The organism is Rhizobium sp. CBN3 (assembly GCF_030518245.1).
GTDB lineage: Bacteria > Pseudomonadota > Alphaproteobacteria > Rhizobiales > Rhizobiaceae > Rhizobium > Rhizobium aethiopicum_A.
In genome coordinates this window covers 112,179-222,846 of sequence record NZ_JAULSE010000011.1, presented here as the reverse complement: position 1 = coordinate 222,846, position 110,668 = coordinate 112,179, and the positions used below count along the sequence as shown (strand labels likewise).

The 110,668-nt window shown below is 61.7% G+C and carries 117 protein-coding genes and 3 pseudogenes (1 of these 120 running past the window's edge); 44 read left to right on the top strand and 76 right to left on the bottom strand.

The genetic code is table 11. The annotated features are described in order from the left end of the window. The 3 genes in view from QWJ46_RS18640 to QWJ46_RS18630 are tightly spaced (at most 50 nt apart) and all read right to left on the bottom strand, a layout consistent with a single transcriptional unit that may run on beyond the window. Positions 1–398, bottom strand: the 5' portion of a protein-coding gene (locus QWJ46_RS18640; protein ID WP_302752740.1) for a VOC family protein. It extends 382 nt beyond the left edge of the window; the window shows 398 of its 780 coding nt (coding positions 1–398); the start codon lies at positions 396–398; its stop codon lies off the left edge, out of view. Between the two features lie 50 nt (positions 399–448). Continuing rightward, positions 449–916, bottom strand: a complete 468-nt coding sequence (locus tag QWJ46_RS18635; protein WP_302752713.1) for a DUF1579 domain-containing protein — start codon at positions 914–916, stop codon at positions 449–451. Between the two features lie 43 nt (positions 917–959). Then, positions 960–1,688: a thioredoxin family protein gene (locus QWJ46_RS18630; protein ID WP_184460500.1), complete on the bottom strand. Its 729-nt coding sequence runs from the start codon at positions 1,686–1,688 to the stop codon at positions 960–962. A gap of 88 nt (positions 1,689–1,776) precedes the next feature. Here QWJ46_RS18630 and QWJ46_RS18625 point away from each other — a divergent pair, with 88 nt between their 5' ends. Further along, complete coding sequence (locus tag QWJ46_RS18625; protein ID WP_184460501.1) at positions 1,777–2,283, top strand: MarR family winged helix-turn-helix transcriptional regulator; 507 nt, start codon at positions 1,777–1,779, stop codon at positions 2,281–2,283. Between the two features lie 257 nt (positions 2,284–2,540). On the opposite strand, the gene QWJ46_RS18620 is transcribed toward QWJ46_RS18625, so the two are convergent. Then, positions 2,541–2,963, bottom strand: coding sequence for an organic hydroperoxide resistance protein (locus QWJ46_RS18620; RefSeq protein ID WP_003569525.1), 423 nt, complete (start codon positions 2,961–2,963; stop codon positions 2,541–2,543). A 125-nt stretch (positions 2,964–3,088) separates the two neighbouring features. On the opposite strand from QWJ46_RS18620, the gene QWJ46_RS18615 reads away from it, so the two are divergent. Next, entirely contained in the window at positions 3,089–3,571 is a 483-nt protein-coding gene (locus tag QWJ46_RS18615; RefSeq protein ID WP_302752709.1) for a MarR family winged helix-turn-helix transcriptional regulator, read from the top strand. A 39-nt stretch (positions 3,572–3,610) separates the two neighbouring features. Here the strand turns inward: QWJ46_RS18615 and QWJ46_RS18610 are convergent, their stop codons facing one another. From QWJ46_RS18610 to QWJ46_RS18580, 7 genes are all read right to left on the bottom strand, one after another. Continuing rightward, complete coding sequence (locus QWJ46_RS18610) at positions 3,611–3,847, bottom strand: hypothetical protein (protein ID WP_302752707.1); 237 nt, start codon at positions 3,845–3,847, stop codon at positions 3,611–3,613. A gap of 180 nt (positions 3,848–4,027) precedes the next feature. Then, positions 4,028–4,264, bottom strand: coding sequence for a 30S ribosomal protein S21 (gene rpsU, locus QWJ46_RS18605; protein WP_184460503.1), 237 nt, complete (start codon positions 4,262–4,264; stop codon positions 4,028–4,030). 242 nt (positions 4,265–4,506) lie between these two features. Further along, positions 4,507–4,716, bottom strand: a complete 210-nt coding sequence (locus QWJ46_RS18600) for a cold-shock protein (RefSeq protein ID WP_004676036.1) — start codon at positions 4,714–4,716, stop codon at positions 4,507–4,509. A 257-nt stretch (positions 4,717–4,973) separates the two neighbouring features. Next, the gene (locus QWJ46_RS18595; protein ID WP_302752700.1) at positions 4,974–5,708 is read right to left on the bottom strand and encodes a L,D-transpeptidase family protein; all 735 of its coding nucleotides are present in this window, start codon (positions 5,706–5,708) and stop codon (positions 4,974–4,976) included. Positions 5,709–5,847: 139 nt separating this feature from the next. After that, a complete protein-coding gene (locus QWJ46_RS18590) occupies positions 5,848–6,654 on the bottom strand; it encodes a L,D-transpeptidase (protein ID WP_302752698.1) in 807 nt (268 codons plus the stop codon). Between the two features lie 142 nt (positions 6,655–6,796). After that, the gene (locus QWJ46_RS18585; protein WP_184460505.1) at positions 6,797–7,006 is read right to left on the bottom strand and encodes a hypothetical protein; all 210 of its coding nucleotides are present in this window, start codon (positions 7,004–7,006) and stop codon (positions 6,797–6,799) included. A gap of 324 nt (positions 7,007–7,330) precedes the next feature. Next, positions 7,331–8,254: a S9 family peptidase gene (locus QWJ46_RS18580; protein WP_302752696.1), complete on the bottom strand. Its 924-nt coding sequence runs from the start codon at positions 8,252–8,254 to the stop codon at positions 7,331–7,333. Positions 8,255–8,430: 176 nt separating this feature from the next. Here QWJ46_RS18580 and QWJ46_RS18575 point away from each other — a divergent pair, with 176 nt between their 5' ends. Further along, positions 8,431–9,006 carry a nucleotidyltransferase family protein gene (locus QWJ46_RS18575; protein WP_302752694.1) on the top strand — a complete coding sequence of 192 codons (576 nt, stop codon included), beginning with the start codon at positions 8,431–8,433 and terminating at the stop codon, positions 9,004–9,006. Positions 9,007–9,022: 16 nt separating this feature from the next. On the opposite strand, the gene QWJ46_RS18570 is transcribed toward QWJ46_RS18575, so the two are convergent. The 3 genes from QWJ46_RS18570 to QWJ46_RS18560 form a co-directional block, all read right to left on the bottom strand. Further along, entirely contained in the window at positions 9,023–10,648 is a 1,626-nt protein-coding gene (locus tag QWJ46_RS18570; RefSeq protein ID WP_302752692.1) for a cisplatin damage response ATP-dependent DNA ligase, read from the bottom strand. 282 nt (positions 10,649–10,930) lie between these two features. Continuing rightward, positions 10,931–11,941, bottom strand: a complete 1,011-nt coding sequence (locus QWJ46_RS18565; RefSeq protein ID WP_302752691.1) for a ligase-associated DNA damage response exonuclease — start codon at positions 11,939–11,941, stop codon at positions 10,931–10,933. 51 nt (positions 11,942–11,992) lie between these two features. Beyond that, positions 11,993–12,796 carry an alpha/beta fold hydrolase gene (locus QWJ46_RS18560; protein ID WP_302752690.1) on the bottom strand — a complete coding sequence of 268 codons (804 nt, stop codon included), beginning with the start codon at positions 12,794–12,796 and terminating at the stop codon, positions 11,993–11,995. Positions 12,797–12,918: 122 nt separating this feature from the next. Here QWJ46_RS18560 and QWJ46_RS18555 point away from each other — a divergent pair, with 122 nt between their 5' ends. Beyond that, positions 12,919–13,890 (top strand): glycerophosphodiester phosphodiesterase family protein, encoded by a 972-nt coding sequence (locus QWJ46_RS18555; protein WP_302752689.1) that lies wholly within the window; start codon positions 12,919–12,921, stop codon positions 13,888–13,890. Between the two features lie 19 nt (positions 13,891–13,909). Here QWJ46_RS18555 and QWJ46_RS18550 read toward each other — a convergent pair whose 3' ends face one another. Next, positions 13,910–15,700 carry a PAS domain-containing methyl-accepting chemotaxis protein gene (locus QWJ46_RS18550; RefSeq protein WP_302752687.1) on the bottom strand — a complete coding sequence of 597 codons (1,791 nt, stop codon included), beginning with the start codon at positions 15,698–15,700 and terminating at the stop codon, positions 13,910–13,912. Between the two features lie 460 nt (positions 15,701–16,160). Here QWJ46_RS18550 and QWJ46_RS18545 point away from each other — a divergent pair, with 460 nt between their 5' ends. Continuing rightward, positions 16,161–16,883, top strand: a complete 723-nt coding sequence (locus tag QWJ46_RS18545; protein WP_184460522.1) for a LuxR family transcriptional regulator — start codon at positions 16,161–16,163, stop codon at positions 16,881–16,883. 39 nt (positions 16,884–16,922) lie between these two features. Here QWJ46_RS18545 and QWJ46_RS18540 read toward each other — a convergent pair whose 3' ends face one another. Then, positions 16,923–19,217, bottom strand: a complete 2,295-nt coding sequence (locus QWJ46_RS18540) for an EAL domain-containing protein (RefSeq protein ID WP_302752686.1) — start codon at positions 19,215–19,217, stop codon at positions 16,923–16,925. A 252-nt stretch (positions 19,218–19,469) separates the two neighbouring features. Between QWJ46_RS18540 and QWJ46_RS18535 the strand changes: the two genes are divergently transcribed. Continuing rightward, on the top strand, positions 19,470–20,837 hold the full coding sequence (locus QWJ46_RS18535; protein WP_302752685.1) for a TIGR03808 family TAT-translocated repetitive protein: 1,368 nt from the start codon (positions 19,470–19,472) through the stop codon (positions 20,835–20,837). Between the two features lie 19 nt (positions 20,838–20,856). On the opposite strand, the gene QWJ46_RS18530 is transcribed toward QWJ46_RS18535, so the two are convergent. After that, a complete protein-coding gene (locus tag QWJ46_RS18530; protein WP_184460514.1) occupies positions 20,857–21,321 on the bottom strand; it encodes a YbhB/YbcL family Raf kinase inhibitor-like protein in 465 nt (154 codons plus the stop codon). 67 nt (positions 21,322–21,388) lie between these two features. Next, on the bottom strand, positions 21,389–21,628 hold the full coding sequence (locus QWJ46_RS18525) for a hypothetical protein (protein ID WP_302752738.1): 240 nt from the start codon (positions 21,626–21,628) through the stop codon (positions 21,389–21,391). Positions 21,629–21,847: 219 nt separating this feature from the next. Between QWJ46_RS18525 and QWJ46_RS18520 the strand changes: the two genes are divergently transcribed. Continuing rightward, positions 21,848–22,513, top strand: coding sequence for a glutathione S-transferase family protein (locus QWJ46_RS18520; protein WP_302752683.1), 666 nt, complete (start codon positions 21,848–21,850; stop codon positions 22,511–22,513). A gap of 2 nt (positions 22,514–22,515) precedes the next feature. On the opposite strand, the gene QWJ46_RS18515 is transcribed toward QWJ46_RS18520, so the two are convergent. After that, positions 22,516–23,412, bottom strand: a complete 897-nt coding sequence (locus QWJ46_RS18515; protein ID WP_302752682.1) for a LysR substrate-binding domain-containing protein — start codon at positions 23,410–23,412, stop codon at positions 22,516–22,518. 178 nt (positions 23,413–23,590) lie between these two features. On the opposite strand from QWJ46_RS18515, the gene QWJ46_RS18510 reads away from it, so the two are divergent. Further along, the gene (locus tag QWJ46_RS18510; protein ID WP_302752681.1) at positions 23,591–23,776 is read left to right on the top strand and encodes a hypothetical protein; all 186 of its coding nucleotides are present in this window, start codon (positions 23,591–23,593) and stop codon (positions 23,774–23,776) included. A gap of 34 nt (positions 23,777–23,810) precedes the next feature. Here QWJ46_RS18510 and QWJ46_RS18505 read toward each other — a convergent pair whose 3' ends face one another. The 3 genes from QWJ46_RS18505 to QWJ46_RS18495 all read right to left on the bottom strand — a co-directional run bounded on the left by QWJ46_RS18505 (position 23,811) and on the right by QWJ46_RS18495 (position 25,385). Next, on the bottom strand, positions 23,811–24,302 hold the full coding sequence (locus tag QWJ46_RS18505; protein ID WP_302752679.1) for a GNAT family N-acetyltransferase: 492 nt from the start codon (positions 24,300–24,302) through the stop codon (positions 23,811–23,813). A gap of 404 nt (positions 24,303–24,706) precedes the next feature. Then, the gene (locus tag QWJ46_RS18500; protein ID WP_302752677.1) at positions 24,707–25,168 is read right to left on the bottom strand and encodes a DUF2231 domain-containing protein; all 462 of its coding nucleotides are present in this window, start codon (positions 25,166–25,168) and stop codon (positions 24,707–24,709) included. A 1-nt stretch (position 25,169) separates the two neighbouring features. Next, entirely contained in the window at positions 25,170–25,385 is a 216-nt protein-coding gene (locus tag QWJ46_RS18495) for a DUF2945 domain-containing protein (protein WP_302752675.1), read from the bottom strand. A 371-nt stretch (positions 25,386–25,756) separates the two neighbouring features. Here QWJ46_RS18495 and QWJ46_RS18490 point away from each other — a divergent pair, with 371 nt between their 5' ends. Then, positions 25,757–26,314, top strand: a complete 558-nt coding sequence (locus QWJ46_RS18490) for a DUF2087 domain-containing protein (RefSeq protein WP_302752674.1) — start codon at positions 25,757–25,759, stop codon at positions 26,312–26,314. Positions 26,315–26,362: 48 nt separating this feature from the next. On the opposite strand, the gene QWJ46_RS18485 is transcribed toward QWJ46_RS18490, so the two are convergent. Beyond that, positions 26,363–26,524: a hypothetical protein gene (locus QWJ46_RS18485; RefSeq protein WP_184459491.1), complete on the bottom strand. Its 162-nt coding sequence runs from the start codon at positions 26,522–26,524 to the stop codon at positions 26,363–26,365. A gap of 168 nt (positions 26,525–26,692) precedes the next feature. Between QWJ46_RS18485 and QWJ46_RS18480 the strand changes: the two genes are divergently transcribed. The 3 genes from QWJ46_RS18480 (at position 26,693) to QWJ46_RS18470 (ending at position 29,391) form a co-directional block, all read left to right on the top strand. After that, positions 26,693–27,694, top strand: a complete 1,002-nt coding sequence (locus QWJ46_RS18480; protein WP_302752672.1) for an ATP-binding cassette domain-containing protein — start codon at positions 26,693–26,695, stop codon at positions 27,692–27,694. A gap of 90 nt (positions 27,695–27,784) precedes the next feature. After that, positions 27,785–28,585, top strand: a complete 801-nt coding sequence (locus QWJ46_RS18475; RefSeq protein WP_302752670.1) for an ABC-2 family transporter protein — start codon at positions 27,785–27,787, stop codon at positions 28,583–28,585. Between the two features lie 2 nt (positions 28,586–28,587). After that, a complete protein-coding gene (locus QWJ46_RS18470) occupies positions 28,588–29,391 on the top strand; it encodes an ABC transporter permease (protein ID WP_302752668.1) in 804 nt (267 codons plus the stop codon). A 16-nt stretch (positions 29,392–29,407) separates the two neighbouring features. Here the strand turns inward: QWJ46_RS18470 and QWJ46_RS18465 are convergent, their stop codons facing one another. Together QWJ46_RS18465 and QWJ46_RS18460 are read right to left on the bottom strand one after the other, a co-directional pair. Next, positions 29,408–30,028, bottom strand: coding sequence for a glutathione S-transferase family protein (locus QWJ46_RS18465; protein ID WP_302752666.1), 621 nt, complete (start codon positions 30,026–30,028; stop codon positions 29,408–29,410). Positions 30,029–30,304: 276 nt separating this feature from the next. After that, the gene (locus QWJ46_RS18460; protein ID WP_184459486.1) at positions 30,305–30,661 is read right to left on the bottom strand and encodes a DUF4406 domain-containing protein; all 357 of its coding nucleotides are present in this window, start codon (positions 30,659–30,661) and stop codon (positions 30,305–30,307) included. 123 nt (positions 30,662–30,784) lie between these two features. On the opposite strand from QWJ46_RS18460, the gene QWJ46_RS18455 reads away from it, so the two are divergent. Then, positions 30,785–31,540, top strand: a complete 756-nt coding sequence (locus tag QWJ46_RS18455; RefSeq protein ID WP_302752663.1) for a DeoR/GlpR family DNA-binding transcription regulator — start codon at positions 30,785–30,787, stop codon at positions 31,538–31,540. Between the two features lie 58 nt (positions 31,541–31,598). On the opposite strand, the gene QWJ46_RS18450 is transcribed toward QWJ46_RS18455, so the two are convergent. Continuing rightward, positions 31,599–32,606 carry an asparaginase gene (locus QWJ46_RS18450; protein WP_302752661.1) on the bottom strand — a complete coding sequence of 336 codons (1,008 nt, stop codon included), beginning with the start codon at positions 32,604–32,606 and terminating at the stop codon, positions 31,599–31,601. Positions 32,607–32,893: 287 nt separating this feature from the next. Between QWJ46_RS18450 and QWJ46_RS18445 the strand changes: the two genes are divergently transcribed. Then, a complete protein-coding gene (locus QWJ46_RS18445) occupies positions 32,894–34,105 on the top strand; it encodes an MFS transporter (protein WP_302752659.1) in 1,212 nt (403 codons plus the stop codon). A 43-nt stretch (positions 34,106–34,148) separates the two neighbouring features. On the opposite strand, the gene QWJ46_RS18440 is transcribed toward QWJ46_RS18445, so the two are convergent. The 6 genes and pseudogenes from QWJ46_RS18440 to QWJ46_RS18415 form a co-directional block, all read right to left on the bottom strand. Continuing rightward, complete coding sequence (locus tag QWJ46_RS18440) at positions 34,149–34,793, bottom strand: metalloregulator ArsR/SmtB family transcription factor (RefSeq protein ID WP_302752736.1); 645 nt, start codon at positions 34,791–34,793, stop codon at positions 34,149–34,151. A 56-nt stretch (positions 34,794–34,849) separates the two neighbouring features. After that, on the bottom strand, positions 34,850–35,629 hold the full coding sequence (locus QWJ46_RS18435; RefSeq protein WP_302752657.1) for a class I SAM-dependent methyltransferase: 780 nt from the start codon (positions 35,627–35,629) through the stop codon (positions 34,850–34,852). 159 nt (positions 35,630–35,788) lie between these two features. After that, positions 35,789–36,784, bottom strand: coding sequence for an NAD(P)H-quinone oxidoreductase (locus QWJ46_RS18430; protein ID WP_302752656.1), 996 nt, complete (start codon positions 36,782–36,784; stop codon positions 35,789–35,791). Between the two features lie 77 nt (positions 36,785–36,861). Then, positions 36,862–38,719 (bottom strand): annotated as a pseudogene (locus QWJ46_RS18425) (GGDEF domain-containing protein). A gap of 118 nt (positions 38,720–38,837) precedes the next feature. Beyond that, complete coding sequence (locus QWJ46_RS18420; RefSeq protein ID WP_302752652.1) at positions 38,838–39,080, bottom strand: type II toxin-antitoxin system ParD family antitoxin; 243 nt, start codon at positions 39,078–39,080, stop codon at positions 38,838–38,840. Between the two features lie 195 nt (positions 39,081–39,275). Continuing rightward, positions 39,276–39,824, bottom strand: coding sequence for an HdeD family acid-resistance protein (locus tag QWJ46_RS18415; RefSeq protein ID WP_302752650.1), 549 nt, complete (start codon positions 39,822–39,824; stop codon positions 39,276–39,278). A 140-nt stretch (positions 39,825–39,964) separates the two neighbouring features. Between QWJ46_RS18415 and betI the strand changes: the two genes are divergently transcribed. The 4 genes from betI (at position 39,965) to QWJ46_RS18395 (ending at position 45,334) form a co-directional block, all read left to right on the top strand. Continuing rightward, positions 39,965–40,561 carry a transcriptional regulator BetI gene (betI, locus tag QWJ46_RS18410; RefSeq protein WP_184459479.1) on the top strand — a complete coding sequence of 199 codons (597 nt, stop codon included), beginning with the start codon at positions 39,965–39,967 and terminating at the stop codon, positions 40,559–40,561. Position 40,562: 1 nt separating this feature from the next. Continuing rightward, the gene (gene betB, locus QWJ46_RS18405) at positions 40,563–42,026 is read left to right on the top strand and encodes a betaine-aldehyde dehydrogenase (RefSeq protein ID WP_302752649.1); all 1,464 of its coding nucleotides are present in this window, start codon (positions 40,563–40,565) and stop codon (positions 42,024–42,026) included. Positions 42,027–42,226: 200 nt separating this feature from the next. After that, positions 42,227–43,879 carry a choline dehydrogenase gene (gene betA / locus QWJ46_RS18400; protein WP_302752647.1) on the top strand — a complete coding sequence of 551 codons (1,653 nt, stop codon included), beginning with the start codon at positions 42,227–42,229 and terminating at the stop codon, positions 43,877–43,879. 114 nt (positions 43,880–43,993) lie between these two features. Then, the gene (locus QWJ46_RS18395; protein WP_302752645.1) at positions 43,994–45,334 is read left to right on the top strand and encodes a chloride channel protein; all 1,341 of its coding nucleotides are present in this window, start codon (positions 43,994–43,996) and stop codon (positions 45,332–45,334) included. On the opposite strand, the gene QWJ46_RS18390 is transcribed toward QWJ46_RS18395, so the two are convergent. Continuing rightward, positions 45,335–45,781, bottom strand: a complete 447-nt coding sequence (locus tag QWJ46_RS18390) for an Rrf2 family transcriptional regulator (protein WP_302752643.1) — start codon at positions 45,779–45,781, stop codon at positions 45,335–45,337. It abuts the gene before it with no gap. A 420-nt stretch (positions 45,782–46,201) separates the two neighbouring features. On the opposite strand from QWJ46_RS18390, the gene QWJ46_RS18385 reads away from it, so the two are divergent. The 4 genes from QWJ46_RS18385 (at position 46,202) to QWJ46_RS18370 (ending at position 49,672) form a co-directional block, all read left to right on the top strand. Then, positions 46,202–46,942 carry a phosphoadenylyl-sulfate reductase gene (locus QWJ46_RS18385; protein ID WP_184459474.1) on the top strand — a complete coding sequence of 247 codons (741 nt, stop codon included), beginning with the start codon at positions 46,202–46,204 and terminating at the stop codon, positions 46,940–46,942. A gap of 131 nt (positions 46,943–47,073) precedes the next feature. Then, on the top strand, positions 47,074–48,027 hold the full coding sequence (cysD, locus tag QWJ46_RS18380) for a sulfate adenylyltransferase subunit CysD (RefSeq protein ID WP_302752642.1): 954 nt from the start codon (positions 47,074–47,076) through the stop codon (positions 48,025–48,027). Position 48,028: 1 nt separating this feature from the next. Further along, positions 48,029–49,525: a sulfate adenylyltransferase subunit CysN gene (gene cysN, locus QWJ46_RS18375; RefSeq protein ID WP_302752640.1), complete on the top strand. Its 1,497-nt coding sequence runs from the start codon at positions 48,029–48,031 to the stop codon at positions 49,523–49,525. A 6-nt stretch (positions 49,526–49,531) separates the two neighbouring features. Further along, entirely contained in the window at positions 49,532–49,672 is a 141-nt protein-coding gene (locus tag QWJ46_RS18370; protein WP_302752639.1) for a hypothetical protein, read from the top strand. A gap of 21 nt (positions 49,673–49,693) precedes the next feature. Here the strand turns inward: QWJ46_RS18370 and QWJ46_RS18365 are convergent, their stop codons facing one another. Beyond that, positions 49,694–50,074 (bottom strand): response regulator, encoded by a 381-nt coding sequence (locus QWJ46_RS18365; protein WP_302752637.1) that lies wholly within the window; start codon positions 50,072–50,074, stop codon positions 49,694–49,696. Between the two features lie 6 nt (positions 50,075–50,080). Further along, complete coding sequence (locus QWJ46_RS18360; RefSeq protein ID WP_302752635.1) at positions 50,081–51,055, bottom strand: sensor histidine kinase; 975 nt, start codon at positions 51,053–51,055, stop codon at positions 50,081–50,083. A gap of 125 nt (positions 51,056–51,180) precedes the next feature. Here QWJ46_RS18360 and QWJ46_RS18355 point away from each other — a divergent pair, with 125 nt between their 5' ends. The 5 genes from QWJ46_RS18355 to QWJ46_RS18335 all read left to right on the top strand — a co-directional run bounded on the left by QWJ46_RS18355 (position 51,181) and on the right by QWJ46_RS18335 (position 55,881). Continuing rightward, the gene (locus QWJ46_RS18355) at positions 51,181–51,405 is read left to right on the top strand and encodes a hypothetical protein (protein ID WP_302752634.1); all 225 of its coding nucleotides are present in this window, start codon (positions 51,181–51,183) and stop codon (positions 51,403–51,405) included. 61 nt (positions 51,406–51,466) lie between these two features. Further along, entirely contained in the window at positions 51,467–51,739 is a 273-nt protein-coding gene (locus QWJ46_RS18350; RefSeq protein ID WP_184459471.1) for a hypothetical protein, read from the top strand. 287 nt (positions 51,740–52,026) lie between these two features. Next, positions 52,027–52,464, top strand: a complete 438-nt coding sequence (locus QWJ46_RS18345) for a hypothetical protein (protein WP_302752632.1) — start codon at positions 52,027–52,029, stop codon at positions 52,462–52,464. A gap of 342 nt (positions 52,465–52,806) precedes the next feature. Beyond that, positions 52,807–53,448 (top strand): peroxiredoxin-like family protein, encoded by a 642-nt coding sequence (locus QWJ46_RS18340; protein WP_302752631.1) that lies wholly within the window; start codon positions 52,807–52,809, stop codon positions 53,446–53,448. Positions 53,449–53,583: 135 nt separating this feature from the next. Continuing rightward, positions 53,584–55,881, top strand: a complete 2,298-nt coding sequence (locus tag QWJ46_RS18335; protein ID WP_302752629.1) for a PBP1A family penicillin-binding protein — start codon at positions 53,584–53,586, stop codon at positions 55,879–55,881. A gap of 30 nt (positions 55,882–55,911) precedes the next feature. On the opposite strand, the gene QWJ46_RS18330 is transcribed toward QWJ46_RS18335, so the two are convergent. Beyond that, positions 55,912–56,778, bottom strand: coding sequence for a LysR family transcriptional regulator (locus QWJ46_RS18330; protein WP_302752734.1), 867 nt, complete (start codon positions 56,776–56,778; stop codon positions 55,912–55,914). A gap of 71 nt (positions 56,779–56,849) precedes the next feature. Here QWJ46_RS18330 and QWJ46_RS18325 point away from each other — a divergent pair, with 71 nt between their 5' ends. Continuing rightward, on the top strand, positions 56,850–57,821 hold the full coding sequence (locus QWJ46_RS18325; RefSeq protein ID WP_302752628.1) for a quinone oxidoreductase: 972 nt from the start codon (positions 56,850–56,852) through the stop codon (positions 57,819–57,821). 275 nt (positions 57,822–58,096) lie between these two features. Continuing rightward, positions 58,097–59,050, top strand: coding sequence for an NmrA/HSCARG family protein (locus QWJ46_RS18320; RefSeq protein WP_302752627.1), 954 nt, complete (start codon positions 58,097–58,099; stop codon positions 59,048–59,050). A 59-nt stretch (positions 59,051–59,109) separates the two neighbouring features. On the opposite strand, the gene QWJ46_RS18315 is transcribed toward QWJ46_RS18320, so the two are convergent. Both QWJ46_RS18315 and QWJ46_RS18310 read right to left on the bottom strand, forming a co-directional pair. Next, complete coding sequence (locus QWJ46_RS18315) at positions 59,110–60,030, bottom strand: LysR family transcriptional regulator (RefSeq protein WP_302752625.1); 921 nt, start codon at positions 60,028–60,030, stop codon at positions 59,110–59,112. 103 nt (positions 60,031–60,133) lie between these two features. Further along, positions 60,134–61,171, bottom strand: a complete 1,038-nt coding sequence (locus QWJ46_RS18310; RefSeq protein WP_302752623.1) for a LacI family DNA-binding transcriptional regulator — start codon at positions 61,169–61,171, stop codon at positions 60,134–60,136. A 557-nt stretch (positions 61,172–61,728) separates the two neighbouring features. Here QWJ46_RS18310 and QWJ46_RS18305 point away from each other — a divergent pair. Together QWJ46_RS18305 and QWJ46_RS18300 are read left to right on the top strand one after the other, a co-directional pair. Further along, positions 61,729–63,231 (top strand): DegQ family serine endoprotease, encoded by a 1,503-nt coding sequence (locus QWJ46_RS18305; protein ID WP_302752621.1) that lies wholly within the window; start codon positions 61,729–61,731, stop codon positions 63,229–63,231. Positions 63,232–63,846: 615 nt separating this feature from the next. Next, positions 63,847–64,047, top strand: a complete 201-nt coding sequence (locus QWJ46_RS18300) for a hypothetical protein (protein WP_064801080.1) — start codon at positions 63,847–63,849, stop codon at positions 64,045–64,047. Positions 64,048–64,209: 162 nt separating this feature from the next. Here the strand turns inward: QWJ46_RS18300 and QWJ46_RS18295 are convergent, their stop codons facing one another. From QWJ46_RS18295 to QWJ46_RS18245, 11 genes are all read right to left on the bottom strand, one after another. Then, a complete protein-coding gene (locus tag QWJ46_RS18295; protein WP_302752731.1) occupies positions 64,210–64,395 on the bottom strand; it encodes a hypothetical protein in 186 nt (61 codons plus the stop codon). A gap of 163 nt (positions 64,396–64,558) precedes the next feature. Then, on the bottom strand, positions 64,559–64,987 hold the full coding sequence (locus QWJ46_RS18290) for a DUF1515 domain-containing protein (RefSeq protein ID WP_302752620.1): 429 nt from the start codon (positions 64,985–64,987) through the stop codon (positions 64,559–64,561). Positions 64,988–64,997: 10 nt separating this feature from the next. Further along, on the bottom strand, positions 64,998–66,854 hold the full coding sequence (locus QWJ46_RS18285; RefSeq protein WP_302752618.1) for a hypothetical protein: 1,857 nt from the start codon (positions 66,852–66,854) through the stop codon (positions 64,998–65,000). Next, entirely contained in the window at positions 66,851–67,078 is a 228-nt protein-coding gene (locus QWJ46_RS18280) for a hypothetical protein (protein ID WP_210631674.1), read from the bottom strand. Before QWJ46_RS18280 ends, QWJ46_RS18285 begins: the two co-directional genes overlap by 4 nt. A gap of 4 nt (positions 67,079–67,082) precedes the next feature. Next, positions 67,083–67,445: a hypothetical protein gene (locus QWJ46_RS18275; RefSeq protein WP_302752616.1), complete on the bottom strand. Its 363-nt coding sequence runs from the start codon at positions 67,443–67,445 to the stop codon at positions 67,083–67,085. After that, positions 67,445–67,909, bottom strand: a complete 465-nt coding sequence (locus tag QWJ46_RS18270) for a lysozyme (protein WP_302752614.1) — start codon at positions 67,907–67,909, stop codon at positions 67,445–67,447. Before QWJ46_RS18270 ends, QWJ46_RS18275 begins: the two co-directional genes overlap by 1 nt. Continuing rightward, positions 67,884–68,138 (bottom strand): hypothetical protein, encoded by a 255-nt coding sequence (locus QWJ46_RS18265; protein WP_302752612.1) that lies wholly within the window; start codon positions 68,136–68,138, stop codon positions 67,884–67,886. The genes QWJ46_RS18270 and QWJ46_RS18265 overlap by 26 nt, the downstream gene beginning before the upstream one ends. Before the next feature lie 211 nt (positions 68,139–68,349). Next, on the bottom strand, positions 68,350–68,913 hold the full coding sequence (locus tag QWJ46_RS18260) for a hypothetical protein (RefSeq protein WP_302752611.1): 564 nt from the start codon (positions 68,911–68,913) through the stop codon (positions 68,350–68,352). Then, entirely contained in the window at positions 68,913–69,308 is a 396-nt protein-coding gene (locus tag QWJ46_RS18255; RefSeq protein ID WP_302752610.1) for a hypothetical protein, read from the bottom strand. Before QWJ46_RS18255 ends, QWJ46_RS18260 begins: the two co-directional genes overlap by 1 nt. 318 nt (positions 69,309–69,626) lie before the next feature. Continuing rightward, positions 69,627–70,187 (bottom strand): DapH/DapD/GlmU-related protein, encoded by a 561-nt coding sequence (locus tag QWJ46_RS18250; protein ID WP_302752608.1) that lies wholly within the window; start codon positions 70,185–70,187, stop codon positions 69,627–69,629. A gap of 50 nt (positions 70,188–70,237) precedes the next feature. Continuing rightward, positions 70,238–71,596 carry a hypothetical protein gene (locus QWJ46_RS18245; RefSeq protein ID WP_302752606.1) on the bottom strand — a complete coding sequence of 453 codons (1,359 nt, stop codon included), beginning with the start codon at positions 71,594–71,596 and terminating at the stop codon, positions 70,238–70,240. 31 nt (positions 71,597–71,627) lie between these two features. On the opposite strand from QWJ46_RS18245, the gene QWJ46_RS18240 reads away from it, so the two are divergent. Then, positions 71,628–71,867: a hypothetical protein gene (locus tag QWJ46_RS18240; RefSeq protein ID WP_302752604.1), complete on the top strand. Its 240-nt coding sequence runs from the start codon at positions 71,628–71,630 to the stop codon at positions 71,865–71,867. Positions 71,868–71,869: 2 nt separating this feature from the next. On the opposite strand, the gene QWJ46_RS18235 is transcribed toward QWJ46_RS18240, so the two are convergent. From QWJ46_RS18235 to QWJ46_RS18165, 15 genes are all read right to left on the bottom strand, one after another. After that, positions 71,870–73,903, bottom strand: coding sequence for a hypothetical protein (locus QWJ46_RS18235; protein WP_302752603.1), 2,034 nt, complete (start codon positions 73,901–73,903; stop codon positions 71,870–71,872). A 54-nt stretch (positions 73,904–73,957) separates the two neighbouring features. Further along, positions 73,958–74,323, bottom strand: coding sequence for a hypothetical protein (locus tag QWJ46_RS18230; protein WP_302752602.1), 366 nt, complete (start codon positions 74,321–74,323; stop codon positions 73,958–73,960). Continuing rightward, on the bottom strand, positions 74,323–75,327 hold the full coding sequence (locus QWJ46_RS18225) for a tail fiber domain-containing protein (RefSeq protein WP_302752600.1): 1,005 nt from the start codon (positions 75,325–75,327) through the stop codon (positions 74,323–74,325). Before QWJ46_RS18225 ends, QWJ46_RS18230 begins: the two co-directional genes overlap by 1 nt. Next, entirely contained in the window at positions 75,293–75,709 is a 417-nt protein-coding gene (locus tag QWJ46_RS18220) for a GNAT family N-acetyltransferase (RefSeq protein ID WP_302752598.1), read from the bottom strand. The genes QWJ46_RS18225 and QWJ46_RS18220 overlap by 35 nt, the downstream gene beginning before the upstream one ends. Beyond that, positions 75,706–77,529: a hypothetical protein gene (locus QWJ46_RS18215; protein ID WP_302752597.1), complete on the bottom strand. Its 1,824-nt coding sequence runs from the start codon at positions 77,527–77,529 to the stop codon at positions 75,706–75,708. The genes QWJ46_RS18220 and QWJ46_RS18215 overlap by 4 nt, the downstream gene beginning before the upstream one ends. After that, complete coding sequence (locus tag QWJ46_RS18210; RefSeq protein WP_302752595.1) at positions 77,526–78,230, bottom strand: hypothetical protein; 705 nt, start codon at positions 78,228–78,230, stop codon at positions 77,526–77,528. Before QWJ46_RS18210 ends, QWJ46_RS18215 begins: the two co-directional genes overlap by 4 nt. A 230-nt stretch (positions 78,231–78,460) precedes the next feature. After that, positions 78,461–79,030, bottom strand: coding sequence for a hypothetical protein (locus tag QWJ46_RS18205; protein WP_302752594.1), 570 nt, complete (start codon positions 79,028–79,030; stop codon positions 78,461–78,463). A 329-nt stretch (positions 79,031–79,359) separates the two neighbouring features. Further along, positions 79,360–80,145 carry a hypothetical protein gene (locus QWJ46_RS18200; protein ID WP_302752593.1) on the bottom strand — a complete coding sequence of 262 codons (786 nt, stop codon included), beginning with the start codon at positions 80,143–80,145 and terminating at the stop codon, positions 79,360–79,362. Between the two features lie 22 nt (positions 80,146–80,167). Continuing rightward, positions 80,168–81,142 carry a phage major capsid protein gene (locus tag QWJ46_RS18195; protein ID WP_302752591.1) on the bottom strand — a complete coding sequence of 325 codons (975 nt, stop codon included), beginning with the start codon at positions 81,140–81,142 and terminating at the stop codon, positions 80,168–80,170. A gap of 15 nt (positions 81,143–81,157) precedes the next feature. Next, positions 81,158–82,204 (bottom strand): hypothetical protein, encoded by a 1,047-nt coding sequence (locus QWJ46_RS18190; protein WP_302752589.1) that lies wholly within the window; start codon positions 82,202–82,204, stop codon positions 81,158–81,160. Between the two features lie 41 nt (positions 82,205–82,245). Continuing rightward, positions 82,246–82,557 carry a hypothetical protein gene (locus QWJ46_RS18185; protein WP_302752587.1) on the bottom strand — a complete coding sequence of 104 codons (312 nt, stop codon included), beginning with the start codon at positions 82,555–82,557 and terminating at the stop codon, positions 82,246–82,248. Positions 82,558–82,573: 16 nt separating this feature from the next. Beyond that, on the bottom strand, positions 82,574–84,670 hold the full coding sequence (locus tag QWJ46_RS18180) for a hypothetical protein (RefSeq protein WP_302752585.1): 2,097 nt from the start codon (positions 84,668–84,670) through the stop codon (positions 82,574–82,576). After that, positions 84,670–86,241 carry a terminase gene (locus QWJ46_RS18175; protein ID WP_302752584.1) on the bottom strand — a complete coding sequence of 524 codons (1,572 nt, stop codon included), beginning with the start codon at positions 86,239–86,241 and terminating at the stop codon, positions 84,670–84,672. Before QWJ46_RS18175 ends, QWJ46_RS18180 begins: the two co-directional genes overlap by 1 nt. Beyond that, positions 86,207–86,677, bottom strand: a complete 471-nt coding sequence (locus tag QWJ46_RS18170; protein WP_302752582.1) for a terminase small subunit protein — start codon at positions 86,675–86,677, stop codon at positions 86,207–86,209. The genes QWJ46_RS18175 and QWJ46_RS18170 overlap by 35 nt, the downstream gene beginning before the upstream one ends. Before the next feature lie 17 nt (positions 86,678–86,694). Continuing rightward, positions 86,695–86,931, bottom strand: coding sequence for a hypothetical protein (locus QWJ46_RS18165; protein ID WP_302752581.1), 237 nt, complete (start codon positions 86,929–86,931; stop codon positions 86,695–86,697). A 981-nt stretch (positions 86,932–87,912) separates the two neighbouring features. On the opposite strand from QWJ46_RS18165, the gene QWJ46_RS18160 reads away from it, so the two are divergent. Then, positions 87,913–88,755 carry a dienelactone hydrolase family protein gene (locus tag QWJ46_RS18160; RefSeq protein ID WP_302752579.1) on the top strand — a complete coding sequence of 281 codons (843 nt, stop codon included), beginning with the start codon at positions 87,913–87,915 and terminating at the stop codon, positions 88,753–88,755. Between the two features lie 299 nt (positions 88,756–89,054). Here QWJ46_RS18160 and QWJ46_RS18155 read toward each other — a convergent pair whose 3' ends face one another. The 7 genes from QWJ46_RS18155 to QWJ46_RS18125 all read right to left on the bottom strand — a co-directional run bounded on the left by QWJ46_RS18155 (position 89,055) and on the right by QWJ46_RS18125 (position 94,439). After that, positions 89,055–89,588 carry a YidB family protein gene (locus QWJ46_RS18155; RefSeq protein ID WP_302752578.1) on the bottom strand — a complete coding sequence of 178 codons (534 nt, stop codon included), beginning with the start codon at positions 89,586–89,588 and terminating at the stop codon, positions 89,055–89,057. Between the two features lie 140 nt (positions 89,589–89,728). After that, the gene (locus QWJ46_RS18150) at positions 89,729–90,070 is read right to left on the bottom strand and encodes a hypothetical protein (RefSeq protein WP_184459437.1); all 342 of its coding nucleotides are present in this window, start codon (positions 90,068–90,070) and stop codon (positions 89,729–89,731) included. A gap of 129 nt (positions 90,071–90,199) precedes the next feature. Continuing rightward, positions 90,200–91,000, bottom strand: coding sequence for an aminoglycoside 3-N-acetyltransferase (aac(3), locus tag QWJ46_RS18145; RefSeq protein WP_302752576.1), 801 nt, complete (start codon positions 90,998–91,000; stop codon positions 90,200–90,202). A 212-nt stretch (positions 91,001–91,212) separates the two neighbouring features. Continuing rightward, on the bottom strand, positions 91,213–92,223 hold the full coding sequence (locus tag QWJ46_RS18140) for a DUF3618 domain-containing protein (RefSeq protein ID WP_302752575.1): 1,011 nt from the start codon (positions 92,221–92,223) through the stop codon (positions 91,213–91,215). Continuing rightward, on the bottom strand, positions 92,223–92,639 hold the full coding sequence (locus QWJ46_RS18135; RefSeq protein ID WP_184459435.1) for a phage holin family protein: 417 nt from the start codon (positions 92,637–92,639) through the stop codon (positions 92,223–92,225). The genes QWJ46_RS18140 and QWJ46_RS18135 overlap by 1 nt, the downstream gene beginning before the upstream one ends. Beyond that, positions 92,632–93,198 carry a nutrient deprivation-induced protein gene (locus QWJ46_RS18130; protein WP_302752574.1) on the bottom strand — a complete coding sequence of 189 codons (567 nt, stop codon included), beginning with the start codon at positions 93,196–93,198 and terminating at the stop codon, positions 92,632–92,634. Before QWJ46_RS18130 ends, QWJ46_RS18135 begins: the two co-directional genes overlap by 8 nt. A 77-nt stretch (positions 93,199–93,275) precedes the next feature. Continuing rightward, entirely contained in the window at positions 93,276–94,439 is a 1,164-nt protein-coding gene (locus QWJ46_RS18125; protein WP_302752572.1) for a sialidase family protein, read from the bottom strand. Between the two features lie 240 nt (positions 94,440–94,679). Here QWJ46_RS18125 and QWJ46_RS18120 point away from each other — a divergent pair, with 240 nt between their 5' ends. From QWJ46_RS18120 to QWJ46_RS18090, 7 genes are all read left to right on the top strand, one after another. Beyond that, a complete protein-coding gene (locus tag QWJ46_RS18120; RefSeq protein ID WP_302752570.1) occupies positions 94,680–95,009 on the top strand; it encodes a helix-turn-helix transcriptional regulator in 330 nt (109 codons plus the stop codon). Further along, positions 95,006–95,470 (top strand): SRPBCC domain-containing protein, encoded by a 465-nt coding sequence (locus tag QWJ46_RS18115; protein WP_302752568.1) that lies wholly within the window; start codon positions 95,006–95,008, stop codon positions 95,468–95,470. The genes QWJ46_RS18120 and QWJ46_RS18115 overlap by 4 nt, the downstream gene beginning before the upstream one ends. A gap of 45 nt (positions 95,471–95,515) precedes the next feature. Further along, entirely contained in the window at positions 95,516–95,932 is a 417-nt protein-coding gene (locus tag QWJ46_RS18110; RefSeq protein ID WP_184459431.1) for a GFA family protein, read from the top strand. A 191-nt stretch (positions 95,933–96,123) separates the two neighbouring features. Beyond that, positions 96,124–96,453, top strand: a complete 330-nt coding sequence (locus QWJ46_RS18105; RefSeq protein ID WP_184459430.1) for a helix-turn-helix transcriptional regulator — start codon at positions 96,124–96,126, stop codon at positions 96,451–96,453. Continuing rightward, a complete protein-coding gene (locus tag QWJ46_RS18100; RefSeq protein ID WP_302752567.1) occupies positions 96,450–96,935 on the top strand; it encodes an SRPBCC domain-containing protein in 486 nt (161 codons plus the stop codon). The genes QWJ46_RS18105 and QWJ46_RS18100 overlap by 4 nt, the downstream gene beginning before the upstream one ends. Then, positions 96,928–97,548, top strand: coding sequence for a glutathione S-transferase family protein (locus QWJ46_RS18095; protein WP_184459428.1), 621 nt, complete (start codon positions 96,928–96,930; stop codon positions 97,546–97,548). Before QWJ46_RS18100 ends, QWJ46_RS18095 begins: the two co-directional genes overlap by 8 nt. A 156-nt stretch (positions 97,549–97,704) precedes the next feature. Beyond that, complete coding sequence (locus QWJ46_RS18090) at positions 97,705–98,601, top strand: alpha/beta hydrolase (RefSeq protein WP_302752566.1); 897 nt, start codon at positions 97,705–97,707, stop codon at positions 98,599–98,601. Here the strand turns inward: QWJ46_RS18090 and QWJ46_RS18085 are convergent. Further along, on the bottom strand, positions 98,571–98,909 hold the full coding sequence (locus QWJ46_RS18085; protein WP_302752564.1) for an antibiotic biosynthesis monooxygenase: 339 nt from the start codon (positions 98,907–98,909) through the stop codon (positions 98,571–98,573). The genes QWJ46_RS18090 and QWJ46_RS18085 overlap by 31 nt on opposite strands. Positions 98,910–99,114: 205 nt before the next feature. Between QWJ46_RS18085 and QWJ46_RS18080 the strand changes: the two genes are divergently transcribed. Next, positions 99,115–99,552: a hypothetical protein gene (locus QWJ46_RS18080; protein WP_302752562.1), complete on the top strand. Its 438-nt coding sequence runs from the start codon at positions 99,115–99,117 to the stop codon at positions 99,550–99,552. 510 nt (positions 99,553–100,062) lie between these two features. Beyond that, the gene (locus QWJ46_RS18075; RefSeq protein WP_302752560.1) at positions 100,063–105,393 is read left to right on the top strand and encodes a DUF4082 domain-containing protein; all 5,331 of its coding nucleotides are present in this window, start codon (positions 100,063–100,065) and stop codon (positions 105,391–105,393) included. Positions 105,394–106,299: 906 nt separating this feature from the next. Here the strand turns inward: QWJ46_RS18075 and QWJ46_RS18070 are convergent. Next, positions 106,300–106,983, bottom strand: coding sequence for a phosphatase PAP2 family protein (locus QWJ46_RS18070; protein WP_302752559.1), 684 nt, complete (start codon positions 106,981–106,983; stop codon positions 106,300–106,302). A 270-nt stretch (positions 106,984–107,253) separates the two neighbouring features. Then, positions 107,254–107,475, bottom strand: a pseudogene (locus QWJ46_RS18065) (hypothetical protein). Between the two features lie 287 nt (positions 107,476–107,762). On the opposite strand from QWJ46_RS18065, the pseudogene QWJ46_RS18060 reads away from it, so the two are divergent. Further along, a pseudogene (locus QWJ46_RS18060) lies at positions 107,763–108,695 on the top strand (sialate O-acetylesterase); the annotation flags it as partial. Positions 108,696–108,956: 261 nt separating this feature from the next. On the opposite strand, the gene QWJ46_RS18055 reads toward QWJ46_RS18060, so the two are convergent. Next, positions 108,957–109,688: an SOS response-associated peptidase gene (locus tag QWJ46_RS18055; RefSeq protein ID WP_302752729.1), complete on the bottom strand. Its 732-nt coding sequence runs from the start codon at positions 109,686–109,688 to the stop codon at positions 108,957–108,959. Between the two features lie 218 nt (positions 109,689–109,906). Here QWJ46_RS18055 and QWJ46_RS31285 point away from each other — a divergent pair, with 218 nt between their 5' ends. Further along, complete coding sequence (locus QWJ46_RS31285; RefSeq protein ID WP_368046096.1) at positions 109,907–110,074, top strand: hypothetical protein; 168 nt, start codon at positions 109,907–109,909, stop codon at positions 110,072–110,074. Here the strand turns inward: QWJ46_RS31285 and QWJ46_RS18050 are convergent. Then, positions 110,071–110,550, bottom strand: coding sequence for a hypothetical protein (locus QWJ46_RS18050; RefSeq protein WP_302752555.1), 480 nt, complete (start codon positions 110,548–110,550; stop codon positions 110,071–110,073). The two genes, QWJ46_RS31285 and QWJ46_RS18050, sit on opposite strands and share 4 nt — an antisense overlap. Positions 110,551–110,668 lie beyond the last annotated feature (118 nt).

The following is a 110,668-nucleotide window of genomic DNA, read 5'->3' as shown; positions in this document are numbered from 1 at the left end:
GGCCAGGTCTGTTCCATCGGCGCCGGCGTCATGATGCAAATGACGGCGCCATGCGGATCGGCGACGACGGCGAAGCGGCCGACGGACGGGATGTCCTGCGGCGGCCGGCGCACCGCCCCGCCATTGACGGCAAAATCCTTTGCCGTCTGGTCGACATCGTCGACGCCGACATAGCCCGTCCAGTTCGGCGGGATGCCCTGGCCTTCAAGCTCGGCCGGAAACTCCATCAGGCCGGCAACGCCGATGCCGTTCGCCTCGAAGATCGTATAGGTTGGCATGCCCTCCACCTGCATGTCCGAGGTGGTCCAGCCGACGACGGAGCTGTAGAATTTCGCGGCGGCTGCGGTATCAGGGGTCATCAGCTCACACCAGATGAACTTTCCATGCGTCTTGGACATCATGCTCTCCCTCTTCTGACGCCGCCTTTCGCTTGGGGGCGCCGTGGTTGTCAGATTTTGCGGATGTAATGTGCTTCCATGAACTGCTTCCACGAGCCGTCCTCCTGCTTGGCGCTGGAGGTGAAAGTGCGGTGGTTGTCGTCGACGAAAGTGATCCGCTCGCGGTAATCGGCAAGGCCCTCGCCGCTGAAGTCGGGTCCCGTCGTATAGAGGTCGAGAACATTGCCGGAGGCGTCGACCTCGCCCTCATAGACCCACATATAGTCCATCATGCTGCCGATCCAGCTGCCGACATATCTGCCTTTTTCAGCGTTGTAGCCGAGCGTCAGGATCGTGGTGGCCCGCTTGCCATTCGGCATGAGGCCGGTTCCTTCGGCGACGAACCAGATGCCGTGGAGCGAGCGGACGGTCTCCGTCCAGTCGTTGCCGTCGGACATCTCGGGTGCGGTGACGCTCCAGTCGCCGACCAGTCTTTCCAAAAAGGAGTGCTCTTTCAGCACTTCGGCGGCCTTCATCATCCTCTTCTCCCTTCGAATGACGATATCCCAGATGTTTGATTGCTCAGTGACAGCAGGACGATGTCTTCGGAGCATCCTCATATTCGTCATGGCGGCGCACGAAATTCATGGTGCTTTCCTCGTTGCGGCCCTTCGGCGCGCGGTCGAGGATCATCAGGGTTCCGATCAGTTCTTCCGGCCCGCGGGCATAGCTCGAATAGGTATGGAAGACCTCGCCCTTGTCGTTGCGGTAGAAGGCACTGAGGCCCGGCAGTTCGTCGTGGGCCTCAGCCGGCTCGATAGAAGTGAAATTGTAGAAGACTTTGTCTTTGGCAAGGTCCTCCGGACTGAAAGAGACGTGATAATCGAAATTGAAATCGCTGCCGAAGGACGAGACCCAGGGGAATTTCCAGCCCATCCGCTTTTTGTAGGCGGCGATCTTCTCGAGCGGGGCACGCGAAACAGCGACCCAGGTGACGTCGTGATGGTTGAGATGCGGCAGCGCGCCATCGACGTGATCCGACAGGAAGGAGCAGCCGGGGCAGCCGGCTTGCCAGTCGGGACCGAGCATGAAATGATAGATCAAAAGCTGGCTGCGGCCATCGAAGAGATCGGCCAGCGACTTCTTTCCATCGGGCGTTTCGAAGACGTAGTCCTTGTCGACCTTCACCCACGGCAGCGCCAGGCGCTCGGCGTTGATGCTGTCGCGCAGCCTCGTCGCCTCCTTTTCCTTCAAGAGCAGGGCGCGCCGGGCCTCTAGCCATTCCTCGCGGGACACAACCTCATTCTGCATGGGATGCGCCCTCCTCCGGCGCCTGCCGGTGAAGCCGGCTCATCTCCTTCTCCTTGACTAATTACATTGATATCAATAGAAATTAAGCATGTCAAATTCGATCGAGATTCCGTTTTCGACGACGCTGCTGGTGCGCGACACCTGCCTCTGCCTGCATGTGCAGCGGGCAGCACGCGCGCTTGCCCGGCTGTTCGACGATGCGCTACGGCCGGCCGGTCTCACCAACGGGCAGTTTTCCCTGATGATGTCGCTGAACCGGCCGGAACCGCCGCCGATGGGGCCGGTCGCCGCCCTTCTCGCCATGGACCAGACGACGCTGACGGCGGCGCTGAAGCCCTTACAGCGCAAGGGCTGGGTGACGGTGGTGGAGAACCCCAGGGACAGGCGTGGCCGCCTGCTCAGCCTTACGGCGGAAGGCAAGGCGGTGCTGGCAAGAGCACTGCCGATCTGGGAAAGCACACATGCGGCCCTCGACGCCGGATTGCCGGGCGGCGGCGTTACGCGGCTGCGGCAGGATCTGCAGGCGCTGTCGGGGGTTACGGTGGAAGCGCCGAAGCCCTCTATCAGCCGCTCCCGTCGGGCAGTGGGCGAATAGGGCGAACCGGACAAACCAAACCTGGCGGTTCGAAATCAACCAAGACCCCTCCCCAACCCCTCCCCACAAGGGGCTAAGCCTCGGCCCCCGCCGCAACCAAAGGCAGAGGTTCTGCTGGCTGTGACCGTTCAACGGATTGGTTACGATGGAGGGTTACCTGAAGCGGTGCGGCACGTTAGCCCCTCCCCCTTGTGGGGAGGGGTTGGGGAGGGGTAGCGGCACGCAGATGGGGGGCTGGTCCGTCTGGCCTATTCCGATCAGGCGACCGTGACCGGAACTTCGGTCGAGGTGCGCATGGCGTGGCTGTAGGGGCAGACGATGTGGGCCGCGGCGGCGAGCTTTTCGGCGGTTTCGCGGTCGAGGCCGGGAATATTGACCGTCAGGGCCACTTCGATGCCGAAGCCGGTGCCGTCTTCGCGCGGGCCGATGCCGACCTTCGCGGAGACGGTCGTCTCTTCCGGAATCTTGACCTTCTGCTGGCCTGCAACAAATTTCAAGGCACCGAGGAAGCAGGCGGAATAGCCGGCAGCGAAGAGCTGCTCGGGATTGGTGCCGGTCGCGCCGTCGCCGCCGAGTTCCTTGGGAACGGTCAGCGTCACGTCCAGAACGCCGTTTTCGGAAACGGCGCGGCCGGCGCGGCCACCGGTGGCGGAGGCTTTGGTCGTATAGAGAATAGGCATGACGATCTCCTTTGGTTGGCCCTTCGATCGGGTTGGAGTTTTACTATCGCACAATTAAATTGTACGCAAGTGAATTTTGCAAATTGCATTTTACGGATGGAAAGAGGACAATCGCAGCCTCGGGGATGACGGATATGAAAGCGCAAACGGCAAAGACGATGGAGATACCTGAGGAGGAAAAGCGGCTGGAAAAGCAGCTGTGCTTTGCGGTCTATGCGACAGCGCATGCTTTTACCCGCGCCTATAAACCGATCCTCGACAGGGTCGGCCTCACCTATCCGCAATATCTGGTGATGCTGGTGCTGTGGGAACGCAGCGCCCTGCCGGTGAAGACGATCGGCGAGCAGTTGGACCTCGATTCCGGCACGCTGTCGCCGCTGTTGAAGCGGTTGGAACAGAGCGGGCTGATCAAGCGCATCCGCGATCTGCGCGACGAGCGGCAAGTGATCGTGTCGCTGACGCCGAAGGGCGAAGCGATGAAATCAGAAGTCGATACGATCATGACGGCGATCGGGAAAGCCGCCGGCTGCACGCTCGAGGAAATGGCCGAGATGCGCGACATGCTGCATCGGCTGCGGGCCAATCTCGGCCGGGCCGGCGACGGCTGAAAGCCCCTGCCCCAAGCCGGTATGATGTCTGCGGCGGGATCAGGACCGCCGGGTGGCGGACTTTACCGTCGTGCGGCGTTTTTTTGCAGGCGCAGGTGCGGCATCCGCTTCCTCGGCGGCCTGCTGCAGACGAAGCGCCCTCAGCTTCTCCGTCTTCTTGTCACGGGCCGATGCCTCCGCGGCAATGATGGCGCGCGCCGTCTGATCGGTCGCTTCGGCCTTGTCGCGAGACGAAAGCTTGGCGGGATTGAAGAATTCTCCCTTGGTGGCGGTCATGTGCCCCCTTTCTCGGGTAATGTCGGCGTTTGAAGCCATTGCCCGCGCGGCCCGAAATAATCCGGCAAAACGGTGCGACGGGTTTCCCGGCAAAACGCCGAGCGGTCTTGCCGGGAAGTGCGTGAAATAAAGAGATAGCGCATTTCCATGACTGGGAGAAATCATGAAATGCTTTGCCGATCAGCGGGCGCGCAGAGCCTTCTTCGGCGCAGGCAGCAGGCCTTCGCGCTGCATCTTCTTGCGTGCAAGCTTGCGCTGGCGGCGAATGGCCTCGGCCTTTTCGCGAGCGCGCTTCTCTGACGGTTTCTCGAATGCGCTGCGCGCCTTCATTTCCCGGAAAAGGCCTTCGCGCTGCATCTTTTTCTTGAGCACGCGCAACGCCTGATCGACGTTGTTATCCCTGACGAGTACCTGCAAAATGATATCCTTCCTGTCGGCGGTGAGGCCGCACTGTCAATAAATACCGACCGAAACGGCTTGCGTCCCGGCTCTATGCCCCCGGTGCTCGACGAAAGCCGGCGGATCAAAACAAAAAGGCCGGGTTGGGACCCGACCTCTTCCAGTCACTCAGCCCGTTCGCTGCCATCTCATGGTCAGCTCGCTGCCATGCGATGGTCAGCCTGCCGCCACATCGGTGGTCGGCCCAGGTGAATGACAAATCATGCGGCCTGAAGGTTATCGGCCGCGTTCTTGCCGGACCGCTTGTCGCGGACCAGATCGTAACGGACCTTCTGACCTTCGGTGAGTTCGCGCATGCCGGCGCGTTCGACTGCCGAAATATGGACGAAAACGTCCGTGGAACCATCATCGGGCTGGATGAAGCCAAAACCCTTGGTGCCATTGAACCACTTGACGACGCCTGAATTCATAACGATCTCCTTTTCAACCGTTTGAGTGCGCCCGGGACCGATTCCGCGGGCAATATCGATGTTGAGACGAGATCTGACGAAGCGCATGGAGCGCATGGGCAAAGAGTCACAAGCAATATTCGATACGCCCCATGTAGGGAGTTTACCGAATTAAGCAATGGATTTTCGAAAATAAATTCCTTTACAGGCAGCGAAAGAGAAAGCGTTTGCCGAGAAAAATTGCCTGAGGCGGCCGGCTGGCGACCGCCCCGGCTGCATCACTGCCAGACGACGATCGGCGCCTTTGTCGGAACGCGGTCGTAGAGATCGATGATGTCCTGGTTCATCAGCCTGACGCAGCCCGAGGAAACTGCCTTGCCGATCGAGCGCCAGTCGGGATTGCCGTGCAGGCGGTAGAGCGTATCCTCTCCATTCGAGAAGATATAGAGGGCGCGGGCGCCGAGCGGGTTTTTCAGGCCCGGCTCCATGCCGCCGTTGTCGATCGAATATTTGACCAGTTCCGGCTGGCGGGCGACCATCTCGTTCGGCGGCTTCCAGCGCGGCCATTTCTGACGCCACTGGATGACGCCCGATCCCTGCCAGGCGAAGCCCTCGCGACCGATGCCGACGCCGTAGCGCATCGCCATGCCGTCGGCCTGGACGAGATAGAGGAAGCGCGACGGCGTATCGACGACGATGGTGCCCGGCGGCTGGCCGGTGGGGTCGAGGACACGCTGGCGATAGTAGCGCGGATCGATCTGTTCATAGGGAACGGCGGGAATGAGGAAGCCGCCGTCCTCGATCGGGCCGTACATGACGGCAAGCTCGGGCCCGCTCGGCACGCTCGAGGCTACCGGCGACTGGAACAGGCGGCCCGGCGAACGGTAGATGATCGACGTGTCGCCCGAGGTGACCGTGTTGACCGTGGAGGCGCAGCCGGTGAGCGCCGAGGCTGCGGTCAGTGCCGAAAAGGAAAGAAAGCTGCGGCGGGAAAGATGTCTATCGAAGCTCATGACGCGGGACTGATTTCCTTTGATGCGTGACGCCGGGGTGGCGACATGAGGAAATCTATCGGCTTGCGCCAAATAAACCATAGCTTCACGCAGACGTGTTCCTGCCGGAGCCGACGATATGAAGAGCGCTGTTGCAGCGCTACATCACAACGATCTCGGCCTTGGCGGGAAGCCGGTCGTAAAGATCGACGACGTCCTGGTTCAGCATGCGCACGCAGCCCGACGATGTCGCCTTGCCGATCGACTGCCAGTCGGGCGTGCCATGGATGCGATAGAGCGTATCCTGGCCGTCCTTGAAGATATACATGGCCCGCGCGCCGAGCGGGTTCTGAAGCCCGGGATTCATGCCGCCGTTTTCCGCCGAAAAGGCGCGAACTTCCGGCTGGCGCGAGACCATTTCGACCGGCGGTGTCCAGCGCGGCCATTTCTGCTTCCACTGGATCACGCCGCGGCCCGACCAGGCGTAACCGTCGCGGCCGAGGCCGACGCCGTAGCGCATCGCCTTGCCGTTTGCCTCGACCAGATAGAGGAAACGCGCCTTGGTATCGACGACGACGGTGCCGGGGCGCTCGGTCGTCTGGTATTCGACTTCCTGGCGCAGGAATTGCGGCTGGACGCGGCTGACAGGAATCGCCGGCAGGGTGAAATCCTCGTCGCGCTGCTCGCCGTACATTGCCATATGTACGGGATTGGTGAGCGGCAGTCCGTAGGTCTGGTGAAACTGGGTCTTGTAGAGTTCTCGCGTCTGCGGCACCGGCTGATCGGGGATCGGCCGCACCCGGCGCGGATCGACGCCCGGCGGCTGGTAGAAGACCGGCGAGGTTTCCTGGACGAAGCGGGCGGGCGAATCGGCAGCGACATCGGGGATCAGGATGTTGCAGCCGCTGAGCGGCGCCACAGCAATCATAAGCCCGGCAATCGGGAAAACCCGGCGCAGAAAATTCATGGGACCACCCTTATCAACGATCGGCAAGACAGCGATATCTGCCGACAGGATGGCACCCGCGGCTGGCGCGAGGCTGGCGTTGGGAGGAATGCCTAGAACCCATCAAGAGGTTCGAAGAGCCAGCTGCCAAAGCGGTCATGCCTCAGGGCCAACCCCACTGCTGAGCCAAACTTCCCGCCGTCAAGAACGCGGCAAACAGGAGCATCAGCGGAAAAAGCCGTTTTGCATACCAACCATGCTCGGCTGGAGTCATGTTCAGCAAGTCGCGACGGCTCGTGATGAGCTGAAGCATCAACCAGAACACAACTGCAAAAGTCACGGCAGCCGCAGCGAAGATTATGTTGCCAGTCATGACTAGAGACGACTACCTGTGCGAACGGGTGGGCCATTGCTAACCTGATATCAGGGGACGAGCAGAACACCCTTGCCATGGGCGGCAGCCAATTTGTGGGTCAGCGCGCGCCTCCAGCTCCGTCAGCCTGCCGCTATCGACGAAACGCCAGTTGCGTTCATACAGCGCGAAAGCCTCCGAGGCAGGCATCACGCGCGCGGGGTCACGATTCCAGACGAGCCCTTTCAGCTCGGGGAAGTCGTTGGCACGATCATGGTCTCTGCGTCCATCGTCATACCGGGAATATAGGCCCAATGGACCTGCATTTGAAGCGGCGGCGAAAAATCAGGCCGCCACGCCATGGAAGAAGCGGATGCTCTGTTCGATCTCGGCCGGCAGCGCCGAGGTGTGGTTGCCGGCGACGGTGTCGGTCTCGATATGGATGCCGGCGGCGCGGGCGCGGCGGGCGAGCAGATCGGCGCGGTCGTTGAAATGCGACTCTTCCGTGCCGTGAACCACCCGGATGGGGCATTTGAAACTGTGGGCGTAACAGAGCGCCGAACGCACCTCGAATTCATGCGCATTGCTGTCGTCGAAACGGATGTCCTGGGGATAGCGGCTGAAGAAGCGGAAGGCGTTGGGATTGCCCGATATCGGCGCGGCGGCGCGGAATTTTTGGGTGCTCATCGCCGTCAGCATGGTCAGCGTGCCGCCGATGCTATGGCCGGCGATGAACAGGCGGCCGGGATCGATGCCCGGCAGATGCGCCAGGCGCTCGGTGGCGGCAAGCACATCGTCGACCTCATCGTAGAAGCCGGAGAAATTGCCCCTCTGGCCGTTTTCGCCGCGCAGCGACGGCATCATCACGACATAACCCGCATCCATATAGGGCTTCATCAGCTGCCAGTGGCCGACGCCCATGGCATTGCCGCCGTGCAGGAAGAGCACGGCCGGCCTGGCGGTGCGCTCGCGTTTGTACCGGGAGACCCAGGCCGCCAGTTCCAATTCGCCGCCATAGCCGGAGCGGTAGAAGATTTTCTCGGCGTCGGCAGGCGCGGTCAGCGGTTCGTATTTATCCGGCGCCGGCCCCTTCTGCAGGAGTTTCGTGCGGAAGCGGCGGCGTACCGCGGCATAGTCGTGCTTGGCAAGGCGCGGCTCGTCGGGGACATCGAAGGCGGCCGCCATGCGCGGCAGGACGAGTGCGCCGGCAAGCCCCGCCAGCACGGCGCGGCGTTGGCGGAGAAAGGAATTTTGTTCATGCGAGCTCATGACGCAGCACCCAAATCATTTCCCCGGCACGCCAGATTTGCATCGGAAAACCGGCGCCGCCAATACACATGATGTTGAAAATATTGCCCTGCGTCATTGTTGCGCAGGTTGCAACGCAAAGCCTATCGCAACAGTCTACACCGGGAAGTCCGATCGTAAGCGAAATAGCGAATCAAATGCCGAAGCCGCAGATGGAACTCCAGGCCATCATTTCGAACAGTCCGCTGCTCTCGACAGTGCTCGAACGCTGGGACGAAATCGGCTTGCCTGATGGCCGCCTTGTCGCCGGCGCGATCGCTCAGACAGTCTGGAACCACGCCTTCGACTTCGCCCACAATCACGGCATCGATGACATCGATCTTGTTTATTTCGATGACAATGACCTGTCCGAAAGCGCGGAAGCAGAGAACTCGGCGCGTATTCGGAGCTTATTCTTCGATCTGCCTGTCTGGATCGATGTGAAGAACCAGGCCAGAGTTCATCTTTGGTACCAGCAAAAATTCGGACATTCGATCGCGCCATACACATCCACGAATGATGCGATCACGACCTTCCCGACGACGGCCGCCGCCGTCGGCATTCGGCCGGTGGATAAAACGCTGGATCTATATGCGCCCTACGGCTTGTCCGATCTATTGGCGCCGCTCATCCGCGCCAACAAGAAACAGATTGGCCGGGAGATCTATGAAAAGAAGGTCGCGCGGTGGCCTAAACTGTGGCCGGATCTTCAAATCATCCCCTGGGATGAGTAGGTGGGCCGGCCCCCGGTCACTCCGGCTTCGCATCGATCATGGCGACCAGTGTGCGCAGGCGGTCGGCCTCGTAAGGTGGCTTGTCGGGACGTAGGCGAGCGATGCGGGGGAAGCGCATGGCGACTCCCGATTTGTGCCGTGTCGAGCGGTTGATGCCCTCGAAGGCCACTTCGACGACAAAGCCGAAATCCTTGTCGGCACGCACGGCGCGCACCGGGCCGAAACGCTCGGTCGTGTTGTTGCGCACGAACTTGTCGAGCAGCTCGAGTTCGGCATCGGTGAAGCCGAAATAGGCCTTTCCCACCGGCACCAGCTGTTCGCCGTCCTCGTCATCGGCCCAGACGCCGAAGGTGAAATCGGAATAATAGCTGGAGCGCTTGCCGTGGCCGCGCTGGGCGTACATCAGCACCGCATCGACATTATAGGGGTTGCGCTTCCACTTGAACCAGGGGCCTTTCATGCGACCGGCCTGGTAGATGCTGTCGCGCCGCTTGATCATCACGCCCTCGATGACCGGATCGGGCGGGGCGGCGCGCAGAGCGTCGAGCTCATCCCATGAGGAGAAAGGCACGAGCGGCGAGAGGTCGAACCGGTCATGGGGCGCGCGGTCGATGATCTCGGAAAGACGCTCGCGGCGATCGACATAGGTGCGGCCGCGAATATCCTCCTCGCCGTCGAAAAGCATGTCGTAGGCACGGATGAAGGCGGGGTAATCGTCGAGCATCTTCGCCGTCACCGTCTTGCGGTTCAGGCGCTGCTGCAGGTCGGAGAAGGTGCGGGTCGGGCTGTTGGAACGGGCGGTGCCGCCGACAAGCAGCTCACCGTCGACGACGCCGGAAAAATTGATCGCCTCAAGAATATCGGGAAAAGCGCCCGAAATGTCGTCGCCGGAGCGGGAATAGATCTTCCGCCTGTCGCCGGAGCGCGACAGCTGGACGCGGATGCCGTCCCATTTCCATTCGGCGGCATAATCGGCCGGGTCGAGACCCGCCAGATCCCCCTCCTCCACCGCATTGGCGAGCATGACGGAATGGAAGATCGCCGGTGTCGCCAGCGCCGGCTTGTCGCCGCCGCCCGCGAGCCATTGGAACAGCGTCTCGTAAGGCGGCTGCAGGCCGTGCCAGAGGGTCTCGATCTCGGTGACGTCCTTGTCGCCGAGATCGGCCAGCGCCTGCTTGGCAAGACGGGCGGAAACGCCGATGCGCAGCGCGCCAGTCGCAAGCTTGATGAAGGCGAACCGGCCGGAGGAATCCAGCCGGTCGAGCAGATCGCGGACATAGGCGCGCACTTCGGTGCGGCCGAGCGCGTTCATGCGCTTGACGACCTCACCCAGGCGCGGCTGAGCCAGGGCCGAGCGGTCTATGTCCCGCTCATTGTCCCAGACGAGCGAGATGGTTTCGGCGAGATCGCCGACGTAATCGTAGGAATAATGAAACAGCACCTCGTCCATGCGCTCCAGCACCAGGTCGCGCAGCATCGCCGGCTTGACGTCGCGCAAGTCAAGCGTGCCGGCGATGGCGGCAAGGCCGTAGCCGCGGTCCGGGTCGGGCGTGTCGCGGAAATAGTCGGTGAGCAGCTTGAGTTTGCCGTTGCGGCTGGGGGTCAGGACCAGGCGGTCGAGGAGGTCGGCGAAAGCTTTCATATTGGCCTCCGCATTCCGGGGGAAAACCCCTCCCCAACTTGGCGAGAAGAAGACCCCTCCCCAACTTGGCGAGAAGAAGACCCCTCCCCAACTTCGCGAGGAGAAGACCCCTCCCCAACCCCTCCCCCCAGGTGGGAGGGGCTAACTCGCGGCACTGCTCTGCCTTCTTTCAACCAAAGCGTTCGCGGCGATGATTTTGTGGCGGGACGGCGCAGCAGGTTAAGCCCCTCCCCCTTGTGGGGAGGGGTTGGGGCGGGGTTTTGACGCGTTCTCCGGCTCATCTCAATCCGCCTCATCCTCATAACCCACCAGATGCAACGGTTTCGCCTTGATGCCCTGCAGCTGGCACCAGCGCACCAGCGCCTCTTCGCGCCCATGGGTCACCCAGACTTCGGCCGGGTGCAGTTCCCGGATCGTTTCGGTCAGTTCCGGCCAGTCGCAATGGTCGGAGATGACGAGCGGCAGTTCGACGCCGAGCTGTTTGGCGCGTTGGCGCACCATCATCCAGCCGGAGGCGAAGGCCGGCAGCGGCTCGTTGAAGCGTCGCGCCCAGCGGTCGGCGAAGGCCGAGGACGGGCCGATGACGACGGCGCCCCGGAAGGTGGATTTGTCGCGGCTTTCGATCGTCGCGGGCAGCAACTCGCCGAGATCGATGCCTTGGCCGATGTAATAGTCGCAGAGCTTTTCCATGGCGCCGTGGATATAGATCGGCTCGGCATAACCGGCATCGCGCAGCAGCCGGATGACGCGCTGGGCCTTGCCGAGCGCATAGGCGCCGACCAGATGGGTGCGCTCAGGAAATTGCCGGAGCGAGGCCAGCAGCTTGCCGGTCTCGTCGATCGGATCTGGATGATGGAAGACCGGCAGGCCGAAGGTCGCCTCGGTGATGAAGACATCGCAGGCGACCGGCACATAGGGCGCGCAGGTCGGGTCGGGGCGGCGCTTGTAATCGCCGGAGACGATGATGCGGGTGCCGTTCTTCTCGATGGCGATCTGGGCCGAGCCGAGCACATGGCCGGCGGGATGAAAACTCACCTTGACGCCGTTGATCAGCAGCTCCTCGCCGAAACCGGCGATCTGCTCGCTGGCGCAGAAGCCCTCGCCATAACGCAGACGCATGATGTCGAGCGTCTGGCGGGTGGCAAGCACGTTCACATGGCCCGGCCGGGCGTGATCGGAATGTCCATGGGTGACGAGGGCCCGTTCGACCGGCCGCACCGGATCGACATAAAAGCCGCCTTCCGGGCAATAGAGCCCTTCCGGGGCGGGATAAAGCAGCGCATCAGCTCTCATGGACCAAGAGATAGCGGGAAATGGGCGCGAGGCCAGAGGAAGCGATCGTCATCACCTGATCCCGTCGAGAAAGGATAAGATCGCGGCGTTGAACTCCGCCGGCCGCTGCAGCGGCGCGAAATGGCTGACGCCGGGCAGGTAGATCATCTGAGCGTCCGGGATGCTGCCGGCAAGATATTCGGCATGCTCGGCTTTGATGAATTCGTCGTGTTCACCGAGCACGATTGCGACCGGAACGCCGATGCGGCCGAGGTCCTCCGCCCCATAATTCGGCTCGGTGCGCATCATCAGGCTGACCGCCTCGACGAAGGAATTGAAATCGTCCGGCGTGGCGGACAATGCCGCATAGTCCTTGGCGTGGCGAGCGAAACATCGGTCGATGACCGGGGTAGGAACGAATTCCAGCGTGCCGCTCGGATCCATGTTGCAGGCGAAGAAGAAGACGCCCTCGACACGCGACGGCGCCGTCATGGCGAGGATCAGCGCGATGCAGGCGCCGTCGCTCCAGCCGACGAACGCCGCCGTTTCCAGCCGCAGTTCGTCCATGACCGCCAGCACGTCGGCGGCCATCAGCTCATAGCTATAGGGACGTGCGTCGCGGGTGCTTCGGCCATGGCCGCGGCTGTCGATCAGCACGACGCGGCGGCCGCTGGCAAGGAGCGCCGGGACCTGGTAGCCCCAGTTGCCGCTATGGCCGAGGCCGCCATGCAGCAGAATGACGGCCGGGCCTGTGCCGTAGCTCGCATACCAGATGCGGGCGCCGGCGCGCCCGACATGGCCTTCGACAGCAGCCAACGGCAGCGGGGCCGCCCCCTGCGCTTCGAAATGGATGAGTTCGTCGTCCTGTCGTTCCATAGCGATGCCAATCCTTTCCGGCGAATAGCCCCGCGCATAGAAAAGCCGGAAAACAGCCCAAGAACAACCAGAATCGCTTTTTAGCTGTTGCCTCTTGCCATACAATCAGGGGGAGCAGAAAGATGGGCAGGAAGCTTTTCTATTGCGCGGCGGCAATCGCGCTCGCAGCCGCCGGCATCTATCTCAACAATACCAGCCTCATTGCCGAGCATCGGCCGGGAAAGCCGGTGCTGCTCGCTCATCGCGGCATCGCCCAGCGGTTCGACGAGACCGATCTGAAGAACGACACCTGCACGGCGAGCCGCATGCTGCCGCCGAAACACGACTATCTGGAAAACACCATCCCCTCGATGCAGGCGGGCTTTGCCGCCGGCGCCGACATCGTCGAGATCGACGTGCATCCGACGACGGATGGCGAATTCGCCGTCTTTCACGACTGGACGCTCGACTGCCGCACCGATGGACACGGCGTGACCCGCGAGCATTCGATGGCTGAGATGAGGAGGCTCGACATCGGCTACGGCTATACCGCCGATGGCGGCAAGACCTTTCCCTTTCGTGGCCGGGGCATCGGCATGATGCCGACGCTGGCGCAAGTGCTTTCGACCTTTCCGGATCGCCGCTTTCTCATCAATATCAAGAGCCGCGATCCGTCCGAGGGCGAAAAGCTCGCCGCCGTGCTGAACGGGCTTCCGACCGCACGGCGGGCCGACATCATCGTCCATGGCGGCGACGAGCCGATCGACGTGCTCGGCCGGCTGACACCCGATATCAAAACCGCCTCGCGCAAAAGCCTGAAGGGCTGCCTGTTCGGCTATATCGGCTATGGCTGGACCGGCCTCCTGCCTGAGGCCTGCAAACATCGGATGATGCTGGTGCCGATCAATATCGCGCCGTGGCTCTGGGGCTGGCCGGACCGCTTCCTCAACCGGATGGAAGATGCCGGAACAGAAGTTTTCGTGCTCGGCCCCTATCGCGGCGGCGGTTTTTCCACCGGCATCGACGATGCCGCGCAGCTGGCGCGACTGCCGCAGGATTATGCGGCAGGCCTATGGACGAATGAGATCGAGACGATCGGTAAGTTCATGAAATGAGGTGGAGTCGCCGCGAGCCTCAGAACTCCACCCAATCGCCGCCGGCGACTGCCGCATTGCCGTGGAAGGCCGCGTTCACCTTCGCGGCCATTGCCCGCGGTGCCGATGGGATGGGTCTGGAGGCAGCGGTTGCCACGGCGGGGCGTGATTGGCGCAAGGCCGCGCTTCCGATGTTGAACTGCCCCAGCAGCTGGAAGAGCGCATCGGCCTCCTTGGCAAGACTGTGGGCGGCGGCCGTCGATTCCTCGACCATGGCCGCATTCTGCTGCGTGCCCTGGTCCATGGTGTTAACCGCGGTGTTGATTTCCTTCAATCCCGTCGCCTGCTCCTTGGAGCTTTCGACGATCGCAAGGACATTGCCGTTCACCTGCTGAACCTGAGCGACGATCTCTTCGAGCGCCTTGCCGGTTTCCCCCACCAGGCTCACTCCGCTCTTCACGTGCTCGTTGGAGGCGCTGATCAGCTCCTTGATCTCCTTCGCCGCTTTGGCCGATCTCTGAGCAAGTTCGCGAACTTCCTGTGCGACCACCGCAAAACCCTTGCCGGCATCGCCCGCGCGTGCCGCCTCGACGCCGGCATTCAGCGCCAACAGATTGGTCTGAAACGCGATTTCGTCGATCACGCCGATGATATTGCCGATCTCTGCCGACGATGTCTGGATCTTTCCCATGGCTTCGACGGCGCTACGGACCACCGCCCCGGAACGCTCGGCGTTCTCGCGCGTCCTTCTCACCAGTTGGCCGGCCTCCTGAGCGCGGTTGCTGGAATCGGAGACCGTTGTGGTGATCTCTTCCAGGGCGGCGGCGGTTTCCTCGACGGAGGCCGCCTGCTGTTCCGTGCGCTTCGACAAATCGTCCGAGGCGGAGCGAACTTGCTGAGCTCCGGCGGCGATGCCGGTTGCGTTTTCGGCCACGGCCTGCATCGCTGCGCGCAGCTTGCCGACAGCGGCGTTGAAGTCGGTTCGGAGTTTTTCCAGGGTCGGAATGAACGGGGTTGCGACTTCCTGGGTCAAGTCGCCGCCAGACAGGCCCGTCAACGATGCCGCCAACTGATCGACATTATTGACGCGGGCAGTGACGTCGGTCGCGAACTTGACGACCTTGAACACCTTGCCGTTCATGTCGAAGATCGGGTTGTAGGAAGCCTGGATATAGACCTTTCTGCCGCCCTTGCCGATGCGCAGAAATTCATCAGCCACGAATTCGCCACCTGACAGGCGCGTCCAGAACCGCCGGTAATCGTCACTGTTAACGTAAGCGCTGTCGCAAAACATCGAATGGTGGCGCCCCTGGATCTCGGCAAGCTGATAACCGAGCGCCGACAGGAAATTCTCGTTTGCCGTCAGAATCTCGCCCTTCGGTGTGAATTCGATAACCGCCTGGGCGCGCGACAGTGCGCTTATCTTGCCGGCATCCTCGGCGCTCTGCAGCTTCTGCTTGGTGATATCGGTCGCGAACTTCACCACCTTGTAGGGTTTCCCGCCGCTGAATACCGGATTGTAGGAGGCTTCGATCCAGATCTCCTTGCCGCCCTTGCCGATGCGTTTGTACTGGCGCCGATCGAACTCGCCTCGGTTGAGCCTCGTCCAGAACTCGCGATAATCGGCCGACGAGGCTTCTGCCGGCTCGACGAACATCCGGTGATGCTGGCCGACAATCTCGGACAAGTCGTAACCGAGGGCAGCACAGAAATTGGCATTGGCCGTGAGAATCTTGCCGGTAAGGTCGAATTCGATGATGGCCTGCGACCTGCTCATCGCGGCCAGCACGGCCTTGGCATCCGAACCGAAGCCGAATCCTATTTTCTTCATGCTGTTCCCCCTCGCTCAAATCGAGCGCATGACTGCCGCCACCCACCGCGGGCTTGCGCTGGACGGGCACCCCGAAAATAAAATCCGATAAATTCTTTAAGCTTCCTTTAACCGAGCCGTCGCGAAACCGGATGCGTGATATCCGAGCGATGCTGAAAGAAAACCGAATATGATCAGCCATTTGCATCAGGACTTGGCGTCGGAGCTGATCTTTCGGGACGTTGTCAAACGTGCCGCCACCGATTTTATTCGCCATTGCCGGCTTCGAATGTTTCGAAGAGCCGTAAACTCTTTGTTAAGCAATGGCCGCCCGCCTATTTCAGGCAGTCAAGGGTCTTTCCGTTTTTTCTCTGCAGATGCATATTCTGCCGTGCTTGGAGCATGCAGAATCAACTTCCGATACGAGCGGATAAGTGGACACCTCAGCCGCCAGGCGCCGCGAATGCCATCGGAGAAAGACATGCCGCTCGAGGCCGAGTTCAATCGAATTGAGGAAGTCGCCGCAGGCTTCAAGACGCATTACGAAGTCTTCAAATACGTGAAGCGTCTTACGCAGGATCTGGGAATGACGGCTTTCCTGATCATGACGCTTCCTTCGGTCGATGTCGTCGAAATCGGCGCGACGAAGATCATCACCAACTGGCCGGCGGAAATGGTCGATTATTACGACGCCCATAACCTGATGGTCGACAGCCCGGTCATCCGGAGGATGCTGAGATCGACGAGCCCCTTCAATTATGATGTCGAGGCGATCAATACCGATCGCGGCGAAGGCAAGAAGTCCACCGTCATCGAGTTGTTCAGGCGGTACGGCATGGAAAGGGGCGCGTATTTTCCCGTTCATGATGCCGCTGCCGGACGCGGTGCGATGTCGATTTCGGGGTCTCGGAATTTCAGCATGGTCGAAATGGCGAAACTCCTGTTTATCGCGACGCTCATCTATGATCGGCTGTCACAGCTGACATTGAACGAGAAACACAAGCCGGTTGCCTTTACGCAGAGCGAGCTGGACTGCTTGAGGATGACGGCTGGCGGCAGGAAGAGCAGCGAAATTGCGAAGCTTCTCGATCTGTCGGAAAGCGCGGTCAACAATCAGATCGGCAGCGTGATCAGGAAGCTGGGATGCACGACGAGAACGCAGGCCGTCGTCAGCGCTCTGCGTCTCAATATCATTCGGGTCTGACCGCCCGATCCACTCGCGATCAGCAAGCCGAGGAAAAGTTCAGGGCAGCTGCCCCTGCAGCAATCGGGAAACCTCCTCCGGCGGGACGGGTTTCGAGAAGCGGTAGCCCTGCGCCTCCTCGCAACGTGCCTGCCGCAGGAAGTCCATCTGGGCATCGGTCTCGACGCCTTCGGCGAGAACTGACAGCTTCAGCGTCTGCGCCAGCGAGATGACGGCCGAGGCGATGGCGACGGCCGTCTTGTCACCCGGCAGGGCCTCGACCAGCGAACGGTCCATCTTCAGCCTGTCGAAGGGAAAGGTCTTTAGGGCCGCAAGGCTGGAATAGCCGGAGCCGAAATCGTCGATCGACAGGCGCACGCCGAGCGCCCTCAACTGCTCCATCATGGCGAGCGCACGCTCGGCATCCTGCATCACCACGCTTTCGGTGACCTCGAGCTCCAGCCAGCGGGATTGCAGGCGGTTGCGCTCCAGCGCCTCGGCGACGTGGCTCGCAAAATCGGGATCGGCGAACTGCTTCGCCGAAACATTGACGGCGATCGTCACCGGCGTCAGGCCCATATCCTGCCAGTTGCGCGCCTGGCGGCAGGCCTCGTTCAGCACCCAGAGGCCGAGGGGAACGATGAGGCCGGTCTCTTCGGCAATCGGGATGAAACTCGCCGGCGGCACCCTGCCCTTTGCCGGATGGTTCCAACGGACCAACGCCTCGATGCCGGTGATGCGGCCGGTGGCGACATCGACCTGCGGCTGATATTCCAGGAACAGCTGATCGGCTGTTATCGCCTGATGGAGCTCCTCCTGCTCGCCGCGCGGCATGCCGACCCCGCTGCTGTCGCCATCATGATGCTGCAGCGTGTTGCGGCCGAATTGCTTGGCGCGATACATGGCGCGATCGGCATTGGCGAGAAGCTCTTCCGAGGTGGAGCCGTCGACGGGAAAGGCGGCGACGCCGATGCTCGAGGTGATGATGATCTCACCGCTCTCGCCTTGCATCGGCCGAGTAATCGCCTTCTGCAGATCGCGAAGGCGGCGGGTGATGCCGGCATCGTGGCTCGACTGGTGGACGAGCACCACGAGGAATTCGTCTCCGCCGAGCCGCACCACCATATCCGAGGGACGGATGCTGTTGGCCATGCGGGTGGCGATCTCCTTCAACACCTCGTCGCCGGCGGCATGGCCGCGGCCGTCATTGACGTCCTTGAAATTATCGAGATCGATATAGGCGACCGTGACCTTGCGGTTATTGCGCCGGGCCTGGTCAAGGATGCCGGCCAGCCTTTCCTTCAGAAAGGCGCGGTTCGGCAGGCCGGTGAGATCATCATGATGCGCCATGAAATGGATGCGATCGTCGACGCGCTTGCGTTCGATGGCAATGCCGGCGATGTGGGTGGCGAGCGCCACCAGCTTCATTTCATGCTCGGTGGGACGGCGCACCTCCCTGGAATAGAGGGCGAAGGTGCCGAGCACATTGTTCTCAGAGGTAGCGATCGGCGTCGACCAGCAGGAGCGAAAGCCGAATGGGGCAACCAGCGCGCGGAAATCCTCCCACAGCGGATCACACATCACGTCCTCGACGATGACGGGCTGGCCGCGCCAGGCGGCGGTACCGCAGGAGCCGACCTTCGGGCCGATCGTGACGCCGTCAATGAGCCGGCTGTAGCCGCCGGGAAGATTGGGAGCCGCACCGTGATAAAGCCTGGTGCCCTCGCCGTCGAGCAGGAGAACCGAGCCGTCGATACCCGTCAGCTGGGCTTCGATCATCAGCACCAGCGCCTCGAGGATCATCGGCAGCGGTTCATTGCGGGCAATCATCTCGAGCAGTTTCGCCTGGCCGCGATGAAGATCCTCCTGCAGCTTGCGTTCGGTGATATCGCGGGAAACGCCGATCAGGCCGACGACCTCGCCGCGATCGTTGCGCAGTGGTATTTTCGAGGTCAGCCGGCAAACGGGCTTGGCGGCGCCGGGAAGGACGACCGTCTCCTCCATGTCGATGCGGGCTTCGCCGGTCGCCATGATCTGCTGCTCGATATCGAAATGGCGGCGCGCCGCCTCGAAATCGAACAGGTCGAAATCACGCTTGCCGGCAATCTCTTCGGCGCTGAGGCCGAGGCTGGCCGCCGTGACGGCGTTGGCGAAGACAAAGCGGCTGTCACGATCCTTGACGTAGAGGAAGTCCGGAAGTTCGTGAATGATCGCCTTCAGGCGCAGGTTCTCGACGCCTTCCGAGAGGTGATGGGCGGTCGACGCCATCATCGCCTCGGTCGCGGCAACGAAACGCCGCGTTTCGGCCGTCAGGGAATCGACAGATTCCCATCGCCTGGCACTCGCTTCGTGCATGACGCCATTCTCCCCCAGCGGCTGAAGGCCCATTCCGCAAAATCCATTTATTTTCCCTTTAAAGTAGTCCGTATTCCCTTCAGGTTGCTTAAATGAAAGGGTGAACAACGCACCAATATAAGCGGCGAGATCCTGCCATCGGCCCCCTGTCGCAGCAAGAATTTCGGATTGAGGTGAAGGGCCTGTGCCAAAAGAAGACAGGCGGGCTGGCACGTTTTCTGCTACGGGCGCGTCATGACAGGAGAGCCCGGAATGCCCTTTCGCCGCGATATGCTGCTCTTTCTCGCCGCCTCCGCACTTGCGGGCGGGACGTCGCGGGCGCTTGCCTCGCCGCTGACGGCTGCCAGCCAGCCGGATCTGCGCGGTGCGATCGACGCGGTGGAATATCGCGCCGTTCCCGAAAGTGGGGACCGTAAGACCCGCAACCTGGAGCAGATGATAAAGCAGGCGGCGGCCGAGAACGTGCCGGTCTTCCTGCCGCCCGGCACCTATAAGATCTCCAACCTCACCCTGCCCGACAATACCCGCATATCAGGCGTGCCCGGCGCCTCGCGGATCGTCTATACCGGGGACGGCCATCTGTTTGCGGCCGAAAACATCAGGCGCATCGAGCTTTCCAATCTCGTCATCGACGGCGGCAACCGCTGGCTCGGCGATTATGCCGGCGGGCTTCTGCAATTTACCGGCGTCGACGAGGTGCTGATCGACAATTGCGAGATCGGCGGCAGCCGCAAGCACGGCCTGCAGCTGGAGCGCTGCGGCGGGCGGATCGAACGCAGCCGCATTTCGGGCGCCGCCCAATCCGGGCTCTACGCGGTCGATTCCGCCAATCTTTCGATCGTTGCAAATACGGTCTCGGATTGCGGCAATGGCGGCATTCTCGTGCATCGCTGGAAGAAGGCGGAGGACGGCACGGTCGTTTCCGGCAACCGGATCTTCAACATCCGCGCCAATGACGGCGGCACCGGTCAGAACGGCAACGGCATCAACGTCTTTCGCGCCGACGGGGTGATGGTGGTGAACAACCAGATTTCCGACTGCGCCTTTACCGCCATCCGCGCCAATTCGGCCTCGAACATCCAGATCAGCAGCAACCAGTGCCGGCGCTCCGGCGAGACGGCGATCTACGTCGAATTCGCCTTCGAAGGGGCGGTCGTCTCCGCCAATATGATCGACGGGGCGGCGAACGGCATCTCGATCGCCAATTTCGACGAGGGCGGGCGGCTCGCGAGCGTCACCGGCAATGTCGTGCGCAACCTGACGCTGAAAGGCCCCTACACCCACGAGGTCGGCTTCGGCATCGGCATTGCGGCGGAAGCCGATACGCTGGTGTCCGGCAATGTGATCGAGGGCGCGCCGCGCTGGGGCTTGCAGATCGGATGGGGGCCTTATCTCAGAAATGTCGTCGTCAGCGGCAATGTGGTGCGCAAGGCGCCTGTAGGATGCGCGGTCTCGGTCGCCGAGGGGGCAGGCACGGCCGTCATCACCGACAACATCTTCCAGGAGGTTAGCCAAGGGGCGGTGCTTGGCTTTGAGTGGGACAGACAAGTCTCCGCCGAAATGGCGGGCGGCCGCGCGCCTTATGCGCAGCTGACCGTCGAGCGAAACCGCGTATCATGACACGCGGCTCCGCCTTTGCTCAGTGCGTCTGGTAGGTGCCGGTGACGGTCGCTTCCGCCAATGCGTGTTTCTTTGCCTCCGCCCACATCGCGCTGATACCGGCGGCATCCGGCGTAGAAAGCTTCGGCACGTCGAGGGCCGCGAGGCGGAAGATGTAGTGATGCGGGCGATCGCCGGCCGGCGGCTGCGGGCCATCGTAACGGGCGTTGCCGAAATCGTTCTTGTAGAAGCGCGGCGCCTGCTCCGGCGCCGTATCGACGCTTTCGGCAAGTGCGCACCACTGCGCTGGGATATTGGCAATGCCGCAATGGCGGAACGTGCCATGCGGAGCATCCGGATCCTCAACCATCAGAGCAAAGCTCCTGGTCTCCTCGGGCGCGCCGCTCCAGGTAAGCGGCGGAAAGAGATTCTCGCCGGCGCGCGCATATTTCTTCGGGATCGGCTGATCCTGGGCAAAAGCCTTGCTGATCAATGTCAAAGTCACGACGTTCTCCTTCTAAGGGGGCTCCTTTCTGATCGGGGGCTCCTTGATGTTCAGGGCTCCTTCATCGTCAGGGACGACCGCTTCCCTTTTTATGCTCGCTCTCCTGATTGCGGCCGCGCATCATGGCCCGGTCGTCATTGCGGGTATCCGGGTCGGCCTTCAGATCATTGCCTTTGCGATAGGCTTCCTTCGCCTGCGCATTGCGTTGCAGATCTGCCCTGGCGTCGAAATCCTTGCCGGCATTTGCGGTTTTCTCGCGTTTCTCGATGACACGAAGCTGTTGTTCATGCGTCTTCTTGCCTGTCATGAGTTCCTCCTTTGCCTGGCCTGCGCTGCGCACGCGGCTCATCGCTTTTCGGCGTCTCGACGACGCCAATCCCAGGGTCCAACCCACCGGCTCTCTCATTGTTCCCAATTGTGCTCGATCCCCCGCATCAAAAGCTTTCATCGTCCCATCAGCGGCGAGGACTTTTCCGAGGGTGATCCGGCGTTTACGGTTTCTGCGACACAGCGAGGGGATATCGTCATGCTGACAATCTATGGGGTCTATCGATCGCGCGCCTCACGCGTCTACTGGATGGCGGAGGAACTCGGGCTCGAATTCCGCTCCGTGCCCGTGCTGCAGGCCAGGCGGCTTGCCGACCCGCTCGCCGAGGAGGCGCCGCTCAACACGCATTCGCCCGATTTCACCGCCCTCAACCCGATGGCGCAGATCCCCAGCATTCGCGACGGCGACCTCGTCATGCACGAGTCGCTGGCGATCAATCTCTATCTCGCCCGCAAGCATGGCGGGCCGCTTTCCGGCAAAACCGTCGAGGAAGACGGATTGCTGACGATGTGGACGATCTGGGCGGCCTCGCAGGTCGAGCCGCATTCGGTGCGGATCGTGCTCACCTATGATAACGGGCTTGAGAACAGCGACGACGGCAAGCAGACGATCGCCGCCGCCTGCTACGGGCTGCGCCGGCCATTTGCGGCGCTCGAAGGTCACCTTGCCGGCCGGCAGTGGATCGTCGGCGACCGCTTCACCGTCGCCGATCTCAATATCGCCGAGGTGCTGCGTTATGCCCAGAGCGAGACGGATCTTTTCGACGCGCATCCGAACGTCAAGGCCTGGATCGAACGCTGCCAGTCCCGCCCGGCTTACAAGGCGATGCAGGCGGCCCGCAGCAAGGAACCGATCGAGGTTTAGCGCTACCGGAAAAGCGCCAGCGTGCCGGCCATTTCCTCGCGGATCCAGGCCTTGAAATCCTTGACCTTCTTCGGCTCGCGCATGCCTTCGGCCGTCACGAAATAATGGCCGAAGCCGGTCTTCGCGCGAATGCCGAACGGCGCCGCCAGCCGGCCTTCGGCCAGCGCAAAGGCGGCAAGCGTCTGCCAGGCGAGCATGACGCCCTGGCCGGCGATCGCCGCATCGAGGCACAGCGAGGCGTCGTTGAAGACGTGGCGCGTCGCAAGCGTCGCGCCCGACAATCCGGCCTCGCGCATCCAGACTTCCCAGCTGAACATGGCCGGGCCATCGATGATGGCCGGCAAAGCGAGGATATCGGCAGGCTGTTTCAGGTTCGCCGCCATCTCGGGCGAACAAACGGGAAAGACCTCCTGCTCCAGCAGCAGCTCGGCCTTCACATCGGGCCATCTGCCGGCCCCGACGCGGATGCCGATATCGACGTCGCCGAGCGCGGGATTGACGAGGTTGGTCGTTGCATCAAGCCGCAGCTTGATGTCGGGGTAACGCTCGGCGAAGCGATCGAGCCGGCAGACGAGCCAGCGGGCGGCGAAAACCGGCGCAACCGAGATGGTCAGGATCGTATCGTCCTTGCGGCTTGCGATCGAGACTGCCGCAGAAAGACGGGCAAAGCCCTCGTCGAGCGCTGCGAGCACCGGCCGGCCGGCTTCGGTGGCAATCATGCCCCGGGCGGTGCGCTCGAAGATCACCTGGCCGAGTTGGGCTTCGGCCTTGATCACCTGCTGGCTGACGGCGCCGACCGAGACGCCGAGCTCGTCGGCGGCCGCCTGCAGGGAGCCGAGACGACCGACGACCTCCAGCGCCCTGAGGCCGTTGAGATGGACGCTATTCAGGTTCTTCATATAGTTTTTCTATAATGTCGCCGCGGTAATCTCAATTGAAAAAGCACGGGCGCAGGCAGACATTGCGAGCATACAGGATCCCGCTCGACCGGCGATGGCACGATGAGCGGGAGAGCTTGTTCGGCACCAGCCGCCGGTTGGTCACCTTTCCGCGCCGCTGGAGAATGCGAGGCTTGCCATGTCGTGGCTGAAGTTTTTCTTGATGTCTGCCGCGCGGACGCAGATCGACCCGGCCTGGAAGGATGACCCGCTGCGGCATCCCGAGGTCCAGCGCATGTCGCTGCGCGAAATCGCTGATCTGCCGCTGGGAGCGGAGACCGGTTTTCATGCCGAGGCCAGGTCGCAGCTGGCGAAATGCGCGTGAGCACCGCTCCCGCGCTTTGCTGATTCGCGTTATGCTAAACGGCAGACGCCTGCCAGCAAATCACCGGACCGTCGTCGGGATCGATGCGCTCGCCGGCGCGGATAAAGCCGTTGCGTTCGAGGACACGCTGCGAAGGGATGTTTTCCACGGCTGTATCGGCTGAAACGAGAGTTACGCGCGGGTCCTGCCGCGCCCATTCCAGCAATTCTCCTATGGCGCGTGTGACGGATCCACGTCCTTGGCGGCTGGGCGCGATCCCATAGCCGATGTGGATTTCGCCGTTCTGAGGTGCGCGAATGATGGAGCACAGCCCGACGATTTCGGTCTCCTCCACAATCATCCAGACCGATGGGATAAATTCGGCGCCGATCTCGGCTGCAATCCTGGCCAGCATCTCCAGAACCTCAGGAGGCGCGATGGCGCTATCGGAAACCAGGCGCGTGTTTACAGGCGCGAAACCGTTCAGCAACGCGTTGAAATCATGGGCCGTCAATTCGATGATCATATTCTTCTCGACATTGAGCATGCGCCGGTTTTGGCGCGTCAAGCCGAGCGATGGAACGAGATTAGCCCTCGATCAATTTCGAGCTATGTCTCGCCGTTCGCCTCGGCCGGTGCGTTCTGAATATTTTGCGACGGCAAACAAAGGCATTCTCCTGTTGGGGCATGATCCCGGAATGAGCTGATGCGGCTTGATATTGAAGTTCATCGGGTTCTTTGTCCAGGCTTCGCAAGAAGCAGCGCCGGAGCGCGTCCTTCGAGGCTTCGCCCTTTGGGCTACGCGCCTCATCAGGATGAGGAGCGCTGGAGGGGGCCGCAGCCAATGGAGGCGTTGGTGGTTCCGAACCGGAGCGTCCCGAGAGCCTCATCTTGAGGTGCCCCGCAGGTCGAAGGACGAGGCGGGCATGCTGCCGTTGAAGATGCCGTCGATTATCTCGTCGGATTGGCCGGATCCTCGCTGACGCCGACGCGGTGGCGATAGACCATTTCCCAGCCTTTCCAGCCGTTGAACAGAAGAAGGGCGGTGGCGATCAACGACAGCACCAATCCGGTCGGCACGATGAAGTCGCCACCTTCGGCCAATCGGCGCCAGAGGTTGACGGCCTCGATCAGGACGAGGACGACATTGCCGATCATATGGAACCAGGCGTCGCGCAGATCGCGAATGTGGCTGTCGCAGAGAAAGTCGGTCAATCCGGCAACTGCCGCCAGCGCCGCCATGACAAGGCCGGCACCGAGCATCCAGTTTGTCGCAACTGCCCAGGCCGGATCGCCCGATCTGGCGTAGACGATGTCGACGACAAGCGTGCCGACGAAGGCGGCGATGGGGAACGGGATCAACATCGGGTGGATCGGATGACCGGCAATGCTCAAGGTGCTTTTCGGGTTCATCCTATTGTCCTCCGACCTTTTTCAATGCGTCTTGCCTGTGGGCAGCGATATGATCGCTCTTGTCGCTCTTGATCTCGTACTGGGGCGATGCCTCCGTCGCCCGGTGCCGATGGCCCTTGTAATCGAAATCCCGGGTGTGGATCGCGATGATGCGGCCGGAGACTTGCCCAGCCTCCGAATTCCAGGTGACGTGATCTCCCCGAGCAAATTTGGCCATGGCGCACAACTCGTCAGATGCCACAGAGTATGCGTCAAACATCCAGACCGCCTGCTTTGTTCCCGTCATGACCGACAAGCTGAAACCCATAGCTGTGGAGAAGAGGCCTGCGTGCTTGACCCCGTGCGGTCAACGGCCCGCCCCCCCCGCAAAAGGCGATCGCCCGGCCGGAGCCACCGAGCGTGAAGACCGTTGAAATATCGAGCGCGCGGTGATAATTGCTGCGTCGGGTCTGCAGTTCACCCAGGCATCGCCGTTCTCCGGAACACGCTAAACCTGACAATGACCGAGATATGGACACCGATCCCGTGCCATGTCGGAAGGGCGATCACCGATACTCCATCCGGAACGGCACGACCAAAGGATAGGTCATGTCCAGAAAACTCATCCCGCTCCAGGTGAGCAATGCCTCCGCATTTGCCAAGTCGCTGCGCCTGCAGCTCTCCGCCCATGAGGGGCTTCCCTCTCACCTGCAGTTCTTGAACATGCTGGCACGGGCTGCCGGTTACGGCAATTTCCAGAGCCTGCGGGCGCAAACTGATCTCGTTGACAGCGAGGCCCTCCCCCCGACAGCGGCGCCTGTCGCCGACCCCGCGGTCGACCGAAAGCATATCGCCCGTGTTCAACGCAGGTTCGACCAAAAGCTTCGCTTGATACGCTGGCCCTCGCGGCGCATGGATCAGATCACGGCGCTTTGGATTCTCTGGTCGTATATTCCTTCAGCGAGGGAGATGTCCGAAAAAGAAGTCAATGCCCTTCTTCGCGACAGGCACCTGTTTGGAGATCACGCTTTGCTGCGTCGGGAACTTTGCGACCTCGGCCTCATGCGCCGGACGCGCGACGGCAGCGTCTACCGGCGCGTCGAACGATCGATGCCGATCAATGCGGCGACGATCCTGCGTCAACATTCCCAGCGCCAAGCACACTGACCGCCGTTGCGGAGGCGTCCGATCGAAGACGGCCTTCGAAACGGCGCCTCATTCCTCTTTCGTATCATCGTCGCCGGGCTGCCGCTTGCGGCGCGAACGGAGATTGCCGAAGCCCATATAGTGATCGGCATCCGAGGTGTTCCATCGGCCGGCAAGAACGATGATCGCGATGGCCGCGGCGACGATAAGCAAGGCATAGATTTTGTCCATGCGTTGAATGTAGCGCAGGCGAAGATCGGTCAAAGGTCGTGGCGACATAGGACGAAGTGATCGATCGAAACGCAACTTGCCCTTGCACGAATCCCACTTCGCGCTAGCCTGCGTTCGCAAGCCCCATCGCCGCCCGAGTCGGCTCGCTTCACATCCGAGGGAATAGACATGCCGGCTTTGATCGAAGCACGGGGCGTCAGCAAGCGCTTCCGGCAGCACAAGAGATTTCCGGGTCTGCTCGGCGCCTTCAAGACGCTGGTGACGAGCGAATATACCGAGGTTCAGGCCGTTTCCGATATCGGCTTCGATATTACGGCCGGCGAGGCCGTCGGCTATCTTGGCCCGAACGGCGCCGGCAAATCGACGATGATCAAGATGATGACCGGCATTCTGGTGCCGAGTTCAGGCACGCTTTCGGTGCTCGGCCGCACGCCGCATCTCTCCCGCATGGACAATGCGCGCGAGATCGGCGTCGTCTTCGGCCAGCGCAGCCAGCTGTGGTGGGACCTGCCGCTGATCGACAGTTTCACGCTGCACCAGCGCATCTATGATATCCCGGCTCCCCGTTATGCCGACAATCTGCGCCAGTTCAGCGAGCTGCTCGACCTCTCGCCCTTCCTCGACCGGGCGGTGCGCCAGCTCAGCCTCGGCCAGCGCATGCGCGCCGAGATCGTGATGTCGCTGCTGCACGATCCGAAGATCCTCTTTCTCGACGAACCGACGATCGGGCTCGACGTGGTCGCCAAGGATGCGGTGCGGCGCTTCCTCGCCGAGATCAACCGCGAACGCGGCGTCACCATCATCCTCACCACCCATGACCTGCAGGACATCGAGACGATCTGCCCGCGGCTGATCATGGTCGATCACTCCAGGCTGATCTTCGACGGCGAATTGCGCAGCCTGCGCGCCGCCCTCGGTTCAGCCCGGCGACTGACGCTGGAATTTGCCAGCGACCCCGGCCCTTTGCGGCTCAGCACCGCGTCGCTCGTCAACGACGAGGGCCTGCGCAAGGAATATCTGATCGAGCGCGAGGATGTGTCGCTGGTCAAAATCCTTTCGGAGGTCGGCAGCGACCGCGATCTCAAGGACGTGGCGCTGCACGAGCCCGACATCGAAGAGGTCATCCGCACCTTCTACCAGGGTCGCAACGCCAGGGCCCGGGCCTCATGAGCGCTTACCTCGCTTTCACGCGCAACGCCCGGGCGCCGACACCATGAATGCGTATCTTGCCTTCACGCACAACGCCCAGGCGCCCACACCATGAGCGCTTATCTGGCCTTCACACGCAGCGCCTTCCACGCGCAGCTCGCCTATCGCAACGAGGTCTGGGCCAATATTTTCGGCAAGATGGTGCAGGTCGTCGCCCGTGTCGCCATCTGGCTCGCCGTCTATGCCGGCGCCGGCGCGACCGTGGTCGACGGCGTCTCGCTGCAGCAGATGGTGACCTACGCCCTGCTCGGCGGCGCTGTGATGGGCGCCAGCCGCCCGGAAAGGGTCATCGGCGAGATCGGCCGCTCGCTCAAAACAGGCGATATCGCTGTCTGGCTGCTGAAGCCGCTTTCCTATCCGCTCTATCTCTTCGCCAATGAATGCGGCAGCTTTTCCTATCGTCTGGCGACGCAGGTGATCCCGACCGTTGTCTTCACCGCCTTGATCTACGGCATGCTGGCGCCGGCAAGCCTGTTTCACGGCCTGATGTTTGCCGTCTTCTGGTCGCTGTCCTTCGTGCTGATCTTCCTGATGTCGGCGCTGTTCGGGCTGATCGCCTTCTGGCTGATGACGAGCTTCTCGCTGGACTGGATCCTCGGCGCCCTATTGCATCTCTTCTCCGGCCTGCTGGTGCCCTTCTGGTTCTTCCCCGAGCCCTTAGCGACGATCGCCCGTCACCTGCCCTTCGCCTGGGTCGTCTATTATCCCAATGCGGTCTATCTCGGCAGGCTTTCGGTGGCCGACACCTGGTTGCATCTCGGCCTCGGCTTCGGCTGGGCCGGGTTGTTCCTTTTGGGCGTGCTCTGGCTGTGGCGCCTGGCGTCGCGCCGCATCACCGTGCAGGGAGGCTGATCGTGCTCCTTCATCACCTCCGCGTCATTCCGCTGCTGGTGCGCATGCATGTGCGCTCGCAAATGGAATATCGCGGCGCCTTCTGGCTCGACCGGCTTGCGCAGATCCTCTCCTATGGCAGCGTCTTTGCCACCATCGGCATTCTGCTTGCCCGCTTCCAGACGCTCGGCGGCTGGATCTGGCCGGAGCTGGCGCTGCTCTTCAGTTTCCAGCTGCTCGCCTATTCGCTGGGGGCAGCGATGAGCTTCGTGCAATTGCGCGACCTCGAGGAGCTGGTGCGGCTCGGCACCTATGACACGCTCTTGATCAAGCCATTCAGCCCCTGGGCCTATCTCGTCTTTTCCGGCCCCAATATCGGCTATGCCGGCCATATCATCCTGGCGGTGCCGCTGCTGGGATGGGCGGTCCTGTCGGTCGACTGCGCCTGGTCTGCCTCATCCGTGGCGTTCCTGCTGGCCGCGATCGTCAGCGCGACGCTGCTCACCGGCGCGATGATCACCATGATCGGCGCGACGGCGCTGATGTGGGTGCGGTCGAACCACCTGTTCTCGATCTTCTTCGGCTTCTGGGAGCTGACGCGCTACCCGCTCAACATCTTTCCCGGCAGCATCCAGCTGACTCTGATCACCGCCGTCCCCCTGGCGCTGACCAGCTCGGTCCCGGTCGGCGCGCTGCTCGGCAAACCCATCCCGATCCTCGGCGACTGGGCCGGGCCGGTGACGCTCGCCGCAGGCCCCGTCTGGGTATTGCTCGCCATGGCCCACTGGCGCTACGCCACCCGCAAATACCAGGGTGCCGGCGGCTGATGGCACTGCCCCCGCCTCAGCCCCGGTCGAAGACCAGCGCCCGCTGAACGGCGGGCCGTTGCAGCATGCGGGCGTGGTGGTCGCTGACCTTTGCGAAACGGGCGGGATCGACGCCGTCGGATGGCAGCCAGTCGGTCATGACGAAGAGATAGGGATCGGCGAGCGAATAGGTCTCGCCCATCACCCACGGCCCTTCGAACATCGTCTCTTCGATCAGCGTGAAGCAATCGGCCATGTTCTGCGGCACCTTGGCCTTCATCGCCTCGAGTGCCGCCGGCTCGTCGGCCCAGCGCGAGCCGCGCGGGCGGTGGGCATGGTTCACATGCACGGTCGAGCAGAGATAGCTGTTGAAGGATTGCAGCCGCGCCATTTCGAAGGCATCGCCGAGCGGCGCGAGCTTCGCGGCCGGGGCGCTTTCAGCGATGAAGCCGAGGATCGCCGGCGTTTCCGTCAGCACGCCGCGATCCGTGACGAGCGCCGGCACCCGGCCCTTCGGATTGATCTTCAGATAGTCCGGCGAACGCTGCTCGCCATCGCGGAAGCTGAGCTTCCTTGTTTCGAAGGCAAGGCCGGATTCTTCGAGGGCAATAAGGCTTGCGAGCGCGCAGGTTCCGGACGCGTAATATAGTGTCAGCATGGTTGTCGACTCCCGTTCGGCACGTCTTATAGCGCGGGGATTGGTGCGCCGGAACCGGGGAGATGGTGGTTTGCTTAGGCGTTCGGCAGCCAGACTATGATCGGCGTGCCGGGAGGCTGCCCCTCATCCGGCTGCCGCCACCTTCTCCCCGTTCTGACGGGGAGAAGGGGTATGCCGCACCCGCTTCCTCTATCTCAAGGTTGCGTTTGGCACGTCCCTTCTCCCCGTCAGAACGGGAAGAGGCTAGGGAGGGGCAACCCCACGGGACACCCTGACTCACCCGCAACCCGGCACATCCTCCAGCCGGTGCCAGACCGGGATGCCGCGTTCTCTCGCGATGCGCACGTCATTGTCGGCGCCCTTGGACTCGCCGGGCAAGCGTAACACGCCCTCGCAGAGCTGCAGCAGCCGGCCGGCGACCGGATGGAAGATCTCCTCGTAGAGCGCGTCGCCGACCGATCTGCCGCCGGCGGCGTGCCAGATCGGCAGCGCCACCCATTCGCCGATCATCGGCACATGGCCGGCCTTGAACAAGGCGTGAGAGGGTTCTTCCAGCCGCTTCAGGTTGGCGGCCATTTTTTCCGGGTCGTCGCCCGTCCCGGACCGATAAGGCCCGGCAATCAATATCAACATGATCCACTCCATCACTCTCCCGGCCTGATGCACGGGATTTCTTGAAAATGCACGATATTTCTTGAATGTCGAGTCATTTCGTGCAAGATCGTGCAACCTCGTTCATTTTCGTGCGGAGAGACAATGCTGACGACGCAGCGCAAGACCCTGATCCTCGACATTCTGCGCCGCGATGGCCAGGTGATTGCCAAACGCGTCGCCGAGGATTTTTCGCTCTCGGAAGACACGATCCGACGCGACCTCAGGGAAATGGCGGCCGAGGGGCTCCTGAAACGGGTGCATGGCGGGGCGATGCCGATTGCTCCCGATCTGCCCGACTTTACCGCGCGACGCAGCGTCTCGTCCGAAATCAAGGCGCGGCTCGGAGCCGCGGCGGCGGCGATGGTCAGGCCGGGGCAGATGATCTTCCTCGACGGCGGCACGACGACCGCCGAAATCGCCCGGCATTTGCCGCGCGACATGGCGCTGACGGTCGCGACCCACAGTCCGACGATCGCCGCCGAGTTCGAGCACCATCCGACGGCCGAGGTGATCCTGGCGGGCGGACGGCTCTACAAACATTCAATGGTGGCGACCGGCGCTGCGGCGATGGCGGCGATTTCCCAGCTGCGCCCCGATCTCTTCTTCCTCGGCGTCACCGCCGCCCACCCCGTGCACGGGCTTTCCACCGGCGATTTCGAGGAAGCGGCGATCAAGCGGCACATCGCCCGCTGCTCGGCCGAAACGCATGTGCTGCTGACGGAGGAGAAGTTCGACCTCGTCTCGCCCTGCCCGGTGCTCGGCATTGCCGAGGTGGCAGGACTGATCGTACCGACGGAGATGACGGCCGAGCGGCTGAAGCCTTATCGCGATCTCAACGGTACAATCACTGCAGCGTAATCCTGCGCTGAAAAGTCGGGGCTCGATGGCGTACGAAAACCGTGCGCAGGTTTCTGCATCAGGCCGAGAAGACGGAGGTCGCGCTGATATCGCCGACATGGATGCCGTTCCAGTTGCGCATCGGCATTGCGGCAAAGGCCATCAGGGCGGCATGCAGGGTTTCTTCCGTCTCGAAGAAGCGGGCGAGCGTCGCCGCCACCATGGCTTCGGCGGCGCGGGTGGCACCATCCTCACATTTGAGCGCGATGGCGATGCCCTTTTCCGGGATCGCGGCGCAGAAGACACCCTCGGCGCCTGTCTTGACGAAGATGCGGCCGGGAGCGATCTGCATCAGTTTCGTGCAGGCGCGGCCGGAGCCGGCGACATAGAAGGGCTCGGCCATGCAGGCTTCTATCAGGCGACGGGATGCTTTGGCGCGCAGGGGCTCCAGACCGGTGCCGGTCGCCATCTTGGCAAAGCCGTGGGCCAGACTGCGCAGCGGCACGGCGTAGGTCGGGATGGAGCAGCCGTCGGTGCCGCAGCTCTCGGCGCCGAGCACGGCGCCGGTCAAGCTTTCCATCACTGCTCGGATCTCGATCTGCAGCGGGTGCTCGTAGTCGACGTAGCCCTTCGGATCGATATCGCGGTGGCAGCAGGCGCAGACGAAGCCGGCATGTTTTCCCGAGCAATTGTTGTGCAGCGCCGTCGGTGCGTCGAGCGTGCGGGCCTGATGGATCAGCACCTTTTGGTTCGTCGACCAGTGGGCGCCGCATTCCAGCGCTCCGCCATCCCGTCCGGCGCGCCCGAGCATCGAGGCTGCAAGCGCCACGTGTTCGTCCTCACCATTATGCGAGGCACAGGCGAGCGCCAGCTCCTTGTCGCCGAAGCCATAGGCATCGGCCGCACCGCTTTCCACCAGCGGCAGTGCCTGCATCGCCTTGCAGGCCGAGCGCGGGAAGACGGCGGCGTCGATGTCGCCGAGTGAAAAGACAAGCCTGCCGTCGCCATCAACGACCACCACCGCGCCGCGATGACGGCTTTCCACAAGCAGGCCACGGGTGACTTCAACGGTGACAGGATTGTTCATGGGCTCTCATCCGGATGCTGACGGGATGCGGCAGGCATAACGCGTCACGCGGCGAAAGCCAACGGGTTTAGGTGGGCGCCAGAAGCGGGGCGACGACCGCGAGTTAGGCGCCTCCTCCGTCATTCCAGGCCTTGAGCCTGGAATCCAGCCGGGCTCGACCGGGTAGTTCCGTCGTACGGCCACCACCTCATCCCAATACCCGTCACAGAAATTGACGCATGCGATCGAAAACTATCGTTTCTCTGGTGTGTGCGATCCGGCTAAGAGTGGTGCGTCAGGACCCCCCCATGTCATCCAGTTTCTCCCTCATCCTGCGCGACAACGGGATCCGCATTCCCGCCGTGACGCTCGTCGCGCTTGCCTTTACCTACGCCTCGACCGTGCCTTACCAGTCGATCATCGGGATCAACGAACTGGACTTAAGCAATGGCGCCTATTCGGCGCTGGTGTTCTTCTCGGCGATTGTCAACTTTACGACGAGTCTGACGCTCGGCATCTGGTCGGACAGGCTGAAGGAGCGCCGGCCGCTGGTGCTGATGCTTTCGGTCGCCGGCATGCTCGGCTTCGGGTCGATCGCGATCATTCACAGCCCGGCAATCTTCATCTTTTCGACCCTGCTGCTGGTGCCGATGAGCGGTTCCACCTATTCGCTGCTCTTCGCCAGCCTGCGCGCCAGGACCAACCAGATGGAGCGTGGCGAGGGCGCTGCGGTGACGGCAACGGTGCGGGCGCTGTTTTCCGGCTCCTGGGCGCTAGCGCCGGGGCTGATCGGGCTTTATCTCGTCAACTCGCCATCGATGACGCCGGCCTATGGCATCGCGGCCCTTGCCAGCTGCACCTGCTTTTGCCTGTATTTCTTCTTCGCCCCCGGCAACGGCAGCGCCGGCCCTGCCCCGAACCCGGTCGGCTTCTTCGCATCGCTGAAACGGATCTTCACGCCGAACGTGCTGATCCGCGTCGTCATCATGTCGCTGCTGTTCGCACTGCAGCGGCTGAACGGCATGCTTCTGCCGCTGATCATCACCCGTGCGGCCGATGGAAACGTCGCCGATGTCGGTTTCATCGCAGGGCTGACGGCGCTTCTCGAGATGCCGTTCATGATGATGTGGGGCATGGCGCAGCGCCGCTTCCGCACCGCGCATGTGCTCGCCTTCGGCGCGCTGTTCTATTGCGCCTATCTGCTGCTGCTCGGATTTGCTTCCGCGCCATGGCACATCTATGCGCTGCTGCTCGTCAATGCCTGCGGCGCGGCGGCAATCCTCAGCGTGCCGATTACCTATCTGCAGGACCTGATCGCCGACCGGCCGGGGCTCGGAACCTCGCTCATCTCGCTCAACACCTTCATCGGCACCGGCATCGCCGCCGGGCTCTTCGCCTTCGGCACATCGCTGACCGATTATTCCGGCACCGCCTTCGTCGGGGCCGGCGCGGGTCTGGCGGCGATTGGGGCGTTGCTCCATCTGGAAAGCAGCAGGCGGCAGGCGCGGCAGCCGGCCTGATCGCAGGCGGCGCAGGGGCACATGGCCGCCCCAACCGCCACGCCTAACGCGCCGTGATGCGGTAGGCGCAACGGCGGGCGCCGGTCACGATGTGTTCGCTGCGCTCGACGTCTGCGCCGAGGGCGGCGCGGAAGGTTTCGAGTTCGGAGCGGCAGAAGCCGGCGCAGGCGGTGGCCGCCGCGCAGATCGGACAGTGATTTTCAACCAGCATGAACGAGCCGTCCGCCTCCTGCCAACTGTCGGCCATATAACCCTCGCGGGTGCGGATCGCGGCCAGACCCTCAACGCGCGCGGCAAGGTCGCCGGCGTGTTCGAGCTCGTGGCGATAGCGCTTCAGCGTCTCGGCCTCGCGGGCGGAGATGACGGTGTCGAGCGCTCCCGTCCCAAGCTGGTCGACGAGGGTGCCGAGGAGAGCGGCCGTCAGTTCGGCATGGCCGTCGGGGAAGCGGCGATTGCCGGACGCCGTCAGGTGCCAGAGCTGACGCGGCCTGCCCCTGCCGGCAGCGGCGACGGTGACCGGCTCCACCAGCCCTTCCTCCGCCATCTTCGCCAGCTGCTGGCGGGCGGCCTCGCCGGAAATGCCAAGCGCATCGCCAATCGCCGAGCCAAGCTGCGGGCCGTCGGTCTTGAGCAGGATCAGAATTCGGTTGGCCGGGGACTGACGATAACCCTGAGAGACAGGTGAAATTAAAAAGGCGCCTCGGTTTCGGGGCGCCTTTTCACGACTGAATGATTTCCGTGTTCTCAGGCGACGTTGCGCTCCGGTTCCGGCTCCTGCTGGACGACCTCCTGCTTCACGCCGAGATAGAGGACGGAGCCGCGGCCGATGCCATAGGTATCGCAGACCTCGGCCGTCAGGAAGTCGGTGACCGGAACCTGCTGGACCGCCAAACCGGCGCGCCGGATCACGTCGATGAAGCCGGACCTTGAGAAGATGCGCACATGGTCGTCCTGGCCGAAATGCGCCCAGCGGCCTTCCGGCGTCGTCACCTCGGGATTTTCATAGGTGTCTTCGATCGACAGGCAGATCGGCGCCATCAGGATAGCGACGCTGTCCTGCTTGAGAACACGCCGGATTTCTGCGGTGGCACGCACCGGATCGTCGACATGTTCGAGCACATGAGAGCAAAGCACGAAGTCGAAGCTCTCATCGGCATAGGGCAGGTTATGGATATCAGCCTTGTCGTCTGCCTCCGGCATATGCATGTCGCAGCTGCGGTAGAAGACGTGTGGGTGGCTCTTGAGCCAGAAGCTCAAGGCCCGGCCCGGCGCAATGTCGAGGAAGCGAACGGCCTTTGCCTGGTCAAGACGCTGGAATACCGGCGTCAGGAACAAAGCGTAGAGCCTGTCGCGATCGGTCGAATGACAATTGGGGCAGCTATAGGCCTGATGGTTGATCGTCTCGAATTCATCGATGCGATAGGGAAAGCCATGTTCGACGGCCTTGTCGATGTAGTAGCGCGGAAGCGGTACGAAATGCGGAATTCTGCTGCGGCAGATGGGGCAGGCGTGGAATAGAGCCATTGTATTCCTCGTAGGACCTTACAACGCGCAAGCAATGCCACATCAGGATGCGCAGTTTCGGGGCCGGGTTTCGATCAGACGACTGTTCAACGACCCGGAGACTCACAGACAGCCAGGATCAATTTCACCTTGCCCATGAATGCTGGTCCGAAGCTGACCTCAAACGGTGAGCATGACCTTGCCGACATGGCTGCCCTCTTCCAGCAGCCGATGCGCCTCGACGACATCCTCGAAGGCGAAGACCTTGTGGATCACGGGGGCGACGGTGCCGGCCTCCAGCAACGGCCAGACCTCGGAGAGCAGGTCGTCGCGGATGGCACGTTTCTCCTCGGCCGTGCGCGGGCGCATGGTGGAGCCGGTGACCGTCAGGCGCTTGACCATGATCGGCGAGAGATTGACCTTTTCGGCGACGGCCCCGCCGAGGAAGGCGATGATCGACAGGCAGCCGTCCTTGGCGAGCGAGGCGATGTTGCGCTCGAAATAGGCGGCACCGATCATGTCGAGGATGATGTCGACGCCTTGGCCGGTCTCGGCCTTGATCACCGCGGCGAAGTCCTCGCTCCTGTAGTTGATCCCTCGTTTGGCGCCGAGCTTTTCGCAGGCCTCGCATTTTTCCTTCGAACCGGCCGTGGCATAGACCTCGGCGCCGAAGGCGCGGGCGAGCTGGATGGCGGTGGTGCCGATACCGCTCGTGCCGCCATGGATCAGCACGCTCTCGCCTTCGGTCAGCCCGGCCATCTGGAAGAGATTGGCCCAGACGGTGAAGAAGGTCTCCGGAAGCGCCGCGGCTTTCACAGCATCGTATCCCTTCGGAAAAGGCAGGATCTGACCTGATGGCAGGAGGCAATATTCGGCATAGGCGCCGCCATTGGCGAGGCCACAGACCTTGTCGCCGACGGCATAGCCGCTGACGCTGGGCCCGATGCCGACGATTTCACCCGAGAGTTCCAGCCCGAGGATCGGGCTCGCATCCTTGGGCGGGGGATAGCTGCCCTGGCGCTGGGCAATGTCGGGGCGGTTGACGCCGATCGCCTCCACGCGCACGAGGACCTCGCCTTCGCCGGCCACCGGCAGCGGACGCTTGCCGATCACCATCACATCAGGCCCGCCGAAGGACTTGAGATCGACGAAACGCATTTCCTCAGGCAATGACATGGCGCGACCCTCCTGATCCAGAAGGTTCGGAATAGATCAGCCTGGCCGGCTTGGGAAGGCTGGAAGCGGCAAGGGCGTCAATTCGCCTCGCCCAGGAAATGGAAGGCGAGGCCCTCCTCGCTCTCCTTGGCGGCCGACTTGATGACGGCGATTTCGGCGCTGACGCGGTTGATATCGTCGATGACGAGGCCTTCCGGCAGTTCGAGAACGCCGATCGAGCAGCGCATCAGCGGGAACAGGGCCTCGGCGCCGGTGCGGTCGTGGCCGAGGATGCGGCCGGCGGCGCGGTGCTCGTCGGAATAAAGATCGAGCACGTCGTCGTGGAAATCGCTGATCAGCCGGTCGAGGATCTCGGTCAGCTCCTCCTTCGTCCAGCCGACGACGCCGATGAAGAAATCATCGCCGCCGACATGGCCGAGGAAATGGCGCTCGGCGAAAAAATAGCGGCGCATCAGCGCGGCGAAGAGCGAGATCGCATGGTCGCCGAGATGGAAGCCGTAGGCATCGTTGAACGGCTTGAAATTGTCGAAATCGCAATAGCAGAAATGGCGGACCTCATCGCCGTCGCGGCCGGACTGGCGCATGAAGTCCCGGATGGCGCGATTGCCCGGCAGGCCGGTCAGAGGGTTCTGGTCCTGGGCGGTCTTCAGCTGTTTCTCGTTGATGACCTTGATCAGGGAAGCGGCGGAGACGACGCCGGCATAACGCATATTGTCGGTCAGGATCAGGCAGTTGCTGCCCTCCATATTGGCGAAGATCGCCATCAGCTGTTCGGCATCGCTGTCGAGGCCGACGATCGGCGCCATCTCGACGAAATGCGAAATGGAGCGCTCGTACATCTTGTTCTTCAGGAGGTCACGGCCAAAGGGCTGATAAATATACTCTTTGAGATGCTGCTCGTGGATGATGCCGCGCGGCTCGTTGTTGGCGTTGAGGACAGGAAAAAAGGCCTGGCGCGGATTACGGCGGAAAAGTTCGAAGACGCTGTCGATGCTGTCATTCTCGTAAACCGTCGGCAGCAGCTCGATCTGCTTGCGGATGAGGATCTCGTCCAGCGACTGGCTGCCGCGCTTGCTCTTGCCGAGCTCCTGCAGATGCGGAAAGGACGGGGCGAGCTCGGATATATGCGTCGTCGGGCGGGAAATGAACCAGCCCTGGACGAGATCAACGCCATATTCGCGGCAGGCGATGAATTCCGCCTCGGTCTCGATGCCTTCGGCGATGACGCGCGTGCCCAGCACATGGGCGATATTGACGATGCTCTTCAACAGATGGCGCTTGCGCGGGCTGCGGTCGATCTCGGCGACGAAATGGCGGTCGATCTTCAGATAGTCCACGGCATGATCGCAGAGCAGCTTCATCTCGCCGTGACCGACGCCGAAGTCGTCGATCGCCAGCTTGAAGCCGGCCCGCCGCAACGTTGAAACCAGAGCGGCGAACTCCGGCACGCTGGTATTGTCGAAGCGCTCGGAGAATTCGAAACAGATGGACGACGGCGGAATATTGGCTGTCCGCAAATGTTGAAGCAGGCTCTCGACCAGGCGCTCGCCATCGGGGATCAGCCGGACATCGAGATTGAGGAACAGCGTCGCGGTGGAGAAATTCGACAGCGTCGCGAACTTGGCGAGCGCGCGGCTGGCGACCATCTGTTCGAGCTGCAGCAGCTGGCCGGTCCGGTGCGCCTCGTCGAGAATGTCGGCCGGCGTGTCGTAGCCGATGCGTTCCTGACCGCGCATCAGGGACTCGTAACCGAACACCGTACCGGTGCCGGCTTCGACGATCGGCTGGAAGGCGTTCTCGACCACGAGCTTGGCAAGGGTTACGATCTGATCGCTGGCATAACGGCGGAGCACGCCGGGCTCGACGGCGGCAGCCAAGGATATTGCAGTCTTCATGGTGGGCCGATCTCCACTGCGACTTGTTCTTCTTGCTCAAGAACTAGCCGCAGAAGGATCAACGAACCCTTTCGCCAATATGAAAGTTTTGTGAAAGACGCGAATCCCGCAACACGTTCCGCGTTTATTCGAATTCACCAATGCAATCAGGCGCTTGTTCAGGCGGAGCGACGGCGCTGCGCCTCGTGATCGGCGAACATATCGGCGACACATCTGCCGCCGGAGGCGACGCTCTCGTCGTCGAGCAGGTCGGCCTTGATGTCGGCGAGCTTGCGGGCGGTATCCCAGAGACGAAGCGCCTCGCGGACGACCTCACTGCTCGAGGCGTAACCACCCGTGTCGACGGCGGCACGGATGCCCGCTGCCTGTTGCGGAGAGAGGGAAACGGTGACCATCGGCATGAACTTCCTCCCTTTTTTTCTTCCGGCAGTACCCTGCCTTTGGGGGACGCATGACCATTTTCGGCATCTCGGCGATTGCGCCGGTGCTGTGGTGCATTCGCATGGAAACCATCCGCATAACCCGGATTGGCCCTAATCCCTAAAGTCTAATCCCCCGTCATGTCCTTGTCAAAAAAGAAACGGCCTTCCACCGCTTCAGCTGCGGATGCCGAGGCCGAAGGCGATCATCGTCCAGCCCTGAACAATGAGATCGACGGCCAGGAAGAGGCCGAGGACCCAGAGGCTGTTGACCGGCCAGCCGAGCGCGATGACGAAACCGGCAAGCGCGGTGATGACGCCGCTTGCGACGATCCAGACCCAGCCTTTGGCTGGCTTCATGCGCCTTCCGACCCAGGTGCGGAAGACGCCGGCGATCACGAGGGCGAGCGACAGAAACAGCGTCAGCGCCGCCGATGTCAGGATCGGATTGACGAAGGCTGCGATGCCGGCAAACACATAGAGCAGGCCGCTCAGCGTCCAGAAGAGCACATGATCCCAGCCACGCACCTGAAAGGCATGGACGAGATAGGTCACGCCGCCGAACAGCATGAGCATGCCGACGTAATAGACCGAGACGACAGTGGCGAGCATCAGGTTGCCGAGCGCGATCAGACCGCAGCCCAAGAGCAGCACGCCGAGGCCGACGAACCAGATCCATTTCGACTGCAGTTGCGATGTCGGCGTTTCGTCGAAGATATCCGCCATAAACGCACCTCCCCATAGCTTGGAATATGTTGCAGCGATGACCCGGGGAAAGATGTGACCGTGCGCGAGACCGAGAAAGATTTTTATTGATTGATCAGTCAATCAAAAATAAGATGGCTGCGTTTCAGGGAGTGGCGGTGTTGCCAAAAGTCGGAATGGAGCCGGTCCGCCGCAAGGCGCTTGTCGATGCGGCGCTGCGGGTGATCGGCGATCACGGCTCGCTTGCCGTTACCATGTCCGACATCGCCCGCCAGGCCGGCGTGTCGCCTGCCCTCGCCCATCATTACTTCGGCAGCAAGGAGCAATTGCTGATCGAGACGATCCGCTCGCTGCTGAGACAGTTGCGCCAGGATGCGGTGGCGGCGCTGAAAGCCGCCAGGACGCCGCGCGAGCGGCTTTCGGCGGTGATCCGCGTCAGCTTCAACGCCGACCAGTTCGCACCGGAGACGATTGCCGCCTGGCTTGCCTTTTATGCCGAAGCGCAGCGTTCCGAGGAGACGCGGCGCTTTCTGGTGATCTATGCCAGCCGGCTGCGTTCGAACCTGCTTGCCGACCTCAAGGCGCTGCTGCCGGCCGACGCCGCAGAACGCATCGCCGAGGGCGCTGCGGCGATGATCGACGGGCTCTATATCAGGCAGAGTCTGAAATCGGCGCCGATCGGCATCGAAGCCTCGATCGCGCTGACGGAGGATTATCTGAACGCGCTTCTATCCACCACCTCCCCCAAGGACAAATGACATGAAAGCCCAGCCGAAAGCCTCGCACTTCATCGACGGCGAATATGTCGAGGATACCGACGGCACCGTCATCGAGAGCCTCTATCCCGCAACCGGCGAAGTGATCGCCCGGCTGCATGCGGCAACGCCCGCAATCGTCGAAAAGGCGATTGCCGCGGCCAAACGCGCCCAGCCGGAATGGGCGGCGATGAGCCCGATGGCGCGCGGCCGCATCCTCAAGCGCGCCGCCGAGATCATGCGCCAACGCAACCGCGAGCTTTCCGAACTGGAGACGCTCGATACCGGCAAGCCGATCCAGGAAACGATCGTCGCCGACCCGACCTCGGGTGCGGATGCCTTCGAATTTTTCGGCGGCGTCGCACCCGCCGGCCTCAACGGCGCCCATATCCCCCTCGGGCAGGATTTTGCCTATACCAAGCGCGTGCCGCTCGGAGTCTGCGTCGGCATCGGCGCATGGAATTATCCGCAGCAGATCGCCTGCTGGAAAGCTGCCCCGGCGCTTGTCTGCGGTAATGCCATGGTGTTCAAGCCCTCCGAGAACACGCCGCTCGGCGCCCTGAAGATCGCCGAAATCCTGCATGAGGCGGGGCTGCCGAAGGGGCTCTTCAACGTCATCCAGGGTGACCGCGACACCGGGCCGCTGCTCGTCAACCATCCCGATATCGCCAAGGTGTCGCTGACTGGCTCCGTACCGACCGGCCGCAGGGTAGCGGCCGCCGCCGCCGGCAACCTCAAGCATGTGACGATGGAGCTCGGCGGCAAGTCGCCTTTGATCGTCTTCGACGACGCCGATCTCGATTCTGCGGTCGGCGGGGCGATGCTCGGCAACTTCTATTCCACGGGCCAGGTCTGCTCGAACGGCACGCGCGTCTTCGTGCAGAAGACTGTTAAGGCGGAATTCCTCAAGCGGCTGAAGGCGCGCACCGAGGCGATGCTGATCGGCGATCCGCTTGATGAGGCGACGCAGATCGGCCCAATGGCGTCCTGGGCGCAGCGCGAGAAGGTGATTGCCTATATCGAGAAGGGCAAGGCCGAGGGCGCAACGCTCCTTGCCGGCGGCGGCATTCCGAACAATGTTTCGGGTGAAGGCTATTACGTGCAGCCGACCGTCTTTGCCGATGTCACCGACGACATGACCATCGCCCGCGAGGAGATCTTCGGGCCCGTGATGTCGGTGCTCGATTTCGACGATGAGGACGAGGTGATCGCGCGCGCCAATGCCAGCGAATTCGGCCTCTCCGGCGGCGTCTTCACCGCCGACCTCACCCGCGCCCACCGCGTCGTCGACCGGCTGGAGGCGGGCACGCTGTGGATCAACACCTATAATCTCTGCCCGGTGGAAATCCCCTTCGGCGGTTCGAAACAATCGGGCTTCGGCCGGGAGAATTCGCTGGCGGCGCTGGAGCATTATTCCGAGCTGAAGACGGTTTATGTGGGCATGGGGCCGGTGGCGGCGCCTTATTGAGGAGACTGAAGACCCCTCCCCAACCCCTCCCCACAAGGGGGAGGGGCTTAGCGTGCCGCACCGTCGCACTTCGACCGCACCCGTCGCTACGTTGATGGCGGAGTGAGGCGGAGCGGCAGATTAAGCCCCTCCCCCTTGTGGGGAGGGGTTTGGGACGGGGTTTTAATGCCCACGTTGCAAAAGAAATCTAAGGGAACGTCATGCAACAAGCAGATTTCGTCATCATCGGCTCCGGCTCGGCCGGCTCCGCCCTCGCCTACCGCCTCTCCGAAGACGGTAAGAACAGCGTTCTCGTCATCGAGGCGGGCGGCAGCGATTTCGGGCCGTTCATCCAGATGCCGGCAGCGCTTGCCTGGCCGATGAGCATGAAGCGCTACAATTGGGGCTATCTCTCCGAGCCGGAGCCGAACCTCAACAACCGGCGCATCACCGCGCCGCGCGGCAAGGTGATCGGCGGCTCGTCCTCGATCAACGGCATGGTCTATGTGCGTGGCCATGCCGAGGACTTCAACCGCTGGGAAGAGCTCGGCGCCAGCGGCTGGGCCTATGCCGACGTTCTCCCCTATTTCAAGCGGATGGAACATTCGCATGGCGGTGAGGAGGGTTGGCGCGGAACGGACGGGCCGCTGCACGTGCAGCGCGGCGGCTTCACCAATCCGCTCTTCCGGGCCTTCGTCGAGGCCGGCAAGCAGGCGGGCTTCGAGACGACGGAGGATTATAACGGCAGCAAGCAGGAAGGCTTCGGCCTGATGGAACAGACCATCTTTGCCGGCCGCCGCTGGTCTGCCGCCAACGCCTATCTGAAACCGGCGCTGAAGCGGGCAAATGTCGGCATCATCTACGGCCTGGCGCGCCGGATCGTCATCGAGAACGGCCGGGCGACCGGCGTCGAGATCGAACGCGGCGGTAGGACAGAGGTGGTGAAGACGAACCGCGAGGTGATCGTCGCGGCCTCCTCCTTCAACTCGCCGAAGCTTCTGATGCTGTCGGGCATCGGTCCGGCCGAGCATCTGAAGGAAATGGGCATCGAGGTGAAGGCCGACCGTCCTGGTGTCGGCGCCAATCTGCAGGACCATATGGAGTTTTACTTCCAGCAGGTCAGCACCAAGCCGGTGTCGCTCTATTCCTGGCTGCCCTGGTTCTGGCAGGGGGTGGCAGGCGCGCAATGGCTCTTGTCCAAGGGCGGGCTCGGTGCCTCAAACCAGTTCGAAGCCTGCGCCTTCCTGCGCTCGGCACCCGGGCTGAAGCAGCCCGATATCCAGTATCATTTCCTCCCCGTTGCGATCAGCTACGACGGCAAGGCGGCGGCCAAGAGCCACGGATTCCAGGTGCATGTCGGCTACAATCTGTCGAAATCGCGCGGCAGCGTGACGCTGCGCTCGCCCGACCCGAAGGCCGATCCGGTGCTCCGCTTCAACTATATGAGCCATCCGGAAGACTGGGAGAAGTTCCGCCACTGCGTGCGGCTGACCCGCGAGCTCTTCGGGCAGAAGGCCTTCGACGCCTATCGCGGCCCGGAGATCCAGCCGGGCGAAGGGGTGCAGAGCGACAATGAGATCGACGCCTTCCTGCGCGAACATCTGGAAAGCGCCTATCACCCCTGCGGCACCTGCAAGATGGGATCCAAGGACGATCCGATGGCGGTGGTCGATCCGCAGACGCGGGTGATCGGCGTCGACGGCTTACGTGTCGCCGACAGCTCGATCTTTCCGCATGTCACCTACGGCAACCTGAACGGCCCGTCGATCATGACCGGTGAGAAGGCGGCCGACCATATCCTCGGCAAGCAGCCGCTGGCGCGCTCGAACCAGGAGCCCTGGGTCAACCCGCGGGCGGCGGTCAGCGATCGATGATGAGTGGCGAAAGCTGTCAGGACGCAATCACAGTAGCAATTTTCGGAAGAAAGAGGTGGCCCATTCCCTGCAAACCGGTTTAGGAAGAAGCCTGTCCAACATCCGCGCTCCGGCATGCCCGTGTTCCATCGCAAGTCCAGACTTCTCCGTAGATCGCGTGTCCTTTGGGGCTCCTTCTCCCTCTGGCGTCCGCGGCTGATCTTCTGGTTCGGCGCCTTTGCGATCGGCATCATCAGCGTCGGCTTCGCCAGGTTTGCGGATCTGGCGCAGCGCGGCTTTGCCGGCGTGACCGCGGGGCAATGGAGCTTTCTGCTGCCGCTTCTCATCACCCCGCTCGGCTTCATGCTGTCGGCCTATCTCGCCGCAACATTCTTCCCGAACGCGCAGGGCAGCGGCATTCCGCAGGCGATTGCCGCGCGGCATCTGCGTGATCCGGAGGACCGCACGCGGCTGCTGTCGCTGCGGCTCGTCGTCGGCAAGATCCTGCTGACCGTGCTGGGGCTCGCAAGCGGCGCATCGATCGGCCGCGAGGGACCGACCGTGCAGGTGGGCGCATCGATCATGCTGGCCGTTGCCCGCTTCGGCGGCATGGCGCAGGCGCGCGGGCTGATCCTCGCCGGCTCAGCGGCCGGCATCGCCGCAGCCTTCAACACGCCGCTCGCCGGCATCGTCTTCGCCATCGAAGAAATGAGCCGGACCTATGAGTCCCGTGCGAACGGCCTGGTGTTGACGGCCGTCATCCTTTCGGGCCTTGCCGCCCTCGGACTTGCCGGCAGCTACAATTATTTCGGCTCCGCCGCGGTCGCACCCGCATCGGTACGCGACTGGGAACTGGTGCTGGTCTGCGGCATCGGCGGCGGCGCACTGGGTGCGGCTTTCAGCGGGCTTGCGCTGCATCTCGGTCAGCACGTTCGCCGGTGGGCGCATCCGCAGCCGCTGCGGCGGATGGTGATGCTGGCAGCGGCTTGCGGGCTTGTGGTCGCGGCGATCGGAATCCTCTCGGGCGGCATGACCTTCGGGACGGGCTACGTCCAGGCGAAAGGCGCCGTCGAGGGCAATCCCCTGCCCCTGCTGTTCTTCCTCGAAAAACTTCTTGCGGGCTTTCTGTCGATGATGTCGGGGATACCGGGCGGCATCTTCGCGCCGTCGCTCTCCGTCGGCGCCGGCTTCGGCAGCACGATCGGCCAGATCATGGGCAGCAGTATCGCGCTTGCGGCCATTCTCGGCATGGCCGGGTATTTCTCCGGCGTGGTGCAGGCGCCGATGACCGCTTTCGTCATCATTCTGGAAATGACAGGCGACCATCAGGCCGTCATTCCGATCATGGCGGTATCGATGATCGGCTACATCACCTCGCGCATCCTGTCGCGCGAGCCGCTCTATCACGGCCTGTCGCGCGTCTTCATCGCCGCGGCGATCCGGGCCCGGCGCGCCAAGGAAACGGCTGAGAGCTGATCAGGCGAGCAGCCGGGTGATTTCGGCGCCTTGCCTCGGGCCGACGGCATCGGCGATCGTCGTGGAGAACAGCACCTTGCGCGTGGCGTCGGCCACTTTGGCGAAGACGTGGCGGATTTCGCAGGTCTGTTCGCCGTCGCAATCGTCGCATTTGCGGTAGGCGGTGATCGACAGGCACGGCAGCGGCGCAATCGGTCCGTCGATGATGCGCAGGATCTCGCCGAAGGTGATGGTGTGGGCGGGCTTGAGCAGGAGATAACCGCCCTGCTTGCCCCGGCGGCTGACGACGATGCCGTGATGTTTGAGGTCGAGCAGGATCTGTTCGAGGAACTTCTTCGGGATCTTCTGCTGCGCGGCGATATCGGAAATCATCACCGGTTCGTCGGCATCGGCATCAGCCAGGACCGTCAGCGCCCGCAGCGCATATTTCGCCTTTTGCGTAATCATCTCAGACCGTCGACACACAGGCGGCGCGCATTTTTCGCGCCGCTTCACACGTATATTCGCCTCTATGGCACAACCAGCATGAACGGAATTTGAACGCGCCGGCAGAAAGCCTTGAGGGACAAGCATTTTTGGCCTTGTTTTTCACGCTTGGCCAAGCCCTTGCAAACTACGCCAAATCAGCGCCTTCCGCACCTTTTTCAGCATCACTTCAGATTTCGGATTGACAGGCTGCGTGTAAGTCTACTAATTTTATAGACATTCAGGCTGCCGACGCGGATTTTCACTGCGGGCGGCTGCTTTTCTGCATCGCGGCAGCTTCGGAGAGATATTTGCTCCTGCGGCCGCAGCTTTCGAAATCCCTTTTTCTGTCCGATCCAGGCCTGAACTGCGATACTCCGGTCAACCAAGGACAGGATTCTCATGACCGTTATCAATCCGAATGCAGAAGCCGAGGCGTTGAACGACAAGCTGGCGGGCCTCGACCTCGCCGGACGTCTGTCGCTGGTGGCAGGCCTTGGCGGCCGCGTGGTGTTCACCACCTCGCTCGGGATCGAAGACCAGGTGATCACCGCCGAAATCGGCACGCACCGCCTGCCGATCGACATTGCGACGCTGGAAACCGGCCGCCTGTTTGCCGAGACGCTTGATCTGATTACCGAGACGGAAGCCCAGTACGACATCCATGTCCAACGCTTCGGGCCTGAGAAGGCCGATATCGACGCCTATGCTGCGCAATACGGCCTCAACGGTTTCTACGAGAGCGTCGAAGCCAGACATGCCTGTTGCGGCGTGCGCAAGCTGAAGCCGCTTGCGCGTGCGCTCGAAGGTGCGACGATCTGGATCACCGGCCTTCGGCGCGGGCAATCGGCCAACCGCGCCGAAACGCCCTTTGCCGAATATGACGCCGAACGTCACCTCCTGAAGGTCAATCCGCTGGCCGACTGGGACATCGAGGCGATCAAGGCCTTCGTTTCGGAAAACGGCGTACCGATCAATCCGCTGCATGCCCGCGGCTATCCCTCGATCGGCTGCGAGCCCTGCACAAGGGCGATCAAGCCCGGCGAGCCGGAACGCGCCGGCCGCTGGTGGTGGGAGCAGGACGAGACGCGCGAATGCGGCCTGCATGTCGCCGAAGAGGCCTCAGCGATCGTCGCACAATAATCACCTTCCCGGCTTACCGGATCAGGGCGCGGCGGTCGCCGCAGCCTTGGGGGAAGCGAGCTTCCCCGGGGAGAGCCACAATCGATAAAAGCTTGCGGGCAGCCGCAAGGACCGACAGTCTGGAGTAAGACATGCCCGATAGCCGTCCGGATACGGAACTCAGCAATCCCCAGAGCGCCAAGGCGCCGCTCGACCCGCATCTGAAGGCGCTGGAAAACGAATCCATCCACATCTTCCGCGAAGTCGCGGCCGAATTCGAGCGTCCCGTCATGCTCTATTCGATCGGTAAGGATTCCTCGGTGCTGCTGCACCTGGCGCGCAAGGCCTTCTATCCCGGCCGCGTGCCCTTCCCGCTGCTACACGTGAACACCGGCTGGAAATTCCGCGAGATGATCGCCTTCCGCGACGAGACCGCGAAGAAGTACGATCTCGATCTCATCGAGCATATCAATCCGCGCGGTGCGGCCGAAAACATCACGCCCTTCACCCATGGATCGGCCGCCTTCACCGACATCATGAAGACCGAAGGCCTGCGCCAGGCGCTCGATGCCGGCCAGTTCGACGCCGCTTTCGGCGGCGCCCGGCGCGACGAGGAAGCCAGCCGCGCCAAGGAGCGCATCTATTCCTTCCGCACGCCCGACCATCGCTGGGATCCACGCAACCAGCGGCCGGAGCTCTGGAACATCTATAACGGCATGATCCGCAAGGGCGAGAGCGTGCGCGCCTTCCCGCTGTCGAACTGGACCGAAGTCGACATCTGGCGCTACATCCAGGCCGAGGACATTCCGCTGGTGCCGCTCTACTACGCCAGGAAGCGACCGTTCGTGGAGCGCGACGGCATGATCATCCTCGCAGAGGACCCGCGCCTCGAGCTGCTGCCCGGCGAAGTGCGCCAGGAAGGCATGATCCGCTTCCGCACGCTCGGCGACTTCCCGCTGACCGGCGCCATCCGCTCCGAGGCCGCCACTCTCGAAGAGGTGATCGCCGAGCTCGAAATTGCAACGGTGTCCGAACGCCAGGGCCGCGCCATCGATCGCGACCAGTCCGGCTCCATGGAAAAGAAGAAGCGTGAAGGATATTTCTGAGATGACCGCAGTCCAAACCGCCGTCTCGGCCGCAACCGTCGCCAGCCTGCCCGCCGCCGAGCCGCTTAAGGCTCAGCGCGACTCGCGCCCGCTGCGCTTGATCACCTGCGGCAGCGTCGATGACGGCAAGTCGACGCTGATCGGCCGCCTGCTCTGGGACACCAAGGCGGTCAAGGAAGACCAGGCCGCCACGCTGCAGCGCGATTCCACCGGCAAGCAGAACGACCTCGGCCTGCCCGACTTCGCGCTGCTGCTCGACGGCCTGCAGGCCGAACGCGAACAGGGCATCACCATCGATGTCGCCTATCGCTATTTCTCGACCGACAAGCGCTCCTTCATCGTCGCCGACACGCCCGGTCACGAGCAATATACCCGCAACATGGCGACCGGCGCCTCGACCGCCGATCTCGCCATTCTGCTGGTCGATGCGCGGCTCGGCATCCTCGAGCAGACGCGCCGCCACGCGACGATCGCCTCGCTGCTCGGCATCAGGCAGTTCGTGCTCGCCGTCAACAAGATCGACCTGACGGGCTACGACCGCGCCGGCTTCGAGAAGATCAGCCACGAATTCCGCGAATTCGCGCTGTCGCTCGGCGTCAAGCAGATCACTGCCATCCCGATGTCGGCGCTGAAGGGCGAAAACGTCGTCTATTCCGGCCAGGCCGCCATGCCCTGGTACAGCGGCCCGACGCTGGTGGAAACGCTGGAGCTTGCCACCGTGCGCTCGTCGCAGACGGTCGGCTTCCGCCTGTCGGTCCAGCGCGTGTCGCGTCCGGGCGAAAGCTTCCGCGGCTATCAGGGCACGGTTGCCGGCGGCTCGGTCAAGCCGGGCGACAGCGTCATGATCCTGCCGTCGGGCATGGTCGCCAACGTCTCCAAGATCGTCACCTTCGATCTCGTGCGCAACGCCGCCGTTGCCGGTGACGCGATCACGCTGGTGCTCGACCGGCAGGTCGACGTGGCGCGCGGCGATATGATCGTTTCGATCGACGCTCAGCCGCAGGTCGGCCTGGCCTTCGACGCGCAGATCGTCGCTCTGCAGCCTGAGGGCATCGAACCCGGCAAGCGCTACTGGCTGAAGAGCGGCAGCCGCCGCCAGCGCGTGCAGGTGCAGCCGTTGAGCCAGCTCGAACTGAAGACCGGCACGTGGAACGCCGCCCAGCGGCTCTACATGAATGCGATCGGCAAGGTGCGGCTTTCCTTCGACGAAGCGGCAATCTTCGACCCCTACGAGCAGAACCGGCAATCCGGCTCCTTCATCCTGATCGACCCGGAGACCAATAACACGGTCGCCGGCGGCATGGTGACGGGCAAACGCACCGAACTTGGCGGCCTTCACAATGGTGACGCCCGCGTCATCCTCTCGCTGCCGGCCGACCTTGCCGAGCAGATCATGGCGAGCGAACTCTTCGCCAGCCGCAGCCATGAGGCCGAGGTCCGCCGGATAACGGCAGCCGAGGCGGCCGAGCTGTGGTCGAGCGCCGCCAGCGATATCTGATAAGACATGGGGGCCAGCAAGGCCCCCTTCGCCGAGGCTGAATCCACCGGCTGCGAGCTGAGGGATTGCCTGCCGAATGGCGATATCGCAGATTTTCGCGACGAACCCGTCAGTTCCTGGAACGATGCGTCGCCCGCCCGCTATTGACCCTCGCTGGCCTGTGAACAGTCACTTGATCACCCTGCGAACGGCTTCGATGAGACGACCGAAATTCGTCGGCTTTTCCAGGATGACAGCGCCGGCGAGGACCGGATCAGATGCAAGTTCATGCGCAGGACTTGCTGTCGCCAGAACGAACGGAATATTCAACTGCCGAAGCTTCGCGGCCACCGAGGTCGCTCTTGCCCCGCCGAGATGAACGTCGAGTACCGCGACGTCAGGCCGCTCCTCTTCCAAAAGATCGAGAGCGTCCTTGTTGGATGACACCGGGCCAAGCACCCGCAATCCGGCAGCGGTCAGATTGCGTCGGAGTTCATCGGCGATGAAGAACTCGTCCTCGACTACGAGGACTGTCTCGCCTTCGGCCCTCGCGTCGACAGCATCGCTCACATGACCTCACATCGGGATTTTGATCGTTGCGGTGAAACCACTGGGAGGATAGTTAAGTTCCACGCTGCCACCCACATGGGCGGCGAGGCCTTCGATGAGTTCTGTCCCATAGCCCTTGCCTACAGCGTCAGGAATACGCGGCCCCGCTTCCTCGCGCCACCGGCATACGAGCAGTGTCCGATCCCGCGGACCGGCTTCCAATTCCCACGTCACCCGTATCTTTCCGCCGGGCACCGAGACAGCTCCGTGTTTCAACGCGTTGGTGCCAAGTTCGTGCAAGATCATGCTGACCGGAAGAATATTTGAACTGCGAAGCTCTAAGGAAGGTCCAGAGCATTCGAGCCGTTCCGAGACCGTCGCGCCGACCGCGCCTCTCAATAATGCTTCGAAGCCAGCCGCCCCGCCAGCGGCAATTTCCTGAGCTTGAAAGGTGATATTCAGCCTCCCAAGCAGCGCTTCCTTGAAGCTTGCCACAGCCGGATCGTCGGTCCTGGTGTTGTTCACGACCGACTGAACGATGGCCGACAGGTTCTTCAGCCGGTGCCGCATCTCCGCGACGATGAAGTCCATCTCGGTATCGTGGCGCTGGCGCTCCGTCACGTCATCGAAGATCACCAGAATGTTGGGACTGTTATCATCAGGGTGAACGAGGCGACGGGCGTCGATAAGAAACGTCCGTTGGCCGATTGTCGGAAAATCATGCTTCACTTCAAAGCCGACGACGGCCGCCGCCCGTGGGATGACGGAGGATATGAGCTGCCGAAGGACCGGAATATCCCACTGTCCGTTGCCAAGCCCGAAGAAGTTCCGGGAGAGAATGTCGTCCCTCTCGACATCGAAAGCCTTGATGAAGGCATTGTTGGCGGTCGTAACAGAAAAGTGCTGATCCAACACAACAACTGGCTGGGTCATGGTGTCAACGATGCCCTGAGCCTGTACGTGCCCGGTCTTCATCAGGCGATACAAATCTTCAAGCAACATAGATGCCATCCCCTCCCCGTATTACACCTAACGAAACGACAATATGAAGGCCGCCCCACAGCCAGAAACTCCCGGTCAACAGGTAAGCCCCTGCGTCTAAAGTAATCTTTTCTGCATGGCTGACAATGTCCGCCGCGTGGCGGCTCGGTCAAGCCGGCGACAGCGTCATGGTCCTGCCATCGGGCATGGTCACCAACGGCTCCAAGATGGTCACCTTCGATCTCGTGCGCAACGCCGCGGTTGCCGGCGACGCGATCACGCTGGTGCCTGCCCGCCAGGTCGATGACCATGGCCCTTGGAGCGACGTGATTGTCGGCAGGGGTGGCTCACAAGGATGTGATGAGGAATAGGCGAATATCGGCGGTGGCCAGCGTGTTGTCGTCCAGGGCAGAAAACGAAGGAGTTCTTGCGATGAAGATCCATCCCTTGATTACCGCCGCGTTCTTGCTGATTTCCACCTGCGGTGTTGCCCAGGCGGACGACCACCTTTTCCAGGCGGAACAGCATGGATTGAAGTCCGGCAGCACGGCAGCTTCCACGACGCACGCCTTTACGACCAACAGTGCCGGTCACAGCGGTACATTGGCGCCCGGCCAGGGAAGTCCGTTCACCGGACACGACACCCAGACGCCGGCCACCGACACGGATGCCGCCAACGAGCACGCCAACGTGAAGCCCCGCTGAGGAGGCCAACGGTCACTCACCGCGAATTGCGATTAGGCTTAGGTAGATCGATTTTGAAGGCGCAGCGATTGTCTTTCTTGCGCCTTCATTGTGCATGACGGTCCACTCCCACTCCCACCGAGAATATGTTTGCCATCGGCTTCGTTTTATGGCTGCTTTCTCCCAGTCGGATTCTGGCCGCGTGCTTGGAACTAATGACGGGCGAGACTGTTTCAGCTGTGACTTTGGCATGACGCTGACACGCCCTCCTGGCTGGGTAAAGCCTCGATTTTGAGGAGACTTGCATCATGAAATCATCCAGAATTCGTTCAGTCGCGGTTGCGGTTATCGCCGCAGCAGGAATCAGCTTTGCCGGCTCCGCGCATGCCGACAGCGGTACGATCAGCTTCTCAGTCTACAAGGCTGCCTTCTTTGTGGGTGGTTCTGGAGGCGAGGGTACGCTGACCTTCCATGGTCGCCGCTATCCCATCACTGTCGGCGGCATCTCGGGCGGCCTCGCCTTCGGGGCTTCTAAGACCAATTTTCATGGCACGGTTCGCCATATTCGCCGCGCTCGAGATGTGACGGGGGTCTACGGTGCGGCGGGCGGTGGCGGCGCGGTCGGCAAAGGTGCCCAGGTGATCGTCATGACCAATGACAAGGGCGCCCAACTCGAACTCTCAGGCAAACAGGTAGGCCTGCAAGTCAACGCCGATCTCAGCGGTATTGCCATCACGGTAAAGTAAGGGCCGTCGCACCGTTCGTCGTCCCGAAGCGGTCGCGATGCGCAGAGTTGCTAAAACTCTACAGAGAAATCGGGTGGGGGTCGCTGCCGTTGACAGGCTTGCGGCCTTTCAGTGTGCGACAACTCACAGATTGGCCGCTAAACAAAAGCGTTTGCAGAAAATGGGTTTTTCAATTCACGTTTCGCTGATTACCGCTTGCCCGCGGGCTCATCTGAGCACATTCTTAAATTGGATCCTGGCGGTGCGGTAAGACGAGAGGTTAGGCCTGCAACGCTCAATCTCGACCTCGCTGTACTTGACGCGGCGCCTTTGCTCGACTGATCCCGAGCGAGGAGGTTGTCCATGTCCACGCCCTATGCCGACCACCCGCTGCAACCGGGCGACCGGGTCCCGAACGTTGAGTTTGATGCAATCTCGCGCGAGGGGAAAATCGCACTTGACGATTTTCGTGGCCGCAGCCCGTTGTTGATCGGTTTGTTTCGGGGCCTGCATTGCCCGTTCTGCCGGCGCCACGTCGCCGCCATGGCATATCTCAACCCGGTACTGCGTGAGAAAGGCGTCCAATCCCTGGCTGTTGTAAACACCCCGGTCGAACGCGCGCGGCTCTATTTCCGTTACCATCCGATAGCCGATCTTCTTGCTGCTTCCGACCCGGTACGGGCTTCGCACCAAGCCTTCGGCTTACGCGAGGTCGGGATCGACACGCTCATGGCGATACGGATCGATCTTCCGGGCGAGTTGCCCGAGCCTATGGGCGTGAGGGCAATGGACCGAATTCTCAACGAGAAGGAAGGATATCAAATGACGGAAGCCGATGAGCAGATGATGACCGCCGATCATGGGCAGCTTGTCGGTCAGTTCCTCATCGACCGGGAGGGAATCGTACGCTGGAGCTTCACTGAAGCTCTGGAGCCCGGGCTACAAACATTCAAGGCACCGAATTCCCAGGAATTGATGTCGGTAGCTTCCCAAGTCGCACCTTGAGAGCAAAACTCGCTCGACGCCCACCGCCCGGGTGGTGCTCAGTGAGTTCCGGAACTGCTGCGACCTTTTGCGGTGGAACACTCCGCATCACGCGGATATATAGGTCATGCTGCGTTGGCTTTTTAGCGGTAACCGATGCCCAATTCTCCCGATTCCTCAGGTGAAAGCGTTAGCAGCTCGATCTCGGGTCGCAATCAGCCAGCAGATCCGGCGGGGCAAGCGGCTGCCGCGGATTCACCAGACATTAACCCAATCGACAACCCGCAACCAGCCCACGGATCCTTCGGCCAAACCAGACAGGCCGTGAGCAATCTATTCCGGGCGCTGCGTCACGATCTGCAGGCAAGTTCTGCCTTGGCGAAGAGCAGGACGGCCGCTTCGGGTTTGAGGCGGAAGCTACGGAGGTCGATGCGGCTGGCAGCCACATCAGCTCCAACAAGGTGGATGACCACTGCTCTAGCCAGAGCCGGAGGCGGAATTCGCGTTCGGCGTATCAGTCCGGCTGAAAGCAGCCAGCGCCGGTCGCTTCTGGCGGGCTGGCGAAAACTCGCTCTCGGGTTAACCCTTCTTGTCTGCCTCCTCGTCGGAAGTGTGCTGGTGTGGGCACTGAAAGACGTGCCCTGGAGCGAAATCCGGGATGGAACCTTGAAGCCGGTCGTGGTGCTGGAAACCGCCGACGGCGCGCCATTGGTAAGACAGGGGCCTTATCAGGGCCCATATGCGCGCTACGACCAGTTTCCGCCCCATCTGATCGATGCCGTCCTTTCGATCGAGGATCGCCGGTTCATGGATCATTTCGGCGTCGATCCCAGGGGTATCGGCAGGGCGTTTCTGCGGAACTTGGAGGCCGGCTCGGTGGTGGAGGGTGGCAGCACCATCACCCAGCAACTCATCAAGCTGCAATACCTCGACAGCGATCGAACGATAAAACGAAAGATCCAGGAGCTTGTCATCGCACTCTGGCTGGAGTGGAAGCTCGGCAAGCATGAAATCCTGACGCGCTATCTCAACAGCGTCTATCTTGGCGCCGGTGCGACCGGCATGCCTGCCGCCGCGCGGATCTATTTCAACAAGGATATCGGCGACCTCAACCTGCCGGAGTCGGCGATGCTGGCGGGGCTGCTGCGGGCGCCGAGCCAATGGAACCCCATCGATAATTTCGAAGGCGCCCGGCAGCGCACCATGGTCGTTCTCGACGCGATGACGGCCAATGGCAAGATCACCGCGCCGGAGGCGGCGGAGGCCAAGGGGAGCTTTGCCAAGCTGCACCCGACGACGCCGACGCCGCGCTCCGGGAGCTGGTTTGCAGACTGGATTTCGCCGCAGGCAAGCGAAATCGCGGGCTCCTCGCCAGGTTCGACGACGGTGCGCACCACGCTGGTGCCGCAGTTGCAACAGATCGCCGAGCGCGTCGTGAAAAAGTCCTTGGACGGTGAAGGAAGAACCGTGGGAGCATCGCAGGCCGCTTTGGTTGCGATGACGCCGGACGGCGCGGTCGTCGCCATGGTTGGCGGGCGTGACTACAAGGCGAGCCAGTTCAATCGCGCCGTCACTGCGATGCGCCAGCCGGGCTCCACCTTCAAGCTGTTCGTCTACTACGCAGCGTTGAAGGCTGGGTTCACCTTGTCCGACCAGATTCTGGACGCGCCAATCGAAATCGACGGCTGGTCGCCGGAAAATTCCGGCGGCAACTACAGTGGGTGGGTGACGCTCGCCGAGGCGTTCGCGCGATCGCTCAATGCCGCGTCGGTGGCGCTTGCCCAAGAGATCGGTCTGGACAATGTGATTGCCGCGGCGCGCGAACTCGGCATCAATGCGCCACTGGCCGACACGCCGTCTTTGGCGCTCGGTACCTCCGAAGTCAATCTTCTCAATCTCACCAGCGCCTATGCGTCCGTCCAACTCGGCAAAGCTCCCGTCAAGCCCTGGGGCATCATCGATTTCCAAGCGGCAGGGCAGCCCAAGGCCTTTCGCGTTGGCGCTCAATCAAAACCGGGCGTCGATCTTTCGCCTTACCAGTCCGATCTGCTCGGGCTGCTGCAGTTGGTGGTCGAGCGCGGCACCGGACGGGGAGCAGATCCCGGCACGTTTGCGGCCGGCAAGACCGGCACCAGCCAGAACAATCGTGATGCCTGGTTCGTCGGCTTCACGGACGCCCTGGTCGTCGGCGTCTGGGTTGGCAATGATGATGACGCGCCGATGAAGGGGGTGACGGGCGGCGCCCTGCCCGCCCATATTTGGCGGGACTTTATCCGCGAGGCGACGATCGAGCCGACGCTGAACGGCGTGCGGTCGACTGAAGCGGTCGTCGACGGTCAAGGCGCACCGCAGTCCTGCAACATTAGCGCCTGCTCGCGCAGTTACCGCTCCTTCCGCCCATCCGATTGTACCTATCAGCCCTATTCCGGCGGCCGAAGGCTTTGCGAAAAGTGATCTGGTTCGGCAGAGACCCAGCCGCGGGGACTACCTGCCAAAAGCGTTTTTCAGCGCATCGACGACGACACGGACGGAGGGGACTTCTTTGATATCGGCATGGACCACCAGCCAGACCTCTCTCGTCAACGGCTGTTCGGTCTCGATGCGCTGGAGACCGCTCGACTCCAGGGCGGCGAAATCGGGGAGCATGACGACACCTGCACCAAGGCTTGCAGTTGCAGCCTGAAACTCCAGAACGGACGACCTCACGGCGATCGGCCGGCCGGCGGCCAGTTCGATCAGCCGCAATTGCTGCGGCGAGGCGTTCATGGTTTCGTCATAACCGATGAAGGTCCAGTCCGACGGTGGAACCGTTTCGAGATAGGTCTTCGATGCGTAGAGATGAAAGCTTGTCTCGCCGAGCTTGGCGATAGCGTAATCTCCGTCCTCCGGACGCGACATTCGCACGGCGATATCCGCCTCCCGCCTGTTCAGCGAGGCGAGGCGCTTTTCTCCGACAAGCGTAATCTCGACGCCGGGATGGTCTCGCCTGACGACTGCGATCGGTTTTGCAAGCAGCATGCTCGAGAGCGCGGGAGGGGCGCTGATCCTGACATGGCCGCGCAATTCCGTGGCGCTGCTGCGACCAAGCTGCTCGATGGTCGCTGTCTGGACGGCGACGAGAGCGGCGTGCCTGGCAACCTGCTCTCCGTCCGAAGTCAAGATGATGCGGCGTCCGCGGCGGTCTATGAGTTTGCGTCCGAGACTGGATTCGAGCGACGAAACGCGCCGACTGACGGTGGCATGTTCGACGCCGAGTTGTCTTGCTGCACCAAGCAAGGTTCCCGACTGCGCGAGCGCCAGGAAATGCCGAAGGTCATCCCAATCGAGCTTTGTGAAATCTCTCCCAATCATTGTGCAGTAATAGGGAATTTTCACCCATTACGCCATCGCTTAATCTGTCCGGGCCAAGGAGATCACGAGCGATGACCGACCAGATTATATGGCTGAACGCCCCCGGCGACATCAACCAGTTCCATATTGAGCAGCACCAGAGTGACGATCCCGGCGATGGCGAGATCAGAATCCGTCATGAGGCGATCGGAATGAACTTTCTAGACATTTATCACCGGAAAGGCATCTATCCGATGCCGTCCTACCCTGCGGTGATCGGCGCCGAAGCGGCTGGAATTGTCGAGGCCATTGGTCCGGGCGTCTCGATGTTCGAGAGAGGTGATCGCGTTGCCTATGCCGGGCCTCCGGTCGGCGCCTATCGCTCCGCGCGCAACATCGCCGCCGAAAGGGCGATCAAGCTGCCGGATACCCTTTCGGCAAAAACGGCAGCGAGTTCGCTCCTCAAAGGCATGACCGCCTACATGCTGTTGAAGAAGACCTATGATGTGCGTGCCGGAAACCACGTTCTGATCCATGCGGCCGCCGGCGGGCTCGGCAGCATCCTCGTTCGCTGGGCCAAATCGCTCCAAGCCACCGTGATCGGGACGGTCGGCTCCTCCGAAAAAGCAGCCCTTGCCGCATCGTGTGGCGCCGATCATCTGATCGTCGGACGCGGCGCCGATATCGTCTCGGACGTGAAGCGGTTGACGAACGGGATCGGCGTCGACGTCGCCTATGACGGGATCGGCGGCGACACGCTTCTCAAAAGCATTCGCTCCGTCCGCCCATTCGGCATGGCTGTCACCATCGGTCAGGCCGCCGGCGCCATTCCACCCGTGCCGGTCGAGGAACTCCGCCCAGGCAAGGCGCTCTGCCATCCGAGCATCATGGCCTGGTGCGCTGACGTCGGACAGTATCGCGAGGCTGCTCTCGCTGCCATCGGGGCAATGGAAACTGGGATCGTTTCGCAGATCGGTGCCGAATACCGTCTGGCCGACGTTGCGAAAGCGCACGAAGAGATGGAATCCGGGCGCGCGGCGGGCAGTATCCTGCTGATCCCTTGATTGCTTCGAGAAAGACGCCGGCACGATCCATGGATCGCCAGCACTTCCGATCCGCCCGGCGGCTTTCCACGGGCTGATCCGGGTGGTGATCCGGCGCCGGACCACTTATTCGAAAAATGGCATTATCTTATCCATTCCGCCTATCTACAGCGAGAAAACCTGTTTCGATAGAGTGCAGCCAATCGAGGGGGCGATCGGCACCAGACCGGCCCGCGCCCTGCTTCGCAACGCCGGCCTGTCCGGCCGGCGCCGAGTGACGGGAAAGGATGAAAGACATGTCTACAGACAACAAGCCACTGATCGCAGTCACGGGTGCAACGAGCAAACAGGGGCGCAGCGTCGTTGCGACGCTTCTTGAAAGCCAGCGTTTCCGCGTCCGTGCGCTCACTCGAAGAAAGGATTCGCCCGAAGCTTTGCGTCTCGCGAAACTCGGCGCGGAAATCGTCGCCGTGCCCCTCGAACTCGGCCTTCAGAAGGAGTTCGTTGCGGCATTCAAAGGCGCGGACGGCGCGTTTCTGATGACGCCGCCGATCGCCCCGCCGGAGACGACCGAAGCTCCTCTCGGCCGGCAACTGGCGGATGCGGCCGTGGAGGCCGGCGTAGGGCACATTGTCTTCAGCACGCTGGAGAATGTCGACAAGATCACCGGTGGGACGAAATATGCGCCGCATTTTACCGACAAGGCGCGCGTTGCAGATTACATTCGCAGCCTGCCGATCTCTCATTCCTTCGTCATGCTGGCATTCTTCTACACAAACCTTATCGAGTATTATGCGCCGCGCATGGAAGGCGACACCCTACTCTTGCCGATTTATCTTCCGGAAGATTTCCGAGCGCCTTTCGTCGATCCGCTGACGGCGACCGGGCCTGTTGTCCTGGAGATTTTCTCAACTTCCGAGCGCTACAACGGCAAAACGCTGCCGATCGTCGGCGACATCATTTCTCCGCGGGAGATGGTCGAAACTTTCCAACGCGTTACCGGCCTCAAGGCCGAGTATCGGAATGCTTTCACCAGGGATGGCCTGCTGCACTATTTTCCGGAATTTGCCGCCAACGAATTTTTTGTTCGTGAGCTTCTCGGGATGGTCGAATATGCGGTCGAATATGGCTATTTCGGCAAGGAGCACGATCTCGAATGGAGCCGACGGCTCAATCCCCAGACCCTCAACTGGGAGCAGTTTCTGCGGACGACGGGATGGCGCGGCGACAAACGGTCTTTCGGAGGTTGAAGCTGTCTCGCACAAGTGCGGCAGCGCTTGCGTGGCAACGACATACTTGAGGTAAATGCTTACGACGGCCGGATTCCCGGCAGCTTGGCAATCTCGGCGGCAAGAAAGTCGACGAGGAGCCGAACGCGGGCAATGGCTGCACGCTCAGGAACAATCAGCAAGCTCAGCGGAACCGGCGAAGGCCGATAGTCTCCAAGCACCACCTCTAGCCGGCCGTCGTCGAGAAGATCTTGCACCAGCCAGAGATGTGTTGGACCGATGCCGCGTCCGGCAGCAAGGGCTTCGCGCGCCGCAAGCCCGTGATCGACACGCAGCCGGCCGCCGACCGGGATGATCAGGCTGGCGCCATCGGGAGAGGAAAGAAGGAGTTGATTGCTGCCAGCCACGTTGGACATCACGATGGTTTCGTAGCGTGACAGATCGGCCGGGCGCTCCGGCCGCCCCCGGGCGGACAAATAGGCCGGAGCTCCGACCAGCAGCCGCTGGCTCTCTCCGACCGCGTGGAGTTTCATTGAGCTGTCGGCGAGAGGTCCAAGGCGAAGCGCCACGTCAACGCCTTCGCGAACCAGGTCGATGCGCTCGTCCGTCAAGTTGAGATCGATGCGGATGTCGGGATGCCTGTCCTGGAAGTCAAAGATCATTCGCGTGACATGCATCACACCGAGCGCAGCCGTACAGGAAAGCCGAACGGCGCCCGCCGGAGCCTGACGGGCATCTCTGGCTTCCTCGGCAGCCTGTTCGACCAGGCGCAAGATCTGCAGGCAGTTGGTATAATAGCGACTGCCCTCCTCCGTCACGGTGACGCGACGGGTGGTGCGGCTGAGAAGCGGCACACCGACAGCCTCCTCAAGCTCATTGAGGTGCCGCGTCACGGTGGATTGGCCGACGCCGAGCTCCTTTGCGACCATCGACAGGTTGCCGCGCTCGGCGACTCGCACGAAGGTGCGCATCCTGTCGAAGGACAACCCCGCGTTATCCATTTTTCAGCACAGTGGTGGCCATCCTGTCCATATACGGAATAATCCTCGCTGTGCCCAGACCTCAAGGCCCAACTCGACTTCCATTATGGCGGCACGTGCCAGATTATCGGGTCGAACCGCGCGGCACGATCGAAAAGCCGCAGTCGACCCTGTCTTCCTCGAGCGGCTCGTCGTGGATGGCGCGCAGCAGCATGTCAGCGACACGGCGGCCGATATCCTGGCGCGGTAGGTGCACCGTCGTCAGCGACGGCTCGATGAAGGGCGAAAATTCCAGATCGTTGAAGCCGCAGATGCCGACTTCCTCCGGCACGCGGATGCCGCGCGCTTTGCATTCGATCAGCACGCCGAAGGCCAGTTCGTCGCTCTGGGCAAAGACGGCATCGACATCGGGCACACGCTCGAGCAGGCGGGAAAACAGCTCCCTGCCGAGGGCGACGCGGCTCGGCGCATCCCCGCCGATGATGAGAGCCTCCTGGAAAAGGCCGGCTTCCCGCATCACCGCCTCATAACCGGCAATGCGCCGGCGCGAGCGGACATCGCCGCCGCGGCCGATGAAGGCAATCCTGCTATAGCCTCTCGACAACAGGAAGCGGGTGGGTTCGGCGCCGGCCGAATAATGATCGAGGCCGACGACCAGGCTTTGGGGTTCCTGGCTGAGATCGGTGACATGGGCGATGGGACAGACGGCGCTCGCCATCAGCGGCAGAAGATCGCCGTAGGATTCAGCGCCGGCGATGACGACGCCGGCCGGCTTCTGCGTCAGGATGGATTTCAGCAGGCCGGCTTCGCCCTCGGAATGGTGCAGCGTGCTGGAATATTGCACGGTGAACTCCGTGCCGCGGAAACAATCCTCGATGCCGATCATCAGGGCGGCGAAGCCGTACTGGTGCAAGGCCGGGGTGATGACGCCGACAATGCCGTTATGGCGGCCGGCCAGCGCCCGGGCGGCAAGATTGGGGATATAGCCCATCTCCTCGACCGTGCGCAGGATCTCTTCGCGCAGATCCTCCGAGACGATTTCGGGGTTGCGCAGCGCGCGCGAAATGGTGATCGGACTGACGCCCACCTTCTTCGCCACATCGCTCAGCTTCACCTGCATCCCGCGCTCGGCTTTCCGTCTCCGCTCCACCGAATTCTTCATCGCCCCTCAGATGCCGCCGACGAGACTCGCCTGCGGCCGATTCCCCGGTCATTACTTCCTGACCAAGAAATAATTTAGAGTCTACTAACTTTTGTGTTCGCAGCCGGTTCCTGGGATACGATTCCATGCAGGCGCTGGACGGTTTGCTTTACGACACAGGTTGAAGCGACGCTCGGATCACCGCACCGCCCTGAAATGGCGCGTCACTCCTTGGAGACGGCCTCTCTCTCCCTGGCGCCCCCCCGGGCGATTGCAGGTTCCGAGATCTGTAATCCGGCCGGGAGCAGCGGTCGGCGCCGCGCTTTGGCAGCGAAGATTAAACTTCAGTAATGCCTGACAAATCAGCAATATAAACATGATCAATATTTAATTTGTAAAGCCGTCCGGCGCGATCATATTAATCCCGAGCGCGAATTCTTCTTGCCCTCCCCCGATCGTCGCCTCCCGACGATCCGCGCCGGCGAACACAGGAATTGGCGCACCTCATCCGACGCCAGGTCCGAGACACGGAACTACGACGCCATCACAAGCCAACGCTCTCGCAAGGGATCACCACCATGTCACGTATTCTCAGCAAACATCGCACAGCAGCACTTGTCGGGGCCGCCATTATCGCCGGCGCGGCATGCCTGCCCTACGCCATCAATTCGTCCAGCGCCTTTGCCGCACCATCGGACATGGGCGGCATTCTCGCCCCGAGCGGCTCCTTCGCCTCCGTCGTCGACGCCGACAAGCCTGCCGTCGTCACCATCACCACGACGATGAAGACGACGGATGTCAGCGCCGATCAGCAATCGCCGATGGACGAGCAGTTCCGCCAGTTCTTCGAGGACCAGGGTATTCCGCTGCCACGCCCGGCGCCGCAACAGCGCGGCTCCCAGCATGCGATGGCGCTCGGCTCCGGCTTCATCGTCAGCCCGGACGGCGTGATCGTCACCAACAACCATGTCATCGACAATGCGCTCGACATCAAGGTGACGCTCGACGACGGCACAGAACTTCCGGCCAAGCTGATCGGCACCGATCCGAAATCCGATGTCGCCGTGTTGAAGGTCGAGGCGGGCAAGCCGCTGCAGACCGTCGCCTGGGGCGATTCCGACAGGCTGAAGCTCGGCGACCAGATCCTGGCGATCGGCAATCCCTTCGGCATCGGCACCACAGTGACGGCGGGCATCGTTTCGGCGCGCGGCCGCGACCTGCACAGCGGGCCCTATGACGATTTCATCCAGATCGATGCGCCGATCAACCACGGCAATTCGGGCGGCCCGCTCGTCGACCGTGAGGGCAAGGTCGTCGGCATCAACACCGCCATCTATTCGCCGAACGGCGGCAGCGTCGGTGTCGGCTTCGCCATTCCCTCCGACGAGGCCAAGGAGATCGTCGCCAAGCTCGAGAAGGACGGTTCGATCAATCACGGCTATCTCGGCGTGCAGATCCAGCCGGTCACGAAAGACGTCGCCGATGCCGTCGGCCTCGACAAGACCGGCGGCGCGCTGGTGGCTGCCGTCTCCGCCGATACGCCGGCCGCCCATGCCGGACTGAAGCCCGGTGACATCGTCACATCGGTCGGCGGCGAGACCGTCAAGACGCCGAAGGACCTGTCGCGTCTCGTCGCCGATCTCTCGCCCGGCACGCAAAAGTCGCTCGGCGTCTGGCGCGACGGCAAGGAGATCGATCTCAACGTTACCGTCGGCGCCAATGCAGATGGCCAGAAGCAGGCTGCGGCGACAAGCCCGGAAGCGCAGGGCCAGTCCTCCGGCCAGCCGAGCCTCGGCATCGGCCTTGCCGAGCTGACGCCGGATGTGCGCCAGCAGCTCAACCTGCCGCGCTCGGTCAGCGGCGCGGTGGTCGCCAGCGTCAATCCGGACAAATCGGCCGCCGCCGCCGGCATCCAGTCGGGCGACGTCATCGTCTCGGTCAACGGCCGGCCGGTGCACAATGCCCGCGATGTCAAGGCTGCAATCGCCGAAGCCGGCAAGGCCGGCCGCAAATCCGTGCTGCTGCTCGTCGAACGCGACGGGAATAAGACCTTCGTCGCCGTACCCTTCAACGCGGCCTGAGAGCCGAGTCCCGCAGCAACACCTTCATTGCCGTTCCCTTTGCCGCGGCCACAGCCCCTCATCCGCCTGCCGGCACCTTCTCCCCGTAAACGGGGCGAAGGGGACAAGCCGCGACCTCTCGGTCGCTCGCCAAAAGTCTCGTAAGGCATGTCCCCTCTCCCCGTCAGAACGGGGAGAGGGTTAGGGTGAGGGGCAAGCCATCGACACGGATCGGACAGCAGTGGCACAAGGCCTGGGATGACGTCGCGATCTGTGGCTGTCCAGTTCCGGTACAGAGCTGCGACCAGCCCTCGTAGCGCATGGTAAATGCCGGCATTTCTGATGAAAAACCAACAGACCGCCGGTTTTTCGTGCCGGAAAGCGACACGGAAACAAGGTGTTGCGCCATTGCCTGACATTCCTGCCGACGGGCCGTCAACTCCCGCTGGACGAATTAACCCTACTGCCTTACCTTAATATCAGCATCAACTTGAATACATCCCGCCCTGTGACATCGTATTTTCATGATCGCTAATTTGTTCCGGCACGGCGCGCCGGAACGGTGACCCGCCTTTCCCGAAGGGGACCGGCTTCATGCATCAAGCAGCGCCGCAACATCAAACGGAGGGGTATGCCATGAATAACATTGTGGAATTTCGTGCCAAATGCCCGAATGACAAAGATCTGGCCGACTGCCGGGAAGCGCTTGAACCGCAGGTGATGAAGATCGTCGCCGAAGCTGTCGGCAGGGGCTATCCGCCAGCCGAAGCGGCCATGGTGGTCGCCGATATTGCCGACGACTATATTCTGATGCTATCGCGCGAGCTGCGGCATTGATGGCTCGGCGTGCGCGGACAGATCGGCACGCCGATAAGCCGGAAGCAAGGGTAGAGTGGACCGCGCAGCGCCTGCCGGGGTAGCAGGGGGTACAGGAGACGAGACCGACCGCGCGGCCCGGCGATCTAACGCCGGATAGTGCCGGAAGTTCCGGCTCCGGCGCTATCGCCATTTCGGCTGGGGCGGCGGCGCATTGGCCCGGATCTCATGCAGCGGCGCGTGAGACCCGAGCAGCTTTTTCAGCTTCTTCTCCTCCGCCGGGCCAATCCCGAACTTGCGGCAATGCTCGGCAACGTCATGCTCCCGGGGGCTGGGAACGCGAACTTGGCGGTTGCTCATGCTCTTCATGTCCGTTTCCTCCTTGAAGAGGATAACAAACAGGCGGCGGTTTTGTTCGTTAGTAAAGTCTAATTTTAAGTAAGGCGTCGGAGGCGGCAATATATCAGCCGCGCTGGCGCCGTTTTGCTGCATATGACTTGCCGGGCCGAACAGCGCAAAGATGGCGCACCGCTCAACTGATCTTCAGCCAATGCCTGAGCGCCGCCACCGCCCCATCACTGGCATAGGCAATGACCCCGCCCGTCGTCAGCCCGGCGAAGGCAATCAGCCCGGAGATGCCATAGCCGATCGATTTCATCCGTTTCCATTCTTCCAGCGCCGGGCCGACCGTCTCCTGGTTCTTGTCGACGGTTTCCTTGAGCGTCACGATCTCGGCGCGGATCTGGGCGTCCGCTCCGCCTGTCATCGCCACCCTGGTGTCGAGATGGGCGATCTGTCTTGCCTGTTCGTCGAGCCGCTTGTGGATCACGGCGCGGCTCTCATGGGCATTGGCTTTTTCGTCGCCCATTTCCTGGCGCAGCAGCGCGACGTTTTCCTCGATGCCGGTCAGCCTTCCCTCGACGCGCCCGAGGGCGCGCAGGATATCGTCGTTGGATGTCATATCGGCCACCTCAGGAATTGAATTTCAGCTTTTCGGACTGGGCAATGCCGTTCGAAATCCGGTCGATCATGATCGGCTGCGGATGGATGAAGGAGACCGGCGAAAGCTCCCCGACGGACGGCGCCGGACGTACCACCGATCCCACAGGCATGACGACGGCGCTCACGCCTTGATAGGTGATGACGTTGCCGGCAATGCTGGCGACGACCTGCGTGCTCAGGCGCGCCAGGCCGTCCGGGCCGGAATAGATATGCAGCGTCTGCTCCGGCCTGAAGATGCTCGCATCCGCGACGACGATCTGGTTATAGGTGGTAACACCGTCAGTTCCGGCCTGCGCGGTCAATGTCGTGCTCGCAAGCTCCAGCATGCCGGGCCAGACACCGCCTCTGGAGGGGGAGACCCACGCCGCGTAGGTATCGATTGCCGCGTCGCAGCAAGCCGATGTCTGCGCAAGGATATCATCCCGAAGCCGCCATTTGCCCGAAGCGTCCGTTCCGTCCGAGGGCCAGCTGTTGTTGGTTCCATAGACCTGATACTCGGCCCTGAGGCCGAGATCGTTGCAGGTGATGGTCCCGGTCGCCGGCGAGGTGCCGCCGGCGAAATTGTAGGTGAAGGTGTTGGCGTCGACGACTGATATCACATAGCTTCCATTGTAGGCGGTCGGCGTCGCTCCCGAGATACTGACGGTCTGGCCAGTCGCAAGTCCGTTGAGGCCGCTTGCGATGGTCGCCGTTGCGACCGTGCCGACCGAGGTCAGCGTGATGTTGCGTGTGATCGTCGTCCGCCCGAGCGGCGGGAAGGCGACGATTCTGACGCCGGCATATTCGGCGCGCAGGCGGGTGACCAGCGAGCGGTAGTTGGTGGTGAAGAACTGCGTATAGGTCGAGGCCGTGTCGTTCTGCCCCATCTGATTTGTTATGACCGTGAACGGCCATTTATTGCCGTTGAAGGCAATGATTTCGCGGATGATGTCTCGGCGTCTGGTGGCGATCGAGGAGCCGCTGCCGGTATATTCGCGGACCGAACCGGCGCCGGGCATGCCGATCAGGCAATGGGGGATGCGGCCCGGGCCGCCATCCTTGTCGAGCCAGCGGCGCAGCCAGCCGAGATTGCCGCGCGTATCGGCTGCGGACGAATATTCCTGACGTGCCTCGCCGATGCTGTCGACGAAAGCCAGTGCGACCGGCCTTCCATCCCAGTCGCCCTTGGCGACCATGAAATCGGCCCCCCAATATTGCGGCTGTGCCTGTGTGCCATAGCCGGTATCGAGCCCGGCGGTGCTGTCGGCGAGCGGGCTATCCTTGAAGGCGAGAAGCGTGGCGAGATCTCCGGCGCCCCAGACGCGTTCGCCGCGATGTTTCTGAATGCGGTAGACCGGCCAGATCTTCTCGCCGACGGCGGTGTGATAAAACAGCCAGATTTCGATTTCGCTTTCCGGCGCGACGTCGGGAATGGTGAGTTCGTCCGTCCAGGCGCCGTTCGTCTGGTCGGCGACCGTCACCGTGTTTGCCCCGGCGAAGGTGCACTGGTAGAAGACGCCGGCGACGCGGATGAACATGGCGTCGGCGACCACGGAATTGCCCGGGGTGCCGATCGTGCCGGTGACGACGGTTTCCTGAGGCGAATTTCCGCCTTCGGTCGAGGCAAAGCCGGAAAGATGAAAGCGGAAGGTCCGCGTCTTATATTGCGGCGTGTTGACGACGATCTTGGTGCAGACATAATTCGTGCCGGAGGCGGCGGTGACGATCGCGCCGGACGGCATGCGGTTGCGGGTGGCGAAGAACATGTAGCGGTCGGGATCTCCGGCGCTCCCGCCCCCGCCGCTCAGCATCGGATTGGCAAGGGCGAGCGAAATGGCATTCATCATCGGCGTGTTCCGTATCGGCTGGTGAGGTCATCATAGAATTTGACGCTGCGCTCCTGGCGGGCGTTGGCGCGGTCGAGCGCCTGGCGCTCGCGGGCGAGGATCGCAATCAGCGGCTCGCCCTCGCGGACAGGCGCATGCGCTTCCTGCTTTCTGAGATCGTCGGGCAACGGCGGCAGCACGATGCCGGCCGCGGCCTGCCCGCTGGCGACCGCCGCCTTGTTCAGGCGCTCAGTGGCGGAGCAGCCAGTCACGATCAGCAGCAGTGACAGCGCAAGCGTGGTTCGTTTGCGAAAGCTCGAGTTCATAGGATCGGATCTCGTTTTCCAATGTGTTTCTGGCGTCCTGTTCGGCGGCCTTGGCGGCCTCCAGGCGCTTGCGGTGCTCCTCGCCGGCGCCGGCCGCCGCATTCCGCTGACGCTCCATCTCGGCCGCCCTGGCTTCGGCCGCGGTCTTTTCGGACATGAGGACGTAGCCGGCGCGCGCCTGACGCGCCGCCGAGGGGTAGCCGATCGAGACGGCATAGAGGTGATAGAGTAAAAGGCCGGCGGCGATGCCGGCGCCCATCTTCAGCGCGTCGAGAAGGCCGAACATCAGATGCCCTCCAGGCAGAAGGCGCGCTCCTTCTGCCGGCGGCGGGTCAGGCCGGGAAAGGTAATGCCGGCGGCACGATTCCATTTGAGGAGAGCCTCGCAGCCCTCCGCCGTCCTGCCCTGATTGATCAGCTTGACCGCGCTCGAGCCGCAGGCCGCCTTGACGCCGACATTGTAGGCGAAGGAGGTCAGAGCCACGAAGCGGGCATCCGGAAGCTGGGCCGTGACGCACCGCTCTATGCCATTGGCGTACCGCTGCAGCTCGAGCGAAAGCAGCGCCTTGCACTCTCCCACCGTCTTATAGTCGCCCGGCTTCACACCGTTGGTGCTGCCGTAGCAGATCGTCCACGGCTGGCCCTGGGTGGCCGGATCAGGATAGGCGTGCTGCCGGAGCCCTTCGAAGCTTCCGACCAATGCCACGGCCATCGCGGCTGCGGCGCTACCTTTCTGCAGGCGGTTTGCCATTCAGTTCTCCTGAGATTTTCTGCTGGAAGACGATGCGGGCGACGATCGCCGCCGCAGCGAAAAGGCCTGATGCCGTAGACATGGCGATCTGGATATAGAGGTTGCGCGGCACCCAGGTTGCGGCGACGAAATTAATGACGGGCTCAAGCACGATGAAGAGCAGAGCGAGCGCAATCAGGCGGACGCTCCAGGCGCGCCTCAGCACTGCGCGCCAGTTATGGACGAGCATGGGTGGGCTCCGATAATTTAGGAAGGGCTATGCCTCACAAGGCCGATCTGAACGCGTGATGGCGATGCCGGCCCGTCATAAGCCTTGTAGCCTAGCCAGACCAAGGCTTGAGAACGCAGCCTTAGTTGCTGATTACGTATGTTGCCCAGCATGACGCACACAAAAAAGGCCCACCGAAGCGGGCCTTCTTTCGCCAATTTAAGACCCTTGCCTAAGCAACGGCTTTCATATTCCCTTTATTCACTCGGGCATTCTCCGCCTCAACTTGAAGCACTTCACCCCATGGATTTGCGAATGACCTGGACCTAGACGGCAGTTGCGAGCCCAATTTCCGGCTAAAGACGAAAACGAAAGCAAACCAGAAGGTCAGGGGGGACTTAGCCACCATCATGAGAAACATTGCGAAGTGAGCTCGTTCTACGCAGGCGCGAATTTTCGCCTTCGTTTCTAGATCCTTTATCGATTCCAAGGCGGTCGTCAGATGGCTTTCCGAGGTAGTCGCTCTTTTACGGCGAAGGTGCCAAGTGATATAGATGAAATTCAGAAGGGTCATATCGTGGGCAAAACGAATAAGCTTCTCCATCGAACTTCGAATGACCCGGTACTCTTGGGAGCGGAAATCCAGCTTCCCGTCAGCCGCAAGATCGAAAATCCTATCCCTGCATTCAAACGCGATTTGTCTTGCATAGGCGGTGCATAGTTCCTGCCATGGACCGAAAAACAACATCCCCAAAAGCATCAGAACCATGATTGCTAGCACGGCGTCGAAATTCATCAGAACCTCCTATCCCGTGGATTTGTTTTGCCTGTACGCGTCAAACCGCTAGTAGAACGGTTCGGATCAATCCTTGTTTCAAGTTCTTTCACACGATCCTGCAATTTCTGTGTCTTGCGCTCTCGCAACATCCGCTCGGCGACCGCCCATGTTCCAGCCGCCCCAGCCAATCCAAGTGTTAGGACAAACTTAACATCCGCCAAAAAGTTTAACGCAAATGAAACGGCGGTCTCTTTGCCTGCAAAAGGCGCCATGGCAAGCGCTATAAAATAAAAACAACCGACGAGACCAGCCGTCTTGATGAGGGTTCGCAGCGTTCTGTAGAACTGCTCTACGCTCGCCATTTCAACTGCTACACTACGCGGCTTTACGCTGGGCACGACAGATTTTCCCATGATTCCCCCGAAACACGCGGGGGAATATAAATACATCATCAGGATGATTGCAACGTAAGCTTGAGCGTGGCTGGTGGCGTTAGTAGGGTTTTACATCAGAATTTTACCGGTAGATCGTCAAATTGCGATGGCGGGCTTGACCACGGTCTAGCCCGCCATCGATAAAAGGGCCGTTGAACGATAGTATGTTCATGCCGTCTACCGAGCATAGAGGACGTGGCGACCGCCCTTCATGGAAGCCGCTCACAAAGCATTGAATACCTGCGACAGCTTGCGTGACACACCGCTCGAATTTGGCTTCTGAGCCGATCTTAATGGCTACTCCCGATATTTGACGACCCTGGCGGGCGATCCAACTGCGATGGCGTATTCGGGGATATCGCAGATAACTACTGAATTTGCGCCGATCACGGCTCCTGTCCCTATCGTGACGTTCATCAATATCTTGGCACCCGCGCCAATCCAGACATCATCACCAATTTCTACAAAGCCGATTTCGGCCTTCTGAAGCCTGATTGGTACGTCTCGCCTCATACCGTGGCCATGATCGATGATCTGGACATCAGAGCCGATGAGGACATCATTGCCGATTGATATCCGGTTCTTTGCCGTGATGATGTTTCGCCGGCCGATTACGGTGTTGTTGCCGATGAAGACTTTGGGCTCTGGCATTGTAAGTTGAAAGAACGACTGGTCCTGGATGGTGACGTTATCCCCGACCTCAAGGACGGCATGACCCACCAGGCGAAACGCAGCGCTGCGCTTCACCACGAGATTTTCGCCGGCCGCGGTGAAGTAGCGGAATCGCTTATAAGCAGTGACGAGCCGCTGGATTACGCCGCCTCGATTACGATACGATGCCTTGTCGACCTGTGCCATTTCTACTCCCGGCGTGATGGCAGCATGTCAAACACAGGTGTGGAGCTTATTCAAGAGCTCCTTCCGCAAGGGAAATGGAAGCCATCAGTCCAGATCCAGATGCTCCCGATAGAACCGCCCACTGCCATCCGAATTTGCCGACTTGTATTTGTCCATATCTCCTGCGATCCCACTGCGAAACCGCTCGCTACCTGGATAGAGCCGGCGTTGGCGCCGTCATTGCCGGCGCCGGCAATAAGCGCACCTTGTGCAGGGTCGGATAGCAGAGCCGCATTGGTCGTTGCCGACGATGTGAACTCGAAACGCAGCTTCGCTTTGACTTTCACCCCATTTGGCGCTGTTAGCGCCAGAAGGGTCGAGGTCGTAGAGATAGCGGCACTGACAGCATCCTTGACCGGCGTCACGAAGGTATACTCGTCCCTCGGATACAGAACAAACGGCCGAATGTTCGAACTTCCGTCCGTCAGCACCACGCCGATGCATCTCACAATGGTATAGCCGGTGAGCAGTGTCGTGGTGATGCCGCCGATGGTTGGCGAGGTCGAGAAAACTACGTCGAAAGACAGGTCGGCGTCCTTGCGCAACGCATAGGCGAAGTATGTCGCATTTGCCGCGACGGCGCCGGCATCGAGGCCGCCGGAGCCCGTTCCGGCCGCAAATGTTCCCGTCACCCTCTTGGTGAACGCCGCTGCGCTGGAAACGAAGCTCGACCCTGACCTGGCGGAGCCGGAGGTGAAGTCGATATGGGTGTTCGGGCCGTTACCGTTATTGGAAAGGATGAGGCCGACAACGAAATCGCCTACGGCCGAACTGTCGGCTTTACTCTGGATCCTGGCGGAAAGCTTATCGGTGAAGAGGGCGGCACCCGAACATATGATGTTGACGCTATAGCCGTTCTTGAGGACAAGCGTGGCCGCGCCATCGATCGTCTCCGAGCCGGTGGGATCAATCGTCACATCGCCACCATCGGCAATGACGCAATAGTGCCAGTTTGCGCCGAGCGTTGCCGCTGCGCTGAGGGTGAGCGTCGCTGCTGCGGTGAAGCGATGAACCGCGTTGTCATCGGAGGCAAGCGCCGTGTAATCGCCTGACTTCGCCGCATAAACCGACGCCTTATCGAACCCGACGTCGGCGCCGTTCTGCGTGAACCCTAAGAGCCCGCCGCCCTTCAGATAAAGGCCTGTCTGAGGGTTGGTGGCGAAGCCGATGCCGGGCGCCGAAACCGTACCGCTTGCCACTTTGAGTGGCGCGGTCATCGGCGCCGAGCCGTCGCGCGGCAGCGAGTTGGTGATTTCGTTGCCGAGGTCGGTGGTCAGCGCGTTCCAAGGTGCCGGGTCAATGACCTGGCCGACAGATGGTGTCGTTCCGGCGGGTTTCGAATAGACGCCGGTTGAGGGGTTTCTGGGCATTTATCTTGCTCCGAAAGGAAAAGCCCCGCGATTGCGAGGCCTCAAAACGTATAATATCGGTTGCGGCATACAAATCGATGACCAGCTGAAAACCCTTCGCAGTATTCCTGCTGCCAATCCGCGGATGGAAGCAGGCGCGCGCGCGAACGGTGAGGGGATTTACTTCAGCGTCATCAACTACCTTTTGGGCGGCGCGCTTGCTTTGATGGTCAGGCTCGCAACATTGCTGCTGGTCGTCATACCGATGCAGATCGCCTATGAGGGCGCCTGACATCATCTATTCTTCTCGTTTGACAAGAGCGGATAGGCTGCCCTTCCCCCACCCTGGACGAATGCGTTGATCAGCGCCATGCGTTGTTGGTCGACGATGTGGTCGCGTCCTAGGCGCACGAGCGCCTCCATTAACGCATTACGCTGCTCACCTCGAAGCACACTCAACGGAGCGACTTCGTCGGCAACGCGAGCTGCGTGGGCGCTTGCATTCGCCTCAAGGAAGGATCGCGCAAGACGTCGAGCCGTCGTTAGGCCGAGATCGGTCCAACTTTTTTCCGTCGGAACTTCTTGTGGCTTGGAAACCTTGCCGAGATACTGCTCGAACCCGGCCTCCCCTGCCGTGTCAGCTGCGCCGGTTACGCCATTTTTCGTGTTGGCAAAAAGGGCTTCGCGATCTAGGGCATTGAGTGAGGCATCAGCCTTCTCGGGTCCGAACATCATGCCAAGCTTTTCGCCGTTCCAGTCGCCTTTGCCGCGAATAATCTTGAGTAGCGCGTTTATATCACCACCTTCGGTTCCAGCCGCACGATAGATCTCGCCAAGGGCCCCCTGGCGAATGCGCGTTGATTCAGCAGAGGGACCAATCAGCATACCCTGCGGTTCGGCACCCGCCACCAATTTCTCCTGAAGCTCTGCGGGGCGCATGGCGCGTGGTCCATCGGCGAGAACAGACTGCCCCTGCAGTAAGCCCTCCCTTTGTCGGCCTAACTCCCCAAACTGCGCGTCAAGCTCCTTCACGCCGGGGGCAGATCGAGCAAGCCTTTCATCGATCATCCCACGAACGCCGCCGAGTGTCTCAATGACTTCGGGATCTTTAGCAGTCGTCAGAATTCGATCGATCGCGCGGCGTGTTTCGTACGCAATGGCTGGGTCGGAAGAGACGGTGTCTTTCCCAAAGTCATTGAGCATGTTTCTAACGTTAAGAAGGTCGGTCTGTTCGCTACCGCGCCGATACGGAATCAATCTATCGAGATGCTCCGCAATGGGCGTAAAGTCGTAGGGCGGCTGTTCCACGACCGCGGGCCGGTACTGACTGTTCACTTGCGCCTGGCTTGCTTTCAGGTCGCTGTCGATCATGGACGGAACCGGATCGGGTCCAAGACTTGTCTCGAAGTCCGACTTAAGGCGACTACCTGCCAGGGAGCCGCGCTCATTCAGAGGTCCCACGACCTTGTTGCGTGTCGATTCCCGGACTGCACCGCTCTTGGCGGCGCCGCGCCATTCTGGCGAGACGTCTGCTGGCATCGCTTCAGATCCGAGCTTGTCGAAACGGTCACGATTCGCGGCGAGCTTATCGGCATCAGAAACGTTCTTCGCGAGCCAATTACGAGCATCCCTTGTCAGGTCCGCAAGTATATCCCGCGCCGGCTTTGAAGCTACTTCTTCTCCAAGGAGCGCGCGGGTGAGAGCCTTTGCGCCCTGTGCACTTGCTTTCACACCGGCTCCGATGACTTCCCCCGCTAAGGGACCAGCTAATCCAAGCAGGCCCCCCTCAATAGCGCCCCGGCGAGTTTTTTCAGGATCGCCGCCACTCCTCACGTGAGCATCCGCGGCACCAATGCCGCTGCCGGTCAAGCCTGAAACCAGCGAGCGCGCCACCATACTGCCCCCGCCAGCACCGAATAATTCTGGTGCAGCGACGACGGCCGGAATAGTTCCACCAACCGCACCGGCCACCTGCCCTATCGTGTTGACATTAGGATGCGCAATCTTGGCCTCCCGATCGCGGGCATTCACAACCCTGAGCTGATCCTCATAAGTCCCTCCGTGTATGAGGGGACGGAGATGAGCCGCTGCCTTTTTCACGCCCTCGAGGAGATATGGGCCGGCAATGGGAATGCCATCGACGACGCCACTCAGGCCGGTTAGGGCCTGGCCATAGAGCCCCTCGGTTTTAAGAGCCGCCAACCCCTCCTCATAAGTTAGATGACGCCCGGAAGGTAGCTGCGGCGTCGGATTTTGTAGTTGCTTCGTCTGCACCCGGGCCCGTGCGCGGGCAAGGGCTTGCAACTGCTCAGGTGTCAATTCTGTCATAGTTACGCTCCGCTGGCGTCATCGCGCCCATAATTGACCAGGACCCTGCCGGGGTCAGAAAATTCTTGGAAGGGCGACATTTCCTGGTAGCTTCCTTTTCGGGATCGACGAGTTGGGTGCCGTCTCTTTCGATACACCGAACAACGACGGCAGGAAGCCAGGAGCCTTCGCAGGCGGAGTTGAAGGCGCGCGCGTCGGCACAGCGGGAGCTGCGGCCGTAGCCGCCTTCTGCTCCTGATCCGCTTGCCTGATCGCCAACCCACCCATCAGCGCCTGCGCCAGCCGTGCCGCGCCCTGCCAGGGCGACTGGATCGGACTCGCATCCATGCCCTGCTGCAGCATGGCGTAGGCCAGCCGCTTGCGCTGGTCGCTGACGTCGCTCTGCGTCTTGCCGGTATCGCCGGCGAAAATATATGCCATCAGCCCACCGCCCTTCCGTAGTCGACGCGGTCGAAACCGTCTGCATGTTCGAACACCGCGTCGGGATGAATCTTGCGCACATCGTCGGACATCAGGCCGATCTGCATCGGACCGCCCTCTTTGTAGCGGAAGGCGTAGACCGGCAAGCCGTTGTCCAGTGTGCCGACGCGGCTGATGTCTTGCTTCAGCCGGCGGTCGGATTTCGCCCAGCCGCCGAGCAGTGAGCCGCCGAGGCCGAAGAGGCCGCCCATGGCGGCGTTCGATTGGGCGAGCTGCTGGTTGTAGAGGCCCATTTTCTGATTGAAGTTCTCGTTGATCAGGCCGGCCTGGTCGACGGTGGGAAGCTGCGTCGTCGGCGTGTTGACGTAGCTCGGCTGGTGCACCTGCGAGCCGGACATCAGCGCCGAAATCTCGTTCAGCGGCTGGTTGCGCTCGGTCAGGATCGAATTCTGAGCATTCGAATACATGTCGCCGAGATATTGGTCGGAGGCGGCCTGCTTGCGGGTGGAGAAATCGCGCATGGCGTTGTCGTAAGCCGCCGAGCCCATGGCGATACCCTTGTCTGCCAGGCTCTGCTCGAGGCTCGCCTGGTCGCGGTTCCATTGGTTGTCGAAGCCGGAGCGCCAGTGATCGTTGACGTATTTGTCGACGTTGCCGGCGCTGAGATCGACATTGGTGCCGAGGATGCCGGAGACCTTGGCGGTCTGGTCGTTGGCGAGCCTGGCCAGGCCGAGCTGCGTCTGCTGCGTCTGGTCGTAGATCGCCTGGTTCTCGGGTGAATAGGTCTGATAGGCGGAATAGGTCGGCAGCTTGTAGGTCTTGCCGTTCTGGTCGGTCATCGTCTGATAGCCGCTGACCTTGTATTCCAGCGAACCATCCGGCGTGTACTGGTTGGTGTGGCTGAGCCCCGCATTGGCGATGGCGGTGTCGACGTTGGTGGCGGTCTGCGCCGCCGCGGTCTGGGTCGGATCAGGCGCCTTGGGGGCCTTTGGCGTGGAGACCATAGGGAAAATTCTCCTTCATGATGGCGTAAAGCAGGCCGTCGCAATCGCCGAAATAGCTGCGTTGGCGGCCTTCCGGCTCGGCGCCCACTCTGGCGAGCAGACTCTGGGCGCGGCTGTTGTCGGCGCGGGTGCGGCAGGTGGCGCGGCGGCAGCCGAGCTGGTTGAAGACATAGTCGAAGACGGCGCGCATCAGCGTCAGCGACAGCCGGTCGGCGGCAAGCGAGATCTCGATATCGTGCTCGGTCCAGACGTTGAAGACGAGGCCGGCGATGATCCGGCCGCGGTCGACATGGGCAAGCGTGGTGTAGGGCGGGTGAAAGGTGACGCCGATTCTCGCGCCCACCCAGGCGGCGATCTCGGCGCTGGGTTCGCAGACGATCAAATCGGCGCGCCCCTCTCGTAAAGCAGCGAGCCGCCGACAACGGCGGCTTCCGAGACCGAGCCTGACGAGCCGGAGATCAGCGCGCGGATCGTCGGTGCAAGCGCCGAACCCGCGCCGCCGGCGGAGGCGAATTTGCGCACCAGCGAAATGCCGGGGAATTTCGAAACGCCCCAGATTGCCGTTCCCCATTTCGCCGCCGCATTGTTCTCGACGGACGACAGAAGCGCTGTCGGCACCTTCGTCTGGTAGTCGACCGACATGCCGCCATACATCAGCGTGGACACGCCGATCTCGGCCGTCACCCCGATCAGCTTGGAGAGCTTGGTCGAGAGCCCGTCGCCGAAGCGGCTCCAGGCGCCGACCATCAGCGCGTCGATCGCCGCGCCATTGTCGTTTGCCCCGACCTCGGCCTCGTAAAGCGTGCCGTCGGCGGCGCCGAAGAACAGCCGGTCCTGCCATGTCGCCCAGCAGGAGGCGGGCATGCCGACGAAGCGGCACCAGGCGCCTGTCTCGGTGTTCATCACATATTGATAGGGGCCGAAGGAGGACGGCAGGTTGACGATCGCCATCTGCCGCGCCGGAAAGCTCGAAAGCTGCCACTCCAGCGAGCTCGTGCCGGTCGCCGCCACGGTCGAACGCCATGTCGGGCCGATCCTGGCGGTAATGGCGCCGAGGCTGGTGGCGCCGCGATCGAGCTGCACCGCCTTGGTGATCGGCACGATGCCGTCGGTGGTCATGATCGCGAGATCGGCGCCGACCGAAAGCAGGCACCGATCGGTGCCGAGCGGCCGGCCGAGCTTGAAGGTGCCGATCAGGCCCCAATTGGCGGCACTCGAAGGATCGGAGCCCTGGAAGACGATCACCTCGCCTTCCGAGGAGATCAGCACCAGGCACTGCTGCAGGCCCGTCGACACCGGAATCGTCCAGACGTTGATCGCCACCAGCGTACCGCCATATTTCATGTTGCCGCCAACGGGCAGAACCGTCGCCGTGCCGCTGACGGCGTCGGTGGCGAGGTACCAGACATTGGTCGAGTTCTTTTCGATGAACCACAGGCGCGAGCGATAGGCGGTGACGGCGCAAAGCAGCGAGGCGTCCGGAATGCCCGTGATCATCGTCGAGGCGACATAGGGCGTGGCGGCCGAACCCTTTTCCAGCTGCGCATTGCTGACCGACCCCGTCACGGTGACGGTGAGCGTGCCGGCCGCAGGCGTGAAGGTGAGCGACACCCGGTTGCCGGCGCCCGTGCCGTTCAGCGTGCCGGCGCAGGCGCCGGAGAGCGTCACGGAACCGGTGCCGAAGAAACTCAGCGTATGGGCGGTGTTGCGGACGGCGACATTTTGGGTGGCGAGTGTCGCCGTGCCGACCAGGAAATTATTCGTCCAGGAGCTGCCGTTGAAGATCAGCGGCGTGTCGAGGCCGTTGACGAGGCGCAGGAATTCCTGTCCGGCGGGGTTGGTATATTGCTGCACCGACCAACGGGCGCTGGCGAGGCCCGAGACGACAGGCGCGCCGGCCGCACCGCCCGCCGTGACGTCGAAGATCTTGTCGCCGGCCGCGGCAAACAGCCTGTTGCTCACGCCGGAATAGGGAATGACCGTCTGCACATCGGCGCCGAGGCCTGTGGCAAAGGCGAGGAAGCCGTAGCGGGCGCGCACACGGTTGGCCTCGGGAAAGAAGTTGTCGAGCTGGAAGGCCGCATCCTCGGGCATGTCAGCCATCTCGACATCGGTTCGCCAGCCGCCGATCGGCGCAATCCAGTCTTTGCCGGGCGAAACGCGGCGAGTGCGCCCGTTCGGGGGGACAGGTCTGCGGGTCATGGCGTCACCGTGATCATGCCGGGCCAATAATTTTCAGGCGTCTGCCCCCTCGCCGGCAGCGAAAGGTCGACAGGCCCAGCGGCGCGGTCGGCGCCGATGGCGGCTTCCTTGGCTCGCTCGAAAGAGGCAAGCTCCTCGCCGTAATCGAGGCCCTTGGCCCGCTTCCAGCGCCAGATCAGCGAGAGTTCGAGCAGCTCTTCGGGAAAGAGCGCCGTGTCGGTGTCGTTGGCCCAATTGGCGGCAGTGGTGGCGCTGCCATTCACCGCCACCCAGTAGCCGGAGACATAGGCATATTCGATCGTCTCACCCGCAACATTCGGGTAGATGTCGAGCCTGCCCGCCGCCATGCGCCAGATCTGCGGCACCGGGTTGGCATTGAGGATGGTCTGGCGCTGCCAGGTCTGCGGCTCCACCGGGCCGTTCAGTGCCCAGAGGCGGGAGACGTTCCAGATCCGCGCATTGGCGGCGAAGCGTTCCCAGTCGCCGGGCGGCTCGGCCGGCTCGGGGATCGCACCGGTTGCCTCGAATTGCCGCCGCACCATCAGCGCCGACCAGTCATGCGCCCGCATCAGATCACGGCCGGCGCGGGTGGAAAGGATGCGCAGCTGCATGATCTGCGGATCCGCAGACGACATGACTGCCGTCGGCGGATCGAGGTCGATCTCCGCGCAGACGTTCTGAATGATGGTCAGCAGCGACATGCGGGGGATCTCCGGTTCAGAGCAGAGCTGTGGGCAATAGGTGAATTTGATAGGGTGTGCCGCGTGGCCCCCTCATCCGACCCTTCGGGCCACCTTCTCCCCGCTGGGGAGAAGGGGATGTGCCGTGACGTCGCTATTCCCTCTTCTCCCCTCGGGGAGAAGGTGCCCGTAGGGCGGATGAGGGGGCTGCTTGTATCAGCGCTTCGTAACGCGCCTGCATTGAGGCTTCGTCAGGCCGCTTGCCGTCCGCGGCTCTTGCCGCCATCGCCGTCCTTTTCGAGCGCCTCGAAGCGCAGGGCCATCTCCTTCATCTGCTCCTGCAGACGCCCGACCTCGCCCTTCAGCCGCTCGTTTTCAGCGGCAAAGGCCGAGGCGGCGCTGGAGCTCTCTGCCGTCGCCAGATAGGCGCGGGCAGCGGCGGTCAGCTCATTGGCGCCCATGCCGACCTTCTGCTTGGCGGTGTCGGAAAGGGCAGCGAGCTGCTCGACCGTGTAGATGTTGATCGCCTCCAGCTCCTTGATCTGGCTGGGCTTCAGATAGGGCCATTGCGCAAGCGGCGTGCCGGTCAGCTGCTCGCGGGCGGCAGCGCCGTCCTTGAAGCGCTTATAGGCATCGGCGAAACGCTGTTTGTCGTTCTCGGTCACCTCGCGGTAGACCTCGGTGTGCTTGTCGCCGGCGATGAAGATCCGGACGAATTCCTTGTCGGCAAAGATCGGCCGGCCCTCCTTCTCGGTCAGGAAGGTCTGTTCGACCGGCTCGAGGCTGAAGGAGGCATAAATTCCGGTGTTGCTGTCGGGCATGGTGTTTGCTCGCTGTTGATGGCGGGAGATGTGGATGGGCGCTGAGGCGCTGCTGTGATGTCGTGCGGTCCGTGAAGACCCCTCCCCAACCCCTCCCCACAAGGGGGAGGGGCTAACCCGTCATTCCGACGGCGACCAAAAGGAAGGTCTTGTCGGCTGTCACTCTCGACGGTTTGGGACGATGATGCTGCGTAAAGCGGTGCGGCATATTAGCCCCTCCCCCTTGTGGGGAGGGGTTGGGGAGGGGTGAGCGGCAGCCGGATGAGGGGCACGCCACATACGAAGACGTCAGCGAAACGGGCGCCGAAACGCCCGTTGATTGCTATGGTTTAGTTCACCTTCGGAAGATACGGCCGCATCAGCGTCGCCTCGAGCACGCCGGTCGCCGTGATGGTGATGCCGGTGCCGTTGGCGGTGGCATTGGCAGAGAGCGTGATGCTCTGGACGACGCCGTTCGGGCTGTAGCTGATGCCAGCAATCGTAGTGCCGCCCGCAATACCCGTGCCGGCGACGGCGGCGCCGATGAACGGACCGGATCCGGCATTGAGGCCGGAAAGGTTCGTCAGCACGGGAGACCCGTTGACCGTCGTTGCCGCAAACGTCTGGTTGGCGGCTGCAAAGTTGACGTTGGCGATCGCCTTGGTGCCGACGGTCGCCGAGGCAGGCGCACTTGCCTGGCCCGCCGTGGTGGTGGTTTCGGCAACGACGAGGGCCGCCGTTGCGGTCGCCACCTGCGCCGGCGCCTGGCCGTTGCGCTGCAGCCAGATGTAATAGGTGCCGGGTTGCAGCGTCACGGCACCGACCGGGCCGCCGGTGACGGTCGGCGGCTGGGCCGCACCCGAGAAGACGCCGCAGCGCTGACCGACGACGGCGGCGGCCGTGGTCAGCAGCGAGGCGACATAATCCCGGCTCCACTGGAACCACTGGCCCGGCTGCAGGGTCGTCTGCGACGCCAGCACCAGCTGGCAATAGACCCATTCGGATTCACGGTCGCCGCCGGCGACTGCGCCGAGGGCGAAGTTCGGCCCCGGAATACCGGAGCCGGCAACGATCGGGCCTTCGACGACGAACGGGTTCGCGCCAAGACGATCGGTCTGGGAAGTTGCGATGGTCATGGATGTTGATCCTTTCGTTCGATCAGGCGAAGAGCACGCCCTGCAGGAAGGCGTTGTTCATGGTGAGGTTGCCGGCAAAGCCCATCAGCTGCACGAAGGCATCCTGGTTGGTGTTCATGCGCTCATCACCGATCGGCGCCATGTCGCGGTCGCGGTGCGGGCGGTAGAACAGGTATTTGGTGTTGAGGAAGAACATCTGGTTGGAAGGCGCGCCGCCGCCGAAGCCGCCGTCGAAGATCACGTCGGCGCCCATATATTGCAGCGACTGGAAGCCGGCCATGCCCTTGTCGGCCGAGGTGATGCGCTGGATCGCCTGCAGCGATTCCCAGTAGAGGCGGAAGAAGTTGTTGTCGGCGACGACGAGGTCGGGCGCATCGGCGCCGCGCACGCAGGACATATAGAGCCGGTTCATGTAGCTCTGGATGTTGGCGTTGGTGGCGGCAGCACCGCCATCGGCCGAGGCGGAGAATTTCTGGTTGCGCCAAAAACCCCAGGTGGCGCGCGAGATGCCGCCGACCGTGCCTGATGTCGGCGAGGTCGATATCAGCAGCTGCAGGCCGCCGATCTGACGGCCGCCATCGGCCGTGCCGTCGGAATAGCAGTCGAGCGCGATGTTGTTCTTCAGCGTTGTTTCGGCATTCTCGATGCGCTGCTCGAGCAGATCGAGGATCGCATCCTCACCGGAGTTCTGCAGCTGTTCGAGGCCGGACATGGAGACGGCGACCGCGGCCTGCTTGAGATCGTATTCGGCGGCGGTGATGACGTCGGAGGGCTGGACGTTCAGGATGTCGTAGCCGGAATAGCGCTTGAAGGTGCTGTTTTCCTGGTACTGCAGTTCCTGGACGATGGTGCGGCCGCCGGAGACGGGCTTCTTGCGGCCGCGGCTGTTGAGACGGGTGAGAAGACCGTTGTTCTTCGTCACGTCGTCGGCGACCGTGCCGCTGCGGTTGCGCAGCGTCGTGGCGACGATTTCAGAGAGGTTGGGCGAAATGGGCATTGATCATTCCTTTGATCAGACTTGACCGCGCGCGGAGCGCATGGCGTCGCGAAGCGAGTCTCGGATTGAACTGGGCTGGCCTCTTGCCGCGTCGCGGGTCGGGCCCGGAGCGGAAGATCCAGAGATGGATCGCGAGGCGCGGCGGGCTTGATCTGCCGCTGCGGCCCTCTGGGCTTGCTGCTGGTGGACGAAAGCCGGCGCAGTCTGGCTGATCAACTGCTGGCGGATGTCCGGGCGCATCCAGCATGCGGCGTCGTATGCGTCCTGAAGCGTCGATGCCCGCCCCGCATTGATGAGGGCGACCATGTCGTCGAGAACGTCTTCGGCATGCGCATTGGCCGGATCGGAAAGAAAGGCATCGACCTGAGTTTCGGTGTCCCTCTTCCTCAAAACATGTTCGACCGTGGCCTCGACATTGATCGGCCCGGTCTGGCGTTGGGGCTGCGGCCCTGCCTGTTCATGGCGCTGCATCGCCTCCCCTGCCTGGCCGTTGACCAGAGCGTGAAGATTGACGCCGGCCACCTTGGCGACGTGCAGGACGGTGTTGACGGGATCGCGGATCAGCGCGTTTTCCCATTCGATCGCCCGGCGCATGACATCGGCATGGGTGATGCCGGCTTGGCGGACGATCGGGGTAAACTCCTCGAGCCCCTTGTAATCCTGCAGGACTCGGAAGCCGCGATCGACCTCCTGTTCCCGCTTGGCGATTGCCGCCTGCACTTCGTTCGGCAGGCTTGAAAACTGCGCCTTGGCTTCCGCCGACCAGCCGGGCGGAACCCGGCTGCCGGTGGAAGCGGGCTGCTGGCGGCCGTCAATCTCGCCGATCTGCTGTGCGCCATGGGCACCCGGGGCCGCCTGCCCTGTCCGGGCAGCAACAGCCTGCTCCTGCCCCTTGGGCAGGAAGCGGCCGTATTCGCCGTCGCGCGGCTGGCCCGGCAGATCGCCCGGCCCGCCTTCGACGGTGTCGATCGCCGTCTTCAGGCTGTCGCGGACGCTGACCGGCTTTTCCGCGCCAAAATCTTCGCTGCCGTTGCCGGCCTCGTTCAGTTCTTCCATATCCATCGGGAAAAGTTCCTATTTCGGGGATTGATGCCCGTTCAGGTTCAGGCGTTGTATTCGGCGTAGACCCGCCGCAGTTCGTTTCGGATCGCCTTTCGGTCCGTCTTCGGCTTTTCGACCGGCTGCGGCGTCTCATTGCCGATCTCGACCACGCCGGCCGCCCGGTAGGCGGAGCGTAGCTTGGCTTTCGAGGTGTAGTGCCGGCCATCATGCATCGACTGGATGTCGATCGTGTCGCTGACGAAATGCGGCGCCGGCAGGTCCGACTGCGCGAGGTTCCTCACCGGCATACAGTTGTGCGGCCACTTATCGAGCGCGTGCCAGCCGCCGCAGACGCGGCAATAGCGTTCTCTCATGTTGTTGCTCCCAGGCTTATTGATAGCTCGCGCGCATCTGGTCGATCGCCTGCGCCGCCATCTCGCTGCGCGCCTGCTCGACCGTGGCGCGATGCTCGATCTCGGCTTGCGCCACGCCAAGCTCGGCTTTCCGCTGTTCGGCACCGGCCTTGACCTCGGCCGTCTTCAGCTTGAGCATCTCGGCGGGCGAAGGCTGCGGCTGCGGCTCCGGTTTCGGCGCGCTGGCTGCCTCGGAGAGCTGCGCGCCCACCTGCTCCAGCATGCCTTCGAGCTGGCGGCCGGCGCGGAAGCCGCGGGCGGCAAAGAGCAGCGTCTCGACCATGACCGGCACCAGCAGCGGGCTTTGCTGCGCCATGGCGCCTGCCTGCTGCATGAAGCCGCCGACCATCTGCACGAATTCCATGCGGCGCTGCTTTTCGGCGTCCTCGTCGGGCTCGATCGTCGAATCCGTTTCGATGTCGATCTGGAATCCGCGAATGCTGTCGTTGCGCAAAAGCTGCACCACCTCGTCGATCGTCGGCTGCCCCATCATCTGTTGCAGCTGCGGCGGCAATTCGGGCGGCGCCATTTCGGGGGACGCCTGCGCGGGCTGGCCCATCTGCTGCGCCCGCGCGGCTGCCTGCCCGGCCGCCATCTGCATCTGCTGCATCTGCATCTGCACCTGCTGTTTCTCCGCCATGCTCGGCAGCTTGATGCCGCTCACCAGCATCAGCGTTTCCGGCTGGAACTGGTCGCAGATGATTTCGCCGGCAAGGCGGATGATGTCGCGGGCGAAGCGGGCGAGCTCGGCCTGGCGGTCGCGGATGCGGATCGAGCCCCACTGGCTCTTGATGCGCTGTGCGGTCGCCGTCTCCGACGCCTGGGTGTCGCCGCGCACGATGTCGGAGATGCCGGTGATCTGGTAGACGTCCTCGATCAGCTGCTTGCGCGCCGACATGCAGGCGACGATCACCTTCTGCACCTCGTCGATCGGCAGCGTCACCACCGCCTTCGAGCCGCCCTTGTCGGTGAAAGCCGCCCATTCCGGGATCGGCACCATCACCATATCGTTTTCAGGCCGCATCGCCTTTTCGATCGCCGGCGAGATCGCCCCGTCGCCGGAGGGATAGAAGACCTTCAGGCGCAATTGATCGGTCAGCTTGTTGATACGCCGGGTCAGAAGATCGATCTCGTCGCATTGCTGCTGGTAATAGACGTAATCGGGAACCGGGACCAGCGAGCTCGTCGACATTGTGCCATAGGCCGGGCGCGGGCAAGGCCAGAAATGCGTCAGCTCCAGCGGCGGCTCGGAAACCTCGAGCGCCACCGGCGAGCCGTCGGCGATCCAGACAGTATAGTTCTCGCTCTTGCACCAGATTTCCCAGACATGGGTCTTGCCCTCGTTCTCGGCGCGTTCGGCCTGGCTTTCGCCCTTGCGGCTGCCGGCAGCCTCGGCCGCCCCCGACGCCATGGCCTCACGGCCGAAGCGCTTTTCCATCTCCTCCTCGCTCATCGGCACGCGCCGCGCCACCCAGGTGACATCCTTCCAGCGGCGGGCCGGCGAATGCAGGAAATCCGACCAGTGGACATAGTCGACGCAGACGCGCTCGTCGGCAATCGTTTCGAGGGTTGCAGCCGTCTCGCCGGGCAAGCCGTTTTCCGCCAAGGGGTCCGAAGGCGCGACGCCCATGTCCAGCGGCTCGAAATCGGCCTCGTAGCGCAGCCACACCGTGCCGCGGGCGCAGAGCAGGAAATCGTCGCGCACCGCCCGCATGATGGAGTCGAGATCGGCCTCGTCGCCTGTGTAGGCGAGATTGCGTTCGACGATTTCCGAAGCGATGCGGGCGACGGGGTCGGCATCCTTGAAGCGGCGCTCGACGACCGGCTGCGGCACCCGGGCATAGACGGCCGGCTGCAGCACCGCGGTATTGGCCCAGAGCATCGGGAAACGGCGCTTGGCCGCGCTTGTCTGGTCAGACTGCTGGTCGAGATAGATCTTCTCGATCTTGCCGCAGCGGTCGTGCCAGGACTTGAAATAGCGCTGGGCGCGTTCAAGCTCCTGCTGCCAATGGGCGCCGATCTTTGCCGGATCCCAATGCTGCGCGCCTTCCAAAGCCATCGTCTCGTCTTCCATCAAACACGCTCGCTCTGTCTCGGGGTGGAATCGGCAAATTCGTTGAATGTCATCGTCTGGAATGTCGGCAGCGGCTTACGCTCTGGCTTCAGCGGTTCGGGCGCGAGGCCAGTGAAGATGATCGCCAGGCCGCCGAACGCGTCGGCGCCGTGCGAGGCCCAGTTGTGCAAGGGTTCGTCGCGAAAGACGCTCAGATCCTCGTTCCAGTCCTTGCGGTAATTGCGCAGGCATTTGATGCCGTCGGCGCAGCCGGCCTGGTCGAACTCGACCTTTGCCAGGATGCGCCGCGTACCGTTGATGCGGTCGTGGACATAGGCGCGCTCGACCTTTCGCACCGTGCCGAGACCGCGCGCCTTGACCTCTTTCAGCATGATCTCGATGCGGGTCATGCCGCCGCGCGTCCATTCCCTGACCTTGATGTCATGCGGCATGTTGTGGACGCCGTAGACATAGCCATGTTCGCCCGCCCGCCGCTCCAGCTCGTCGAGCATGCCGTCCATGCCGGTGCCGGTATGCTCGAAATAGCCGATCATCCTGACGCGGCCGGGCAGCACCTGGAACAGCCAGACGCTGTTGGCATCATCCATGCCGATGTCGGAGATGGTGTGGACCGGGTAACCTTCCACATGCGGGAACACCCCGATGCGCTCCTCGGCGTCGGCGATCGCCATCTGGTCGGCATAATAGGCGCCTTCGACGCTTGCCTCGAAAGCTTCGGCAGGCGTCGATGGATATTCGCGTTTCATGTCGCGGAGCTGGATCTCAGCCTTCTTGACGTACCAGGCCTTCTGCCCCGCCGTCAGCGTGATCCCCTGCTCGGCGAGCTGGCGGAAATATTTGGCGAAGGCGTCGCTGATGATGACGCCCTCGGGCGCGATCGAATATTGCGGCTCCTTCCACCAGGGGAAGAAGTGGAACTTGAAGTCGAGCTCGGTCAGCTCAAGCGCCTGGCGCTGCTTGACCTGGGCGTCCTCGCAGAGCGCATAGAAATGCCCCTCCTGGCCTTCCGCCGTGCTTTCGACGAAGACCATCTGGCCGGCCTGCACCGTGTTCAAGGCGCCGGTGCGGACTTCCCGCGCCTTGTCGGGATATTTGGCGCAGAGCTTTCCATATTCGGAAATATGCAGATATTGCAGCGTTCCCGAGCGCAGCGACGTGCCGACGCGGATGCTCGAATTATTGGCGAGCAGCAGCTCGGTCTGGTTGGTCCTGGCAACGGGCACGGCGTTGCGAATGCCTTCGGGCAGATTGTCATAGGGATATTTGATCTTGTCCCGGAAGATCGTCTGCACGTCGGCGAGCGTATGGGCGATGGTGCCGGCCCGGATATCGCGATTGAAGACGCAGGCATCGAGCATGAAGATCTGGATGAAGGTGGTCAGCCCGAGCTGACGGGCCTTCAAGAGCACGTTGAGATAATGCATCTCCTCGAAAAGGCTCGTCTGCATCACGTTCATCTCGAACCTGACGCGCCTGCCCGCCTTGTCGGTGATCCAGTAGAGATTGTTCAGCCGCCAGCGCCAGTCGGAAAACTGGTCAACTGCCGCTTGGAAGTCCGCGCGTCCTGCCATTGACCGCCTCCAGCAATTGCGAGACTTCGCCGGTCACGCTCTGTTCGGCTTCGAGTTTGGCGCCGTATTTCTTCGGCCTTAGCTTCTCGGCCACCCATTGACGGGTGGCGATGCGCAGCTGCGAGCGCCGGATCGCCTCGCCGTTTTCCTGCCAGCCGGTGGTCTCGCCGGCCGCATTCTTCTTTTCGATCCAGTCGTCGCTGCCGTTGTCGGCGATCTCGACCATCTCGTCGACGAAGCTGTCGGCCATGATCTCACGCGCCAGCGCATATCGCGCCCGGAATGCCGCCTTGTCCTCATCCGCCAGCCAGGACAGCACCGTCGATTTCGACGGCATGTCCTCGTCCCGGCAGATCGAGCGCAGGCTCTCCCTGTCGGCGATGCGCGCGCAGATTTTTTCCGCCAGCGCCTGGCTGAACTTGCTCGGCCTGCCCATCGGTCCGCGTCTGACGCTCAGAACAAGGCAATAATGTTGGAGGCCGTGGTCCCGGTCAGCGCCACGATCGCCGCATGCACCGGTAGGATTGTCCCGGCGGGCACGCTCTTGAAGATGACCGGTTCCACATCCCGCCGCGGCGCAATCGCCACATCGCCGGCCGTGCCGATATAAAGCGCGCGGGCGCCGACAATGGCGCTATCGTTCGGCGTCACCACAGCGGCCCGCGAGGCCGGAGCAATCGAGGGGTCCATTGCAAATCTCCTTATGAGAGGTAGATGTCCTGCCAACACGGCCGCGTCGGGCGCTGCTTAGCCAAATTTGGCCAAGCGCGCTCCCTACCCTCCGTCGTCCCAGGGCTTGACCCTGGGATCCATGCCCGCCGCTGGTGGAGGTCGACGTGGATACTCGGTCAAGCCCGAGGAGGACGGAGCAAGGGGTGAGCGCTGTGCCACACCGCGTGGTCGATGACGCCGGCCGGAAGTCCTGGCAAATGACGCAAGCCATCGAAGCGTCGCCGACCTTCACCGTCGACATCACCCCTGGACTCAAATTTCGCAGCTTGGATTTACGGTAGGACTAACGGATCCGCCGGGGGGTGATCAAGAACTTTCGAGCGCAGAAATTCACTTCGATGCCGGTTCGAAATCGGCGGAGACGAACCGGCCAACCGTTGGTCCAAAACGCCCCTCCACCCTCCGGGCTTGACCTTGGGATCCATGCCGATGCTGGTTGAGTTCAAGGGGGATCCTCGGGTCAAGCCCGAGGAAGACGGAGCAAGGGGTGAGCGCTGCGCCAAAGCCCGCGGTGGTGTTCGATGCCGCTGGCCGGAAAGCCCTGGCGAATAACGCACGCGATTAAAGCGTCGCAGGCCTTCACCGTCGACATCACCTTGGCATTCAAATCTCGCAGCTTGGATTTACAGTAGGACTAAACGATCCACCGGGGGGTGATCAAGGACTTTCGAGCGTAGAAATTGCCTTCGATGCCGGTTCGAAATCGGCGGAGGCGAATTGCTCAAGCAATGGGCGAAACGTCCCTCCCACCCTCCGTCATGCCAGGCCTTGAGCCTGGGATCCATGCCCGCTGCTGGTGGAGACCAGCCGTGCTGTTTCTGGCCTCGCGCCACTTTGAGATCAAGCCTCCTCTCGATCGTGGCAGAACGCCCGCCCGCTTTGCCAGCGCTACAGGTCGGCGTAAAATCAGCAGGCTACGGTCGCACTGTGGAGGCATCAGTGAAAACTGCCGGATTTTTTCTCTGCCTTGCTGTTTGTGGCGTCACGCTCGCTGAAAAACCGGCCAATGCCGACGAATTGGTGCAGTTCGAAAGCGCCCCCGTCAAGCTCAGCCCATTTCGAATCCGCAAGGCCCTCGAACAGGGAGAAATTCTCTCCCAACCGCAGGGCACGCCGTTGCTCGGCTATTTGTCCCGCCCTCCGGGCGACGGTCCCTTCCCGGCGGTGGTTCTCCTGCATGGTTGCGATCACCTGCGTTTGAGCGTCAAAGAGCTTTGGCCGAAACGGCTGGTCAGATGGGGCTATGTTGTCCTTGTCGTCGACAGTTTTGCCACCCGCAAGCTCGACGACACCTGCCGAAGCACGCTTCCAGAGCGCGTCTTCGACGCCTATGGCGCTTTGAATTTTTTATCGAAATCAAGCTTCGTCGATATCAACCGCGTCGCCTTGATGGGCTTTTCGGCCGGCGCCACCACGACGCTGGACGCAACGAAAATCGACGGCAACGAGCAGCTTATGGAGCGCAAGTTCAGGGTGGCGATTGCCTATTATCCTGCCTGTGATGCCGATCGCGGTGACCCGACGGTGCCGACCTTGATCATGACCGGCGAACGGGACAATTGGAGCCGGGCCGAGCGATGCCAGAAGCGGCTTGCCCGCCTCAGCGACAGTGCCCCGCCCGTCGAGCTCAATGTCTACAAGGGCATCTATCACAATTTCGATGCGCCGGAGTTCCTGGTGGGAAGGAGGGTGCTGGGTCATATCGAAAAATACGACCCCGACGCTGCGGCGAAGTCCATGCGCAGCGTTTACGCCTTTCTACGCAAGTACCTCTCTGAGTAGAGGTCGGCTGGCGATCTGGCTCTGCTCATCCGCTAACCGTGAGTTTGGCACCAACGCACACCCCCAATCTCTGTCATTCCAGGCCTTGAGCTGCCTTGAGCCTGGAATCCACGGCCGCTGACGGTGGATGTCCGCGTAGTGGATCCTCGGGTCAAGCCCGAGGAGGACGGAGCGTGGGGTGAGTTCTGTGGCAAATCCAACGACGTCTCAGGAATGAGGACAGGGCGCCTCCCGATCGTCCTCGTTGCGGCAAACACACGCCGGCTGTCTGCAGGCCGTGCGCCCCTTGACATCGCAGCCTAAACGCCACTCGTCCCCCCTGACGTCGTCGCCTGGCTGGCCGAAGACATGAACGCCTCCTCGGCGCTCGGCACTTTCCCCTCGGGCGTTAGATCGTCGACGGCCTTGGGAAGATCGCGGCTCAGCCGGCCGAGGATTTCCTGATGCGAGAGGCCGGTATTCCTGGCGATCTCGTCCAGGACATCCGGGCCGAGGGCTGTGGCCAGTTCGCCGTCATTGATGTCGGCATTCTGGCCGCGACGCACCCAGGATTCCATCTTGTCGCCCTGGCCGTTCTGCTGGAATGTCTTCAGGAGATCGCCGAGGCCGCCGCTGACGATGCTGCCGGAGGTCAAGCCGCCGAGAAGGCCACCGAGACCGCCGGAGCCGGCCAGCCCGCCGAGAATGCCGCCGAGGCCGCCTGATGGCTGGCCTCCGGCGCCTGCCTGCCGCGGGTTCTGGAGGCCCCGCAGGAGCTCCCGGATCTTGTCCCTGTTCTGGTAACCGGCAACGGCAAGGACGGCGAGAAGCGCCTTCATTTGACCGCTCATCATGATGAAATCCTCCTGTGGTGCTCCGTGGGGTTAACGCCAGCCGGAGCGCTGAATGGGCGAAAGTTCACAGTCGTGGAAAGTTCCCGCCGACGGGCGCAATGGCCCGTGCCGGCGGCATTGTTCGACTGTCACAAGTCGGTTCAGATTTCCGGGCAACCGCGCCGGTTGGCGAAGACCATCCGATCCGGCCCGCGGCGCGTCATCCCCTCGACGACGATCCTGCGCGGCGACATGCGGACGATCTGAGCGCGGCGCAGGCCTTCGCTGCGAGCGATGTCGAGCGCATCGTCGGGATCGCAGCCGCGTGGTCCGCGGCGCTCGTAGCGGTCGTAACGGTCACGGTCACGGTCGCGGTCATAAACGCCGACGCCGCCGGGGCCGATGCGCAACTCCATATCCTGCGCGGCGGCGATCGTCGGCGCGATCGTCAGGCCGGTCATCGAGGCCAAGCCGATCAACACGAACTGAAGAGACTTATGCATGGATTCCTCCCATGGCCTTATTGCTTATCGCCATACCAACATCGCCATCGGGATTTTGTTCCGTGAGGCTGGAGGAGCGGCGCAGAAGCGAAAGAGCCTGGCACGGCAGCGCGGAGCCGCTCAGCCTGCTCAGGCGTGCTCCAGCCAGGCGACAGCGAAGCTGCAGATCGTGGCCGCATCGACCAGCACCGATGACGCGTCTCCGATCAGGCCCTGTGCGCCCTGCCCGCCGGCGAGAAAGGCGCTGACGATCCGGGCGAAGTAGTCGCTTTCGAGGCCGGGCACGACCGGGTCGCCGGTGTCGAATTCTTCGAGCATGCGCCACACCACGCCGGCCGGCATGGCAAAGGGCACCTCGTAGCGGCGCAGGCGCTTGTTCGGGATTTCAGCCAGGTGCTCGGAATGGTGGAGAAGGGTCATCGTGTCGAGCGGGGCTCCGGCCATGAGGACCTTGCCGCCGGTCGCCACGAGTTTGGCGAGCGGCGAGCCCTCGCCATAACCGTAGTCGAGCGGGTGGTCGGCGGTGAGCCAGTCGGCCCTGGCGCCGATCGCCGCGACCGAGGCGCCCGGATTGCCGCTGCGCCGCGACCCTGCCGTGGTTCGAAGGAATTCCGGGAAGATGCCGTTATCGCGGATCGCCCGGGAGGTCGTGGGATCGAAGGGTGCGATATGGTCGCGCCATTCAAGAGGAACGCGGCCGTTCTCGTCGAGCAGTTCGTCATAGGCGCCGTTCCAGTCCGTATAGGCGACGACGGTGCCCGACGGGCCGACGACGTCGCGCAGCGCATCGATGAACATGTCGGGACCGTTGAGCAACCGCCCCAGCCTGCTCATGGCGGCATGAACCATGACCATGTCGCCGGCGCGAAGTCCGAGCTTTTCCAGATCCTTGCTGAGCGAGAGACGGGTGTGAAAGTGCGGAGCGGTCATCGGCCAACGATCAGCAGGACACGACCCGGAGTCAATGCTCCCGGGCGGACTCAGGGCACCATCGCTCGCGATACCCTGCTGCCGCTCACGCGCCTCCTGCCTCCGCGCCCGCGGCGGGCTTCCGTATGGCGCACCGCTTTCAAGGACATGAAGCTGATGGTCAGCGATGACAGTCCGTGGAACCTTCCCTGGGACCGACCGGTATGGATCCTCTACCGCCGATCGGTTCCGCCGAGGCCATCCTTGCGATCTATGAAAGCTTCTGCTTCGTCCACCACGCGTTCCTTGATGACATCATGAGCATCGGAGGCAACGTCCACGGTCTTGTGATAGACTTCCGACGCTACCTCTTTACCCTGCGCGACGAGGTCCTCAGCCTGATGGCTGAGGCTATCTCTCGTGCTATCTGCGGCTTCGCCGACCAATTCATCCTCGGCGTCGGTATGGGGCAGCGCCGCGCCGATCGCTGCACCGACCGCGAAAGCCAGGGCACCGCCGACGAGCGGCTGGTCGCGGAAATGGGTGAGGATCGCCTCGTTGAGTTTGCTCGTTTGCTCCTGAAGACTGGTCGCGGCCGAAGAGGATCGGCTCGACAGCGAGTTCGCCGCGTCAGACGCACGGGCGCCGAGGTCGCTCGCGGCGCTTTTCGCCTGCTCCCATTTCTCCGCCGCCCAGCCGGTGGCCGCGTCGAGGATTGCACCAGTCTCGTCGGCGATCTGATTGATCTGCTTTCCGCTGGCGTCGGCGAAGCCACGATAGGTCTTGCCCGCCTCGTCCATGAAATGGCCGGCACGACCTCCTGTTTCGTCTGTCAACGCTTTCAACCTCTTGCCGGATTCATCGGCAAAATGGCTGTAACGCGCTCCGTTTTCCATTGCCGGCGGACCAATCCTGCGAACCCGGCCAGTCGCCGGATAAAGCGGGTATTCAGGATCCTTGCTCCAGATCGCCGTGTCACCTGGTGACGGACTGCCTTTTGCCATGAGCCAGGCCAGGCTCACGCCCATCAGCGCGACCGGCAGAGGGTTCTCCTTAAGGGCGCGGCCAAGATTGCTGACATACTCTGCGCCGCCGCTTCCCTTGGCGTATGCGATGACCTCATCGATGAGCTGGCCCGGCGACATCCGTTCCTGGATCGCGTCAATCCGATCTCCTATGCGGCGGCGGTCCTGGTCGATCTCCCGCTGAAGCTCTGCCGATGTTTTTTCCATTGAATTTTCCATCAGATTTTGTCCTTCACAACATCAACGTCGCGGCGAAGCGAGGTCGCAGTACGATCCAATTTCATGTTGTTGGCGCGAAGTGCGGCGAGACCCCGGGAGACCAAGCCCCAAGCGATGCCGGCAATGATGACGCCGACGATCAGAGAGGCGAGCGCACTGGCAGTGGTTTGGGTAAAACCCTGTGTCACAAGGAAGGCCGCGAGACCGCCGACAAGGGCACTCAGCAGGACGCCGACAGCCCCGATCGCCAGCACCAATCCGAAGAGGAGAATCTCCACGCCGCTGAGCGCCTGTGAAAGTTTTTCCGAAGCTTCCGTCTTGGCAAGATCGATTTCCTTGCGGAGTAGGCCCGTGACATCACCCACGAGGCCACTGACGAGCTCGGAGAGGGGTGTGTTCTCTGAAGATTTAGACATTATCCTCGCCTCCGGTCGCTGGGGTGCCGGGGCGCAGGCCAATCGATGGCTCACGCGGCGCGGCAGCTGTTTGCCTTTTCGCGGAGGCTGTCAGGAAGCGGCTTGCTGCCAGGCCTGCAAGTGCGGCGATCCCGAGAAAGGCGAGCGGTTGCTTGCGCCCGAAATCCTCGGTCATGGTGGCGATTTCGCCGATGTCCTTGCCTTCCATCCGCCGAGCGACAGTCTGCACGCTCCGCCCGATTTGCCTGGCGTATCGCCCGACTTCAGCCTGACCCGAGCTTTCCATTTCGGCGCCAGCTTTCTCAAGTGCCGTTGCAACGCCGCCGAGCTGGCGAGCAGCGAAGCTGGTGCGCTCGGAGATGACTTCCTTGGCTTTCTCGACAGCAGTGTCGGCGCCTTCCTTGATCGCTTCCTTGGCGGCGGAAACATCTTCGCTTACCTTCGCTTCCAGATCGGAAATGGACGTGCGCGTTCCCGGCGAAGAAGTGAAAGCTGGGGATGAGGACGATGTCTGCGCCGATGCGCTTCTTCCTGCCGGATCCGTGAAATCGTTTTGCATGTCTAACCTCCCATGTCGTGCCGGCGACTGCGGCAGCCCCGAACCACGGGTGCCCCGCTTTGTTCCCCGAATGCGCTTCAAACGTTCCTCTTCGGCATGGCGCAGAACTGCGACTGCGATGAAGCAGCGCCGTCCTCGACTCCTTCTTGATCTCTGGCAGGCGTGACAATGGATGCTGCGAGGTAACGCTCCTCCCTGTCGCCATCGTTGAAGTAGTAGACGGCGAGCAGGGATCCCTCACCGCGTTCTACGATTCTGGGATAACCGAGATCAGCCGTGCCGCCGTCGCTGCGGATGACCTTCTCGGCGCCCCATGTCTGGCCGTCATTGAAACTCATGCGCATCCTGATGCCAAATGGCGGATCACGGTAGCCGTAGACGAGCAGAAGCATGCCTCCGATCCGTCCGAGCGCTGGCGGATTGCCATTGCTGCCCGTGTCGTCGACGATGCAGCCTTTCCGCGTCCAGGTCTTCCCTTCGTCGTCGGAGGTGAAGGCTTCTATCCAACCCTTGCCGCCGCCCCTGCCCATGCAGCGCGTCAAGGTCAGGATGGCGCCACCGGAAAGTGCCGTGGATGCCGGCATGATCGAATAGCCCTCAGGTTCCGGGCCGACAAAGCCTTGAAGGACGAAGCTGCGCCCGCCATCCACAGTGCGCGCGCAGAACACTCTACCTTCCGCACCGTCCTCTTTGGAGGTGCTGAGCATGAAGAGCGCATGCTCCCTGCAAAGAGCCACGATATCGGTGCGCGCCGAGATCGGAAGATGCAAGCCGGTAAAACGATATGGACCCTGCCATGTCAGGCATCGATCCCGGCTGACATAGAACCAGCTGACAGCATCGCCCTCCACATCGGTTCTGGCGCACATGACGATCGTCTCGGGATCGAGAAAGTCTATGGGCTCATCCAGAACGCAGAGGTCATCACGGACCGACAGATGGGGACGAACCTTGAGATCGGCGTTCAGGTGCTCGTCGGCCGAAAGCGAGTGCCCACCCGGCACGTGGCCGCAGAACGGCTCGCCCATCCATGTCAGTCCGCCGTCCAGGCTGCGTGCCTGCCAGGGTACGAATGGATAATCACGGTCCAGTTCGTGCAACTCCCCCTTCGCTCCGAGTTTGCCGCGCGCAAAGACGACGACGATTTCGTCACCCCAGGACCAGAGACCATAATTTGCCGGCCAGGCTGCGAACTCACCCTGTCTGCGGTAGATTTCAAGATGGCGCATTTGCATGTCCATGGAGGCTTCCGGGCGGTTAGAGCACGTGGAATTCTCCTGCTTCCGCAAACTTCGCAGGTCTGACGAGGTTCCAGCCCGCCTCGCAATCCGGTGCGATGTCATGGTGTCGGCTCCCCGCCGAATTCGCGGATATCCGTAAGATGACAAGCCGCGACTGGGCGATCGCATCCCCGGAACGATGGTTCAAAGATTAAAACAATTAGTCTTGACTAATCAATTAGCGATGCCTATTGTTTCCGCATGATCCAGACCGCCCCCATCACTACCGTCATGCGCGCCCTTGCCGATCCCACCCGGCGAGCCGTGTTCGAGCAGATCGTCCTCTCCAAGGAGATCACCGTCGTCGAACTGACGCGGGCAAGCACCGTCACCCAGGGTGCCGTCTCGCAGCATCTGAAGGCGCTGAAGCAGGCGGGCCTGGTCACTGAGCGCCCTGAAGGCCGCAATGTCTATTATCGTGCCGAGCCGGAGGGGCTTGCGCCGCTTGTCGACTGGATGAGCCATTACGGCACCTTCTGGCGCGAACGTTTTGCCGATCTCAGAACCTTGCTGAAGGAAATCGATCCATGACCGACACCGCATTGAAGCCCGACACGCAGCAGATCGTCGTCGACGAAGTGTTCCCGCACGCGCCGGAAACGATCTGGAAAACGCTAATCACGGCCGAGTTGATGGGCCGCTGGCTGATGATGCCTGAAGGATTTGAGCCGGTCGAGGGCAAGCGCTTCACCTACCAGACGACGCCGGCCGGCGGCTGGGACGGCACCATTCACTGTGAGGTGCTGGAGGTAAAGCCGAACGAGCGTCTCTCCTATGCCTGGAAAGGCGGGCACGCGGGAAATACCGGCTACGGCTCGCCGCTCGATACCGTCGTCACCTTCATCCTTTCCGGAGCCGGAAACGGCACCCGGCTGCGCCTCGTCCATTCGGGCTTCCTGCTGCCGAAAAACGAAACCGCCTTCCAGAAGATGGGCGAAGGCTGGAAGAAGGTCGTGAAGAATATCGGCGCCCTCGCCGGCGGCGAGGACTGAGCCGACCGAAGACTGCGTCCCGTCCAAGTTCATCAGGAGAAAGCAATGAGCAAGCCCTATACCGGCGGCTGCGCCTGCGGCGCCATCCATTACGAGATCGCCGCCGAGCCGATTGCGATGAACGACTGCCAGTGCCGCGACTGCCAGCGGACGAGCGGCACCGGCCACGGATCCTATCTGACCTTCCCGAGCCGCCAGGCGGTGAAGCTCGAAGGTGAGGCCAGCCACTGGCAGATGGTCGCCGACAACGGCAACGTCAAGACGCGCGGCTTCTGCCCGGCCTGCGGCGCGCCCGTTTATCTGACCTTCTCCTATATGCCCGATTTCTTCACCATCCACGCCGCCAGTCTCGACGAGCCGGAGCGATATCAGCCGCAAATGGCAACCTACACCGTGCGCGGCCTCGCCTGGGATCGGGTCGACCCTGATGTGCCGAACTTCGAAAAGATGCCGCCGATGTGAGGCAGGCGCAGCGCCCGCAAAATGGTCTCTCGGGTACTCGGTCGCGAGCGGGGAAGGTTCCGCTCACGACATCGTCGCTTGCCCACCAGGGGTCGAGTTTCTTCCTGTCATTGCCGATCCAGCGCAAAATTGTCTTTGACATTTCGCCGCACAGAATATAACCATTTGGCTATATAGCTGATTGGTGATGCATGGACGAGCGACTCGATGCGATTTTTTCCGCCCTCTCCGACCCCACACGGAGAGCAATTCTCGCGCGGCTCGCCAACGGCAAGGCGACCGTAGCCGAGCTTGCGGATCCCTTCGAACTGTCTCAGCCCGCCATCTCAAAGCATCTCAAGGTCCTGGAACAGGCCGGCTTGATCCGTTCTGGCCGGGAAGCGAATTCGCGTCCCCGCATCCTCGAGCCGGCAGCCTTGAAGACAATTGCGGATTGGGTCGCCGATTACCGGCGCTTCTGGGATGAAAGCTTCGACCGTCTCGATGACTATCTCTCCAAGGTACAAGGATACGAAAAATGACCAATCCAGAGACCGCCAGCGACAACAGCCACGACCTGGTTCTCGTGCGAAGGTTCGATGCCCCCTGCGATCTCGTTTTCAGGGCATGGACTGACCCGAAAGCCTTGGCGCAGTGGTGTGGTCCTCATGGCTTCAAGGCAGTGGGCGACAGACTTGAAGCCTGGCCCGGCGGCAGACACCGCGCCTGTCTGATCGCACCGGACGGAGAAGAGCATTGGGTCGGCGGAAAATATCTGGAGGTCGAGCCGCCGCACAGGCTTGTCTTCACCCATGCCTGGGAGATCGTATCAGGCGAAACCAGCCCCGAAACGATCGTCACCATCACCTTCAGGGAAAGCGAAGGAGGCACGGAAATGACGTTTCGGCAGAGTGGATTTGCAAGCGCATCCTCACGTGAGGGTCACGAATCCGGTTGGTCGCAAAGTTTCGAGCGATTGAGCTTTTTTCTCGGAGCTGAACCCGAAGGGCCGAACCATGCGTAAGGCGGCGATGAAGCTCTACTATTGCGAGACGCTCAATCCGCGGAAGGCCTGCGCCGCCGCTCGTTTTCTTCAGGCCGACGTCGAGTTCGTCAGGGTTGACCTGGCTAGCGGAGAGCAGCGCAGCGCGGAATTCCTGGCGCTGAACCCGAACGGCAAAGTCCCGGTGCTGCAGGATGATGCCGGAACCTTATGGGAAGCGAACGCCATCATGTGCAGGCTGTCTGACGCAGTCGCGTCGGATTTCTGGCCGCATGACCACCGGCAGATCGACGTGCTGCGCTGGTTGAGCTGGGATGCCAGCCATTTCACCCGGCACGGGGCGACGCTGTGGTTTGAAACCTTGATCAAGCCGTTGTTCGGCGGAGAGCCTGACGTCGCCGTGATCGAAGACGCGAAGACGAGTTTTCGGCTCCATGCCCGGGTGCTCGACGATCATCTGGCAGCCAACAGCGTCGCCGTCGGCAAGACACTGACCGTCGCAGATTTCGCATTGGCCGCCGCGCTTCCTTATGCAACCGATGCCGACATACCACTCGCCGAATTCCGGCATATCCAAAAGTGGTACGGACGGCTTGAAGAACTGAATGCTTGGCAAAACCCTTTTCCAGCCTGAGGGGTAAAGTCTCTGAGAACATCGTCGTCTCTCGACCTCTTCTCCGCAGCAACGATTCGTGTATATATTGCCACTATGCCGAGCACACCACGCGGCGATAGGCAGCGTTGCTGCAAAGCACCATGGGCATTGCCAAACCGGCGGGTACATTCTGTCGTGAGTACCACAAGATACTTGCTGATATTGCCACTGATGGCGGCCATTGCCTACATGGCGATCGTGGCTCTGGTCTATTTTTCGCAGCGAAGCCTGCTTTATCCCGAAGCCGGCGCTACACCTGCTCCGGACCACCCGAGTTGGGGCGAGTCGGTCCACGTCAAAACGCCCGACGGTGAGATGCTTCTAGCGCTGTACAGCCAGGGCAACAGCGACAAGCCCTGCGTGCTCCTCTTTTTCGGAAACGGCGACCGCGTCGACAATTACGCCTTTCTCGCACAGGCGCTGGCCACACACAGGATCGGCTTGCTGGCGATTTCCTATCGCGGCTATCCCGGCTCGACCGGCTCCCCCAGCGAGCAGGGGCTGCTGACGGACGGCATCGCCGCGTTCGACTGGCTTTCGGCACACGCCGGAAGCGAGATCGTCGTGCTCGGCCGGTCACTTGGCACCGGCGTTGCTGTGAACACGGCCGCGAACAGGCCGGCCGTTGGCGTCATTCTTGTATCGCCGTACCTGTCGGTTCTGTCGGTTGCGCAGGCGCGTTTTCCGTACCTCCCGGCTGAAATTCTTCTCAAGGATCCGTTTCGATCGGACCTCAACATCGGCAAGGTCAGACAACCGAAGTTGTTCCTGCACGGCCGGCTTGATGACAGCATCCCGCTGTCTTCAGGGCAGGCGCTGTACGAGATCGCACCCGAGCCCAAGCGAATGGTGATCTATGACGGTGTTGGCCACAACGACATTTTCAGCGGCAGCCTGGTCGCTGACGTCATCCGTTTCGTCGAAGCGCTGAAAGGAAACGGCCCGAGATCCCGTCACGAACGGGAGCCGGTTCCCGGCGGGACCCGGTCTGACGGCGAAGATCATCGCGATGATTCGGCTTCGAACCCATAGGCTCTTTCAACGAGCGCCACGCGGATTTCATAACCCGTATACCAGGCTGCCCGGCCCCGGCGTTGTGCTTCGACGTGATCGACAACCGCTTTCCAGGCCCGGATGCTTTCTTCGTCCCGCCAATAAGAGTTGATGATGCCGAAACCATCGGCACGGCGGGCGCTTTCGAAACCCAGAAATCCGGGCTGCCGCTTTGCCAGTTCCACCATCGCAGCGCCGACGTCACCATAGCCGTCCTCGATCTCCGTCCGTTGCGATGAGAAGCAGACGACGTAATAGGGTGGTGCAGGTAAGGTCGCGATAGACATGCCAAATCCTCGTTGCCGACAGACAGGAAATATTTGCAACCATCCATGTGCGGTCAATCCGCAACCCATGCCTGCACAAGGCAGAGGTAACGCGGCAACTCTCTCCGAGCTCGCAGCGGTTGGCGCGATATCTCACATTGCAATCACCTGAGCATAAGATAAACGTGAGTTTGGATATTGCTAAAACCATGGGGCGAAAGAAATAATGCTGCGTCTGCGATTTTTGAAAGAGAATCATATCTCGATTTCTCTGATTTCCGTCATTTTGGGCCTGTCCGGATGCGTCACCAGCACCGACGGCATTCAAAAATCTCAGGATCAAAGTCGCGCTCTGAGTGGAGAGCGGACAAAAATGGGTCAGTCTTACAATCTGAATGCCGATTGCACAGCCGCGACAATACCCAAGGTGCGGCTGGTGCAAGCGCCGGCGCATGGGTCGGTGAATTTTGTCAGCGAAGGTGTTTATTCAAACTATAAAGAGTCGCAGCGCGTGAAGTGCAATTCCAGAAAATCTCCAGGCGTTTCGGAATACTACACCTCCCAAACCGGCTATTTTGGAAAAGACATGTACAAGGTCAGAGTGTCTTACGGTGAGGGAACCGTGAAGGACGTCACCGTCAATATCAATGTGATCAAGAACTAAAGACGCTCTTGCGGTGCGCGGGCTGCGAGTTCGGCCGAGACGCACCCCCACTCTCCGTGATTCCAGGCCTTGCGCCTGGAATCCATGGCTTGGCCGATCACGCTAAGGGCAGATCCTTGGGGAACGACAGCGAAAGGCGCCGCCCTGCCCTGCGCCTTGCCGCGTGCACTCTTCGCTAGTCCTTGCTCAGGAAACGCGCGCGATCGACATGGCACTTGCCGGCCACGCAGCAGAGCCACGAAAGCCTCGACTTCATTGGCGCATTGAGTGACAAAAGCCGCGTCGTCCGCATCCATTTGCCAGCCTGCAACTGAGCTCCAGCGCACTCAGGACGTGTGAGGAGTGACAGAATTCTACCCATAAAGAGCTAATTGGAAAGTCCAAAGGATCGGAGCATAGTCCGCCCAGTGGAGTTCAGCGCGCGTGGGGAAATGCGGGACACTGGACTCCTGCGGCCACGCCTCGACGACTTAGCAGGCAACATCGACAGGTTGATGCGGAGGTAGCGTGATGGCGCAGGGCGTTGTTTCTCTCAGCGGGACTCTGACTCAAGATCAGACTTTGGCGGCAAACGTCACGGATGTTGACGGGTTACCATCGGGGACGGTCATTACCTATCAGTGGCAGCAGAGCAGCGATAACGGTGCCACATGGAGCAACATAACAGGTGCAGCCACAGCCTCCCTGACCTTGCAGCAAGCCCAAGTCGGGAAGCGGGTGCGGGCAACCGCTGCTTACACCGATGCTTTGGGTAACCAGGAACTGGTTGCCAGCACCAACAATGCCGCCGTCGCCAACGTGAACGATATCGGCGTCGTCACGATCACCGGTACACCCCTACAAGGCCAAGCCCTGACCGCCGCGGTCTCGGAACCGGATGGGCTCGCCAACGTGTCGATCACATATCGTTGGCAGCAACTGATCGGAACCACCTGGAGCAACATCGCGGGCGCCACCAGTTCAACGTGGACACTTCAGGCAGCGCAGGTCGGCAGGCAAGTCCGCGTCCAGGTAACCTATAAAGATCAGTCGGGAGGAACCGAAAACAATCGAACCAGCCTGGCCACGTCCCCGATCGTCGCGAGTAATCCTGCCGGCTACGACCTTGGCGTCGTTTCCATCATCGGGGCCGCAACTCAAAATCGGACGATCGCGGCTGGTGTTACCGATGTCGACGGGCTCCCGACCGGGACCATCGTCGCTTACCAATGGCAGCAAAGCAGCGATGGCGGCGGCACGTGGGGCAACATTGCCGGTGCCACTGCGAAAACACTCAGCCTGCAGCAAGCACTGGTTGGGAAGCAGGTTCGAGCGACCGCCACCTACACCGATGCCCTTGGGAACAACGAGACGGTCGCCAGCGGTCCGACGACGGCAGTCGCCAACCTGAACGACATAGGCGTGGCGACGATCACCGGTACGCCGGTTCAAGGCCAAGCCCTGACCGCGGCCGTTACCGACCTCGATGGGCTCGCCAACGTGTCGATCACCTATCGCTGGCAGCAGCTGATCGGGACGACATGGACCGACATCGCCGGAGCCACCGGTCGGAGCTGGACACTCCAGGCGGCGCAGGTGGGCAGGCAAGTCCGTGTGAGGACCACTTACACCGATCAGCTGGGTGGTATCGAAACCAACCGGGCGAGCGCGCCGACCGCAGCGATTGTCAGTGCAAACAACCACCCGGGTGTGCTTGGCATCAGCGGGACGGCGACGCAGGGTCAAGTGTTGACGGCCGCCGTCACCGACGCGGACGGTGTGCCGGGATCGGTGACCTATCAGTGGCAGCAGAGCAGCAACGGCACCACCTGGAGCAATATCGGCGGAGCGACTGCCAAGACGCTGACCCTGCAGCAGGCCCAGGTCGGCAATTTCGTGCGGGCAACGGCCAGTTACATCGACAATCTGGGCAACAGCGAGAATGTCACCAGCCCGGCGACGCCCTCGGCAGTCGCCAATGTCAATGATCCCGGCGTGATCTCGATCAGTGGCATAGCGAGCCAAGGCCAGACCTTGACCGCCAGCCTGAGTGACATCGATGGCCTGCCGGCAAGCGTCAGCTACCTGTGGCAGAGCAGCGACAACGGCACTACGTGGAGTGACGTCGCGGCCGGGCAAAGCCTGACACTGGGCAGCAGTCTCGTCGGCAAGCGCGTGCGGGTGAATGCCACTTATACCGACCTGCGTGGCACTGGCGAGAACGTCGTGAGCGCGGCGACTGCCCCGATTACCTCAGTAAGTTCCAGCCCCGTCAGCCTCTTCACCACCCAGACGCCGGCCCAGCCCAACTTCACCGACGGACCTGGAGTGGACTGGGAAGTCGGGATGCGCTTCGTCAGCAGCAATACCGGTTCGATCCAGGCGGTCCGCTATTACAAGGCCCCCAGCGAGACCGGCACGCATGTCGGCCGCATCTGGTCGGCTACCGGGCAGCAGCTGGCAAGCGTCACCTTCACCAACGAGACAGCCTCAGGCTGGCAGCAGCAGACTTTGGCAAGCCCGCTGGTCATCAATGCCGGCACCACCTATGTCGTCTCGGTCAATGCCAACAGCTACTATTCGCTGACCTCGAACGGCTTTGCCAACCCCATCAGCAATGGCGGATTGACCGCCCCGGTCGGCGCCGGTGTCTACAACGAAACCATCGGCACGTTTCCAACCCTTGTCTACCAGAACGAAAACTACTTCCGTGATGTCGTGTTTTCTGCTGCGGCGGCGAATCCCGACAACCACCCGGGTGTGCTTGGCATCACCGGGACCGCGACGCAAGGTCAGGTGTTGACGGCCGCCGTCACCGACGCGGACGGTGTGCCGGGATCGGTGACCTATCAGTGGCAGCAGAGCAGCAACGGCACCACCTGGAGCAATATCGGCGGAGCGACTGCCAAGACGCTGACCCTGCAGCAGGCCCAGGTCGGCAATTTCGTGCGGGCAACGGCCAGTTACATCGACAATCTGGGCAACAGCGAGAATGTCACCAGCCCGGCGACGCCCTCGGCAGTCGCCAATGTCAATGATCCCGGCGTGATCTCGATCAGTGGCATAGCGAGCCAAGGCCAGACCTTGACCGCCAGCCTGAGTGACATCGATGGCCTGCCGGCAAGCGTCAGCTACCTGTGGCAGAGCAGCGACAACGGCACTACGTGGAGTGACGTCGCGGCCGGGCAAAGCCTGACACTGGGCAGCAGTCTCGTCGGCAAGCGCGTGCGGGTGAATGCCACTTATACCGACCTGCGTGGCACTGGCGAGAACGTCGTGAGCGCGGCGACTGCCCCGATTACCTCAGTAAGTTCCAGCCCCGTCAGCCTCTTCACCACCCAGACGCCGGCCCAGCCCAACTTCACCGACGGACCTGGAGTGGACTGGGAAGTCGGGATGCGCTTCGTCAGCAGCAATACCGGTTCGATCCAGGCGGTCCGCTATTACAAGGCCCCCAGCGAGACCGGCACGCATGTCGGCCGCATCTGGTCGGCTACCGGGCAGCAGCTGGCAAGCGTCACCTTCACCAACGAGACAGCCTCAGGCTGGCAGCAGCAGACTTTGGCAAGCCCGCTGGTCATCAATGCCGGCACCACCTATGTCGTCTCGGTCAATGCCAACAGCTACTATTCGCTGACATCGAACGGCTTCGCCAACCCGATCAGCAATGGCGGATTGACCGCCCCGGTCGGCGCCGGCGTCTACAACGAAACCATCGGCACGTTTCCAACCCTTGTCTACCAGAACGAAAACTACTTCCGCGACGTCGTGTTTTCTGCTGGATCAAGCGTTGCCTTGCGGGACAACGCCACCATCTACGTCAGTGAAACAGCGGGCGCTGCAACAATCACCGTCGTTCGCACAGGCAGCACGAGCGGGCAGCTGACACTGGAGTACACGACCAACGAGATCGGCGGAGCCGGAGCGGCGCAGGCTGGAGCGGACTATACGTTGCCGACCTTCAATGGCCGAGCCAATACCGGGCAAGTTGTTTTCGAGGACGGCGAGAGCAGCAAGACGTTTGCCATCCCGATCGTCAATGATCCTGATGCCGAAGGGACCGAGACATTTTCTGTCGGCATCCAGAATCCCGGACCTGGTGGCTCCCTGGCAGCGCCGCGGACTGTTCTGGTCTCCATCGTCGACAACGATTCCGCACCAACCATCTCCCTGAACAATCCGGTCATCACCTTGTCGGAGGCGGCGGCCGCCGCCACTATCACGGTTCAGCGCAGTGGAAACATCGATGCCACGGCAACCGTTGCATATGCAACGAGCAATGGCAGCGCGATCGCGGGCTCCGATTATACGACAACAACGGGAGTGCTCACCTTTGCCGCAGGGCAAGCGATCCAGACCATTTCTGTTCCGCTGCTCAACAACACCACGGCCGAGAGCAACGAAAGCTTCACGTTAACCTTGAGCAACCCGACAGGTGCTGTCCTGGGGAGCCAAACGACTGCGACCGTCAACATCCTGGACGACGACAGCAACCTCGGCAATCTGGTCCGACAGACCGTCGTGTCCGGCTTGACCGAGCCAACGGCCTTGGAGTGGACCCCCGATGGCCGCTATATGGTTGTCGCGCAACAGAATGGCATTGTGCGGGTGGTGGACAACGGCACGCTGAGATCGACGCCGCTTGTCGATTTGTCCAGCCAGGTCAACTATACGCCCGGAGACCGGGGGATGCTGGGGCTGGCAATTCATCCGAACTTCGCGGCAAATCCATACGTCTATCTGCTCTACACTTACGATCCGCCGGAAACCGCGACTGGAACGGGCCTGGCGGGACCGGATACCAAAGGGAACCGTCCTTCGCGCCTCGTTCGGCTTACGGTCAACCCCAACACGATGATTGCCGATCCGGCCAGCATGGTCGTGCTGGCCGGTACCAATAGCACCTGGGCATACACCAGCCGTCCGGATCTTGACAGTACCGGCGCTGTGAACATACCGCCGTCCGGCATCGTGAACGGCACCACCATTACCGCCCCTGCAAGCCAGATCGAGGTGGGAACGCAGGACAACGATCCAGATCGCGCCGGAATCCAGAACCAGAATATTCGGGACTATCTGGCGACGGACAGTGACTCCCATTCCAATGGAGCACTCCATTTCGGGCCCGACGGCATGCTGTACTTCAGCAACGGAGACGGCACCTCATACAATTTCATGGACCCTCGCACGGTTCGCGCTCAAGACGTTCACAATCTGTCCGGAAAAGTCCTGAGGATAGATCCGATGACCGGCGCGGGCGTTCCGGGGAACCCCTTCTATGACCCCGCAGATCCGAACAGCAATCAGTCCAAGGTATTCTATTCGGGCGTGCGCAACGCCTATCGCTTCACCTTCGATCCAGTGACCAACCTGCCCGTGCTCGGAGATGTCGGCTGGACCACTTGGGAGGAAATAAATACCGGCCCTGCAGGATCGAATTTCGGTTGGCCGTATCTGGAAGGTCCTGGCCGAACGGGCGGCTACCAGGATCTCCCTCAGGCGATCAGCTTCTACAACAATGGGAACCGAAACAGTCCTTCTGATCAGGCTGCTGTTTTTCCGCTGCTATCGAGAAGCCACGGTTCGCCCGACAACGCCACTGCGATCACCGTCGGGGACTTCTACAACGACAACACCCTGATGTTTGCGGATCTTGTCAATGGAAATGTCTACACCGCAACGATGAACGCAAGCCGGCAGATCTCGAACGTACAGGTCTTCGATACGGGCGTCCCCTATCTGGTAGACATTCAGAAGGGACCTGACGGCTGGCTTTACGGTGCCGATTTGGGCACCGGCACTATCCGTCGCTGGGCAGACCCCAATGCGCCGACCGGCGCGACCCTGTTGACACCGACTTGAGCCGCAGCATTCGGGAGGGGATTGGTGGCACGGATCATTCAGTCGTCGTGAACAGCAGCGCCAGGCATTGTGGACATTGGAACATGAGCCGCCGCCAAACATTATGTGCTTGCAACCCGGCTCATTCCCATTGAAGGAGATTCCACGTGAATAACTTAATCTGGCTCGTCGGCGCCGTAGTCATCGTGCTCGCTATCCTGAGCTTCTTCGGCTTCCGTTGAGAAAGAAGTGCGGCGGCTCAACTGCACCATCCATGAACGCAGGAGCACGCCGCTACGCCGGACGAACAACCCGACCGGCGCAGCATGTTATATGGGGAGCATTAGCAGCGACTTAAATGTCTGCCGTCGTACCCACTGTGGATCGAGGCTGTCCCGTCGAACTCGCGAGCTGGACGCGTCCGCGTATGATGGCGTCTCAAACAGAAACGGCGCCATGAGGCCGTGGGTGTTAGAGCCCTTCACTTTGATAAGATCCGAGGATGAGCTCGACTGAACATCACTCGGCGATTTCTTTCGAATTCTCCTGGAAGTGGGCTCGGGCAGTCTCGTCAAGATCGATCAGCTTGTCGATCGCTTCCTGAATCAACGGCGGGTGATCGGGTGTAGTGCGGTTCCGGTACGATGCCGGAAAAAAAGCCCCGCCGAAACGGGGCAAGTCTTGACAACACGGATCGCACAGGAGGAACACCCGTGCTTTCCTGTTGCCTCAACGAAAGAGGGACCGGCTAGGTTCCATTACGATGTTGGAGTAGTTGAACTCAGCTTCGGCCTTTTTAATTCAGGCCAATCTCCGCTTGCTACGATCTCGATTCTCGCCAGCCGGCCGCCCAAGTCGTCTATGTGATCCGGAACCGCCTGCAGTGGAAGGATGTGCCGTTTATCCGAGCTCGTCGAACTCTCGCAATCACGAAATGAGGTGTTGAATGGCCCTTCCGACGAGCCGCAGCTCGTCGAACTGCGTCACCAATTCATAGGATATGACAAAGAAACCAGAGAAGAACAAACCTGGAAAGCGCTCCTCAACCATTAGCACAGACGGCATCAATAGCTTCTGAAGAGGGCGTGCAACCAGAAGGGCTGTGCACACGCCTACAAAAGCGCCACCCAGGATGTCGGTCGCATAATGATAGCCAGCATAGATGCGCGGCAGGCAAATCACGAACGTCGACCAGATGAAGCAGGCCGCACCAAGCGGTCGGGATGCACGCCACATCGTTGTCGATACCGCGAAGGTCAGTGCGGCATGGTCACTGGGGAATGAACTCCAATGCTCAAGCGCTTTCGGATCAACGCCCAAAGGCAGCACGAAGTCGGGATTGCCTGAATGCAGCGGCCTGAGACGCTCTGGCAGAAACAGTTGTATAAATCGAGATATGCCAATTCCGAAGAACATGTCGATGATGCATTCGACAACAACTGACTTCCACTTATTTCGAAAAAACCATAGAAACCACAATAATATAAATAAAGTCAGAAATTTTACAGTGTTCAAGTCAAGAAAATGAATAATGAGCTTATTCGCTGTAATCGACTTTGATGAATACTGAGCCATCAGCTTCATCACGAAGGTGTCGAGACTATTCAGCATTGAGAAGCCAGCCAATTTTCTTTGGTTTGAGTGATCTATGATGTTATACTTATGTCATCATCCCGTTAGGACCACTTGCGGCAGCCGGCGACACAGCAACAGTGCTCGGCGATCACGTTCGCTCCCGAAGCCGTCGAATGCCTTCACAGCGGCGTCTCGACGGCGACTTGTTCCCCGCATTGGCACGAAATGACCGAGATAGCGCCGTAAGACGCTCGCGACGGCGACCGCAGAGGCGGCATCGGTCAAGGCGCGGGATTGCGTCATTGTTCAACACTTCAGTCGGTTCTCTCTTACCTCGAGCTTTCGTCTCAAAGCCTGTTCCTGCTCGTAGGTCTTGTGAGGAAAATGCTCCCAGCACCATCAGTGAACCGGTATCGCCTTCGAGGGGCTGTGGCCGAAGCCGCCCCACTCGCCGCAACCCTCTTCCTCGCAGTAGTGCTCAATGATCACATTAGCGCCCGGCGCCGATGCAGAGAAAATGCCCCGCAGGTAAGCGCACGGGGCATTTTGTACTAACGTGCCGCCAACCGGAGGAGTCGCGGCTTGTAGAAGAATGACATGTTTCTCTGGCGGTTCAACTAGCCTTAAATGCTAATCTTGTTGTGGAAATTAGGTCGCGCTGAGATCAACCAGATTGATAATCTCCGGTCCACCATTGCTGAAGGTGGTTACCCGGCGGGAGGTTCGCAAGTTAATAAGTTTAGGCAATTGATCATCTACAGAACCCCACCATACTTTTATGTGACACGGCCGTATGACAATTAAAAGGTAAAGTTATGCGTACAATGCTAGCAGTCGGCGGGGCCGCCGTGATCGCAATGTACTTTGTCGGCGGCATGAGCGCGAGACATGAGATCTTTCCCTGGCCACAACTTTCCGCGATGAAGAAAATGGTTGTCGGAGAGAAGGCTGCGGCTCCAAGCCGTTATACTTTCGACGACAAGCAACGACTCGTCGGGGATGAATCGAAAACGCTTGTGACCTGCCCTGCTCAAACCGATCGAACTGCTGTCTTGCTCATTCTTGGCCAATCGAACGCGGCCAACCACGGCGGACAACGGTACCGGTCAAATTATGGCGCGCGCGTTGTAAACGCCTTTGACAAACGGTGCTTCATCGCGGCATCGCCACTTCTTGGATCGACCGATACCAGGGGAGAGTACTGGACGCTTCTCGGGAACAAATTGATCGAATCGGGACAAAACGACAGCGTCATCCTCGCACCTCTCGCATATTCCGGATCTCAGGTCGCACGATGGGCGCCAGGCGGGGACCTCAATCCTATGCTGGTCGATACAGTGACACAGCTTCACGATTCCGGTTATCGGGTAACGAGCGTCCTCTGGGTGCAAGGAGAGGCGGACCTCGTTCACGGCACCACCGGGGAGGCCTATCAGGAACGTTTCCTGTCGATGGTCGACACATTACGTCAGAACGGCGTCGAAGCACCCGTTTACATTTCGATCGCATCGAAATGCCTGGAACCGAGCAACGGCGGCTTCAAGGAGCACATTCCGGACAATGCGATCGTACGGGCGCAACTGGCCCTGTCGAAAAGCGGCCACGGTATCCGAGAGGGTGTCAATTCTGACGCGTTACTCGATGGAGACGACCGCTACGACGATTGCCATATCGGGGGCTCAGGCGCTGAGAAAGTGTCGCAGGCCTGGCTGAACCTTCTGCGTGGCGAGAGCCACCTGGAATCCTCACCACAGTCTTCACTTTTGGGGCCACCGGCCAAAGCGGGGCGAGTCTTGTCAACACGGATCACACCGAAGGAATACTCGTTGTTTCCTGCTGTACAACAAGACGGAATTGGTAAGTGAGCGGTTGCGAAGCCGAGCTCGACGCCGGCTGGGGCTTAAATGAGCGGTCGGGCCGCACATGTGCAAAGAGGCAGGGGAGTGGACCAAAACCTTGCTTCTGCGCTGCTCGACACCTCGGCCATGAATGAACGGCGGTTCCGGCCCTCAGCTAAGGCGACGGTTCCGATGCCGCTGCGGATCTAGATTGACCGGGCTGATGATCTCGGGGCCGGTATTCTTGAGATTGTCAACGCCCGTGCCAATCGGCCACATGGTCATAAGGTCGGCCGAGTATGGCTTCATCAGGTCGGATGGATTTGGATCAGGAGATAGCCAGCGCTCATAGTCTTGCCGACGGAGAATGACTGGCATTCGTTCACCGATTGTCGTCATCATCTCATTCGGCGCGCAGGTGATGACGGCGAAGGTGCGGATATCGATGCCAGCCGGGTGGCGCCAGACCTCCCACATGCCTGCAAGAGCAAACAGAACGTCCGTCTTCATCGCGATAGCATAGGGTTGTTTTTCTCGGCTGTGGGGGGACGATTTCCACCCAAAGAATCCGTTGACTGGGATCAAGCAGCGGCGAGACCGGTAGGCAGGTCCGGCGAGTTTGTGTGAGGCAATCTTTTCGCAGCGGACATCGACCAATGGGAGACGCCGGTCGCTGGGCGTTCTAGATGCCGACACCAGCCCCCACTTTGCTATTGCAAAGACCGGGGCAACGATACCGGTTCCCGGCGCTGCTTCTTGGATGATGATCGGAAAGACTTGGCTTGGTGAGCCGTTGTATCGAGGGATGCGGTCAATCAAGCCGTCAAGCTCGCCTTGTCCGGCGAAAGCGAAACTACGCGCGAGGTCGTGAAGCGATTCTTTGATATAAACGCGACTACACATTCCGTATTCCATGGGGGAGACTACTTACTTAGATATAATCCTCCCTCATCAGTTCAAGGCAGCTGAAATGTTTTCCCCGTCGGCACTTGTGAAGCGTCAATACTCAATCTGGGTGAATTGCCTTTTAAGATATGGCTGATCAACTGGCGGCATGACAAAGCCGCCTCGCAAGCCTTCCCAGCCGGAACTGGCTTTAAGGCAAGCCGCAAGAACCTGATCTGGATCAAGCCGAACTCGTCGCCGAGATCCAATACGGAGGCTGGACGCATGACGGGAAGCTCCGGCACCCGTCATATAAGGAGTTGAGGGAGGAGCAGGATGGTCATGGAACTCGGACCAGACCGTCACGACAGGAAAGTCTCAGCGCCACACGAACGCAAAATTAGACCGTCAGGTTAGGGATGAACGACCACTCCTCGGCCATGAACTCGAGCGTTTCGTCGCGAAAATAATAGAGAAAATGTCGAGAGTTAGCGGTGTCTGCATGGATTGTTTCCCACGGCACGGCATCGCGGATCGGGTCGTGGCCAACTAACTCATAGAATTCGCCCCAACGCGGAGCTATGCCACTGTAGCGACCATGGCCATCTACCTTATACCATTCATGATCGTTGGTGTCGTCCCAGCGCCACCGGCTGCAGCCAATGAAGCTTAGAGTGCCCCATGTCTCATCAAACTTCGCACCGGCCTTCCAAAATAGGTTCAAAGTCCTGAGAATACCCGACGGTTTTTCGTCTCGCGCGGGCCTATGCGAGCGGAAACAGACGTTGACCTTGGAGCCCGCAACTGAAAGCTGAGGCTCGGGGGCATTTGGCTCGGCAACCCAACCCAGGCCGAGCTGTAGTTCTACAAACTCTAGCATGGACGACGACTAGCCGAATTGCATGACGGCTTCCACCCAACGTGTCATCAATCATGCAAATCGAGCACACAACTCATTGACATCAATCTCCTGGAAACTACAATCTCCGATTGACAAG

Coding starts and splice junctions, on each gene's coding strand:
- QWJ46_RS18635 (WP_302752713.1), bottom strand. CDS start 916: ATGATGAAGGCCGCCGAAGTGCTGAAAGAGCACTCCTTTTTGGAAAGA.
- QWJ46_RS18630 (WP_184460500.1), bottom strand. CDS start 1,688: ATGCAGAATGAGGTTGTGTCCCGCGAGGAATGGCTAGAGGCCCGGCGC.
- QWJ46_RS18625 (WP_184460501.1), top strand. CDS start 1,777: ATGTCAAATTCGATCGAGATTCCGTTTTCGACGACGCTGCTGGTGCGC.
- QWJ46_RS18620 (WP_003569525.1), bottom strand. CDS start 2,963: ATGCCTATTCTCTATACGACCAAAGCCTCCGCCACCGGTGGCCGCGCC.
- QWJ46_RS18615 (WP_302752709.1), top strand. CDS start 3,089: ATGACGGATATGAAAGCGCAAACGGCAAAGACGATGGAGATACCTGAG.
- QWJ46_RS18610 (WP_302752707.1), bottom strand. CDS start 3,847: ATGACCGCCACCAAGGGAGAATTCTTCAATCCCGCCAAGCTTTCGTCT.
- QWJ46_RS18600 (WP_004676036.1), bottom strand. CDS start 4,716: ATGAATTCAGGCGTCGTCAAGTGGTTCAATGGCACCAAGGGTTTTGGC.
- QWJ46_RS18595 (WP_302752700.1), bottom strand. CDS start 5,708: ATGAGCTTCGATAGACATCTTTCCCGCCGCAGCTTTCTTTCCTTTTCG.
- QWJ46_RS18590 (WP_302752698.1), bottom strand. CDS start 6,654: ATGAATTTTCTGCGCCGGGTTTTCCCGATTGCCGGGCTTATGATTGCT.
- QWJ46_RS18585 (WP_184460505.1), bottom strand. CDS start 7,006: ATGACTGGCAACATAATCTTCGCTGCGGCTGCCGTGACTTTTGCAGTT.
- QWJ46_RS18580 (WP_302752696.1), bottom strand. CDS start 8,254: ATGAGCTCGCATGAACAAAATTCCTTTCTCCGCCAACGCCGCGCCGTG.
- QWJ46_RS18575 (WP_302752694.1), top strand. CDS start 8,431: ATGCCGAAGCCGCAGATGGAACTCCAGGCCATCATTTCGAACAGTCCG.
- QWJ46_RS18570 (WP_302752692.1), bottom strand. CDS start 10,648: ATGAAAGCTTTCGCCGACCTCCTCGACCGCCTGGTCCTGACCCCCAGC.
- QWJ46_RS18565 (WP_302752691.1), bottom strand. CDS start 11,941: ATGAGAGCTGATGCGCTGCTTTATCCCGCCCCGGAAGGGCTCTATTGC.
- QWJ46_RS18560 (WP_302752690.1), bottom strand. CDS start 12,796: ATGGAACGACAGGACGACGAACTCATCCATTTCGAAGCGCAGGGGGCG.
- QWJ46_RS18555 (WP_302752689.1), top strand. CDS start 12,919: ATGGGCAGGAAGCTTTTCTATTGCGCGGCGGCAATCGCGCTCGCAGCC.
- QWJ46_RS18550 (WP_302752687.1), bottom strand. CDS start 15,700: ATGAAGAAAATAGGATTCGGCTTCGGTTCGGATGCCAAGGCCGTGCTG.
- QWJ46_RS18545 (WP_184460522.1), top strand. CDS start 16,161: ATGCCGCTCGAGGCCGAGTTCAATCGAATTGAGGAAGTCGCCGCAGGC.
- QWJ46_RS18540 (WP_302752686.1), bottom strand. CDS start 19,217: ATGCACGAAGCGAGTGCCAGGCGATGGGAATCTGTCGATTCCCTGACG.
- QWJ46_RS18535 (WP_302752685.1), top strand. CDS start 19,470: ATGCCCTTTCGCCGCGATATGCTGCTCTTTCTCGCCGCCTCCGCACTT.
- QWJ46_RS18525 (WP_302752738.1), bottom strand. CDS start 21,628: ATGACAGGCAAGAAGACGCATGAACAACAGCTTCGTGTCATCGAGAAA.
- QWJ46_RS18520 (WP_302752683.1), top strand. CDS start 21,848: ATGCTGACAATCTATGGGGTCTATCGATCGCGCGCCTCACGCGTCTAC.
- QWJ46_RS18515 (WP_302752682.1), bottom strand. CDS start 23,412: ATGAAGAACCTGAATAGCGTCCATCTCAACGGCCTCAGGGCGCTGGAG.
- QWJ46_RS18510 (WP_302752681.1), top strand. CDS start 23,591: ATGTCGTGGCTGAAGTTTTTCTTGATGTCTGCCGCGCGGACGCAGATC.
- QWJ46_RS18505 (WP_302752679.1), bottom strand. CDS start 24,302: ATGCTCAATGTCGAGAAGAATATGATCATCGAATTGACGGCCCATGAT.
- QWJ46_RS18500 (WP_302752677.1), bottom strand. CDS start 25,168: ATGAACCCGAAAAGCACCTTGAGCATTGCCGGTCATCCGATCCACCCG.
- QWJ46_RS18495 (WP_302752675.1), bottom strand. CDS start 25,385: ATGGCCAAATTTGCTCGGGGAGATCACGTCACCTGGAATTCGGAGGCT.
- QWJ46_RS18490 (WP_302752674.1), top strand. CDS start 25,757: ATGTCCAGAAAACTCATCCCGCTCCAGGTGAGCAATGCCTCCGCATTT.
- QWJ46_RS18485 (WP_184459491.1), bottom strand. CDS start 26,524: ATGGACAAAATCTATGCCTTGCTTATCGTCGCCGCGGCCATCGCGATC.
- QWJ46_RS18480 (WP_302752672.1), top strand. CDS start 26,693: ATGCCGGCTTTGATCGAAGCACGGGGCGTCAGCAAGCGCTTCCGGCAG.
- QWJ46_RS18475 (WP_302752670.1), top strand. CDS start 27,785: ATGAGCGCTTATCTGGCCTTCACACGCAGCGCCTTCCACGCGCAGCTC.
- QWJ46_RS18465 (WP_302752666.1), bottom strand. CDS start 30,028: ATGCTGACACTATATTACGCGTCCGGAACCTGCGCGCTCGCAAGCCTT.
- QWJ46_RS18460 (WP_184459486.1), bottom strand. CDS start 30,661: ATGTTGATATTGATTGCCGGGCCTTATCGGTCCGGGACGGGCGACGAC.
- QWJ46_RS18455 (WP_302752663.1), top strand. CDS start 30,785: ATGCTGACGACGCAGCGCAAGACCCTGATCCTCGACATTCTGCGCCGC.
- QWJ46_RS18450 (WP_302752661.1), bottom strand. CDS start 32,606: ATGAACAATCCTGTCACCGTTGAAGTCACCCGTGGCCTGCTTGTGGAA.
- QWJ46_RS18445 (WP_302752659.1), top strand. CDS start 32,894: ATGTCATCCAGTTTCTCCCTCATCCTGCGCGACAACGGGATCCGCATT.
- QWJ46_RS18435 (WP_302752657.1), bottom strand. CDS start 35,629: ATGGCTCTATTCCACGCCTGCCCCATCTGCCGCAGCAGAATTCCGCAT.
- QWJ46_RS18430 (WP_302752656.1), bottom strand. CDS start 36,784: ATGTCATTGCCTGAGGAAATGCGTTTCGTCGATCTCAAGTCCTTCGGC.
- QWJ46_RS18420 (WP_302752652.1), bottom strand. CDS start 39,080: ATGCCGATGGTCACCGTTTCCCTCTCTCCGCAACAGGCAGCGGGCATC.
- QWJ46_RS18415 (WP_302752650.1), bottom strand. CDS start 39,824: ATGGCGGATATCTTCGACGAAACGCCGACATCGCAACTGCAGTCGAAA.
- betB (WP_302752649.1), top strand. CDS start 40,563: ATGAAAGCCCAGCCGAAAGCCTCGCACTTCATCGACGGCGAATATGTC.
- betA (WP_302752647.1), top strand. CDS start 42,227: ATGCAACAAGCAGATTTCGTCATCATCGGCTCCGGCTCGGCCGGCTCC.
- QWJ46_RS18395 (WP_302752645.1), top strand. CDS start 43,994: ATGCCCGTGTTCCATCGCAAGTCCAGACTTCTCCGTAGATCGCGTGTC.
- QWJ46_RS18390 (WP_302752643.1), bottom strand. CDS start 45,781: ATGATTACGCAAAAGGCGAAATATGCGCTGCGGGCGCTGACGGTCCTG.
- QWJ46_RS18385 (WP_184459474.1), top strand. CDS start 46,202: ATGACCGTTATCAATCCGAATGCAGAAGCCGAGGCGTTGAACGACAAG.
- cysD (WP_302752642.1), top strand. CDS start 47,074: ATGCCCGATAGCCGTCCGGATACGGAACTCAGCAATCCCCAGAGCGCC.
- cysN (WP_302752640.1), top strand. CDS start 48,029: ATGACCGCAGTCCAAACCGCCGTCTCGGCCGCAACCGTCGCCAGCCTG.
- QWJ46_RS18370 (WP_302752639.1), top strand. CDS start 49,532: ATGGGGGCCAGCAAGGCCCCCTTCGCCGAGGCTGAATCCACCGGCTGC.
- QWJ46_RS18360 (WP_302752635.1), bottom strand. CDS start 51,055: ATGTTGCTTGAAGATTTGTATCGCCTGATGAAGACCGGGCACGTACAG.
- QWJ46_RS18355 (WP_302752634.1), top strand. CDS start 51,181: ATGTCCGCCGCGTGGCGGCTCGGTCAAGCCGGCGACAGCGTCATGGTC.
- QWJ46_RS18350 (WP_184459471.1), top strand. CDS start 51,467: ATGAAGATCCATCCCTTGATTACCGCCGCGTTCTTGCTGATTTCCACC.
- QWJ46_RS18345 (WP_302752632.1), top strand. CDS start 52,027: ATGAAATCATCCAGAATTCGTTCAGTCGCGGTTGCGGTTATCGCCGCA.
- QWJ46_RS18340 (WP_302752631.1), top strand. CDS start 52,807: ATGTCCACGCCCTATGCCGACCACCCGCTGCAACCGGGCGACCGGGTC.
- QWJ46_RS18335 (WP_302752629.1), top strand. CDS start 53,584: ATGCCCAATTCTCCCGATTCCTCAGGTGAAAGCGTTAGCAGCTCGATC.
- QWJ46_RS18330 (WP_302752734.1), bottom strand. CDS start 56,778: ATGATTGGGAGAGATTTCACAAAGCTCGATTGGGATGACCTTCGGCAT.
- QWJ46_RS18325 (WP_302752628.1), top strand. CDS start 56,850: ATGACCGACCAGATTATATGGCTGAACGCCCCCGGCGACATCAACCAG.
- QWJ46_RS18320 (WP_302752627.1), top strand. CDS start 58,097: ATGTCTACAGACAACAAGCCACTGATCGCAGTCACGGGTGCAACGAGC.
- QWJ46_RS18315 (WP_302752625.1), bottom strand. CDS start 60,030: ATGGATAACGCGGGGTTGTCCTTCGACAGGATGCGCACCTTCGTGCGA.
- QWJ46_RS18310 (WP_302752623.1), bottom strand. CDS start 61,171: ATGAAGAATTCGGTGGAGCGGAGACGGAAAGCCGAGCGCGGGATGCAG.
- QWJ46_RS18305 (WP_302752621.1), top strand. CDS start 61,729: ATGTCACGTATTCTCAGCAAACATCGCACAGCAGCACTTGTCGGGGCC.
- QWJ46_RS18300 (WP_064801080.1), top strand. CDS start 63,847: ATGAATAACATTGTGGAATTTCGTGCCAAATGCCCGAATGACAAAGAT.
- QWJ46_RS18295 (WP_302752731.1), bottom strand. CDS start 64,395: ATGAAGAGCATGAGCAACCGCCAAGTTCGCGTTCCCAGCCCCCGGGAG.
- QWJ46_RS18290 (WP_302752620.1), bottom strand. CDS start 64,987: ATGACATCCAACGACGATATCCTGCGCGCCCTCGGGCGCGTCGAGGGA.
- QWJ46_RS18285 (WP_302752618.1), bottom strand. CDS start 66,854: ATGATGAATGCCATTTCGCTCGCCCTTGCCAATCCGATGCTGAGCGGC.
- QWJ46_RS18275 (WP_302752616.1), bottom strand. CDS start 67,445: ATGTTCGGCCTTCTCGACGCGCTGAAGATGGGCGCCGGCATCGCCGCC.
- QWJ46_RS18270 (WP_302752614.1), bottom strand. CDS start 67,909: ATGGCAAACCGCCTGCAGAAAGGTAGCGCCGCAGCCGCGATGGCCGTG.
- QWJ46_RS18265 (WP_302752612.1), bottom strand. CDS start 68,138: ATGCTCGTCCATAACTGGCGCGCAGTGCTGAGGCGCGCCTGGAGCGTC.
- QWJ46_RS18260 (WP_302752611.1), bottom strand. CDS start 68,913: ATGAATTTCGACGCCGTGCTAGCAATCATGGTTCTGATGCTTTTGGGG.
- QWJ46_RS18255 (WP_302752610.1), bottom strand. CDS start 69,308: ATGGGAAAATCTGTCGTGCCCAGCGTAAAGCCGCGTAGTGTAGCAGTT.
- QWJ46_RS18250 (WP_302752608.1), bottom strand. CDS start 70,187: ATGGCACAGGTCGACAAGGCATCGTATCGTAATCGAGGCGGCGTAATC.
- QWJ46_RS18245 (WP_302752606.1), bottom strand. CDS start 71,596: ATGCCCAGAAACCCCTCAACCGGCGTCTATTCGAAACCCGCCGGAACG.
- QWJ46_RS18235 (WP_302752603.1), bottom strand. CDS start 73,903: ATGACAGAATTGACACCTGAGCAGTTGCAAGCCCTTGCCCGCGCACGG.
- QWJ46_RS18230 (WP_302752602.1), bottom strand. CDS start 74,323: ATGGCATATATTTTCGCCGGCGATACCGGCAAGACGCAGAGCGACGTC.
- QWJ46_RS18225 (WP_302752600.1), bottom strand. CDS start 75,327: ATGGTCTCCACGCCAAAGGCCCCCAAGGCGCCTGATCCGACCCAGACC.
- QWJ46_RS18215 (WP_302752597.1), bottom strand. CDS start 77,529: ATGACCCGCAGACCTGTCCCCCCGAACGGGCGCACTCGCCGCGTTTCG.
- QWJ46_RS18210 (WP_302752595.1), bottom strand. CDS start 78,230: ATGTCGCTGCTGACCATCATTCAGAACGTCTGCGCGGAGATCGACCTC.
- QWJ46_RS18205 (WP_302752594.1), bottom strand. CDS start 79,030: ATGCCCGACAGCAACACCGGAATTTATGCCTCCTTCAGCCTCGAGCCG.
- QWJ46_RS18200 (WP_302752593.1), bottom strand. CDS start 80,145: ATGACCATCGCAACTTCCCAGACCGATCGTCTTGGCGCGAACCCGTTC.
- QWJ46_RS18195 (WP_302752591.1), bottom strand. CDS start 81,142: ATGCCCATTTCGCCCAACCTCTCTGAAATCGTCGCCACGACGCTGCGC.
- QWJ46_RS18190 (WP_302752589.1), bottom strand. CDS start 82,204: ATGGATATGGAAGAACTGAACGAGGCCGGCAACGGCAGCGAAGATTTT.
- QWJ46_RS18185 (WP_302752587.1), bottom strand. CDS start 82,557: ATGAGAGAACGCTATTGCCGCGTCTGCGGCGGCTGGCACGCGCTCGAT.
- QWJ46_RS18180 (WP_302752585.1), bottom strand. CDS start 84,670: ATGGAAGACGAGACGATGGCTTTGGAAGGCGCGCAGCATTGGGATCCG.
- QWJ46_RS18175 (WP_302752584.1), bottom strand. CDS start 86,241: ATGGCAGGACGCGCGGACTTCCAAGCGGCAGTTGACCAGTTTTCCGAC.
- QWJ46_RS18170 (WP_302752582.1), bottom strand. CDS start 86,677: ATGGGCAGGCCGAGCAAGTTCAGCCAGGCGCTGGCGGAAAAAATCTGC.
- QWJ46_RS18165 (WP_302752581.1), bottom strand. CDS start 86,931: ATGGACCCCTCGATTGCTCCGGCCTCGCGGGCCGCTGTGGTGACGCCG.
- QWJ46_RS18155 (WP_302752578.1), bottom strand. CDS start 89,588: ATGATGAGCGGTCAAATGAAGGCGCTTCTCGCCGTCCTTGCCGTTGCC.
- QWJ46_RS18150 (WP_184459437.1), bottom strand. CDS start 90,070: ATGCATAAGTCTCTTCAGTTCGTGTTGATCGGCTTGGCCTCGATGACC.
- QWJ46_RS18140 (WP_302752575.1), bottom strand. CDS start 92,223: ATGGAAAATTCAATGGAAAAAACATCGGCAGAGCTTCAGCGGGAGATC.
- QWJ46_RS18135 (WP_184459435.1), bottom strand. CDS start 92,639: ATGTCTAAATCTTCAGAGAACACACCCCTCTCCGAGCTCGTCAGTGGC.
- QWJ46_RS18130 (WP_302752574.1), bottom strand. CDS start 93,198: ATGCAAAACGATTTCACGGATCCGGCAGGAAGAAGCGCATCGGCGCAG.
- QWJ46_RS18125 (WP_302752572.1), bottom strand. CDS start 94,439: ATGGACATGCAAATGCGCCATCTTGAAATCTACCGCAGACAGGGTGAG.
- QWJ46_RS18120 (WP_302752570.1), top strand. CDS start 94,680: ATGATCCAGACCGCCCCCATCACTACCGTCATGCGCGCCCTTGCCGAT.
- QWJ46_RS18115 (WP_302752568.1), top strand. CDS start 95,006: ATGACCGACACCGCATTGAAGCCCGACACGCAGCAGATCGTCGTCGAC.
- QWJ46_RS18110 (WP_184459431.1), top strand. CDS start 95,516: ATGAGCAAGCCCTATACCGGCGGCTGCGCCTGCGGCGCCATCCATTAC.
- QWJ46_RS18105 (WP_184459430.1), top strand. CDS start 96,124: ATGGACGAGCGACTCGATGCGATTTTTTCCGCCCTCTCCGACCCCACA.
- QWJ46_RS18100 (WP_302752567.1), top strand. CDS start 96,450: ATGACCAATCCAGAGACCGCCAGCGACAACAGCCACGACCTGGTTCTC.
- QWJ46_RS18095 (WP_184459428.1), top strand. CDS start 96,928: ATGCGTAAGGCGGCGATGAAGCTCTACTATTGCGAGACGCTCAATCCG.
- QWJ46_RS18085 (WP_302752564.1), bottom strand. CDS start 98,909: ATGTCTATCGCGACCTTACCTGCACCACCCTATTACGTCGTCTGCTTC.
- QWJ46_RS18080 (WP_302752562.1), top strand. CDS start 99,115: ATGCTGCGTCTGCGATTTTTGAAAGAGAATCATATCTCGATTTCTCTG.
- QWJ46_RS18075 (WP_302752560.1), top strand. CDS start 100,063: ATGGCGCAGGGCGTTGTTTCTCTCAGCGGGACTCTGACTCAAGATCAG.
- QWJ46_RS18070 (WP_302752559.1), bottom strand. CDS start 106,983: ATGCTGAATAGTCTCGACACCTTCGTGATGAAGCTGATGGCTCAGTAT.
- QWJ46_RS18055 (WP_302752729.1), bottom strand. CDS start 109,688: ATGTGTAGTCGCGTTTATATCAAAGAATCGCTTCACGACCTCGCGCGT.
- QWJ46_RS18050 (WP_302752555.1), bottom strand. CDS start 110,550: ATGCTAGAGTTTGTAGAACTACAGCTCGGCCTGGGTTGGGTTGCCGAG.